This window comes from Pantoea sp. USHLN298 (genome assembly GCF_037149395.1).
Taxonomy (GTDB): Bacteria; Pseudomonadota; Gammaproteobacteria; order Enterobacterales; family Enterobacteriaceae; genus Pantoea; species Pantoea astica.
Genome location: NZ_JBBCRO010000006.1, coordinates 229,234 through 344,576 on the forward strand (window position 1 = coordinate 229,234; position 115,343 = coordinate 344,576).

The window sequence follows — 115,343 nt, forward strand, 5'->3', positions numbered from 1 at the left end:
GGGAATTTCCCATGAGCGCCAGACCGGTCCCCCTGGAGGGCCGTATTCGACAATACTGGGATGAGCTTTCCCTTCACGAACAACGACTGGCAGAAGTGCTGCTCGCGGCGCCCGGTCAGTTAGCGATGAATACCGCTACGGAACTGGCGCAGAGCGCGGGCGTCTCCAAAGCGACCGCCACCCGTTTTTTTCGTCATCTTGGCTATGAGAGCTACGAAGCGGCGCGTCGTCAGGCGCGTGAAATGCAGAATAGCGGTTCGCCCCTTTACCTGCACACGGGTTCCAGCGCCTCGCCGCTCGATAGTCTGATGCAGCAGCACCTGGAAAAAGAGATCGCCAATCTGGTGAATACCTTTCGTTCGCTGGAGGGCGACACGCTGCAGTCATGCGTGGAGGCGATCGCCCAGGCGCGTCGCGTGGTCATCCTGGGCTGGCGTCACAGCCAGACCATCGCCGCCCTGATCTATCGCGATCTGCTGCATGTCCATCCCCATGTCTCGCTGCTGCCACGCGCTGGCGACTCGCTGGCCGAGCAGCTTGCCGACCTCGGCCAGCAGGACCTGGCGATCTGTGTCGGTCTGCGTCGTCGTATGCCAGCACTGGATTCCGCAATGGCGGCGCTAGACCTGCTGGAGGTCCCTATGCTTTATCTGTCCGATGCATTAGCGGGAAAACCTGCGCGCCACGCGCGCTGGACATTGCGCTGCCACACCGATGGAAGTCTGATTTTCGACAGCACGGTGGCGCTTTCTGGCGTCTGCAACCTGCTTTGCTCGCTGGTGGCCCGCCATTCAGGCAAGGCCGGTAGCGATCGTCTTGCTGCCATCGAGGTCCTGCACCAGCAACTCGACGAGCTGGAATAATGTGCCACGCTGGCGCATCCCCTTCCCTCTGATGCCCTGAAAAGGTGCGCCGTTGTTCGGCGTACCTGACGCGTCACGCCGCCTGAAGAAACAAAAGAAAAATAAAATACAGAAAAAGAAACAGATGTTTCTCACTGATTTTGTTTGTAAAAGCGCCGGGCTCAGCTGCCTTCTCTGTTTGCGGTGCCGCAAAGTGGCACGAAAGCTGCTCGGGTATTGATGAACTTCACCAATACCAGGGGATCACCATAATGAAAAAAATCGCACTCTTTCTCACCGCGCTACTGGCCGTCAGCGCCGCGCAGGCTGATACGCTTTCGGATATTAAAAGCAGCGGCAAAATTACCGTTGGCATCGACCCGACCTTTCCGCCCTATGAATATACCAGTGACAAGGGCGAGGTCACCGGCTACAGCGTCGCCATCATGCAATCCTTCGCTCAGGATCTGGGAGTGAAACTGGTGTTTCAGAAAACCGCCTTCAGCGGCATTCTGCCCGGTCTGATCTCCGGCTCGTTCGACGCCGAAGGCTCCTCACTCAACGTCACCGCCGAGCGTGCAAAGAAGGTGCTGTTTACCGTCCCCTACAGCAAAACGGTTAATGGCGTGCTGATGCGTAAAAACGACGCGGAGAAATTTAACGGATCGCCGATAGACCCGGCGCGCCTCTCCGGGCTGCGCGGTGCCGTTAAGAGCGCCAGCGTGCCAGAACAGTTGCTGAAAGGCTTTAACGAAGAGCTGAAGAAAGCCGGCAAAGCGCCCATTACGATTATCAGCGTCGATACGCTGGATCAGACCGTCACCACACTGATGACAAAACGCGCCGACTTCGTACTGGATGATATTGCTGTGCTGGCACCGATCGTGAAAAAGCATTCCGATAAAGTCGCGCAGGCCGGGGAAGCCGGGCCTTCTCAGTGGATGGCCTGGGCCACCCGTAAAGAGGATCTGACGCTGAACAAGGCGATCAGCGACCATATTCTGGCGATGCAGCAAAGCGGCAAACTTGGCGCACTGCAAAAGCAGTATCTCGGCACCACCTTTACCGTACCCGCCAGCAATTTTATCCCTCAGGAGTAAGCGATGAGTCCTCTCTCTATCCGGGTGCCAGCCGGACATGGCCGTACCTTTCAGGTTCGCAAAGGTCAGTTGATTACCATTATCGACAGCCAGGGCCAGCAGGCCGCCGACTTTGTGGCGGTGAATGCCGCTAACCATGATGAGAAACTTTCGCCGGTGCATACCCGTCAGCATCTGCGCTCTCTTTTCTTTCAACCCGGGGATGCACTCTGGTCCAGCGAAAACCGCCCGCTGTTGCGCATCGTCGCCGACACCATTGGTATTCATGACGCCAATGTTCCGGCCTGCGATCGCACACGTTTCAGCGTTGATTTCGGCGTAGAAGGCCATCGTAACTGTGTCGACAACTTGCTGGAAGGCATGAAGTCGCACGGCATCACCTATTTCTCATTGCCGGAACCGTTCAATCTGTTTCAAAACGGGCCGGTAACCGCCGACGGTCGTATGGAGGTCACCGATCCGCACAGCAAGGCCGGTGACCAGATCGTCTTCGAGGCACTGTGCGATCTGATCTGCGCCGTCTCCTCCTGTCCACAGGACATCATTCCCGGCAACGGCCTGCAGGTTACGCCGATCGCCATTGAGATCCACGACGGCCAGCCTGCGGAGGTGAACCATGCTGTTAATGCGTGAAGGATTTGAGGAAGTGGTATCGCGTCCTGTTGCCGCCCCACTTAACGTTGCTGCGGGTAGCGTCGGTTCGATTCGGGTGCTGCGCGGCCAGTTACTGCGTATCAGCGCGCTGGCGCCAGGTGCAGTGGCGTCGCTGTTCGGTTTCAGTCTCGCCGATCCGGCGATATGGCTCTCGGTGCACCACACCCGCGTCTTCAGCAACAGCTATCTGCTCGGCTCAGGCATGCGGCTGGTTAACAATCGCCGACGCCCGGTGATGGTGCTGGGCAAAGATAGCGTTAAGCGCCACGACCTGCTGCTTCCCGCCTCAACGCGTGCCTTTCTGGCCTCGCGCGGCTATCAGGGTGAGGGTTGTGTCGAGGCGGTTCGCGGCGAACTGTCGCGTCTCGGCATGACGGTGCCGAAACTTCCCGACCCCATCAATCTCTTTATGCATGTCAGGCTCACGCGCGCGGGCGAGATCCTGCCTGAACCCAACCTGACACGCGCGGGCGACGCAATTACCTGCCGCGTCACCATGGATATGCAGTTTATCGTTTCGGCCTGCAATACCGGCATCGAGGGCAACGACCAGCCAGCGCCGCTTCGCCTTGCGGTGGCGGAAAACCTGTCCGATTTTAAGCTGGAGTAGCCGGTGATGGGGCTGAATGAACAGATAGTCAGCGCCCTGCCCGAACTGGGATATGGCCTGCTGATGACGCTTTGTCTCACCGTACTGGCGGCGCTGTTCAGCCTGGCGATGGGCCTGCTCGGCTGTTTTCTTCAGTTACGCCGCTTCTGGTTGTGGCGAGGCATCGGCCGCCTCTACGTCAGCCTGATGCGCGGCACCCCGGCCATCGTGCAGCTGTTTGTGGTGTTTTTCACCCTGCCACGGCTGAGCCTTGGCGGACAGCCGATGCTGGCGGCGGTGATCGCCATCGGCCTCAACAGCGGCGCCTACGTGGCGGAAATTCTGCGCGTGAATCAGGATCTGGTCACACGCGGCCAGCGCGAGGCGGCACGCACGCTGGGCCTGAGCCGATGGCTGACCTGGTGGTACGTGATCAATCCGCAGGTGCTGCAGGCCAGCCTGCCAATGCTGGTGAACGAATTTACCATTCTGCTCAAAACCACGCCGCTGGCGTCGGTGGTGGCGCTCACCGAACTGACCTACGCGGGCCAGATCGTCATCGCTCGTACCTATGAGACAACGCAGGTGCTGCTGCTGGTGGCGGCAGGATATCTTTTAATCGCGCTGCCGCTGATGCGCATTGCGCATCAGCTGGAACGCAATGGGAGGCGCACATAATGGACTGGCAGGTGATTTTCACGGCGCTGCCGTCACTGGCCGAGGGAATGGCTGCCACGCTGCAGCTCTGCGCCGTCGCTGCGCTTTGCTCATTACTCTGGGGCAGCATCATGGCAATCGGTCTGATGCGTGCGCCAGCCTTCTGGCAACGCTTGCTGCGTTTCTACAGCGCGCTGACGCTGGCTCTGCCGCTGCTGGTGGTGATCTATCTGCTCTATTTCGTGCTGCCGGAGTATGGTGTCACCTTCAGCTCGCCGCAGGTCGGCGTGCTGGCGCTGACGCTTTACTACGCTCCCTATATCGCTCAGGTCATACGCAGTGCCATTGCGGCGCTGCCCCGCAGCCAGTGGGAAGCATCCCGCGTGCTGGGGCTGAGCCGTACGGAGCAATTACGTGACGTGGTGTTACCGCAAACGCTGCCGCAAATGCTCTCGCCGCTGATCGGGCTGTTGATCGGTCTGATTAAGGATTCCGCACTGCTTTCTATCGTCTCGGTTCAGGAGTTTATGTACGCCGCCAGAGAGGTGATCTCCGCGACCTATGCGCCGCTGGAGATTTACCTCACCGTGGCGGTCTGCTACTGGGTACTCAACAGCCTGCTCGACGGGCTGGCACGCCGCCTTGAATTTCGCATGACGCGCTATCGCCGCATCATGCCGCATTAACCAGGAGAATCTTATGTCAGCTGAATATCAGCAGCGCGCGGCGCTGCTTGTCCCGGCGCGTCACGGCCGGGCCGTTTTATTGCAGAAAGGCGAAGCCGTACAGGTGATCAATTCGCACGGCACCCAGGTGGTGGATTGCTGGGCTTATAACGCGGCGGACGTGACTGAATATATGTCGATGGAGGCGACACGCGTCTGGAACCAGCGTCTTAATCCCACAACAGGCGACAGTTTTATCACCAATCAGCGCCGCCCCATTCTGACGCTGGTGGAGGATAGTTCACCGGGGGTGCATGACACCTTTATGGCCGCCTGCGACGCACGCCGCTATGCCCTGCTGGGCTGTACCGAGCCGCACCGCAACTGTCATGACAACCTGTTTGAGGCGATGGCGGCGCTGGGCGTGAGCCTGCCACACGGCAACCTGGCGTCGTTTAACATTTTTATGAATATTCAGGTACAGCCAGACGGCATGACGCTGAAAACGCTGCCGGTGGTGACGCGTGCGGGGGACTACATCATCCTTCGCGCCGAGATGGACTGCTATGTCGCTTTTTCGGCCTGCCCACAGGATATTGTCAGCATTCAGGGCGCTGGCGACAATACACCGCGCAATGCGGAGCTACGCATTCTTACCGGTAATTTCCCCAACCCGCCACTGACGGGGCCCTGGGTGCCAGCCAGCTAGCAGGGCGTTACCCGCCGCGAGACGGGTAACGGGGTTAGCTAGCCCAGCACTTTTTTCACGCAGGCTTTGAAGATCTGCACGCCAATCTCCAGCGAATCCAGATCAAAGCGCATATCGGGATGATGCAGCCCTGGCGTCAGGTTGGTGCCTAATCCCCAGAAGCCCGCCTTCACGCCGGGACGTTTAACTGGATAGTAGAAAAAGTCTTCGCTGCCAGGGGTCGTTCTCTCCGGCAGCAGTCCCTCTTCTCCCAGCACCTCAACAATCGCCGCACGGATCACCGCCGTCGCCTCATCGTCAATTTCAGCCGCCGGCATCTCTTTCAATACCCGGACCTCTGCCGTGGCACCGAGCGCCGCGACGCTGTTGACGATCGCGCGCGTAACCTGTTCTTTCAGCACCTCCATCGGCGCATTTTCCTGCGAGCGCAGATCCCACACCACCCGCGCTTCATCCGGCACCGAGTTGGTGACGCCCGCGTCACACAGGAAACGTGTCGCTTTGACGCTCCAGTTAAGACCCGGCGACAGATGCAGCGTGTTTACCGCATTCACCGCCTGTACCGCCGCATCCAGCGCGTTAACGCCGAGGTGCGGGCGCGCCGCGTGCGCCGGCTGGCCCTTGATGGTGGCTTCCAGCGTGCTGCAGGCTGAGTAAAGCACCGCAGGCACCGCCTGTCCCACCACGCACTCTTCCAGCGGCCGCAGGTGGAATCCCAGAATCATCTCTACATCATCCAGCGCGCCGCCCTCAACCATCGCCAGTGCGCCCGCCCCCAGCTCTTCCGCGGGCTGGAACAGAATTTTTAGCCGGCCGCGCTTCACCGCGCCCTCTTTGAGTAACGCCGCCGCCGCAGTCAGCACCACGGAAGAGTGACCGTCGTGGCCGCAGGTGTGACGCGCGCAGGGCACGCCATCAATGATATGACCCAGCGCATCCATATCGGCGCGCAGCGCCAGCACCGGACCCGGCACTCCACTGTCGATCTCCGCCACGATGCCGGTGGTGTTGTTGATGTTGCGCGTCACCTTCAGGCCCGCTCGCTCCAGCTGGTCGGCGATGTAAGCAGAGGTTTTCACCTCCTGGAATCCCAGTTCCGGGATCTCATGCAGAAAATGGTAATGCTCTAATACCTCAGACACGGCTTCACTCCTGAATAAACAGACGCATAACAAACATCGCGATCAGCGCATTGCTGATGCTTACCAGCATCAGCAGCGGCCAGTATTTTTTCGGCACATCGGCCACGCCCAGCAGCCGCCCCATATATTGCAGTTGCGATCCCATCAGAAAGATCGCCGGTGCCAGCACGGTAATATCCGCGCCGGTCAGCAGCCCTTTAGTCAGCAGGCTGACCGCCACGCCGGTGCCCGCCGATGAGGAGAGCCACGCGGTCAGCAGCACGGTAATCGCTTCGCCTGGCAGGCCAAACAGGCCCATCACCGGGGCAAAAACCTGTCCCAGCAACGGCATAATACCGAGCAGGTTGAGCACTTCCGCCAGCACATACGCCATCACCACATTGGGCATCAGATTATGAATGGCGATATGAAAGCCTTTACGCGCACCGGTGACAAACACATCAAACGGGTTATGACTGACGTTGGCGGCGTTATTATTTTCCATCGCTGAAATCCTTTTGATAAACACTGTTTAACACGAAGCGGGTTATCGCCGCACCGACAAATTTCAGCACCAGCATGAGCATCAGCGGGATAATGATCGGCAGCGTCATTGAGGCAAACAGCGCCGAACCAATAGCAAAATAGTTATTGATTAAACCGGCGCCGGAATATTGCCAGGCGCACATCACCACGACCTCTTTTTTACCGATCTGTTTCTGGTCAGCCATCTCTTTGGTTAATGCCGCGCCTGCGTCGGTGCTTTGCAGATCGGTAATTAACGCCAGCCCGCAGCGTCCCGGCAGGCCCATTAAGGGTTTCAGTAATGGTGTCAGCAGCCGGTGCGCTGCGCGGATCGCGCCGTAGTGGGTGAAGATTTCCAGCACGCCCAGCGCCAGCATCACGGTCGGCGTGAGTGACAGCGCAAACAGGAAACCCGCTTTAGCACTAAGCCCGCCGGCCCCAAGAAAGGTGTTGCTGGCCGGATCTTTCATGGTGCCAAAGCTGCCACCCAGCGTGGTGAAGTCAAACGCCCCCAGCCATTTCAGCCCATCCACCCGATAAAACAGCCCCGAGAAAAACAGGATGGCGAAAATCAGCGCCAGATAACTGCCTTTACTGGCGCTGACGGTTTCCGCCTTAACCACACTCTGATTCGACATTATTTCCTCCTGATGTCGCTGACCTGCCGTTTATTCCGCGCTGCGGCAGCGTTCAATATTGGGAACTCTGTTTTAAGCAGGAATTATGCCAGCGCACAGCGAACGTCCCTTATTCAGCGCTGACCCAGCCATAACCGGCGAATAATCCACCGCAATGGGCGAGATCTATTTAGCGGACGCAGACTCACTGCGCCGGAATTATTTTCATCACGAAATCAGATTGGCGAAAATGAAATCAGTGCCAGGCCGCCTGCACCAGCATGACTCAGCCAGGGTGCACTAAAAGGGTGCCAGCGATACAGAGTGCGAAGCTGATAAAAAATGAGAATCCGTCGCATTCAGGTTGTGAAATAATTCTATTTAAATCAATCAGATAAATTGGCAGTTTTTGCGGAAAAGGCTTCACATTGCTAACATGTTTGATGCATAATTCACCGCCTCTCACCTGTTTTTTTAACATATTCTTACAAGGACTCGGCCATGCTGACTGCTGAAATGACTGGGCGTCTGAACGACCAGCTGAACCTGGAATTTTTCTCCGCCAATCTTTATCTGCAAATGAGTGCCTGGTGCAGCGACAAAGGATTCGAAGGTGCCGCCTCGTTCCTGAAAATGCACTCGCGCGAAGAGATGGAACACATGCAGCGCCTGTTCGATTATCTGAGCGATACCGGCGCGATGCCGGTACTGGGCACCATTGCTGCACCGCCGGTTTCATTCACCTCCCTGAATGAAATCCTGCAGCAGGCGCTGGAGCACGAGCAGCTGATCACCACCAAAATCAACGAACTGGTGCATGCGGCGATGACCTCACAGGATTACCCGACCTTTAATTTCCTGCAGTGGTACGTGGCTGAGCAGCACGAAGAAGAGAAGCTGTTCAAAACCGTGCTGGATAAACTGGCGATGGTAAGCAACAGCGGTAACGGTCTGTTCCTGGTCGATAAAGATCTGGGCCGGATGAGCACCGAAAACCACAGCGCGTAATACTATCGGCCCAGTCCCTGGGCCGACCTTTTCCTGCTCCGCCGCGATAACAGCCGGTTAGTCCAGCCGGTATACGCTGGCTGGCTCGCCGTTAACCCACAACGCCCGCGTCTCGCCTGCTGGCAATACCAGGCTGATTTCACGCCACGCTGGCTGGTAATCGCCGCGTTTTTCAATCGTCAGATCGATTCGGGTAGCGCTGCCGCGCAGCGTCCAGTTCAGCCACAGTGCATTTCCCTGCTGCCAGCCATAACTTTCACCGTCATCGTCAAACACCTCTCCCTGCGTCACCGCCTCCGCGGGCGCTGGCCATAACTGCCACTGACGCACCCGGTCGCGTTGCGCATCGGTGGTGCTTTCACACTCGCCCAGCGGAATCACTGCCCCGGCACGCACCAGCAACGGCAGACGATCCAGCGGCGCATCCAGCGTAATCTGCTCACCGCCAGCCAGCCACTGACCGCTGTGCCAGTCATACCAGCCATGCCCGTTGTGCGGCAGATAGACCTCACGCTGTCGCGCGCCCTGCTCCACTACGCTGGCGACCAGCAGATCGCGCCCCAGCATAAAGTCATCATTTTCCTGCCAGCTGCGCGGATCCTGTTCATGATCGAGAAAGGTCGGACGCAGCATCGGCTCATCCTGCGCGCTGGCCTGCCACGCCAGGGTGTAGAGATAAGGCATCAGGCGATAACGCAGCCGAATCGCCTCGCGGATCATCGGCGTCACCTCCGGGTACATCCAGGGCTCATTCACCGTGTGATCGTCATTCCATGAGTGAATGGTAAAACGCGGATGCATCACGCCATTCTGAACCCAGCGCACAAACAGCTCGGCATCGGGCTTGTCGCCGGAAAAACCGCCGACGTCATGGCCGACGTTATAGAGTCCGGAGAGGCTCATCCCCAGCCCCATGCGGATGTTGTAGCGCAGGGTTTGCCAGCTGGTCCGGTTGTCGCCGCTCCAGGTTTGTACATAGCGCTGCATCCCGGCACAGCCGGAGCGCGAGATCAGGTAGGGCCGCTTGTCGGGCGCGAACTGCTGCTGTGCCTCCATTGAGGCGCGCATCATCAGTAACGGCATCACCGGCCGGATATGCTTGATGGCAATCGGCTGGCCGAAGCCGTGACAGCGCGCTTCGCCATCCCACACCTCATACTCATTGTTGTCGTTCCAGGTGGCATCAATGCCCTTTTCCAGCAGTTGACGGGTGACATTCTCCTGCCACCAGCGCACCGCCTGCGGATGGGTAAAGTCGAGGTGCGAACCTTCATCATCCCAGAACACCGACCGTTCAGGACGATCCTGCTCGGAATCGCGAATAAACAGCCCCTGCGCCGCCACTTCCTGATAACGCGGATGATCCTGGAGCAGACAGGGTTTGATGTTGGCCGCCAGCTTCATGCCGGCACGATGAAACGCCTCGCTCAGCGCGTTGGGATCGGGCACTTTGTCGTAGTTCCAGTTAAAGACGTAGCGCTTATTGTTAATCGAGGTATAGCCCGACGACAGCTGGAACGAGTCGCAGGGGATTTCATGCTCGCGGCACAGGCGAATAAACGATTGCAGCTGCTGTTGCGCGTCGGGCGCGTCGGTGTAGTGCATGGTCGAGCCGCTGTAGCCGAGGCTCCATTTAGGCTGAAACAGGGTGCGACCGGTCAGGCGCACAAAGGCTTTGGTGACCTCAAGCAGCGTCGGTCCCAGCATCATGTAGTAATCGAGATCGCCCGCCTCGGCACGATAGCGGCGATAAGGCAGATGGTAGTTATCCAGCTCGTTGCCGAGATCGAGCCAGCTACTGCTGAGGTTGTCATAGAACAGGCCGAAACTGACGCCATCGCGCTGCGTCAGGGTAAACGGGATATGTTTATAGAGCGGATCGGTGCTGGCGGCGTTATAGCCCATCGCATCCAGATTGCGCATCTCAAAGCGACGGTTTGCGCGATTCAGATCGCCGCTCTTTTCTCCCAGGCCATAGACCCGATCCTGCGGCTGGCGGCGCTGATAGTGTTCCACGCCGTCGCCGTGGACGTTGAGCAGATAAGCGCCGGTATGGCGATCGGCGGCCAGCGGTTGCCAGTCAGCACCGTCGAACTGTTCCCAGCTCAGGCAGAGCGGCTGATGTACCGTGACCCGCAGCCGTCCGGTGCTGATCTGCACCTGTTGCGCATCGTGCTGCACGCTGAAATCGGGCAACGCAAAACCGTCCAGCGCTTCGCGATCACGGCCCTGCCACGGCACATCCTGATCGGGCGCGATGCTCCAGGTGCGGTTCAGCGCCAGCTCACCGTCGCGCTTCAGCAGCACCCGCATCAGTCCCTCTTCCAGCACATAGAGGCGCAGAAAATGACGATCCTCTACCTTCAGCTCAACGAAATGCGCAGCCTGCTGATGCAGGGTCCAGTTCTTCAGAGTTTTCATCGGATATCCTTAATGGTTTACCGGGCGCTGGCGGCGTTCGGCGATCAACATCACCAGGAAAACCGCGCCAATCAGGTCAAAAAAGCCCATTGCCACAAACAGCGGATTGAAGCCGATGGTATCGGCGGTGACACCGATAATCAGCGAGAAAATAAAGCTGGCGATCCATGCGCAGGAGCCGCGCATACCGTTAACCGTGGCCATCTGGCGGCGATCAAACCGCTCGACCACCAGCGCGCTCAGCATGCAGGAGATCACCTGATGGCCGAAGCCGCCGACGGAGATCAGCGCAATCGCCAGCCAGGGATCGTCAACCAGCGTCATCAGCGCCAGCGAGACCATCAGCAGCGCGCCGGTAACGGAGCTGGCGACGATGGAATTGACACGGGTCAGGCCGAACCAGCGCACATAAATTTTGGTCAGATAGCCGCTGGCGACGCTGCCGAGATCGGCGGCGAGGAACGGCAGCCAGGCGAACATCACAATCTGCTTGAGATCCATGCCGCGTTCGTTTGCCAGATAGAGCGGTACCCAGAAACTCAGTACCGCCCAGGCCGGTTCCGCCAGAAAGGCCGGAATGGCGATGCCGTAAAATTTCTTCTCTTTGCCGATCACTTTTAACGCGGTGAAGAACGGCAGCTTCTCGCCGATCGCTTCATTATCCTGATTAATAAAGGTGCGCTCTTCATCGGAGAGACGCGGATGACGGTCCGGTGCGTGATAGCCCCACCACCACAGCCCGACCCACAGCAGGCCGAGCCCGCCGGTCAGCAGAAACGCGCCCTGCCAGCCAAAGGAGATGTGGGCAACGTAGATGATGGGCGGTGCCAGCATCGCGCCGACCGAGAAGCCGACGCCTGCCCAGCCCGCCGCCACCGGCCGCTCTTTTTTCGGGAACCAGTCGCCAATCGCTTTGGCGTTAGCCGGTGTGGCGGCCGCTTCCGACGCGCCCATCACGAAACGCAGCAGCGCCAGATGCAGCCAGCTGCCCGCACCCGCATGCAGCAGGCAGGTTACCGACCAGATCAGCGCACAAATCAGAAAGCCCATCTTCAGGCCGATCACATCGATCAGCCAGCCACAGATTGGCTGAAACAGGGTATAGGCCAGCTGAAACCCCGCCACCACCCATGAGTACTGTTCGGTACTCATGTTGAGGCTGTTTTTCAGCTCCGGCGCCAGAATGCCGAGTGAGTTGCGGGTGATGTAGTTCACCGTTACCCCCAGCAGAAACATCCCCAGCATCCACCAGCGTAAATTTTTAATCACGCGAACCGTGCGCGAGGCGCTGATCGGCTTGGTTGTTGATTCGAGGCTCATAGTGCCACTCCTGATATGCGTTGATGACTCACACCGCCGGCAGGCGTACCGCGTGTCTGTGCAACGACGTTAGAAAAGTGCGAAACGTGGGTACAGCCTCTTTTTTGCAAACTTTTTCATGGCAGGCTAACGCCAGCGTAAAAAGCGTGGTCAATCGCTTATCTGACGCGATTCAGCACCTTATGAAAAATTTTTCATCAGCAGATTTGAAGGCGATCACAGAATGAAACAAAGGCTGAAAGTGAGTGAAATTGCGGCGCTGAGCGGGGTCTCGATCAGCACTGTCTCGCGGGTGCTGGCGGGAAAAGCCAATACCCGTCCCGCCACGCGTGACAAGGTGCTGGCGATTGCCCGGCAGCAGGGCGTGCTGAATAACCTGCACAGCGGTCGCCTGCTGCTGAACAATCTGATGGTGTTTGCGCCGCCGCGCGCCTTTGATGTGCGCAGTGATATCTTCTACTACAAGGTGATTCAGGGCATCAGTCAGGCGGTGGAGCCGCATGAGGTCAGGCTGCGCTACTGCGCGCTGGAGGAGATCGAGAGTGATGCGGCGCTGTTTATCGATAAGATGCAGCAGACCGAGGCGGCGCTGCTGATCGGCATCGACGACGAGCATATTCACCAGCTGGCGGCAGAGATGAACAAGCCCTGCGTGCTGATTAACGCCCGCGATCGCCGGATGCGTTTACCGTCGGTGTCGCCGCATCATCAGCTGATTGGCGAATTTTCGGCGCGCTACCTGTTTGAGCAGGGACACCGGCAGATCCTGTCGCTGCACTGTCTGCGGCGTTACACCATGGAGCAGCGCTTACAGGGCGTGCGTGACGCCTGGCACGCGATGAACCTGCGTTTTGACAGCCGTCAGCATCTGCTGACCCTTAACAGCTTCAGCAGCAATGAAGCGGCGGAACGGCTGAGTGAATATCTGCGCCACTGTCCCGACGCGCTGCGCCCGACGGCGATTCTGGCCAGCGGCGACTATATTGCGGCCGGGGCGGTCAGCGCGCTGGAGCAGGCTGGCCTGCGGGTGCCGCAGGATATTTCGGTGATGAGTATGGATGGCTTCAACCTGGCCGCCATCCACGATATTCCGCTGACCTCGGTGCAGGTGCCACGCGATGAGCTGGGCGCGGCGGCGGTGAGGATGCTGCAGGAGCTGCGGCTGCATCCCGGCGCACCGCCCGGCACGCTGCTGCTGAATGGCAAACTGGTGGTGCGCGATTCGGTGCGCCGCATCCGCGATAATCTCAGCCATGCGCCGGTGCAGCAGCATGGCCTGTATGATTAACCCAGCGTTTTCAGCCGCAGCTCTGAGGGCTGCGGACGGCCGAACAGGAAGCCCTGGAACAGCGTACAGCCTTCGTCACGCAGCTTCGCGAACTGTTCGCTGCTCTCCACGCCTTCGGCGGTGATCTGAATATCCAGGCTGCGGCTCATGCCGGTAATCGCCCGGATAATCGCCAGCGCCTCGCGGCTGTCACCCATGTCGTTAATAAATGACTTATCGATTTTGATCTTATCGAACGGGAAGGAGCGCAGATAACTCAGTGACGAATAGCCGGTACCGAAATCATCCAGCGCAATCTGTACTCCCAGCGCTTTCAGGTTTTGCAGCGTGCGGATATTGCCGAGCGAGTCATCCAGCAGCACTGACTCGGTGATCTCCACCTCCAGCCGGGCCGGGTCGAGCCCCGATTCCGCCAGCGCGCCTTCCACCACCGACACCAGCGAGCTGTTTTTGAACTGCAGCGGCGACAGGTTCACCGACACCGACTGCACCCCTTCCCAGCTTGCCGCTTCGCGACAGGCTTCATACAGGGCAAACGCCCCCAGCATATGAATCAGCCCGGTCTCTTCGGCAATCGGGATAAAGTCGTTCGGCATGATCAGCCCGCGGATCGGATGATGCCAGCGCATCAGCGCTTCATAGCCGATGATGGTGATGTTGTCGCCGTTGGTGATCGGCTGATAGTAGAGGCGCAGATGCCCGCCGCTGATCGCGTCGCGCAGATCGTTCTCAATCACGCGCCGGCTGCGCGCCACATCATCCATCGCCAGGGTGAAATGCTCAAAGCGGTTACGGCCATTGCGTTTGGCTTCATACAGCGCCATGTCGGCACAGCGCAGCAGCTGTTCCGGCGTATTGGTGATGGTGGTGCTGAGCGCGATGCCGACGCTCAGCCCCACCGACAGGTTATGGCCTTCAATATTCACCGGCGGCCGAATCGCTTCGATCAGGCGCTGCGCCACAATGCTGGCTTCATCATTGTTAGCCACCGACGGCAGCACGATGGCGAACTCGTCACCGCCAATGCGCGCCAGCGTATCCTGATCGCGCAGGGTACTGCGCAGGCGCTTCGCCACCGAGCGTAACAGCTCATCACCAATCTGGTGGCCCAGCGCGTCATTGACGTTCTTGAAGTTATCGAGGTCCAGACAGAGTGCCGCCGTCTGGCGCTCTGTCTGGCTGGCGGTGCGCAACGCCTCGCTCAGACGCTGGCGGAACAGAATGCGGTTTGGCAGGCTGGTGAGGTTGTCATGGTGCGCCATATGGTGAATGCGGGCATCGGCAGCACGCTGATCGGTGACATCTTCCACGATCAGCATCAGGTAGTTACGCCGCGCATCCTGGCCGTTGATGGCGGTGGCGCGGGTATGCAGAATGCGTTCGCCGCTGGCGGTCATCAGCAGTTGCTCACGCTCATGAATACCTTCACTGCGCAGCGCCACATCGGCGAGATTATTGAAATAGTCGCTCAGCTCAGGCGACATACATTCATGTGGCCGCTTGTTCACAATCAGCGATTTCGACAGGCCAAACAGCTGCTGCGAACGATCGTTGACCAGCAGGATCTCGCGAGTGATCGCATCTTCTACGATCACACAGGAGGGAATATTGGCGATGATATTATCAAGAAACTTCGACAGCGCGGTCTTCTGCGCACTCTGGGCTTCAGCCAGATCGCGGGCGCGCAGCACCTGCTGCTCCTGCTCACGCCGCTCGGTGCGATCGCGGGTAATTTTGGCAAACCCCATCAGCTTGCCATCATCGTCATGGATCGCATCGATCACTACATGTGCCCAGAAGGCGCTGCCATCTTTGCGGTAACGCCAGCCTTCATCCTCAAAGCGGCCGGTCTTCAGAGCGATGCCGAGGTTCGCTTCCGGGGTGCGATTCAGTCGTTCCTGGGCGCTGTAAAACAGCGAGAAATGCTGACCGACGATCTCATCCGCCTTGTAACCTTTGGCACGCTGCGCGCCCGCATTCCAGTTCACCACCCGCCCTTCGATATCCAGCATGTAGATGGCGTAATCGGTGACGCCTTCGACCAGCAGGCGAAAACGCTGTTCATGTTCACGCTGCAGATTGCGGATGCGCTGCTGTTCACTGCAGTCGCGGGTGATTTTGGCATAGCCGATCAGTTTGCCCTGATCGTCGCGGATCGCATCGATCACGACGTGCGCCCAGAACGCGCTGCCATCTTTGCGGTAGCGCCAGCCCTCATCTTCGAAGCGGCCAGTGCGGTAAGCGGTTTGCAGGTTTTGCGACGGCAGATGCTTCAGCCGATCCTGCGCGCTGTAGAAGCGTGAGAAATGCTGGCCGACAATCTCTTCGGCGACATAGCCTTTGGTGCGCTGGGCACCGGCATTCCAGTTCACCACGTTGCCGTCGTGATCGAGCATATAGATGGCGTAATCGGTGACGCCCTCCACCAGCAGGCGAAAGCGCGCCTCCTGCTCACGTTCTTTACGTTGCTGTTCCTGCTGCCGGGTACAGTCGCGGGTGATGTGGGCGAATCCCACCAGCAGGCCGGCATCGCTGCGCATCGGATTAATCACTTCATGCGCCCAGAACGCACTGCCATCTTTGCGGTAGCGCCAGCCTTCGGTTTCGTAATGTCCGGCGGTAGCGGCGATATCCAGACCACGCTGCGGCAGGGCCCGGCGGCGATCCTCTTCGCTGTAGAACAGGGCGAAGCTGCGGCCGATAATTTCGTCTGGCGCATAGCCGATGGTGCGCCCGGCTCCCTGATTCCAGCTGGCGACAGCACCATCGGGTTTGAGCATAGTGATGGCGTAATCAGTCACGCTTTGTATCAGCATGCGATACATGACATCAGAGTTATTATCCATTGTTATTAGCCTGCTGCTCGGTAGCCGGGTGATGGCTTAGGAATGTTCTTAATCGCGTAGGCAGACTACAGCTGAAAAGGGCTGAGATCACAAGCGCATTAAGAAGATTAACCAATGTTAGTAGTGGGTTTATCGGCAGCGGCAAGTAAATGTTCAATCACAACGGCGCGCCGGCCCGCAGCCAGACGCGGTGCGTCAGGCGACGCTTTCCCAGCGCGAGGAGAGAGGATAGTACTGTTGCCAGCAGAGCGCTGCCGGGCTTTGGTCGGTCAGCTGTCGGCACTGTTCCGGTGCGACAAAGGCCGGGATCACCTGTTGTGCCGCCGTCTGCCTGATTAGCGTCAGCTGATCGTCAAGCGGTGGATGGACGTTCCACGGCAGCCAGCGGGCAGCCCCGGTTTGCAGCATCTCAGACGCGCGCGTACCGGCGGCGACGTGACTGCTGAAGATCAGGCGGAAGTCGGGCTGATGGCTGAGCTGAGCTGCCAGCCCACTGTCGGCCACCGCATCCGCTGCGACGATCACCGCATCCGGTCGCCAGCACGCCGGCGTGGCGATGCGCAGCAGGCTGGCCAGCGCCAGCGTAGCCGCAGCGGGCAGGCTGTTGAGCGCCAGCAGCTGCGCCACCTCTTCCCGCACCTGCGGGCACATCACCACCGGCAATCCGCGCGCGCTGAGCTGCAGCGCCATCTCCGGTCCGCGTCCGTGCAGCGGCGCGGTAACCACCGCGCCCCGCCTGGCCGCCTGCGCCAGCGCGTCAATCTGCTGCGCCAGCCGCTGATTCCGATCGCCATAGGAGCCATCGGTGATCAACAGTCGCGCGCGTGGCGGACAGTCGAACGGCAACAGCAGCGACTCGCGGCTCCAGTCCCCCATATAGGTGATGCCGCCCGCCACCGGCAGATGAAACCAGATCGATCCCGGCGAATGCCCGCTGCGTCCGGTGAACAGATTCAGCGGTCCCAGTGCGCACTGGCCGCGCAGCGGCAGAATGTGCCGCGCCGGCTGCGGTACGCCGCACTCGCCCAGCTGCTGCCAGGTGAGATCGCTGGCATAGACCGGCGGTGAACCGATGTCGGCCCAGCTATCGAGCGCCGCCGCATGATCCACATGGGAATGGGTCAGGCAGAGCGCATCGACCTGACCGATAGCGGCGATGGCAGGCCGCACGCCCGGCTCCGGCCCGGCACCTAAATCCCACAGCAGCCGGTACCCCTCTATCTCCAGCAGGAAAGCGGCCGGCAGTTTACCGCCGACGCCGCTGATCACCGTCAGGCTTGCCATGGCAGCACTCCCTGCGGCAAACGGCGCGTCAGCCGCGACGCCAGCAGCATCAAGCCCAGCACCACCAGGATCATCAGGCAGCCGACGGCCGCCGCCAGCGGTGCCGATCCGCCTTCATCAAGGAAGATAATGGTCGGGCCAAGCGTCTGGGTTTGCGCGGTGACCAGCAGCACCGAAACCTGTATTTCATTCAGCGCGGTGAGGAACACCAGCAGCGCACCAGCCAGTACCGAAGGGGCCGCCAGCGGCAGCAGGATATCGATCATTCGCCGCATCAGGCCTGCACCGCACAAGCGCGCCGCTTCATCCAGCGAAGGTTCAATCCGGGCGAATCCGGCCAGCGTCGGCCTGAGTACCAGCGCGAGGAAGTTGGCCAGATAGGCCGCGAGAATGATCCACACCGTGCCATACAGCGAAAAACCGAGCAGCGGCAGCGGCCGCAGGAAAAACAGTATCGCTGCCACGCCGGTGACAATGCCGGGCAGCGCATAGGTCAGTTCACTGGCGAACCCCAGCCCGCGCACCAGCCGGGTGCGACGCCAGCTAAGAAAGAAGGCCAGAAACAGCGCCATGATGCTGAGCAGCACCGCCGTCAGACCGGTGAGCCACAGGCTGGTAAAGAAGGCCTGACGGATCGCCGGATAGCCCCACAGCGCCTGCTGAAAATTCTCCAGCGTCAGGGTTTGCCTGTTCAGCGCCTGACCAAAACCGCGGGTTAACGCGGTGGTCAGCAAGGCGCTGAGCGGCAGCAGCAAAGTGGTCACCATCCACAGCCAGGCGGTGATTTCGATCGGTAGTCGGGTGTGACGCAGCGGCTGGTGCCAGGGGCGCGGCGAGCCGCTGACCCGCACATCGCGTCGCCCGCCGAGCCAGCCGCTGATCAGCATCCCGGCAAGGGTGATCAGCGCAATCAGCATCGAGTAGACGGCAGTATTGGGCAGCGCATCGGGTCCAAGGGTATTGAGCTGTTGATACACCAGCGTAATCAGCGTTGGCACCCGCGCCGGAATCCCCAGCATCGCCTGAATGCCGAAGTTCCCGACGGCGGCGACAAACGCCAGCGCCGCCCCGGCGAAGATCGCGGGTCGCGCCAGCGGCAGGATCACCGTCAGCAGGATCTGGCGCGGTGATGCGCCACTGACGCGGGCCGCCTCGATCAGTTCAGCGGGTAAGCGACGCAGCCCGGCACGTACCGTCAGAAACACCAGCGGCGCATTGTGCAGCCCCAGCAGCAGCACCATGCCGGTCGCTGAATAGAGCGGCTGCTCACCGGCCGCCAGCCAGGAACCGCCCAGCGCGTTGACCAGCGCGGCCAGCGCGCTTCCCGGTGCCAGCGCCTGAACCCAGGCCAGCGCGGTCACCTGCGGCGGGATCATCAGCGGCAGAATAAAGGCAAATATCCAGGCGGCTTTGGCGCGCAGATCGGTCAGCGCCACCAGCCAGGCGGCCACCGTTCCCAGCAGCAGCGACAACAGCGTCGCGCTGATGCCGATGGTCAGAGTATTCAGCGTGGCGCTGAGCACCCGGCGGCTGGTCAGTAACCGCAGCAGACGATTGCCATCCACCACGCCATCGGGAGCCAGCGCGGTGCCGATCAGCCGGGCAAAAGGTGCTACCGACAACAGGCCGATCACCAGTACCAGCAGCGCCAGCACCAGCGGTTCCGCCCGCCATCTGCCGCGCCTGGCGGCCTGACCACTACGCCATTCGTTGCCCAGCACGCTCATGCTCAGCCGCCAAACAGTTCGGTAAAGGTATCGCGTACCTGGGCATCATCGGCCACCGCTTTCGCCACGTCCGGCGTCAGCAGTTTGATCTGGTCAATTGGCGCAAAACCCTCAGGTGCAGCCACGCGCGCATCCACCGGCCGGTTGCCCTGCTTCGCCACCAGCTGCTGACCCGCTTCCGACAGCATGAAATCAACAAACGCTTTGGCGGCTGGCAGATTATGCACCGACTTCATGATCGCCACAGGCTCGGTCACATAGGAGACGCCCTCCTGCGGATAGACCAGATCGATGGGTGAGCCCTGCTTTTTGGCGCGGATAATATCGGCATCGGTGATGACGCCATATTTGTCCATGCCGCTGGCGACCGCTTTCAGCGCCGGTCCGTTACCGCCCTGCGGCGCGATGCCGATCGCCGCCAGCTGTTGATAGAATTGCCAGCCGATCGATGGCGTATTGATATCGGTGTGCAGCTTGTAGAGCGCCGCGCCGGAATAGAGCGGGCTGGGCACGGCAATCTGACCGCTGTTTTCCGCTACCGCCAGCGCTTTCCAGCTGGTGACCGGCTTCGCGCGTTGGGTGTTGTAAGCGATCACCGTGGCGATAATTTTGGTGCCGAAGAAGGTTTTATCCGCATCGTAATAGGCGGACTTCAGGTGGCTGACCGGCGCGGTTTGATAGGGATAGAGTTGCCCCTCTTTTTTGAGTGCGCCCAGATTGATCGCGTCGGCGACCAGCAGCACATCGGGTTTCACCTGGCCGCTCATCATCTCGGTATGCAGCACGTTCATCAGCTGGGTGGTGCCGTTGCGGGTCCACTCCACCTCAACTGCTGGGTAAGCGGCTTTGAAGGCATCAATGGTCTGCTGGGCGATTTCAGGCGCCTGCGAGGTGTAGATCACCAGTTTGCCGCCAGGCGCATCCGCAGCCTGCGACAGGGTTGAGGCCGTGAAGCCCGATAACAACAACAGCGCGTGGAGCGAAGTACGAAAAGCCGTTTTCATGGTCAGTGAAACCCTTTATGCAGGAAGAATCCAGCCGTCATCGACGGCGACGCCGACGGTGTCATCCACCGCCAGTAAAGCCGCATCGTTAAGCGTCAGCGACAGGCTGACATCCGGTTGATTAAGCGGCCGAAGATTGATCTGATGGTGGCCGCCGCGAAAGATAATGCGTTCGACGCGTGCGGCAAACTGGCGTTCATCTGCCGCAGCCAGATGGAAACTGACGCTGTGGAAGCTGGCTTTGCCGTGCGGCAGCGGTCGCTGGCGAGGCGAACAGCGCAGCAGCACCCGCAGCCCGCACAGCGTGGCGGTGGCGTTGCCGGGGTCCAGCGGTTCAATGTCGCTGACCGGCAGCACCCGCCCGTCATCAATAAAGGTCGCGACCATCTCGTTAGCCGGTTCGCGCCACAGGATCTGCGGACTGGCGAACTGCATCACTTTGCCGTGATCGAGCACCACGATGCGGTCGGCCAGCGCCATCGCTTCGCGTTGATCGTGGGTGATATAGAGTAAGGTGGCGCCGCTGTGGCGATGGAAGCGGCGGAACTCCTCTTCCATGGTGGCGCGCAGATGGACATCGAGGTTAGCCAGCGGCTCATCCAGCAGCACCAGCGTGGGCCGGGCTACCAGGCAGCGCGCCAGGGCCACGCGCTGGCGCTGGCCGCCGGAGAGATCGGCGGGTCGGCGGTCGGCGAAGCGATCCAGCCCGACCAGCGTCAGGGCCTGGCTGGTGCGCAGCAGACGTTCTGCTCGTGCCACACCGTTGACTTTCAGGCTGTAGGCGACGTTTTCCGCCACCGTCATATGCGGCCACAGGGCGTAGTTCTGAAAGACCACGCCGAGATCGCGCGCTTCCGGTGGCAGATGCAGCCCGTCTGCGGCGACCTGCCGCTCACCGATACGAATTTCACCGCTGTCGAGCGTTTCAAAACCGGCCAGCAGCCGCAGCAACGTGGTTTTGCCACAGCCCGATGGCCCGAGTACGGCGACAAATTCGCCCTGATTAATCTGTAACGAAATTGCGTCCAGTACCGGCTGCGTCCCGAAGGCTTTGTGCAGCCCGGTTAACGAAATTGCCGCCATCTTATTCTGCCCCTGCCGTTTACGTTCTGGGCAAAACGCTACGACAGTTTGATGACAGCCCGGTGACAACCGGGCTCAATCATCACGCTACACCGTCAGGCCGCGACAAGCCGGGCGGACGCGCCGGGATTTACTGCTGAGAGGTCAGCGCCGCAATCGGCTGCCAGATATCGGTCATCGCGCCCTCTTTGCCGGTAAACGGGTCCTGATGCGGCAGCGGAACGTTTTTGACCTGCGCCTGCGACGCTTTCAGCTTAGCGGGCTCATCACGCAGCGTTTCCGGTGACATGCCCTGCGGATAAGCGCCGACGACCAGAAAATCTTCGCTGGCGCTGACCTGCCGGTGTCCGACGCCCGCCGGGATCAGGACCGCATCCCCGGCACGCAGCGTGACCATCCGGCCGCTGTCGCCGCCAAACAGTACTTCTGCCCAGCCCGCCGCCACGCCCAGCAGTTCGTGGGTATTCGGGTGATAATGGGTGTAGGGGAAAATCGGGTAGCGCCAGGCGGGCGGCCAGCCATGTTGCCCGAAGGTTTTTTCAAACCAGGCCGCGATATCCTCTTCCTCTTCTGGCACCACGCGTGGCCAGATAATCAGGGGTAACGGGTTGTTTGGCACACCGCCCGACGGGCTGGCGAGCATCAGGTGCTGGGGGTTGTCAGAGGCTCCGGCAGAGAAGGTGCCCGCGGCGAACGACATCAGCAACATCAGACTGGAGGATTGAACAGTCATACAGGTTCTCCGGTTTTTTTCTAAGTGTGGCAAAGCCGGGCCACAATGCAATGTGCGCCAGCCGACACAATTAACATAATTAACTGATATTGCTAACTAAAGCCAAATGTGTCGTTAACAATGTTGCGATGCAATAGCGCAGCGGTTGATGATGGTGGTTATCACTGAGCGAAAGTGTTGCAAAATGTCAGGCGGGAAATGCGATCATCACGGCAACTGTTATATAAAAAATGCACAAATCTGTTTCTGATATCCTTGACTGTTATCTGTTCTAATCGTTAACAGATGACAGTGAGGTAAAAAAATGGACGCTATTAAACAAATCCTGATCGACGAGATCGCTACGCTCAACCGCGAAGAACGTCGCGACAATCTGCCGCGCTTCAGCCTCTCATTTCTGAAAAACCATCCCGGTCTGTGGGCAGTGATGTACCTGTGCTACGGCCTGTGTGTTGCACTGATTTTCACGACAGAGATGCTCGGCTGGCCCGCCTTCTGGTTTGCCACCGCGTTTGTGCTGGTGATGAGCTTTTTGATGCTGCTGGATATCAATCCAAAATACCGTTTTGAAGATATTGATGCGCTCGATCTGCGCGTCTGCTACAACGGCGAATGGTACTACGTTCAGCCGGTGCGCGAGCAGGCGATATCACGCATTCTGTCGCTGCCGGAGACGCCGGAGCGGGTTAAAAGCGGCATTCAGCGCCTGCTGACGCAAAAAGGTGAAGTCGATTTTTATGATGTCTACTACCTGACCTGGGGCCATCAGGACGCGGCGCGCGTCTGACCCTGCGCCATCAGCCTGCCCAGCGTCTCAATCGCCGCCTCGGCCCGCGTATCCCACGGCCAGGCGGTGTTGAGCCGAAAACAGTGACTGAACTGCTCCCCCGCCGAAAATAACTGCCCCGGTGCGATACTGATCCCCTGCGCCAGCGCCTGCTGATACAACTGCGTAGTATTGATGCTGTCCGGCAGCGTCACCCAGAGGAAATAACCGCCACGCGCTTCGCTCAGCGTCGCCTGCGCCGGTAACACTTTCAGCAACGCCTGACGCACCATCTGCTGGCGCTTCGCCAGAATCTGCCGCAGCCGTTTCAGGTGGGTATCGTAACGTCGGGTGGCGAGGAAATCGGCCAGCGCCAGCTGCATTGGCGCACTGGTCGATAAGGTACTCATCAGTTGCAGACGCTGAATGCGCTGCGCATGCTGACCGGCCGCCACCCAGCCAACGCGGAATCCCGCCACCAGCGACTTCGAAAACGAGCCACAGTGCAGCACGTTGCCCTGACGATCCCAGGCTTTGGCGGGCAGCGGCGGCGTGTCGCCTGACCAGAGTTCAGCGTAGACATCATCTTCAATCATCGGCACCTGATAACGCGCCAGCAGCGCCACCAGCTGCTGCTTACGTTCGGCGGATAAGGTGACGCCCAGCGGGTTCTGCAAGGTCGTCATCAGCCAGCACGCTTTCACCGGCCAGCGCTGCAGCGCCTCTTCCAGCTGCACCAGATCGATGCCGTTCTGCGCATCTACCGGAATCGCCAGCGCCTTGAGCTTCAGCCGCTCAATCGCCTGTAACGCGCCATAGAAGCTCGGCTGCTCAATCACCACATAATCGCCCGGCTCGGTTAACGACTGCAGGCTGAGATTAAGCGCCTCCAGCGCCCCGCTGGTAATGACGATCTCATCCGGCGACAGGGTAATGCCCTGACGCGCATAGCGCTGCGCCAGCAGCTGCCGCAGAGTGGCGTTGCCGGGCGGCAGATTGTGCAGCGCATCGGTGGGAGTCAGCTGATGGGAGACGTTCGCCAGCGAGCGCATCAGCTGGCGCTGCGGAAACAGCGCCGGATCGGGAAAGGCGGAGCCAAAGGGGACGATGGCGGGATCGCGGGTCGCCTGCAGCACATCAAACACAAAGTCGTTGATATCGACCTGCTCGCTGATGGTGACGCTGAGCGGCGCGGAGGCCAGCGCGCGCGGCGCGACGTAGTAACCCGACTGTGGTCGTGAGACGATCCAGCCCTGACTCTCCAGCAACTCATAGGCGTGCAGCACCGTCATCAGGCTAAGCCCCTGCTGCGCAACCTGCTGACGCAGCGAGGGTAAACGGGTGCCCGGCAGCCAGATGCCGGCCTCTATCTGCTGCTGAATCTCATCCATCAATCGCTGGTATTTCGCCACTGGTCGCCTCTCCTTTTCCACCCGCGAGACTTTACCATGCACGACGGTTAATGACAGGCCGGGCTTGCCACTTATCTTGCCTGCACGGTGTCAGGCGGGCGCAACCTCTGTGGCTAACGGCGATTCATCGGGCGTGAATGGCGCGCCCATCTCCACTTTTTCATCACCGACAAAATTAGCCAGTTCATCGATCCGATCGGGCGGAATCGGTTTCCCCAGCAGATAGCCCTGCAACGTATTGCAGCCGAGGCTGGTGAGAAAGGCCTGCTGCTCGGCCGTTTCCACGCCCTCAGCCACCACTTTCAGCTGTAGCGACTGCGCCAGCGCCACAATCGCTGAAACAATCGTGGCATCTTCGCTGTGATGCTGCAGTTCATTGACGAACGCCCGATCGATCTTCAGTTCGCTGGCCGGCAGGCGTTTCAGATAGAGCAGGCTGGAATAGCCGGTGCCGAAGTCATCAATCGAGGCTTTTACCCCAAGCGTGGTCAGTTCGGTCAGGATGCGGACGCTCTCATCGGGATCGCGCATTGCGGTGGTTTCCGTCACCTCCAGCGTCAGCAGCTCAGGCGGGATCTCATGGCGTGCCAGCGCCTCGGTGACGGTTTCCACCAGATTGTTCTGTTCAAACTGTAATGCTGAGAGATTGACCGCCACCGACCAGTGCGGATGGCCCTGCAGATGCCACTGTCGCAGCTGACGACAGGCTTCGTGGATCACCCAGTTGCCGATGCCGACGATCATGCCGGTTTTTTCCGCCATCGGTAAAAACTGGTCCGGCGTCAGCAGACCCCGCTGCGGATGCTGCCAGCGCAGCAGCGCCTCAAAACCGAGGATCGGCCCGCGTGGCGCACAATATTTAGGTTGATAGAACAGGCGCAGCTCGTTGTTATCCAGCGCCTGCCAGAGATCGTTATTAAGCTGGAGCTGGCTCTGCGCCAGGATGTTCATTGATGGCTGGAAGAAGGTGTAGCCGTTGCGTCCGTTGTTTTTGGTGTGGTACATCGCCGCATCGGCGTTAAACATCAGTTCCCGCTCATCCACCCCATCGCCCGGATAGACCGCAATGCCGATGCTGAGTGACACCACCAGTTCATAACGCGAAATATCAAACGGACGATCGACCGCTTTTACCAGCTTATCGGCAACGGCGGCCGCATCGTTGGGATCGTCAATCTCAATCAGCAGCACAAACTCATCACCGCCCAGCCGCGCCAGGGTGTAGTAACCGGCCATCTGCTGGCTCATGCGTTCGGTCACGCCAATCAGCAGATTGTCGCCAATATGGTGGCCAAAGGCGTCATTTACCGCCTTAAAGCCATCCAGATCCATAAACATCAGCGCAAATTGCGTCTGCTCACGGTTCGCCTTGTTGATCGCCTGTTCCAGCCGGTCCTCCAGCAGGATGCGGTTCGGCAAGCGTGTCAGGTTATCATGCAGCGCCAGCTGTGCCAGCTCACGGTTCGCCTCGGCCAGCGAGCTGGCGAGAATCGAGGTGCGCGCCTGCATACGGGCATCCAGCATCGACACCAGCAGCGTAATGCCGAGGATCGAGATAGTGACCACCGTCACCAGAATCGCCAGCCAGTTACTGTTAACGCCCTGCTGCGTTGGATGGCTGTGCAGCGGAAACTCTGCTGCCATCATGCCGGTATAGTGCATACCGGCGATAGCCGCGCCCATCACCACCGAGGCACCGAGTCGCAACAGCGTAACCCGGCCGGTCTGCCCTTCACGCAGATTAAAGGCCAGCCACAGCGCCGCGCCGGACGCCGCCAGCGCGATCACCACCGAGACGGCGATCCAGCCCCAGTTCCAGACGATACCGGGCGCAAACATCAGTGCCGCCATGCCGGTGTAATGCATCGCCACCACGCCGCTGCCAAGAATCAGCGCCCCGCCCGCCAGACGCGGTAACGGCAAATCGCCGTTGCACACCAGCCACAGCGCAAAGATAGAGGCGCAGACCGCGATGCCGGCCGAAAAGGCGGTGAGCCCGGCGTTGTAGCTCATCACCATCTCCATGTTCATCGACAGCATCCCGATGAAATGCATCGCCCAGATGCCAATCCCCATCGCGAAACCACCGCCGAACAGCCACACCAGCGCCACTTTGCCGGTTGAATGCACCACCCGTCCCGCCATGTCTAACGCGGTAAACGAAGCCAGCATCGCAACAAGAATCGAAACGATGACGATAAAAGAGTCGTATGAGGTCACTAACATAGTGCATTCCCGAGAAAAGCCGTGCCAGCAGCTGGGTGGGTTGAGTAAGGATCAGGGATGGTCTTGTTGTATAGGTTATCGGCAATACCTGCCGGTTAATTAACCTGTCACGATAACTGTTTTCGATGTATTCAAGCGTTAAAAGCTATCGTCAGAGAGCGGACTGTCAGGGGATCTGCGCCGCGGCCATGCTGAACTCGCCGACCCGCTCAGCGGGCGTTGGCTTGCCCAGCAGATAACCCTGCAACGCATCAAAACCCAGCCCGGTCAGTAACTGTTGCTGCTCTTCCGTCTCGACACCTTCTGCCACCATCCGCAGATTGAGACTCTGCGCCAGCGTCAGCATCGCAGTCACCACGGTCGCATCTTCGCTGTCGGGCCGCAGGCAGTTGATAAAGCTGCGATCGATCTTCAGCTCGCTGGCGTCCAGATGTTTCAGATGCAGCAGGTTAGCGTAGCCGATGCCGAAGTTATCGATCGCCACGCTGACGCCAGCCTGGTGTAATTCACCAATACGCTGCTGGCTGAAGATCGGGTCGCGCATGGCAATGGCTTCCGTGATCTCCAGCATCAGCTTCCCGCTGGCCAGCTGATGGCGCGCCAGCGTCTGCGTAATGGTTGCCAGCAGATCGCGTTGATGAAACTGCAACGCCGAGAGGTTAACCGACACCGTCCAGTCGCTGTGGCCCTGATTATGCCAGATCTTCAGCTGACGGCAGGCTTCATTAATCACCCAGTTGCCCAGCGCCACAATCTGACCGGTTTTTTCCGCGCGCGGCAGAAACTGATCCGGCATCAGCAAGCCCCGCACCGGATGCTGCCAGCGCAGCAGCGCTTCAAAGCCGATCAGCATCGTGCCGCTGGAGCGAAATTTTGGCTGATAGAACAGCCGCATCTCCTGGCGTTCCAGCGCTTTCCACAGGTCGTTGGCCAGCTCTAGCTGATGCTGCGTCGCGGCGTTCATTGCCGGCTCGAACAGGCACCAGCCGTTGCGGCCGTTATGCTTGGTGTGGTACATCGCCGAATCGGCATTAAACAGCAGTTCCTGTTTATTACGGCCGTGCAGCGGGAAGATAGCGATGCCGGCGCTGAGCGATACGTGCAGCGAGTAGCGATCCAGTTCAAAGGCGACGTCGATTACCCGCACCAGCTTTTGCGCCAGCTGACTGGCGCCGCTGGCATCACAGCCTTCCGCCATCAGCACAAATTCATCGCCGCCCAGGCGCACCAGCAGCATCGCGTCGCTGAGCTGGCTGCGCAGCCGTTCCGCTACCGCAATCAGCAACCGGTCACCAACGTGATGTCCCCAGGTATCATTGACCGCCTTGAAGCCATCGAGATCCATGTACATCACCGCAAAGCTGCTCTCTTTAAGCATCGCCTGTTTGATCGCCAGGTCCAGCTGCTGCTCCAGCATCACCCGGTTGGGCAGCGCCGTGAGGTTGTCATGCATCGCCAGCTGGCGCAGCTCCTGGTTAGCGCGGTTCAGCCTGGCGGTCAGCCGCGCGGCGCGCAGCTGGGCATCCAGCATCGAGCTCAGCAGGGTGACGCCAAGAATGATGAGGGTAATCAGGGTGACCCACACCGCCAGTCCCGGATTGCCGACACCCTGTGGCTGCATCGCGCTGAGGTGGCTGAACTGCGCCGCGGCCATGCCGACATAGTGCATTCCGGCAATGGCAAACCCCATCACCAGCGACGCCAGCGCGCGCATGATCAGCAGAGGATATTCCCCCTGGCGCAGATGAAACGCCAGCCACAGCGCAACACCGGAGGCGGCAAAGGCGATCAGCATCGAGAGCGCCACCAGCGGCCGGTTCCAGTGCGGCTGCGGCGAGATCAGTAACGCATGCATACCGAGATAGTGCATCACCACCACGCCCGCGCCGAGGATCAGGCTGCCGCGCAGCAGACGACGCCGGGTAAGGTGCAGGCCTCCCACCGTCTGACCAAACGCCAGCATCGATGCCAGAATCGCCACCAGCAGCGAGATAATGGTCAGCCGGAGGTCGTAACGCAGGGTCATCGGCAGCATCATCGCCAGCATCCCGATGAAATGCATCGCCCAGACGCCAATCCCCATCGCGGTGCCGCTCACCAGCAGCCAGAGCCGGGCGATCCAGCCACCGGAAACGGCAACCCGCCCCGCCGTGTCCAGCGCGGTAAACGAAGCAATAAACGCGACGATCAGCGAAACGCAGACCAGAACGCCATCCCAGGAGACCTGTAGCATATGCAACTCCTCACCACCCGCTGGTGAACGGGTGCTGTGTAAAGCCTGAATAATCGATCTGAAAACACCCGTCGGGTGAAAGTTATTTAGCGCCAGGTTTAATGTTGTCGTGACGTCCTGGTAACGCGCGCTCTGCGAAGCATGACCGCGACTCGCTGGCCACCGCACTGAGCAGTAAATCGTTATTTTGTCTGATTGGTGCAAGAACATATCACCGAAGCAGAAAGGGCGATAGAGGGGACGAAAATAATGATTTTCGCTTTACCTCTTCCCTGTAATGCCTTGCCGTTACTGGGTTATCGGCCAGCCACCCCATTTGATTAATGAAAAATAGCGGGCGTTATTCGCGTGACGCTTTAACTGTTCTATAGTAAATAAAACTGATATAAATCATTTAGCTTATGTCCAGGATGTTTCTTAGGACTATGGCATTACTTAGATCGTTATGATTATTTTCTCTATTTTTGGGTTGAACCGTTAAATTAACACCGGGTGAAAAAGCACTGACTCTGGATAATCGGTAAGGAATGATTATGAAACTCAAGCTTTTTCTTTTGGCTGCTGCTGGCATTACCACCGCGCTTCCGTCATTAACGCTGGCGGCAACCACCTCGGGCACCATCAATGCGACGCTGACGCTGACCACCGGTTGTCTGGTAAACGGTCAGTCCGCCACCGCCGGGGTTAATTTCGGTACCCTGAACTTCGGCAGCAGTGCCGCCACCTTTGATACCCTGAACGCCACGCTGGTCGGTGCGGCAGGCAACGGTATTTTTGTCCGTTGCACCACCGGCCAGGATTACAATGTGGTGGTCACCAGCAGCAATACCGCGCCTGCTACCGTCTATGGCACGGCGTCCACTTCGCCGCGCTATCTGGTGCTGGGCTCAGATAATGCGCAGGGCATCGCCTACACCCTGTATAGCGACGCGTCTTTCACCACGGCGATTGCCAATAACACCCCCATCGCGGCCAGCGGCACCACCGATCCTACCCTGGGCACTAACTATGCCATTTACGGTCGGGTGGTTGGCGGAGGCTTTAACCCGCTGATCCCTGCCGGAACCTATACCGACACCATTAACGTCGCCGTGAACTATTAACTGCATTCGCCGGTGAATGTGGGTGGCTGTCTCGCGGTCCTGTCTGACGATTGCACGCGGTCTGTGTCTGCTGATATGGAGTATTAGCGCCTGGAGTCTGCCGACCAGCACTTTCCAGGTGACCGCTTCGATTGTGGCAGGCTGCGTGATATCCGGTACCAATACCGGCGTTTTTGGCACGCTCAATTTTGGCTCTCAGTCTGGCGTGGCGACCGGTGTCGTCAGCGCCAGCTATGTGCAAAGCACCACCCTCAATCTTGCCTGTACGCCGGGCACCACGCTGAACATGAGCATTAATCAGGGCAACAACTACACCACGACGCGCAACCTGAAACTGCCGAACTTCAGCAATACCGTTCCCTACACGCTTTACAGCAACGCCAGCCGCACCACGGTGATCCCGGTAAACCAGGCGGTGCCACTGAGCTACAGCAATGCCAATAACATCACGCTGCCGATTTATGGCCAGCTGACACTGCCGGGAACCGCGCGCGCCGGCGTCTATACCGACACCCTGACCGTCACCCTGAGCTGGTGAGGCGATATCAATAACAAGGAAACGACGATGAAGTTACTGCGCGCCCTGCTGATTGTGATCGGCACCACCTTACTGTCGCCGGCTTTTGCCGCTAACTCGGTGATGATCTGGCCGATCGATCCGGCGATCAATCCTGCGGAGAAAGCCAGCGAACTGTGGCTGGAGAACCGCGGCAATACCACCACCATGATGCAGATCCGGGTATTCGGCTGGCAGCAGGTCAATGGTCAGGAGCAGTACCAGACGCAGCAGCAGGTGGTCGCCAGCCCGCCGATGGTGCGGATGGAGCCCGGTCAGAAGCAATTAGTCCGGCTGATCAAGCAGACCCCGCCCGCTGCCGGTCAGGAGCTGGCCTATCGGGTGGTGCTGGATGAGATCCCGACGCCACGCCAGCCGGGCGAAAACCAGGCCGGACTGACTTTCCAGATGCGCTATTCGGTGCCGCTGTTTGTCTATGGCGACGGCCTCAGCGCCGACAGCGTCCGCCCGGACCTCAGCTGGCAGCAGGTCAGCGAAGGCGGCAAGCGCTGGCTGCAGCTGACCAATCGTGGCAACGGCCATGCCCGCCTCAGTCACGTCAGCATCGGTGGCCGCCAGCTGGGCGAAGGTCTGTATGGCTATGTGCTGGCTAACAGCCGCTATCGCTGGCCGCTGAATGCGGCGGTGAGTGGTGAACTCGTGGCTGAAGTGAACAAGAGTCAGTGGCGCAGCGCTGCCCAGAAGTAAGCGCCCGATGAGACCTTTTTCTCTTCATCCCGGTGCGCTGGCGGTGACCAGCGTCTTTTACTGTCTGACGCCTGGCCTGTCGCTGGCGGAAACTTACTCATCCCTGCCGCCGCCGCCCAGCCTGCAGAACCCCGGTAACGGCCAGCAATATATGCTGGAGCTGATCGTTAACCAGCAGGTGCGCGGTGACATCGTGGCGGTTGAACAGCGTGACGGCCACTTCTGGCTGCGCAGTGGCGACCTGCAGCGGGCCGGTCTGCCGCAGGATAAACTGGGGTCGCAGCCGCAGGTCGACGTCAGCGTCATGCCGCAGGTCAAAGTGGAGTATGACGATGCGCGGCAACGCCTGCTGCTCAGCGTGCCGCCCGGCTGGCTGCCCGGACAGGTGATTGGCGAGGCGCAAAACGGACCGCGCTATCCCGGACGCACCAGCAGTGGTGCGCTGATCAATTACGATCTCTATGCCAGCCGCACCGATAACAGCGGCACCCGCCTCTCCGCCTGGAACGAGCTGCGGCTGTTCGGACCGGCAGGCCAGTTCTTCAGCAACGGCGTCTGGCAGCAGCAGCTGGAAGGCAGCAACAGCTATCAGGATGATGGTTACATCCGCTACGACAGCGGATGGAGTAATGAAAATGAGAATGCGGCAATCAGCTGGCGGGTCGGCGATCTGGTGACTGATTCGCTGGCCTGGAGTAATAGCGTGCGGCTCGGCGGCATCCGTATTGGCCGCGATTTTGGCGTCCGTCCCGATCTGGTGACCTATCCGTTGCCCGCCTTTTCCGGTCAGGCCGCAGTGCCTTCCACCGTCGATCTGTTTATCAACGGCTACCGCTCCAGCCAGGCGAACGTGCAGCCGGGACCCTGGTCGCTGACCAACGTGCCGTTTGTTAACGGTGCCGGCGACGCGGTGATCACCACGACGGATGCAGTAGGACGGCGCGTGACGACCACCCTGCCGTTCTATGTCTCCAGTAGCCTGCTGAAGTCCGGCCTGTCTGATTACGCCTTTTCTGCCGGGGCGATCCGCGAGAACTATGGGATAAAGAATTTCGATTATGGCGCGGCGGCGGCCAGTGGCTCTTATCGTTACGGCATGACCGACTGGCTGACGCTGGAGAGTCATGCTGAAGGCAGCGACAGTCTGGCGATGGGCGGCGTCGGCGGACTGCTGCGCGTCGGAAGCTGGGGCGTGGTGAATGGCGCGGTGGCGCACAGCCAGCTCGATGGCGAAACCGGCACGCAATACAGCTGGGGATATCAGTACAATAACCGCTGGTTTAACCTCGGCACCCAGCAAACCCAGCGCAGCCGCGACTTTGGGAATCTGGCGCTGGTCGGCAGCCGCGCCGGAACCGACGCCGGCAGCAGCTATGCCCTGTCGCGCCGTAGCGCCCAGTACAGCGCCAGCGTGTCACTCAACCGCTTCGGCAGCGTCGGCGCGGCGTACATCGACATCACCGGTGGCCGCGGCGATCGCACCCGGCTATGGAACCTCTCCTGGAGTAAAAATCTGTGGGGCAACAGCAGCCTCTACGTTTCAGCCAGCCGCGATCAGCAGGAGAAAAGCTGGACCGGGGCTATTTCGCTGGTGATCCCGTTTGGCGAACAGGGCAGCGCCGCCATCAGCACCGAACGCGACCAGCTGGGACGCGACAACCAGCGGCTCTATGTCTCGCGCGCCATGCCCAGCGACGGCGGCATCGCCTGGGACGCTTCCTGGGCCAATCAGAGCGGCGATAGCGGCGATTATCGTCAGGGCAGCCTGCGTTATCGCAACAATCAGATTGATACCTCGGCGGGCTTTTATGGCGATGATGACAACACCACGCAGTGGGCTGACCTCTCCGGCGCGCTGGTGTTGATGGACAACAGCCTGTTTATCGCCAACGAGATTAACGACGCCTTTGTGCTGGTCAAAACCAACTATCCCGACGTCACGGTGCGGTACGAGAATCAGGCAATGGGCCGCACCAATCAGCAGGGCTATCTGCTGGTGCCGTCGATCAGCAGCTACTATCCGGCCAAATATGATATCGACACCCTCGACCTGCCCGCGGATATGACCACGCCACGGGTGGAGCAGCGGTTTGCCGTGAAGCGTCAGAGCGGCTATCTGCTTAACTTTCCGGTGGAAAAACTGCGCTCCGCCAGCGTGATCCTGCACGATGCGCAGGGCCAGCCGCTGCCGGTCTCCAGCCTGGTGCAGCGCCCCGATCACGCCACCGAATATGTCGGCTGGGATGGCATTGTCTGGATGGAGGATCTGACCGCCAGCAATCCGATACAGGTGGTAACGCCGGATGGCCGCCGCTGTGACACCGAACTGCGTATTGCCGGCGGTCAGCCGCAGGCGCTGAAAACCTATGGGCCATTGACCTGCGCGCTGCCGGCAGCGGCGGCGGGCAGCACCGCCCATCCTGTTGATGCTTTTGCTACCGGAAATCCACCATGATAAATCGTCTGCTGTTCGCGGCTCTGCTGCTGTTGTTGCCGTCACTGGGTTACGCCGCCTGCGCCCTGCCCGCCTCCACCGCCAGCTTCGGCTCCGTCACCACTTTTGTTGCCAACAGCACCGTCAGTTCGGTCACCACCAACGCCAACGTCAACTGCGGGGCCGGGGCGGCGCTGTCGCTGCTCGGCAATAACCAGATCACCTTTCAACTGACCGGTGCCACTAACAGTAACGGCACCCGCGGCATTCTGAAGCGCAGCGGCGATACCAGCAGCGACAACGTGCCGGTGCGGCTCTGTACCGACAGCGCCTGCGCCAATGAACTGACGATCGGCGGTACGCCATTCGTCTTTGGCTCGCAAACCCTGATCAACCTGGCGGGCCTGCTGGGCAGCCTGAACTTTGCCATTCCGATCTATCTGCGTACCGTGCCGGGTCAGGTGGTGACCGCCGGCACCTGGCAGGTGACGCTGAACCTCGCGGTGACCTACCGTATCTGCACCAGCATCGCCATTGGCAACCTCTGTTTAAGCGAACAGAGCGGCAGTGGCGTGATCCCGGTTACCGTCACGGCGATCCTGACCAATGACTGCACCACCATTACCGCGCCGAATATCAGCTTTGGCAGTGCGCCGCTGGTCGGCAGCTTCTCCAGCGTGTCACAGACCATCAACGTGCTGTGCAGCAAAGGCAGCACCTATACCGTTGGCCTGAGCAACGGCAGCTATCCGGTGGGCAGCGTCAGGAATATGGCGAGCGGGGCAAACCGGCTGAGCTATGAGATTTATAAGGGGACGACCAGCAACCGCTGGGGACCGGGCGGCACTGAACGCTGGAGCAGCACCACCTCATCAGCGGTGTCGGCAGACGGATTGACGCGCGGCTTTAACTACACCGCGCGGGTCCTCACCAGCCAGAACACGCCGCCCGCCGGCAACTACAGCGACAGCGTGGTGGTGGATTTATCGTTTTAGAGCGAGGCGCTGACCGGTGCGCCGCTGTGACGCGCCTGGTACTGCTTCACCATCCGGCCAATCAGTAAGGTACCAATTAAGCCACACACGGCGGCGAAGGTCAGCCAGACGCCCGGCATCGCCTTGTCGCCAGTGACGTGGATCAGGTAGCTGGAAATCGCTGGGGTAAAGCCGCCAAACAGCGCGGTCGCCAGGCTGTAGGCCATCGAGAAACCGGCGGCGCGCACCTCGGCGGGCATGATTTCCGCCAGATACACCACCATCGCCCCGTTATAGCTGGCATAGAGAAATGACAGCCACAGTTCAGCTTCCAGCAGATGAGCAAAGCTGGCCGATCCCACCAGCCAGTGCAGCACCGGCCAGGTGGTGGCAATCATCAGCAGAGTAAACACGATCAGCAGCGGACGACGGCCGATGCGGTCCGACAGCGATCCCATCAGCGGCAGCCAGATCAGGTTAGAGAGCCCGACACAGAGCGTCACCAGGAACGCCTGTTTATCGCTCATCATCAGCACCGTTTTGCCAAAGGTCGGCGTAAACGCGGTAATCATGTAGAACATCACGGTGGTGGTGACTACCATCAGCATCCCCGCCAGCACCAGCGCCCAGTTGCTGGCCACCGAGCGCATAATCTCGGTCATGCGTGGATGGTGTTTACGCTTGCTGAACGCTTCGGTCTCTTCCAGCATCCGGCGGATATAGAACAGGAATGGCACGATCAGGCAGCCGACCACAAACGGAATACGCCAGCCCCATTCGGTTACCGCCTCTTTCGCCAGCAGATGATTCAGCGCCAGGCCGAGCAGCGCGGCAAAGATCACCGCAACCTGCTGACTGCCGGACTGCCAGCTGACAAAGAACCCTTTGCGTCCTTCGGGCGCGACCTCCGCCAGGTAAACCGAGACGCCACCCAGCTCAACGCCTGCCGAGAAGCCCTGCAGTAAACGCCCGAGCAGGATCAGAATCGGTGCCGCCGCGCCCAGCGTGGCGTAGCCTGGCACCAGCGCAATCGTCAGAGTGCCGATCGCCATCAGGCCAAGCGTCAGCAGCAGACCTTTGCGGCGGCCATGATGGTCAATGTACGCTCCAAGAATGATCGCCCCCAGCGGGCGCATCAGGAAGCCGGCACCAAAGGTCATCAGAGTCAGCATCAGGGAAGCGAAGGGGTCATCACCGGGGAAAAAGGTTTTAGCGATGGCGGTGGCGTAGTAACCAAACACCATAAAGTCGTACATTTCGAGAAAGTTACCGCTGGTAACGTTGAAGATGGTGCGGGCAGCACTTTTCGGCGGCTTTTGTAAAGACGAGGTGTGACTCATAACGGCTTCCTGTAGTTTTTTAGCCGTTTTAGCCTGCCTGAGGCGGCAATAATGTGAGCAACCTCACCATTGCACTTTACAAAACTGTATGCAGAAGTAACAACTAATTAACAATCGAACTTCGCCAGCATAACCGACCAGTGGAAGCGCCAGTTCGCCTGATTTCATCCGGTCTGACGGGCTGCATAAAAAAGGCGGCTGAATCAGCCTGTTGCTCGTCAGTTAAGCGACCGGTGATAACGCAGTCTGGTGCCGCTCCGGGGTTGGCGGTCCTCGCGCCGCTACGCGGTGCCTTCACTTCATTCCTCTGCCTGACGGACCGCCGGGAATGGCACATCCTGTGCCGCCCCGCCTTTCGCCCGCGTCCTGCGGGCTCTCCTGGCTAATGTTCAGCGCTGCGGATTGCCTGCCCCGGATCGGCCCCAGCCTGCTCTGAAGCTTCAGTGCATGTTGTTAAAAAGGCACGATGGTAGAGGCCTGAGCACCTCTGCTGCTGAAAGGGCTATCCGCAGCGCTGAGGCGTGACGTTGGGCCAGAACGCCACGCCGGGAAGCGTGGAGAGTTCGAGGCCGGCCAGGGAAGGCCGATCCCCGAACGGTTCGTCGGCACGACGTCAAAGCCGAAGGTACCGCGAAGCGGCGCGAGGACGGCCCGGCAGCAGCAGAGGTGCTCAGGCCCGCACTCCGGCACGCCTGCCCATACAAAAAAAAGCTGCCACGTCTGACCGTGACAGCCTTTGAAAATTTAACCTTAACTGACGCGCATCAGGCTGAATCAGCCGCCTTCTCTCTCTACCGGGTAAACCGCTATTTCTTCACGGTTTCCATGCCCATCAGACCAATTTTCAGATAGCCCGCGCTACGCAGTTGATCCATCACGCTCATCAGCGTTTCGTAATCCACCGACTTGTCCGCCTGGAAGAAAATGGTGGTCTCTTTGTTGCCGCCGGTCTGACCGGTCAGCACGCTGACCAGCGATTCCGGTGTCACCTGATCGTTACCGACATAAAGCTGCTTGTCAGCCTTGATCGACAGGTAAACCGGTTTTTCCGGTCGCGGCTGCGGCGCGCTGGTAGACGCTGGCAGATTCACGCGCACGTCGACAGTCGCCAGCGGTGCCGCCACCATGAAGATGATTAGCAGAACCAGCATCACGTCGATAAACGGCGTGACGTTGATCTCATGCATTTCACCATCGGTTTCCAGGTCGTCGTTTAATCGCATGGCCATAATCGCTTACCCTAAGCGCAGTTTCTGGGCCGCCGCAGGACGCGGAACGTCAGCGGCGACGTTTCCCAGATCGATATCACGGCTCTGTAACAGCAGCACCTGCGCCGCCACATCACCCAGTGAGGCTTTGTAATTGGCGATCATGCGGGCAAAGACGTTATAGATCACCACCGCCGGAATCGCAGCGACCAGGCCAATCGCCGTCGCCAGCAGCGCTTCCGCGATGCCAGGTGCAACAACCGCAAGGTTGGTGGTCTGGGTTTTAGCGATGCCGATAAAGCTGTTCATGATGCCCCACACGGTGCCGAACAGGCCGATAAACGGCGCGACCGAACCAATGGTCGCCAGGAAGCCGTTGCCCCGGCCAGCGTGGCGGCTGACGGCGGCAACGCGGCGCTCAAGACGGAAGCTGGTACGATCTTTAATGCCGTTGGTGTCCTCCACCCCGGCTGACAGCTCAAGCTCATTTTGTGCGTCGTTCAGCAGCACGGCGCTATGGCTATGGCCGGTGAACTGCTGAGCAATACGGGCGGCGTCATTCAGGTTACGCGCTTCGCCCAGCGCCTGCTGCTCGCGTTTCAGGCGACGTTTAGCGGCGCTCAGTTCGGCATATTTGCCGAAGAAGATCGCCCAGGTGACAACTGAAGCCAGTAACAGGCCAATCATCACTACCTTTACCACGATATCGGCATGTTGATACATGCCCCAAACGGAGAGGTCCGTTTGCATCAAATCACTGGCTACCACGCTGCTTCTCCAACTTCATCTACAGGGATGCGAAACAAGCGCAAATAATAGCAAAATAGCCGCGAATTGATAGTCGTTCTCATTAGTATTTACAAACTCTAACCTGCCCGGCAGGCCGATGACGGCAGTTTTATGACAGCCGACGGGGATGTTTCGAAAATGTGATGCTGCGTGAAAATTTATTAAAACAACGTTTCAAAATGTGATCGCATTCATTCAATCAGCATCGCCGCATTTCGCTGACGCCCTTTTTCACTATGCTGGCTCCACGCGGCCCCTTGCTACACACGCCGGATTCCTGAGCGCCGCCCTTCCTCTGCTGGAGACAACATAATGAGAATGACCAAAACACGCCTGGCATGTGCCCTGGCGGCAATGATGGTGAGCGCCGCCGCCTCGGCACAGGTGATTAAAGTGGCAGAAGTTCAGCCTGCTGGCTACCCCACAGTGGTGGCGCTGCAGCACATGGGTGACAAACTGAAACAGGCCACCGACGGCCGGCTGGAGATGAAACTCTATGCCGGTGGCGTGCTGGGCGATGAAGATCAGACTCTGCAACAGGTACAACTGGGCGCGATCGATATGATCCGCGTGTCGCTGGCGCCGGTCACCAGCATCGCGCCGGAAACCAGCGTGCTGACGCTGCCCTATGTTTTCCGCGACGTCGACCACATGCACAAGGTGCTGGATGGGGAGATCGGTAAAGAGATCGCCGATAAATTCGATAAAGATCCCAACGCCCGAATGGTGTTTCTCGGCTGGACCGACGCCGGTGAACGCAACATGATCACCAAAAAACCGCTGGCGAAGCCCGAAGATCTGAAAGGCATGAAGATCCGCGTACAGAACAGCGCCATTTCGCTGGCTACGCTGAAAGCGATGGGAGCCAACCCGGTGGCGATGGGCGTCAGCGAAGTGTTCAGCGCCATGCAGACCGGCGTGGTTGACGGAACCGAGAATAATCCACCGACTTTCGTCGCCCATAACTATATGCCGGTCGCGAAATATTACACCCTCACCGGACACTTTATTCAGCCGGAAATGATCCTGTTCTCGAAACGTGCCTGGGATCGTCTCAAGCCTGAGGATCAGGCGCTGCTGAAGAAACTGGGTAAAGAAGCGCAGGATGAAGAGCGCCAGCTCTGGGCAACCTATACCGAACAGTCGCTTGCGAAGATGAAAGCCGGCGGCGTCACCTTCCAGCAAACCGACCGCGACTATTTCGTTAAGGCGACCCAGCCGGTGCGCGATCAGTTTGGCGGTAAATATCAGGATCTGATGACCCGGATCGCTGACGTGAAATAACCCTTCCCGCGCCACACTGCCGTGTGGCGTGCTTAATCAGGTATCAATTATGGCTGCTTATACGCGTCTGATGGATGGGCTCTATCTGCTGTGCATGCTGGTTGCCGCCGTGGCATTGATGATCATGGTGACGGTGATCCCGATCGGGATTTTTGCCCGCTACGTGATGAACGGCGCGCTCTCGTGGCCGGAACCGGTTGCCATCATATGCATGATTATTTTTACCTTTATTGGCGCGCCGGTCGGCTTACGCGCCGGAACACACATCTGCGTCTCCATGATGACCGATCGCCTGTCACCCGCTCTGCAACGTCTGCTGCTGCGGGTCTGCGATCTGCTGATGATCATTACCTGTCTGGTGATCTTTCAGGCCAGCTATAGCCTGTGTGAAGCGATGTGGGTGCAGTCGCTGGCCTCGCTGCCTGCCGTAACCTATGGCGAGATGTATCTGCCGATCCCGATTGGCGCGATCTTTACCCTGCTGTTTGTTGTTGAGCGATTGCTGACCGGCGATCAAAGCCAGCGTCCGATTGTCACGCTGGGCGGCACCCACTAATCCGGAGCAGAAGATGGACGCATTGATTTTATTAGGCAGTTTGCTGGTGTTGCTGCTGGTGGGTTTTCCGGTGGCGTTTGCGGTCGGCCTGAGCGCGTTTATCGGCGCCTGGTGGATCGATCTGCCGCTGGAAGCGGTGGTGATTCAGATTACCAACGGCATTAACAAATTTTCGCTACTCACCATTCCGTTCTTTATTCTCGCCGGGGCGATCATGGCTGAAGGCGGCATCGCCCGCCGCCTGGTTAACTTTGCCTACATCTTTGTTGGCTTCATTCGCGGCGGTTTATCGCTGGTCAACATTGTCGCCTCCACCTTCTTTGGCGCCATTTCCGGCTCATCGGTGGCGGATACCGCTTCGATCGGCTCGGTGATGATTCCGCAGATGGAAGAGAAAGGCTATCCGCGCGACTTTGCGGCCGCCGTCACCGCCAGCGGCTCAGTGCAGGCGGTACTGACGCCACCCAGCCATAACTCGGTGATCTACTCGCTGGCGACCGGCGGGCTGGTCACTATCTCTTCGCTGTTTGTCGCCGGAATTTTGCCGGGCCTGATGCTGGGCGGCTGCCTGATGATAATGTGCCTCGGCTTTGCCCGGAAACGCGGCTATCCGAAAGGCGATCGCATTCCGTTTCGTCAGGCGCTGAAGATTTTCTTCGATGCGTTCTGGGGGCTGTTCACCGTCGTCATTATCATGGGCGGGATTCTGTCCGGTATTTTCACCGCCTCGGAGTCGGCGGCGATCGCCTGTATCTGGGCCTTCTTCGTCACCATGTTTATCTATCGTGACTTCAAATGGAACCAGTTGCATATCCTGCTGTTCCGCACCATCAAAACCGTCACCATCGTGATGGTGTTGATCGCCTTCGCCGCCGGGTTTGGCGCGGTGATGACCTTTATGCAACTGCCGACGCTGATTACCGAGGCGTTCACCAGTCTGTCGGATAACAAGTATGTGATTCTGATGTGCATCAACATTCTGTTGCTGGTGGTGGGGACGCTGATGGATATGGCTCCGCTGATTCTGATTCTGACGCCGGTGCTGCTGCCGGTCGCGACTTCGCTGGGAATCGATCCGGTTCATTTCGGGATGATCATGCTGACCAACCTCGGCATCGGCCTGATTACGCCGCCGGTCGGCACGGTGCTGTTTGTCGCCAGTGCGGTGAGTAAGCAGAAAATTGAGCAGGTGGTCAGTGCCATGCTGCCGTTTTACGGCATGTTGTTCATCGTGCTGATGCTGATTACCTATATTCCGGCGATTTCACTCTGGTTACCGCGTCTGATGGGCGTCATGTAGCACCCGCAAAATCGGGTTCGCCTGCGGACCCGATTTTTATCCTGCGACGCACTCTGATAATCGCCATTGAGTCTCAACCCTGCCGGCCTTTTCGTGCTAACGTGAAGGCTCAGGCAGAAGCGGCAAAGGCGACTCATGAGCACCAAAAAAATTGATACCACCCTCGTCAGCGCAGGACGCAGCAAACGTTATACCCAGGGCTCGGTGAATAGCGTAATTCAGCGTGCCTCCTCACTGGTTTTTGACAGCGTAGCAGACAAAAAACGCGCCACCGCCGGTCGGGCAAAAGGTGAACTGTTTTATGGTCGCCGCGGCACCCTGACCCACTTTGCGCTGCAGGACGCGATGACCGAACTGGAAGGCGGCGCCGGTTGCGTGCTCTATCCGTGCGGCGCCGCGGCAGTGGCTAATGCGATTCTGGCGTTTGTCGCGGCGGGCGACCACGTACTGATGAGCGGCGCGGTGTATGAGCCGACGCAGGACTTCTGCCACAAAATTCTGCAAAAGATGCAGGTCTCGATTGGCTGGTTCGATCACTGTATCGGCAGCGAAATCGGGGCGCTGATCCAGCCCAACACCCGGGTGGTCTTTCTGGAATCACCCGCTTCAATCACCATGGAAGTGCAGGATATCCCGGCCATTGTGGCGGCGGTGCGGGCTAAAGCCCCCGACGCAATTATCATGATCGATAATACCTGGGCCGCCGGTATTCTGTTCAACGCGCTGGCACATGGGATCGATATTTCGATTCAGGCCGGGACCAAATATCTGATTGGCCACAGTGACGCGATGATCGGCACCGCGGTCGCCAACGCGCGCTGCATCGATCAGCTGCGCGAGAACTCCTATCTGATGGGCCAGATGGTCGATGCGGATACCGCCTACATGGCGAGCCGGGGATTACGCACGCTCGGCACCCGGCTGCGTCAGCATGAAGAGAGCGCGCTGCAGGTGGCTGAGTGGCTGTCGGCCCGGCCGGAAGTGGCCCGGGTTAACCATCCGGCGCTGGCGCAAAGTAAGGGCCACGCATTCTGGCAGCGCGATTTTAACGGCAGCAGCGGGCTATTCTCCTTTATTCTGCACCAGAAACTCAGCCCGGCGCAGCTGGCGGAATACCTCGATCACTTCCATCATTTCAGCATGGCCTACTCGTGGGGCGGCTATGAGTCGTTGATCCTGGCGAATCAGCCGGAAGAACTGGCCGCAATTCGCCCAGCCGGCGGGGTCGATTTCACGGGTACGCTGGTGCGGCTGCATATTGGTCTGGAGCACGTTGAGGATCTGCTCGCCGACCTTGAGGCGGGTTTTGCGCGCCTGACGCGCTGAGCAAGCTAAACAGAAGATAAACGTGGTGGTCGCCGCCAGCAGAGATTGCCGGGCTGCGGCCTGATTATTGTTAAAATTTATCCCGGACCGTTCAGGCACCAGGCCGAGCGTGAAGCGCTGAGCCCCTGCAGACCAGGCAGGCTCAGTCTGCCACTCTCGCGGCAGCCTGATAAGGCGGGTTTTCCTTGTGACGTGATGGAATAGCTAATGGGTGTTTTACACGAGATTGTCCACGCGCTCTGGCATCAGGACTTTGCCGCGCTGGCAAATCCGGATGTAGTGTGGGTGGTGTATGGCGTAATGTTCCTGACGCTGTTTCTGGAAAACGGGCTGTTACCCGCTTCTTTCCTGCCGGGCGACAGCCTGCTGCTGCTGGCGGGCGCGATGGTCGCGAAAGGCGTGATGGATTTCATACCGACGATGGTGATCCTCACCACGGCCGCCAGTCTCGGCTGCTGGCTGAGTTATCTGCAGGGGCGCTGGCTGGGCAATACCCGGCTGGTGAAAAGCTGGCTGATGCATCTGCCGGCGCAATATCATCAGCGCGCCTGGAATATGTTTAACCGTCATGGCCTGATGGCGCTGCTGGTGGGTCGTTTTCTCGCCTTTATCCGCACCATCCTGCCGACCATGGCGGGCATTGCCGGTTTACAGAATGGCCGCTTTCAGCTGTTTAACTGGCTGAGCGGTGTGCTCTGGGTCGGCATCGTGGTGGCGTTTGGCTATGGCATCAGCCAGGTACCCTTTATCAAACGTCATGAAGATCAGGTGATGGCGATTCTGATGGTGCTGCCGATGGTCTTGCTGTTTCTCGGCCTGTTCGGCAGCATTATTGTGATCTGGAAAAAACGTCGGCAGAAGCAGGCCTGACGCCATTCTGGTGATGACCCGCCGCCTGTCAGGCGGACGGGTCTGCCACCGTCTGCCGTACCCGACTCACCTCTTCGCCCGGCGTCACGCCAAAATAGCGCTTAAACTCGCGCGAAAACTGCGACGGGCTTTCATAGCCAACCCGCACCGCCGCCGCACTCGCTTTCAGTCCATCATGCAGCATCAGTAACCGTGCCTGGTGCAGACGATAACGCTTGAGATACTGCAACGGTGACGTCTGGGTCACCGCTTTAAAGTTGTGGTGGAACGCCGAGACGCTCATGTTCACCTCCGCCGCCAGCGCGTCAACGCTGAGATTGTCGGCAAAGTGATTTTCAATGCGCCGCAGCGCACGCGCAATCTGGCTGAACTGGGTCTGGCGACTCACCAGCGACAGCAGCGCCCCCCCCAGCGGGCCGGTCAGCACATAATAGATAATCTCACGCACGATATGCGGCCCCAGCACGCGGGCATCGCGCGGCTGCGTCATCACATCCAGTAGCCGTTCCGCCGCGCAGAGCATCGGTTCTGTCAGCCACGCCGAGTGGATGCCGGAGGTCAGCGGCTGCGGCTGAAACTGATCATCGTCACCGATCTCAATCAGCAAATCCTGCAGGCTGGCGGTATCGACATTCAGGCATAAACCGGCGATCGGCACCTCTGGCGAGGCCCAGGTTTCGCACTCCACCGGCAGCGGCACCGTGAGCATCAGGTACTTGCTGGCGTCGTACTGGAACACCGTGCTGCCGAGATAGCCGGTTTTGCTGCCCTGAAACAGGATCACAATGCCAGGCTGATACATCATCGGCGTGCGCGGACGATACTGATTAGCATAAATCAGCGAAACATGACTGACCGGACAGAGACGATCGCGACCGTGGGTCATTAAGGTCACCACCTGCTGCGCCAGGCGGTGACACAGGGCATCGTGCGCCATTCAGACTCCTTATCAGGATAAAAAGTCAGTGTGCCGCGACACTGCCTGAACCGCCAGCGAATTGGAGAATCAGGCAAGAAGTTTGCCGGATCGGGCAGTGTGTTGCTGTTGCGCACGCTCAGCCCGACAGGCAGGCTGTGAATTGTTGGCTAGACTTAAGCACAGTGAAATCTCACTGGTTAACTGCAACGGAAAGGAGCAACTATGGCAGACCAACCCATTATCAAACTGCACGATGGCAATATGATGCCGCAACTGGGACTGGGCGTGTGGCAGGCCAGTATCGACGAAGCGCGCCAGGCGGTTCTGAAAGCCTTACAGGTCGGCTATCGCTCCATTGATACCGCCGCCGCTTACAAGAACGAGGAAGCGATTGGTCAGGCGCTGCAGGAAACCGACGTGCCGCGCGACGAGATTTTCGTCACCACTAAGCTGTGGAATGACGATCAGCAGAACGTTCAGCAGGCGATGGAAACCAGCCTGCAGAAGCTGCAACTGGAGCAGGTTGACCTTTATCTGATGCACTGGCCGTGCCCGGAAAAAGATCACTATGTTGATGCCTGGAAGAAAATGATCGAGCTACAGCAGCAGGGGCTGACCAAAAGTATCGGCGTCTGTAACTTCCATGAATCCCACCTCAAGCGCCTGCTGGATGAGACGGGTGTGACGCCGGTCGTCAACCAGATCGAACTGCATCCGATGCTGCAACAGCGCACGCTACATGCGTGGAATGCGATGCACCAGATTCAGACGGAATCCTGGAGCCCGCTGGCGCAGGGCGGTAAAGGCGTATTTGATCAGGAGGTGATTAAATCGCTGGCGAAGAAATATGGCAAAACCCCGGCGCAGATCGTCATTCGCTGGCATCTGGACAGCGGGCTGGTGGTGATTCCGAAGTCGGTCACGCCTGCACGTATCGAAGAGAACTTTAAGGTGTTCGATTTCCGGCTGGATAAGCATGAAGTCAGCGACATCACTAAGCTGGATAGCGGCAACCGTCTGGGGCCGGACCCGGAAACCTTTAACGGCTAAGCGGTGAACCCGTTTGCGGCGCGGCGTGACGCGGTTCATTGCTGTTGTCGCACTAAAAAAAGGGCAACGTGACGTTGCCCTTTTTCGTTACGCCGTACGGCTTACTGCGTTGGCTGCACCACCAGCTGACCGGCAGTTCCGCGATCCGCCAGCTCCAGCGTCTGGCTGTAATAGACAAATGGGAAGTGATCTGACGAACTCTGCGGGAAGCTGACCATCAGTTCCACATCACCATCTACCCAGACCGTATCTTTCCAGCCGCGATCTTCGCCCATCGGTTGCGCGCCGTTGACGCTCTTAATCAGGAACATCACACCCTGAATATGCAGCGCCTGTGGCCGATCGGCATGCAGAATCCAGCGCTCAAAGGTGCCCTGCTGCGCGGTGGTATCAATACGGTTCATGTCCCAGATGGCGCCGTTGATGCCCGGCATACTGTCGCCAATCCGGAACTCACGCGTGCGCACCGCCACACCATCCAGAATCTGATCGGCCAGCAGTCGCATGGGCAAATTATCAGTGACCAGCGGCAGCAGCCCGGTGGGGCGTAAGGTGAGGATCAGGGTCGAGGTCAGGATCGATGACGGCTCAAAGAAGCCGCGCAGCCGATCCATAATGCCCGCCGCGGTGCCGGCGGTAATCGATACCTCATCGCCCTGTGACATATCGACCAGCACCTCGCGTCGTTCACCCGGAGCCAGCGACAGGCGCTGTACCGCGACCGGCGCGGACAGAAAGCCCTGATCGCTGGCAATCACCATAAATGGCCGGTTATCGCTCAGCACCATCTCATAGCGGCGCGCATTCGAGGCGTTCAGCAGACGCAGACGCACCCAGCCGCGGGAAACCTCGACAAAAGGATTTCGCACGCCATTCACCAGCAGCGTGTCGCCGAGAAAGCCGCCATCCTGCGGCGGGTCGTAAACCGGCGTGGCAAAGTTATCGAGCCGCTTGTCCTGAATGATGATCGGAAAGTCGTCAACGCCGTAGTGTTTCGGCAACGGCAGTTGCTTGCTGATATCGTCCTCAATCAGCCACATCCCCGCCAGCCCGTTGTAGATATGCGGCGCCATGCGGTTCGGCGTATTGGCATGATACCAGCAGGTCGAGGCCGCCTGACGAATCGGCAGTACCGGCGCCCAGTCGACGCCGGCTGACATCATGCGCGGTGCGCCACCCATCAGTGCGCCAGGAAGCTGCAGGCCGCTGATGGTCATCGACACCGGCTCATTGAGGCGGTTGCTGTAGATCAGTTTCACGTCGTCGCCGCTGTAGACGCGCACCGTCGGCCCGAGATAGAGGCCGTTAATGCCCCATACCGGAACCTTGTTATTATCACCGTTGAATGCCCAGTGACTGCGCTGCATGGTCAAAAACAGCGGCTGACCGCGACGTGATTCCAGTAACGGCGGAATCGGCAGTGGCGTATCACCATTGGCGGCGGACGCGGCACGAGCCGCATGAGGCATAATACCGGCGCTAAGCGCCACTCCAGCAGAAAGCTGGATGAACTGACGTCTGCTGAAAGACATAAAACTTCTGACCTTTTACGCGTGGCGCTGACGCGCCAACCCTGTTTTTATTGCTGTTATGTGCTGTGCTGCTTTTACGGCGAGCCGTTAAGCCCCTCACCGTGCGGCATCCCTGCAGGCTGGTTCGGCGATGCAATCGCCGGTCAGATTTTACCGCTTTTTTCGCGAGCTTCGACTTCGGCGTTAAGCTCTTCCAGCTTCGCCGCCATCAGTTCACGACAGTGGGTTGCCAGCTTACGCACCGAGGAAGATTCAAACGCTTTCACATCAACCGGAGGCAGCATCTCAACGATCACCAGCCCATTGTTCCAGCGATTCAGTTTGATCTTATCGTGCGTATTGGAGACCACAATCGGGATAATCGGCACACCGGCCGCCACGGCGGCGTGGAATGCGCCGGTTTTAAACGGCATTAAACCGCGACCGCGGCTGCGCGTGCCTTCCGGGAACATCCAGAACGAGATGCGCTTACGGTTGAACTGATCGACCAGCTGGCCGATGGTGCCGTGTGCTTTGGCGCGGTTATCCCGATCAATCAACAGATTACCGGTCAGCCAGTAGAGCAGACCAAAAAACGGTACCCACAACAGGCTCTTTTTGCCGACCGTCACCGTGGTTGGCTGCACAATTTTAGCGGCGGTCACCATGTCGTAGTTGTTCTGGTGGTTAGCGATATAGATCGCATTGCCGTAGTTGTCAGCCCCTTCCGGACGGCGCAACTCTACTTTAAGCCCTAATACCGTCGACAATTTACCGAACAGGCGGCCAAAAGTGGCGACGTGGCGCGGATTGCGCGGTGAAAAAAGACACCAGATACAGCCAAACACAGAGACTAATATCGAATAAATTACCACGATAATGGTACGCAGTATCAGTAACATAGTTCCCTCATTGAGCCACGGCTGACACAGTGTCAGCCGGGTAGTTTACGCTTCGCTGTCCGCAATAGCCGGACGCGCAGGCGCATCCAGTTCAACACGATCAATTTTTTGCAGGCCGCGTGGCAACAGCGTGCCGCGACGTCCGCGGTCGGCGCGGAATTTCTGCAGCTCTTCACTGCGCAGCAGCATCTTACGCTTGCCGACATGCAGGGTAATGGCGCTGCCCGGCGGCAGAATCATCAGCCATGCCAGCTTATCCTGACCTGCAGCCGCTTCAGCGGCCGGTATCGAGATGATCTTGTTGCCCTTGCCTTTCGACATTTGCGGCAGTTCACCGACCGGGAACATCAGCATCCGTCCCGCCTGGGTGATCGCCAGCAGCATGTCATCTTCATGATGTACCGCCATTGGCGTCATCACTCTGGCGTTTTCCGGCAGCGTCAGCAGCGCTTTACCGGCGCGGTTACGGGAGACCAGATCGGCAAAGGTGCAGATAAAGCCATAGCCCGCGTCAGACGCCATCAGTAAGCGCTGCTCGTCCGGCTCCATCAGCACCTGCTCAACGACCGCGCCCGGCGGTGGCGTCAGCTTACCGGTCAGCGGCTCGCCCTGCCCGCGCGCCGACGGCAGCGAGGTCGGATCTAAGGTATAGCTGCGGCCGGTGGAGTCGATAAAGGCCACCGGCTGGTTGCTCTTGCCGCGCGCGGCGGCCAGATAACTGTCGCCCGCTTTGTAGCTTAGCCCGGCCGGATCGATATCGTGCCCTTTGGCGCTGCGCACCCAACCCATCTGCGACAGCACGATGGTCACCGGCTCGGAAGGGATCAGCTCGGTTTCGCTCAGCGCTTTCGCTTCTTCACGCTCACGCAGCGGTGAGCGACGTTCGTCACCATAGCTGGCGCTGTCGGCCTGTAACTCTTTTTTCAGCAGAGTGTTCATCTTGCGCTCAGAGGCCAGCGTCGCCTGCAGCTGATCGCGCTCTTTTTCCAGCTCGGCCTGCTCGCCGCGAATCTTCATCTCTTCCAGCTTCGCCAGGTGGCGTAACTTCAGTTCGAGGATCGATTCGGCCTGGGTTTCGCTCAGTTCAAAGCGTGACATCAGCACCGGCTTCGGCTCATCTTCGGTACGGATGATGTGGATCACTTCATCGATATTGAGGAAGGCCACCAGCAAACCGTCGAGGATATGCAGACGACGCAGCACGCGGTCGAGCCGGTGATTAAGACGACGTTTCACCGTATCACGGCGGAATACCAGCCATTCCGACAGAATTTCGTGCAGGTTTTTGACCGCCGGACGGTTATCCAGGCCAATCATATTCAGGTTAACCCGGTAGCTCTTTTCCAGATCGGTGGTGGCGAACAGGTGGTTCATCACCTGATCCAGATCGACCCGGTTTGAGCGCGGCACGATCACCAGACGGGTCGGATTCTCATGATCCGACTCGTCCCGCAGATCCTCAACCATCGGCAGCTTTTTATTGCGCATCTGGCTGGCGATCTGTTCCAGTACCCGCGCACCCGACACCTGATGCGGCAGCGCGGTGATCACCACCTCGCCCTCTTCCTTCTTCCAGATGGCGCGCTGGCGAATAGAGCCGCGCCCGTTCTGATAAATTTTTCGGATCTCGTCGCGCGGCGTGATGATCTCCGCCTCGGTCGGATAATCCGGGCCCTGTACGATATCCAGCAGCGCATCCAGCGTAGTTTTAGGATGGTCGATCAGGGTGATCGCCGCCTGCGCCACTTCACGCAGGTTGTGCGGCGGAATATCGGTCGCCATACCGACCGCAATCCCGGTGGTGCCGTTCAGCAGAATGTTCGGCAGCCGCGCCGGCAGCATCTTCGGCTCCTGCAGGGTGCCATCAAAGTTTGGCTGATAATCGACCGTGCCCTGACCCAGCTCACCCAGCAGCAGTTCAGCATATTTCGACAGGCGTGATTCGGTGTAACGCATGGCGGCAAAGGATTTGGGATCGTCGGGCGCGCCCCAGTTGCCCTGTCCATCCACCAGCGGATAACGATACGAGAACGGCTGCGCCATCAGTACCATCGCTTCATAACAGGCGCTGTCGCCGTGCGGATGGTATTTACCCAGCACGTCACCGACGGTACGCGCTGATTTTTTGAATTTCGCGCTGGCGCTCAGTCCCAGTTCGGACATGGCGTAGATAATACGTCGCTGTACCGGCTTTAAGCCGTCGCCAATATAAGGCAAGGCGCGGTCCATGATGACGTACATCGAATAGTTTAAGTACGCATTCTCGGTAAATGTGTGCAGGGCAAGACGCTCTGCACCATCCTGCGTCAGTTCACTCATGAATTTCTCATCCTCACATCGTGGCCCACAACGGCGGGACACCCGGCGGTGGTTTGGCGAGGATAGTACCTTATTCGCCGGTGTTAGTCACAGGGGAAGCACGCGGCGACAGGCGGTCAGCAGGCGCGGGTTAACCCGCTGACGCAGTGGAAATCGGACCGGTAACGTCAGAGCTGATCGCCCATCCACTGCCGGGCAATCTCGCGGTACTCTCCGGTCGCGGTGCTCAGGTGTAACCACTGATCGACATAGAGTTTCCAGCTGATGTCATCGCGCGGGATCATGTAAGCCTTCTCGCCATATTGTAGCGGCTTATCGGCATTGATGGCGCACAGCGTCGGGAAGCGCTGTTGCTGATAGCGCGCCTCAGAGGCATCGGTGATCATCACATCGGCGTGGTTGTCTACCAGCTGCTGGAAGATGGTGACGTTATCGTGGAACAGGGTCAGCGAGGCCTGCGGCAGATGGCTATGAACAAAGGCTTCGTTGGTACCGCCCGCCGGCTCGACCAGGCGCACCTCCGGACGGTTGAGCTGCTCCAGCGTCTGATAGCGGTCTTTATCGGCACAGCGCACCAGCGGGATCTTGCCATCCACACCCAGCGGCTGAGCAAACCAGGCGGTCTGCTGGCGCTTCAGGGTAACCGACACGCCACCCAGCGCAATATCACACTGCTTCGCCAGAAAATCGGGCATCAGGGTTTTCCAGCTGGTAGCCACCCACTGCACTCTGGCACCGAGTGAGGCGGCCAGCGCATTCGCCATGCTGATATCCAGCCCTTCATACTGGCCGTCGGGCCGCAGGTAGCTGTAAGGCTTGTAGTCACCGGTGGTACAGACCTTCAGCACTTTGCTGCTGATAACACTCTCCAGACGCGACTGCGCCTGAGCGGCTCCGCTGGCCAGCAGCAGAGCAAGGATGACAATTTTTTTCATGATGGGCTTTTCTTCGGCAGGTTGGTTTGCGTACTGATGGTGCCATAAATCGGCGTATTGTTGCCGCTACAGCAAAAGTGTTGTGATCAGCCTCCCATTTCTCTGCTGCCGCTTCGCGCGTAAGCTGAGCGTCATACACAGAAAAAGGAGTACCTATTCGAATGAGTAAGTTTTTAATTATCGACGGCGGCAAAACCTTTGCCCACTCAAAAGGCGAACTGAACCATACCCTGACTGACGTCGCCGCCAGCCAGCTGCGTGACCTGGGCCATGAGGTCTCGGTCACCGTGGCGGACAGCGACTACGTGGTCGCTGACGAAGTGCAGAAATATCTCGACAGCGACGTGGTGATTTATCAGATGCCAGGCTGGTGGATGGGCGAGCCGTGGACCGTAAAACGTTATATTGATGAAGTCTTTACCGAAGGTCACGGTTCACTGTACGCCAGCGATGGTCGTACCCGCGCTGACGCCGCCAAAAAATATGGTTCCGGCGGCCTGCTACAGGGCAAAAAATATATGCTGTCACTGACCTGGAACGCACCGCTGCAGGCTTTTACCGATCCGGAGCAGTTCTTTGAAGGCGTCGGCGTGGACGGGCTCTATCTGCACTTCCATAAAGCCAACCAGTTCCTGGGTATGGAAGCGCTGCCGACCTTTATCTGTAATGACGTCATCAAGCAGCCTGATGTGCCGCGTGACATTGCGGCGTATCGCGATCATCTTACTCGCGTGTTTGGCTAAGCCAGGCTACCGTTACGCTTTACTCCCCCGCGAAAGAGGAATCCGCGAATGTTAACCGTCGTTGCTGAAATTTGTGTAAAACCCGGTCGCCGTCAGGCGGTGCTGGATGCCGTAAAAGCGCTGATCCCGACCGTGCTGCAGGAAGAGGGATGCCACCAGTATGATGCGCTGCTGGACCATCAGGCACAGGTGCCGTGGAAACAGAACTCGCCGGACTCCATTTTTATGCTGGAACAGTGGGAAACGCTGCGTCATCTGGAGCAGCATCAGCAGATGCCGCACATGGATGCGCATCGCGCCGTCATTAAAGATGATGTGGTGGATGTGAAAATCCTGGTGCTGGAACCCAGCGCCTGATTATTGCTGTAGCCCTGATCCCTGTTCTGTTCCCGGTGCAGGCAGGCTCTGAAAGCGAATCCGGCCAGACGTTGTCCGTATCTCAAACCCCTGTCCATGACGGGGGTTTTTTATGATGACATGAAGGCTTACAGCAGCTGGCGACGGTCGATCTCAGTGCGCAGAAAGTCGAGAAAGCAGCCAATGCGTGAAGAGAGCGTGGTGTTGCGATAGTAGACCGCATGCACCGGCAGACGCAGCTCACGGGTTTCATCAGGCAATACCGGCACCAGCCGCCCGGCGGCGCAATCTTCCCGGCTGACAAAGTCGGAGAGGCGCGCAATGCCCTGTCCGGCCAGCGCCAGCTGGCGGATGGTTTCGCCGCTGGAGGCGGAAAGCGTCGGCTTAATCCGCATAAATTCGCCGTCGGGCTGCCAGACCGGCCAGACGTTGTGATTATCAAGATGACTGAAGCCGATAATCTGATGCTGCTCAAGATCGGCGACGGTTTGCGGCTTGCCCGCCTTCGCCAGATAGGCCGGGCTGGCCATCAGACGAATCGCGCTGCTGCCCAGCATCCGCGCACGCAGCGTGGAGTCGCGCAGTTCGCCGATGCGAATGGCGACGTCGGTTTGCTGCTCCAGCAAATCGATCAGGATATCGTCGGTATTGAGTTCCAGCTGAATCAGCGGATATTGCGCGCGAAACGCCTCCACCAGCGGCACAATCACATGCAGCATAAACGGGGTAGCGGCATTGACCCGCAGCCGCCCTGACGGCATCTCGCGTCGCTGCGCAATCTGCTCTTCTGCCTGCTCTACCGACGCCAGAATCTGACGCGCATGCTCCAGAAATACCTGCCCTTCTTCTGTCAGCGCCAGCCGTCGGGTGGTGCGATGAAGCAGGGTGGTTTGCAGTTTGCTCTCCAGCCGGCTCAGGGCACGGCTGATGCCTGAACTGGTCTGCGAAAGCTGGTCGGCCGCGGCGGTGATGGAGCCGGTATCCACTACCGCCACCCAGGCACGTAACTCTTCCAGTGTAATTTTCACAATCGCTGCTGTCTCTGCTGTGTGGACCTCTCCGGGCCGCTTGTCGATCATGACCCGCTACCTGAGAAAACAGGACGCTGGCGCGTCCTGTTTTTTATACTTCGATGTCGGCCATGTCGCCTTTTTCCTGCAACCAGTTTCGCCGGTCTTCGGAACGTTTTTTCGCCAGCAGCATATCCATCATGCGTAACGTCTGGTCGACGTCCTCATCACTGATGGTCAGCTGCACCAGCCGGCGGGTATTAGGATCAAGCGTAGTTTCGCGCAACTGCAGCGGGTTCATCTCACCCAGCCCTTTAAAGCGCTGGACGTTAGGTTTGCCCTTTTTACGCTTCAGCTGCTCCAGCACGCCCTCTTTCTCATCTTCATCCAGCGCGTAGTAGACCTCTTTGCCCAGATCGATGCGATAGAGCGGCGGCATCGCCACATAGACATGGCCGCCTTTCACCAGCGAACGGAAATGCTTCACAAACAGCGCGCAGAGTAAGGTCGCGATATGCAGACCGTCGGAGTCGGCATCCGCCAGAATGCAGACTTTGCCGTAGCGCAGCTGCGACAGATCTTCGCTGTCGGGATCGATACCGATGGCCACGGAGATATCATGCACTTCCTGCGACGCCAGCACCTCATCTGAGGAGACTTCCCAGGTATTGAGGATCTTGCCTTTCAGCGGCATGATCGCCTGGTATTCACGATCGCGCGCCTGCTTGGCCGAGCCGCCTGCCGAATCCCCTTCCACCAGGAACAGTTCGGTTTTATTCAGATCCTGCGCGGTACAGTCCGCCAGCTTGCCAGGCAACGCCGGCCCGCTGGTGAGCTTTTTACGCACCACCTTCTTCGCCGCACGCAGACGACGCTGGGCGCTGGAGATGGCCAGTTCGGCCAGCTGCTCAGCCGCCTGCACGTTCTGGTTGAGCCACAGGCTGAAGGCATCTTTGACCACGCCCGACACAAAGGCTGCGCACTGACGTGACGAGAGCCGCTCTTTGGTTTGTCCGGCAAACTGCGGGTCCTGCATCTTCACAGAGAGCACGTAGGCGCAGCGATCCCAGATATCTTCCGCCGAGAGTTTTACGCCGCGCGGCAGGATGTTGCGGTATTCACAGAACTCGCGCATCGCATCCAGCAGGCCCTGACGCAGACCGTTAACGTGGGTGCCGCCCTGCATGGTCGGGATCAGGTTAACGTAGCTTTCGGTCAGCAGCTCTCCGCCTTCCGGCAGCCACAACAGCGCCCAGTCAACGGCTTCCACATCACCGGCAAAGCTGCCGACAAAGGGTTTTTCCGGCAGCGTTGGCAGTCCGTTAACCGCTTCGCACAGGTAGTCGGTCAGGCCATCTTCATAGCACCAGCGCTGTTCAGTGTTATTCAGCTTATCTTTAAAGACAATTTCGACGCCCGGACAGAGCACCGCTTTGGCTTTCAGCAGGTGCGACAGACGTGAAACCGAGAAGCGCGGGCTGTCGAAGAAACTTTCATCAGGCCAGAAGTGTACGCGGGTGCCGGTGTTGCGTTTCGCCACCGTGCCGGTCACCGTGAGTTCCTGCACTTTTTCGCCATTTTCAAAGGCGATGTCATACACTTCGCCATTGCGGCGTACCGTGACTTCGACCCGTTTTGACAGGGCGTTGACCACCGAAATGCCGACGCCATGCAGGCCGCCCGAGAACTGATAGTTTTTGTTGGAGAATTTGCCGCCAGCGTGCAGGCGGCACAGGATCAGTTCCACCGCGGGCACGCCCTCTTCCGGGTGAATATCCACCGGCATACCGCGACCATCATCGATCACTTCCAGTGACTGATCGGGGTGCAGTATCACTTCAACCCGCTTCGCGTGGCCGCCCAGCGCCTCATCGACGCTGTTATCAATCACTTCCTGACCCAAATGGTTGGGTCGCGTCGTGTCGGTATACATGCCCGGGCGACGGCGAACAGGCTCAAGGCCAGTCAGGACCTCAATGGCATCCGCGTTATAGTTTGATTGACTCATCGTAAATGTCTGATTAGAAGGGTGAAATGGGGTGCGATTTCCGCATTACTCAGGGATGATTCAGACCGAGAAAGTCCAGAATCTGCGGGAAATGGCGCTCGAATCCAGTAAATGTATGGTTTCCGCCCTCTTCGACCGTATGGCGGCACGCGCTGTAATAGTCGAGCGCCTGACGGTAATCGAGAACTTCATCGCCGGTTTGTTGCAGCAGCCAGAGTAAATCGGGCGCTTCCAGCGGTTCAATCTGCATCACTTTCAGATCGTAAATGTGGCGTGACTCTAACACATATTGCTGACCGGTGTAGGGATTCTGATTGTCGCCGAGATAATCCGTCAGCAACTCAAAAGGCCGTACCGCGGGATTCACCACCACGGCGGGCAGCATAAAACATTGCGACAGCCAGGTGGCGTAGTAACCGCCCAGCGAGGAGCCCACCAGCCCAAGAGTTTCACCACTGCGGCTCAATACCAGCTCCTCCAGCATCGCGGCCGCATCGGCCGGAAAGGTCGGTAACTGCGGCACGATCATCTCGATTTCCGGATGCGTAGCCTGCAGCCACTGGCGAAACTGTGTCGCCTTCGCCGACTGCGGTGAGCTGTTGAAACCGTGCAGATAAAGCAGCGCCGCCATCAGTCAGTATCCATCCGAATCTAAATCGGGGCGGAAGATATCGGTATCGAGGCGGTTAACTTCGGTTTCAAGCTGACCGTCGGGATGCAGAGTGAACCAGCGCCAGCCTGGTGCGACGGTATCAATCGCGAAGCTGGTGCAGTGCGGCTTGAACTGCACGCAGGTGGAGGGCGTCGCCACTACCCGCCGGCCATGCCAGTCTGCGTCCAGCTCCTGGTGGATGTGCCCGCAGACCAGCGTCTTCGCCAGCGGAAACTGTTGCAGCACCGCATCCAGCTGGTGCGAATTACGCAGGCTGTGCTGGTCAAGCCAGGTACAGCCAGACGCCAGCGGATGGTGATGCAGCAACACCAGCGTGTGACGTTGCGGATAGCGCGCCAGCGCTTTTTCGAGCCACTCCAGCTGATAGTCGCTCAGCATACCGTGCGGCACCCCATACACCTGACTGTCGAGCAGGACAATCTGCCACTGTTCGCCGATCAGAACCTGTTTATGCGGATTAATGCGGGCGTCAGCGAAGGTATCGACCATCGCCGGCTGGAAGTCGTGATTGCCCGGCAGCCAGACACAGGGCCGCGGTAAACGTGAAATGCCCTCAGCAAAATGCTGATAGGCTTCAACAGAGTGGTCCTGGGCGAGATCGCCGGTGGCGATAATCAGGTCATAGTCGCGATGCTGCGCAATGATCGCATCCAGCACCGCCTCATAGCTCGACCAGGTATTGACCCCAAGTAGCGATTCATGTTTTCCCGCGAACAGGTGGGTGTCCGTGATTTGCAGAATCCTGATTGCGGAACCGTTCGCTGCAGGAAGAGTTAGCAGGCTATCCAAAGCGTTTCCTTCGTCTCCACGCCATTTAATGCATTATACGCATCAGCAGACCGGAACTGCCATCGCGCCGTGCGCCAGGCAGTAGCGCAGCCAGTCTGCGAGAAACTGGTTTATCTGGTGTTTTTCATCACGCTGATGCAGTTTTTTATTAGGATAATCATAGCGCGCTTTGAAACGATAGATCTGTTGCGTTGAACACACTTCGGCGACCATTGCGTCATGATAGAGCCGCACCGACATCGACGGCAGGCTCCAGTAACTGACCGCAGGCGCGACCTGGCGGATCTCTACCAGCGTGGTGTAACGCGTTGACTCCTGAATCGTCAGTTGATAACGGGCGCCACTCACCTGATAGATCACCGATGCGCCCGCCTCATCATTGCGCGGCAGCAGGCGGCGTAACTGGGCGAAATTGGTTTCGCACAGCCGCATCATCTCGGGGAAGTCAGGGGTATAGCGCTGTTTCATTATGGTTTCCACTCTTGTCGTAGTTTCTCATGGTGCAACGCCAGCCATTGCAAGGCGATGACAGACGCCGCATTGTCAATAATCCCCTCTTCCACCCAGCGATAAGCCTGTTCGCGGCTGACCACATGGACAAGAATATCCTCATTCTCTTCCTCCAGACCATGGCATCCTGTTGCCTGGCTGGCATCCACTTCCCCAATCAGCACCGATAAACGTTCACTGGTGCCGCCGGGGCTGGCCAGGTAATTAAGCATTGGCTTAATTCGCCCAACCTGTAATCCTGCTTCTTCGACCGCTTCACGACGCACCACCTGCTCAACGGTTTCACCGGGATCGATAATGCCGGCCACCATCTCCAGCAGCCAGGGTGATGCGCTGCTGTCATAGGCTGGAATGCGGATCTGTTCGATCAGCACCACTTCGTCGCGTAAGGGATCATAAGGTAGCAGCACGGCAGCATGTCCGCGCTCAAAAACTTCGCGCTGCACTTCGGCGCTCATTTCGCCATTAAAACGGCGATGACGGAAGCGATAGCGTACCACTGAAAAAAAACCATCGTAGACGGTTTCGCGTGCAATAATTTCTACATCGTTTTTTGTAAAAGTCACAGGGGATTTTTTTTCTTCCGACATCATCTGGTTCCTTGTGCAGATTGGGGTGGAGCGAAAAAAGCCTGGCACGGTGCTCCATCTGAGTGGTTCTTTCTGAATTATTTACGTAAATTAGGGGAAGAAGGCACTTTCAGCCAACTTATCTCACAGTTGCCCTCTGCTAGAATCGGCGATAATTTTTTGGCTTACCCGGCAGCGCTACCACTGCAATTTGCTGCAACACAAGGAATGCAAATGAAAAAACTGCTCCCATTTTTTATTGGGCTGAGCCTGGGCGGTTTCAGCTTCGCCAGCCAGGCCGAAGACCTGCTTCAGGTTTACCAACAAGCACGTCTGAGCAACCCGGATCTGCGCAGCGCCGCTGCCGATCGCGATTCTGCCTTTGAGAAAATCAACGAAGCGCGTAGCCCATTATTACCACAACTCGGATTGGGTGCAGACTACACCTATAACAACGGCTATCGTGACAGCAGCGGTCTCCATTCCAACACGACCAGCGGCACGCTGCAATTAACCCAGACAATTTTCGACATGTCGAAATGGCGCGCGCTGACCCTGCAGGAAAAATCGGCCGGCATCCAGGATGTCACCTATCAGGTCGCACAGCAGGATCTGATTCTGAACACCGCCACCGCCTACTTCAACGTGCTGAAAGCGATTGATACCCTTTCTTACACCGAAGCGCAGAAACAGTCGATCTATCGCGAACTGGATCAAACCACCCAGCGTTTCAACGTTGGCCTGGTCGCGATTACGGACGTGCAGAACGCCCGCGCACAGTATGACAGCGTGTTAGCCAATGAAGTAACCGCGCGCAACAATCTGGATAACGCCGTTGAATCCCTGCGTCAGATTACCGGCATGGATTATCAGGCACTGGCATCGCTTAATATTGATCGTTTCAAAACCAACAAGCCGGATGCGGTCAGCGCCCTGCTCAAGCAGGCGGAAAGCCGTAACCTGTCGCTGCTCTCTGCGCGTCTGAACCAGGATCTGGCACGCGAGCAGATTCGTCAGATGGAAGCGGGTCATATGCCCACTATTGGTCTGACAGCCTCTACCGGTATGTCGAATAGCAAATATGGTGGCAGCCGTGCGAACCAGAGCCAGGGATCTACTGATTCTATTACCGGTTCTAACCAGGTTGCTCTGAGCTTCTCCCTGCCACTCTACAGCGGCGGCAGCGTCACCTCTCAGGTGAAACAGGCACAGTACAGCTTCGTCAGCGCCAGCGAACAGCTGGAAAGCGCGCACCGTTCCGCCGTGCAGACCGTGCGCTCATCGTTTAACAACGTGAATGCATCGATCAGTACCATCAACGCCTACAAACAGGCCGTGATCTCCGCACAGAGTTCACTGGATGCTTCTGAAGCGGGTTATCAGGTTGGTACGCGTACCATCGTCGACGTGCTGGATGCGACCACCGCGCTCTATAACGCCAAGCAGCAACTCTCTGATGCGCGTTATAGCTACCTGATCAACCAGCTGAACATCAGCTATGCGCTGGGAACGCTCAACGAGCAGAACCTGCAGGCGCTGAACAGCCAGCTGGGTAAAGAGATCCCTACCTCACCGGAAACGGTCGCGCCAGAAAATGCGCAGCAGACCGCGCGGGTGGATAACGGTCCTTCCGCCAACGGCTCTGCCGCGGCAGCACGCCCTGCGGCGCGCAGCAACAGCAGCAATCCTTTCGGTAACTGATTGCACAGACGGGTCGCTTTGCGGCCCGTCTCTCTATGGAACGTATAGCTAAGTAAAGATCCCTACAGTATCAGGCCCTCAGCTTCAATTTTGACCCCTCATCCCCTATTCTATGCGCTACCTTTGGGCACAGGATAATCATAATGAAACGCACAAAATCTATTCGCTATGCCGCTTTTCGTAAAAGCTGGCAGGCACGCCATTTAACGCCCGTTGCTATCGCCGTTTCGGCGGTATTTATGCTGGCTGGCTGTGAACAAAACGACGAATCGGTCTCGATGTATCAGAACGCGGATGACTGTTCGAAAGCCAATCCAGGCCAGAGCGCACAGTGCACCACCGCCTTCAATGAAGCCAAAAAAGAGGCGGAACGTACCGCGCCAAAATATGCGACCCGCGAAGATTGCGTCGCTGAATTTGGCGAAAATCAGTGTCAGCAGACGCCGGCTCAGGCTGGCGTTGGCAGCACCAATAATGCGGAAGCACAGCAGGGCGGCGGCAGCTTCTGGATGCCATTAATGGCTGGCTACATGATGGGCCGGATGATGGGCGGCGGCGCAGGTTTCGCTCAGCAACCGCTGTTCTCACCTAAAACGCCTAACAGCCCGGCAAACGGTCAGTTTGTGGATGCTTCCGGTCGTAACTATGGCGCCGCCACCTCAGGCAAAACCATGAACGTGCCGAAAACCGCGTTAGCACCGAAGCCCGCGACAACCTCCACCATTACTCGCGGCGGCTTTGGCGAGACGGTGGCTAAGCAGAACAGCATGCAGCGCAGCAGCGCTACCGGCACCTCCAGCCGTTCAATGGGAGGCTAACGCCCCGATGCAACGCATTGCCATTTCAGAACGCCCAGGCTGGCGGGAAAAAGCCACCGAGTTCGGTTTTCGTTTTCATACCATGCATGGCGAGCCCTACTGGTGTGAAGATGCTTACTACCAGTTCACGCTGGCGCAGATCGAACAGCTCGAAGAGGTTACCGCTGAGCTGCATCAGATGTGCCTGCAGGTGGTCGACAAAGTCGTTAACAGTGAGGCGTTGCTGACCAAATTCCGCATTCCCAAACATACCTGGGATTTCGTGCGTGATTCCTGGCATCAGCGTCAGCCTTCGCTCTATTCCCGTCTCGATCTCGCCTGGGATGGCAAGAGCGATGCCAAATTACTGGAGAACAACGCGGATACGCCCACCTCGCTATATGAAGCGGCGTTTTTCCAGTGGCTCTGGCTGGAAGACCAGCTCAGCGCCGGACAGTTACCCGCAGGCAGCGATCAGTTCAACAGCCTGCAGGAGAAGCTGATTGAACGCTTTGCGGCGTTACATCAGCAGCACGGTTTTAACTGGCTGCATTTCGCCTGCTGTCGTGACACCGACGAAGATCGTGGCACGGTGCAGTATCTGCAGGATTGCGCTACCGAAGCGGGCCTGCCGAGCGAGTTTCTCTACATGGATGAAATTGGTCTGGGTGAAAAAGGTGAGTTTACCGACGTCCATGACCAGGTGATCAGCAACCTGTTTAAGCTCTATCCGTGGGAGTTCATGCTGCGCGAGATGTTTTCCACCAAGCTGGGCGATGCCGGTGTACGCTGGCTGGAACCGGCGTGGAAAAGCATTCTGTCGAACAAAGCGCTGCTGCCGATGCTGTGGCAGATGTTTCCGAATCATCCTAACCTGCTGCCCGCATACTTTGCCGAAGACGACGTGCCGCCGATGGACAAATATGTGGTGAAGCCCCTGTTCTCGCGCGAAGGCGCCAATATTCGTATCGTCGAAAACGGTCAGGAGATTGCCCGCGTTGACGGCCCGTATGGCGAAGAAGGGATGATCGTCCAGCAGTTCCATCCGCTGCCCAAATTTGGCGACAGCTACACGCTGATCGGTAGCTGGCTGATCGACGATCAACCGGCTGGTATCGGCCTGCGTGAAGATCGCGATCTGATCACTCAGGATCTCTCCCGCTTCTATCCGCACGCCTTTATCGATTAATGCCCTGACAAACAGACCCGCCCTGGGTCTGTTTGCATTCAGCCGACCTGCACTGACAACATGCTGATTGCACCCATCTCGATGCCATCCACCGGAATGGTGATCGCTTCGCCTTTCTGGCGCGAGCCCAGCACGTAAAGCAACGGCAGATAATGCTCCGGCGTCGGGTTAGAGAGCGCTGCGCCGGGATGCTGCATAAAGTTGACCAGTGGATGCGATGCCGCGTCACCTTCTGCCGCCAGGTTGTCACGCACAAACTGCTCAAAACTGCTGGCCCACGGATAGACTTCGTCACCGCCGTCCCAGCGCACCTTTCTCAGGTTATGCACCACGTTGCCGCTGGCAACGATCATCACGCCTTCGTCGCGCAGCGCCGCCATCTTCTGACCCAGCTCATAATGCCAGGCCGGCGGCTTGGTGCTGTCGATGCTTAACTGCACCACCGGAATATCCGCCTGCGGATACATCTTGATCAATACGCCCCACGAACCGTGATCGAATCCCCATTCGTGATCCAGCCGTACCGGAATCGGCGCTAACTGCCTGACCAGTTGTTCAGCCAGTTCGGGCGATCCCGGTGCCGGATAGCGGGTATCAAACAGCGCCTGCGGAAAACCGCCAAAGTCATGCAGCGTGCGGGGCTGTGCCATCGCCGTGACCGCGGTGCCGGTTGTATACCAGTGAGCGGAGACCGCAATAATGGCGCGGGGTCGCGGCAGGGAATCGCCGGCCTGACGCCACGCGGTGGTATAGCGGTTCTCTTCCAGGGCATTCATTGGACTGCCGTGGCCCAGAAACAGCGCTGGCATACGTGACTGACTCATAATGGGTTCTCAGAATTGAATGTTTGATAGCCACTACGATACGCGCTTTACCCGCTATATCACGCGGATAAGCCTGATGAAGATGCTCAGAAAATCTGAATAAGATTGGGGTTAAGGAAGCTGATCGTTCACGGATAACGCCAGACGAAGGCGGACTGACGGCTCAGAGCGCCGCGACAGCAGCGCGTGTGGATGAATCACCGGTGAAACAGGCCGGGCAGGCCTGTTTCACCTCATCATCAGGCTGCTGATTAGCTGGCGTGACGCGTTTCGTGGTTGCGACGCCAGGCCACTAAATCTTCAATGGTCACCACCGGCATATTGTGTTGTCTGGCAAACGTAATGGCTTCAGGCGCATGGGCCATGGTGCCGTCATCGTTGGTCAGTTCACACAGCACGCCCGCCGGCTTGAAGCCCGCCAGGGTCACTAAGTCGATGGTGGCTTCGGTGTGACCGCCACGGGTCAGTACGCCGCCTTCGCGCGCGCGCAGCGGGAAGACATGACCAGGACGATTCAGATCGGTGGGTTTCGCGTTATCCGCAATCGCGGCACGAATAGTGGTAATCCGGTCCTGAGCAGAAACACCGGTGGTGACGCCTTCGGCCGCTTCAATCGTCACGGTGAAACCGGTGCCGTAAGAGCTGGTGTTGTTCTCCACCATCATCGGCAGATCTAACTGCTGACGACGCTCTTCGGTCAGACACAGGCAGACAATGCCGCTACCGTGGCGAATGGTCAGCGCCATCTGTTCAACGGTCATGGTTTCGGCGGCGAAGATCATATCGCCTTCGTTTTCACGATTTTCATCGTCGAGTACCATCACACCGCGTCCCTCACGCAGGGCGGCGATAGCACGTTCTACACGCTGTTCAGGCGTGCCAAATTCAGAAAGTAGCGTCTGATTCATGGTAATAAAAACCTTTAAATGTATGGGTTACCAGAATCAGGGCGTGCTTAGGAGTGACGTCAAAAAGACGTGGCAATAACGTGAAGCAGACACAGTTGTCCGACAGAAGTCGTTACCCTCTCCCATCCGGACTGTAACCGTCGGCCCCGGAATTACACCGGATCTGCTGACCTTCATGGCGAATTTTCATCATCATGAAGCGCTCGCGGGCTTTCAGCCTGGACTGATTTACCGCCGGTGGGGAATTGCGCCCCGCCCTGAGAATAAGCGGTTTTACTATAGCGCTGATTATCTGGAGCGGCAATCATCAATAGTGCAATTGCTTTTGCATTTCCTGCGTTGCCGATTTGAGGTTTATCCTTTTCATTTCTGGCATTACACTTAACCGTTATCAGGTTAGTAAAATGCTGACACAGCTCCCCGAAACCAGGAAATCATCATGATCGACACGAAAAAAATTGAACAACTTGCACGTCAGGTTCACGAAGCGATGCCGAAAGGGGTACGTGAGTTTGGTGATGATGTCGAAAAGAAAATTCGTCAGGTTCTGCAGGCGCAGCTGACGCGTATGGATCTGGTCAACCGTGAAGAGTTTGATGTGCAGACCCAGGTGTTACTGCGCACGCGGGAGAAACTGGCGGCGCTGGAGCAGCGTCTGGCGCAGCTGGAAAGCCAGAGCGGCGGTAGCAGCACACCGCCAACGGCTAACGCCTCTGCCGCGACGGTGACTCCGGCTGTGACCGGTGCCGCCACGGCTAACACTGCCACTGCGGGTGCTGCGACATCCCCTGCCGCTTCACCGGCACCGTCAGCCATTAATCCTGCGGATGTGGTTAAGACTGATAACGACAGTAACCACTAAGAATCAGTTTAGCGGGAGCCGGTCTCCCGCTGACTTCGGGTGTTAACTGTCGCCGCGAATGGTTTTGATGATATTGGTGGTTGAGATGCCATCTTCAAAATTCAGCACCTGCACGTCACCGCCATTGGCCCATACCTCTTTACTGCCCGCAATCTCATCCGGCTTGTAATCGCCGCCTTTCACCAGCAGATCCGGCAGGATGCTGGCAATCAGCCGCTGCGGCGTATCCTCTTCAAACACCACCACCCAATCTACCGCTTCCAGCGCACCCAGCACGATCATGCGGTTTTCCTGCGGGTTAACCGGGCGGCTTTCGCCCTTCAGGCGTTTGGTTGAGGCATCGCTGTTTACCGCAACAATCAGGCGATCGCCCAGCTTGCGCGCATTAGCCAGATAGGAGACGTGGCCGGCATGAAGAATGTCGAATACGCCGTTGGTCATCACCACTTTTTCACCGCGCCGGCGTGCCATCTCCACCGCCGCTTTCAGTTCAGCTTCGGTCATGATGCCAAAGCCCTGTTCCGGACGGGCGTGAATTGCATTTTCCAGCTCAACCGTGCTGACGGTTGAGGTACCCAGTTTACCCACCACCACGCCTGCGGCAGCATTGGCAAGGAAACAGGCCTCTTCCAGCGAGTCACCGGCCGCTAACGCCGCCGCCAGCACGCCAATCACCGTGTCACCGGCGCCGGTCACGTCATAGACTTCCTGCGCCTGGGTCGGCAGATGCAACGGCGCTTTGCCTGGCTGCAGCAGCGTCATGCCATTTTCTGAGCGGGTCACCAGCAGCGCGGAGAGATCAAAATCGGCGATCAGCTGCATACCGCGCGCTACGATCTCCTCTTCGTTCTTACACTTACCGACCACCGCTTCAAACTCAGAGAGATTCGGTGTCAGCAGCGTTGCGCCACGGTAGCGGGCAAAGTCAGTGCCTTTCGGATCGATCAGCACCGGGACGTTTGCTTCGCGCGCCAGAGCGATCATCGTCTGCACGCTGCAGAGTGCGCCTTTGGCGTAGTCCGACAGTACCAGTGCGCCCGCAGCCGCCAGCGAAGCCCGCATTTTTTGGTGGATCGGCTCAGGATCGACCTGATCGAAACCCTCTTCAAAATCGAGGCGGATCAGCTGCTGGTTGCGTGACAGCACGCGCAGCTTGGTGATGGTCGGATGGCTTTTCACCGCCACGAAATCGCAATGTACATTGACGTCTTTCAGCGTGTTACTCAACACGCGCGCCGCATCATCTTCGCCGGTCAGGCCAATCAGGCGTGAGGCGGCACCGAGTGCTGCAATGTTCATCGCCACGTTTGCTGCGCCGCCAGGACGCTCCTCAACGGTGTCCACTTTCACCACCGGAACCGGGGCTTCAGGGGAGATACGGCTGGTAGGGCCATACCAGTAACGATCCAACATCACATCGCCAACGACCAGCACTGAGGCTTGGCCGAACGCGGGCAGAGTAACTTTCATTCCAGACACTCCAGACTGCATTAAAATAGTGCGCGGATGATAGCACAGTTGCGATTTGTGCTATCAGCATCACGCCGGGAGAGACGCTGGCGAGTTCAGCCAGCGCTGCCAGCTGGCAACAACCGTTTGCCGCTCGGCGGCGAAAGCATCCGGCTCCACATGGCCGGGCAATTCCTGCAATGCCCGATGATGTAACGCATCGCGCAGCGTAACGTACGCCTGGGTCAGCGCCTGCGCTTCATCGGCGGGCATTTTATGGTATTTCGCCATCAGTTCAAAAATACGCACATTGTCGGACCAGCGCGTGAGCTCCGGTTGTTCAGCGGCGTAGCGTAAGACAAGATATTGAGCGATGAATTCAATGTCGGTGATACCGCCCTGATCGGTTTTAATCTCCCAGCGCCCTTTATGCCGGTTACTGAGGTGAGCGCGCATCTTTTCACGCATCTCGCGCACTTCCGTCTGTAACGCCTCCGCGGGACGCGGCAGGCAGAGAATCGCCTGGCGGATAGCGTTAAAACGTTCACCCAGCGCCGGCTCGCCAAACACCACGCGCGCCCGCACCAGCGCCTGATGCTCCCAGGTCCAGGCCTCACTGCGCTGATACTCATCATACGCCTCAAAGGTGCTGACCAGCATTCCCGCTGCGCCGGAAGGCCGTAATCGCGCATCCACCTCATACAGAATGCCGGATGAGGTGCGGGTACTGAACAGATGCATGATGCGCTGAGCAAGGCGCAGATAGAACTGGCGGCCATCAATGCTGCGTTCGCCGTCGGTGACCGCATCGGCCGGACAATCGTGCAGGAAGACCAGATCGAGATCGGAGCTGTATCCCAGCTCCCAGCCGCCCAGCTTGCCGTAGCCCAGCACCGCAAAGCCACGTTCATGCTCATTACTCAGGTGCGACGGCCGCCCGTAGCGCTGGACCATCATATGCCAGGCCTGGCGCACCACCGATTCGATGATCGCTTCAGCCAGCCAGGTCAGGTGATCGCTGACTTTCATCACCGGCAGCGTGCCGGCGATGTCGGCGGCAGCGATGCGCAGATGCTGCGCCTGCTTAAACTGCCGCACCGCCTCCAGCTGCTGCTCTTCATCGTCAGTGGGGATTCGCATCAGGTACTGACGCAGCTCATCGCGGTAGGCATCGGTGGCGGTTGGCTGATAGAGCGTAGCCGGATCGAGCAGTTCATCCAGCAATAATGGATGCCGTGCCAGCTGGCTGGCCACCATCGGTGACGCGGCGCACAGCCGGATCAAATGACGCAGCGCGCCATGATATTCAGTGAGTAACTCCAGATAGGTGCTGCGGGTCAGCACGCCAAGCAGCAACGGCGTCAGACGGCTGAGGGTGACGGCAGCATCGTCGCGTGGGCAGACTTCGCTTAGCAGACGCGGCATCAGCTGATCCAGCGCCTGGCGGCCGCGCGGGCCGATGGTGCGACGGCTGATATCCTGGCGAAACGCCTCCAGCGTCTGGTGCAGCGTGCGGCACTGTTCATCGCTGAGTTGCGGCACCAGCGGGGCCAGCTCGCTCTCCTCCAGCGGGTCCTGCCACAGCATCTGGTACTCTGCCAGCTCGCGCTGATCGCCGATTTCGGGGGTATCTTCACCAATCAGCTCATCAAAAATGGCGCGAACCGCCGCCATCTGACGTTCAAGTGCAGCCATCAGAGCTGGCCAGTCGGCACAGTCCATTGCCCACGCCAGACGGGCGCGATGGAGTTCATCTTCGGGTAAGGTCTGGGTCTGCTCGTCGCCGAGGCTTTGCAGCAGATTCTCCAGCCGCCGCAAAAACAGATAGGCTTCACGCAGCGCATCCACCTGTTCTGTCGGCAGTAACGCCAGCGCTTTAATCGCCTCCAGCGTCGGCAGCAGAGCGCGCAGCTGTAGCGAGCGCTCACGTCCACCGCGAATCAGCTGAAATACCTGAACGATAAATTCGGTTTCACGGATGCCGCCCGCGCCCAGCTTGATATTGTTCTTCAGGCCACGACGGCGGACTTCCCGGCTGATCATCCCTTTCATGTTACGCAGCGACTGGATCACGCTGAAGTCGATATAACGCCGGTAGACGAACGGCCGCAGCATCTGCTGCAGCTCGATACTCCAGCGATCGTGATCGTCGCCCATCAGCCGCGCTTTGACCATCGCGTATCGTTCCCAGTCGCGGCCCTGCTCCTGGTAATAATCTTCCAGTGCGGCGAAGCTCATCACCAGCGGACCGCTGTCGCCAAACGGACGCAGGCGCATATCAACCCGGTAAACAAAGCCATCCATAGTCGGCTGATCGAGTACTTTGATCAGCCGCTGTCCCATGCGGGTAAAAAACTGCGCGTTATCGAGCTCACGCCGTCCACCGCGGGTCGTGCCGTTTTCCGGCCAGGCAAAAATCAGGTCGATATCCGAAGAGAAATTCAGCTCGCCGCCACCCAGCTTGCCCATGCCGAGGATCAGCATCGGCTGCGCTTCGCCGTCAGCGTTACAGGGCGTACCAAAATCACGGCAGCAATCCTGATAAACCCAGTCGCGCGCCCGGCTGATTAACACTTCCGCCAGCACGCTTAACTGCTGCAGGCTCTGTTCCGTGCTGGCATGTTGCAGGCACTGCATCCAGGCGATACGCACCAGCATCTGGCGGCGAAACAGCCGCAGCTCGCGCATCAGGCTGGCTTCGCTATCCACCGTCGCCATCACCTGATTGAGCCAGTCGGCATAGTGCTGCCACTCGTCTGGCTGTGGCGGCGCATCACGGATCGTCTGCCACCAGTCGGGATGCTGTTGCAGGTTTTCCAGCACAAAATCACTGAAAGCCAGCCCGGCGACCTGCTCCGCGCTGAGCGAAGTCAGGGAGTCGTTAAGCTGCTGCGCGGCGCGTTCGGCCTGTTCGCGTAACAACGTGGGAAGTGCTGACAACATAAATCCCTCCATGATGACGTCGATCCGATTAGCGTGCCGACCCGCTGGTCAGCCAGAATGGCGGCTGTTTCAGCGCCTGCGACGCCAGCCAGGCTAATCCGGCTTCCTGCTGTTCGTGGATCGCGGACAACAGTTGCTGCCAGGGTGCCAGCCAGACCGCCACATCTTCCTGCGGATAGGCACCGGCCAGCAGATGGACCGCCAGCAACTGACGCGCCAGGCGGGTCGCTTTGTCCTGATACTCATTCGGCTGTTTGACGGTGCTGAAGGTCTCTTTGAGATCGGCGTTAATGCGGCTCAGCATGATATCGCCAAAGCGTTTAAACGATCCCTGCAACTTGGTCTGGCCTTTGGCATCGACCCATTGTTGCCACTGCGATTCCACCAGCCAGTGCGTCAGCGCCAGCTGGGTTTCCACCGCCAGTGATGAGAGGCAAAAGCCGGAGGCATCCACCTCGTCATTCACCAGCGTCTCTTCCAGCGTGGTCAGTTGCTGACGCAGGGCGCTGCTGGCTTTACGCGGCACCAGCGCACCGAACAGGGAAAATGCCTGACGCAGCACATCCAGCGCTTCGCGCACTGCATCCTGCGCCGCCGCGTTGCCGCGCAGCCAGACTTCTTCATGATACTGCCAGTGGCTGAGACCGGCCGACATCGCGGCCACCATGCCCTCTTCCACCGTGGCTTTGTTACCGGCCTTCAGCAGCGGGAAAGGACGCAGCTGGCGCGGCGGATTGCCCTGGGCCAGCTGATAGCCGCGTGCCGCTTTACTCAGGCTGCCCATCCGCAGACCGCCGATCGCCACCAGCTGCTGCGCGAAGGTCAGCATGTCCTTACGCTCGCCGCGTTTTAATTCCAGTTCGATTTCACACAGCGGTTCGCTCAGCTCACCCGCAGTAACGTCGCCCTGATCAAACGCCAGCTCAATTTCGCTGTCGCCCACGGTAAGCAACCAGACTTCACGCTGAAAATGGGTGGTGAACAGCGGCTGTAAGCGTTGCTGTAACGCCGCAATCTCGGTGCCCTTCGGCCAGATATCGGCAGGCAGTTGCGCAATATCCAGCGTCGGTTCGCTGAGATCGACATTATATTCCGGCCGCTGATGCAGCCCGCCCAGCGTTTGCCCGGCCGCTTTCAGCGTCATCTCATAACGCTTATCGACGCCACGGATCCGCAGGCCCATATCCCAGCGCCGTAGCTGGTTATCATCGGTTTCAAAATAGATATTGGTCAGCTCGCGCGCTGGCTGATGCTGATGCGGCCACGCCGCGACAAGGTCAGCCAGTTTCCCGGCTGCCTGAGGAGTTGCAATGAACTTTAGTTCGATTTCGATGGTCATAATTTTTTATTCACTACGCCGCTGGCACTTAAGAGGATGTTTCCTGCATATTTCAGGCGATAATCAGCAGGTTACTCATGCTGTCGCCTGGAGGGCAAGGGGTTATCAGGCGAAGATTAATGCACAGAAGCCGCGCTGTCTCTGCTTTCTTTGTGCTTTCGCAGACCTTTTCGCACTCTCATGAGACCAGGATAGTTCTCATAGTGATTTATGCGAGGCCTCTCCAGACTGTGCCGGTAAATTTTTAGTCAGACTAAGCAAAACGAAATCGAATGAAAAAAATTACACTCGCTGGACTCACTTTGCTGGCTCTCAGCACCCTTGCACCTGCCCACGCCGACGAAAAACGCTACGTGTCTGATGAGTTATCGACCTGGGTTCGCAGCGGACCTGGCGATCAGTTTCGCCTGCTCGGTAAACTGAATGCCGGGGAAGAGGTGCAGCTGCTTCAGACCAATAACGATACCCATTATGGCCAGATCCGTGACTCGGAAGGCCGCACCACCTGGATCCCGCTGTCGCAGTTGAGCGCCAGTCCCAGCCTGCGTACCCGTGTGCCGCAGCTGGAACAACAGGTCAAAGATCTCACCGCCAAGCTGGATAATATCGACAACAGCTGGAATCAGCGCACGGCTGAAATGCAGAACAAAGTCGCCAGCAGCGACGGCGTGATTAACGGGCTGAAGGGCGAAAATCAGAAGCTGAAAAACGAACTGATTGTGGCGCAGAAGAAAGTCAGCGCGGCCAACGTTCAGCTGGATGACAAGCAGCGGACCATCATCATGCAGTGGTTTATGTATGGCGGCGGCGTGCTGGGTGTCGGCCTGCTGTTAGGTTTACTGCTACCGCACATGCTGCCGCGCCGTAAGAAAAACGATCGCTGGATGAACTGACCCGTCTCTGCCGTTTTTCATCAGGGGATCGCCAGATCCCCCTTTTGGCATGCCTGCAATCTGCTGAATCTGTGCAACAATAGAGCAACATGCACCGCTGAAGTGTCGCGCGGGAGGCGACTGGCGTGCAGGTCATTTCTTTTTCTCTGGAGTTTTGCGTGAAGACGTTTCTTGTGGGCGGCGCAGTGCGTGATGCACTGCTGAAGCTGCCGGTTAAAGACAAAGATTGGGTGGTGGTCGGTGCGACCCCCGAAGCCATGCTTGAGCAGGGCTATCAACAGGTCGGTCGCGACTTTCCCGTTTTCCTGCACCCTGACAGCCGCGAAGAGTATGCGCTGGCGCGTACCGAGCGGAAAAACGGGAAAGGCTATACCGGCTTTGTGACCTGGTCCGCGCCCGATGTGACGCTGGAGCAGGACTTACAACGCCGCGATCTGACCATCAATGCGATAGCGCAGGATGAAAACGGCACGCTGGTTGATCCCTACCACGGTCAGCGCGACCTCGCCGATCGCCAGTTACGTCATGTTTCCGATGCGTTCAATGAAGATCCGCTGCGGGTGTTGCGCGTGGCGCGCTTTGCCGCCCGTTTCGCCCATCTCAACTTCCGTATTGCCGACGAGACTCAGCAGCTGATGCAGCAGATGGCGAGCAGCGGCGAGCTGACACACCTGACGGCTGAAAGAGTGTGGAAAGAGACGGAAAAAGCGCTGACTACCCGCAATCCTCAGGTTTACTTCCAGGTGCTGCGCGACTGTGGCGCGTTGCAGGTGCTGTTTCCGGAACTCGATAACCTGTTTGGCATTCCGGCGCCGGCGAAGTGGCATCCGGAGATCGATACCGGCGTGCATACTCTGATGACGCTGACTATGGCGGCAGCGCTCTCCGACTCGGTCGAGGTGCGTTTCGCCACGCTGTTCCACGACGTCGGTAAGGCGCTGACGCCGCCTGAAAAATGGCCCAGCCATCACGGGCATGGCCTGGCGGGTGTGCCGCTGGTCGAAGCGATTTGCCAGCGTCTGCGCGTGCCGAATGCGATTCGCGATCTGGCGCTGATCGTCACCGAATTTCACGACATCGTGCATACCATTGAACGCCAGTCGGCTGACTCGCTGGTGGCACTGTTTGATCGGATCGATGCCTGGCGCAAGCCGCAGCGCGTCGAGCAGATGGCGCTGACCAGCGAAGCCGATGCGCGCGGACGTGCCGGACTGGAAAGCATGGCCTATCCGCAGGGCGACTATCTGCGGCGCGCGTTTGCGCTGGCTCAGGCAGTACCGACCAAAGCGGTGGTCGAGGCGGGTTTTAAAGGCGCTGAGGTGCGGGAGGAGTTAACGCGACGACGGGTTGACGCCGTCGCGCAGGGTCTGGCAACACCGCAGCCTGACTAGCAGGCTGCGGGCGGCTTACATGAAGACCATGTAGACCGCGGCCGCCACGATAAAGCGGTAGATAGCAAACGAGACGAAAGAGATACGCTTGATCAGCTCCAGGAAGGCTTTAATCGCGATCAGCGCGACCACGAAGGCGGTGGCGAAGCCGACAGCGAACATCGGGAAATCCGCCATGGTCAGGAAGCCGATGCTCTTATACATATCCAGCACCGTGGCACCCATCATCATCGGCACCGCCAGGATGAAGGAGAACTCAGACGCTGCATAGCGGCTCACGCCCATCAGCATCCCGCCGGAAATGGTCGCCCCTGAGCGAGAGAAGCCCGGCCACAGCGCTAAGCACTGAAAGCAGCCAATCATAAACGCCTGACGATAGGTAATGTCGTCGACGCCGACCGCTTTCGGCTGCTTCGGTTTAAGGTATTCCGCTGCCAGCAGTAACACACCGCCGACCACCAGCGCATACATCACGTTGATCGGATTAAACAGCGTTTTGATCTGATCGTGCAGTACCAGTCCGACGACAACCGCTGGCACCATGCCGAGCAGAATGTGGATCAGCGATAAACGTCCGGTGCCGACGCCTTCATGTTTTACTTCACCGAAGTGGATACCGATCAGGCCAAACAGACGTCGCCAGAACATCACGACAACCGCCAGAATCGAGCCTAACTGGATAACCACTTCGAAGGTCTCCGCTTTCTCACCCTCAAAGCCCAGCAGGTGACCCACTATAATCATGTGCCCTGTGGATGAGACCGGTAAAAATTCGGTCAGCCCTTCCACAACGCCCAGGATTGCAGCTACCCAAAGCTGATGAATATCTGCCATCAAATTTTCCCTCTATCCGTTTCAAAACCATTAAAAAGGCGCTAGCGCAAAGGCTATCGCCTGAAATCATGCTGCATCAGCCTGAGTAAAACCTTAAGGTCTTAGGCCATTTCGCTGGCTACAACGAAACGGCTCTCGCTATGACAGACAGTAATTTGGTTTGGTTTCATTGTGATGGCAATCACATCGCACTTATTTAGGAATAGTCCCGCGCTCAATTCGCACGCCAACCTGCGCTGCCTGGGCGATAGCGCCCGGTTTGCTTACCTTTACGCGCACGCCAGGCGAATTGAAACGGTTCATCAACAGATCCGCGATTTCTTCAGCGACCCGCTCAACCAGCGCAAAACGGCTGCCGGTCAGATGCATCAGAATCGCTTCGGAGACGTCGGCATAACTCAGACAATCGTTCACATCGTCACTGCGGGCGGCCAGTCGGTTATCCCATGCCATTTCGACATCGAGCACCAGCTTCTGCTGCATCCCCTGTTCCCAGTCGTAAACGCCAATGGTGGTGAACACCGTGAGTTGTTCTATAAATACGATATCCATGATGATGGTCTCTGTTTTTGGCTTAGCCGGATACCACTTCCGGCGGATTATGCGTATTATCCACGGTTGATGAGATCAAAACGACCCTAAAGGTAACGGTACGGTGTTATGAGTGCTTTCGCGCCTGGTATGATTATTTTCGCGTATCTCTGCGGTTCGATTTCCAGTGCGATTCTGGTTTGCAAACTCGCTGGCCTGCCCGATCCCCGCACGCACGGCTCAGGCAACCCTGGCGCGACCAATGTGTTACGTCTTGGTGGCAAAGTCGCAGCGGCCTGCGTGCTGGTGTTTGATGTGCTGAAAGGAATGGTGCCGGTCTGGCTGGCTTACCTGATGCATGTCACGCCACTGTTTCTGGGCCTGACGGCGATCGCAGCCTGCGTGGGTCACATCTATCCGGTCTTCTTCCAGTTTCGCGGCGGCAAAGGCGTCGCGACCGCTTTCGGGGCGATTGCGCCGATTGGCTGGGACTTAACCGGACTGGTCACCGGCACCTGGCTGCTCACGGTGCTGCTCAGCGGCTACTCCTCACTGGGCGCGATTGTCAGCGCGCTGATTGCGCCATTCTATGTCTGGTGGTTTAAACCCCAGTTCACCTTTCCGGTTTCGATGCTCTCCTGCCTGATCCTGCTGCGTCATCACGATAATATTCAGCGCTTGTGGCGTGGTCAGGAAGGAAAAATCTGGAAGCGTAAGAAGAAATCCCAGGAATAAAAAAAGCCGGCTAGCCGGCTTTTTTACACTCAGATGGCGGGCAGTTCCGCCAGCGGCCAGCGTGGTCGCACGCTGACGCCTAATCCTCCCCGCGTTCCGCCTTTCAGCCGCACCATGCCCGCATAGGCGATCATTGCACCGTTGTCAGTACAGAACTCAGGACGTGCGTAGAAGACTTCTCCGCCACGCTTCTGCATCATCACCGCCATCTGCTCGCGCAGCGTCCGGTTGGCGCTGACGCCGCCGGCAATCACCAGGCGTTTGAAGCCGGTCTGATCCAGCGCGCGCTTACATTTGATCGACAGCGTATCCACCACCGCATCTTCAAAGGCACGGGCGATATCGGCCCGGGTCTGCGCGTCATCATCGTTACCGCGAATGGTATTGGCGGCAAAGGTTTTCAGGCCCGAGAAGCTGAAATCCAGCCCCGGACGATCGGTCATCGGGCGCGGGAAGGTAAAACGCCCTGCCGTGCCCTGCTGCGCCATCTTCGACAGCATCGGCCCGCCGGGATAATCCAGCCCCAGCAGCTTGGCGGTTTTGTCGAACGCTTCACCGGCTGCATCATCAATCGATTCGCCCAGCAGTTCATATTCACCGATGCCGGTCACGCTGATCAGCTGGGTATGCCCGCCGGATACCAGTAGCGCAACAAAAGGAAATTCCGGCGGATTCTCTTCCAGCATCGGCGCCAGCAGGTGACCTTCCATATGATGCACCGGCACCGCCGGCACTTTCCAGGCGAAGGCCAGCGCCCGGCCAATGGTGGCGCCAACCAGCAGTGCGCCCACCAGACCCGGACCGGCCGTATAGGCCACCGCATCGATCTGATTCGGCGCTAATCCAGCCTGTTTCAGCGCCGCCTGAATTAACGGCACGGTTTTACGCACATGATCGCGGGATGCCAGTTCCGGCACCACACCGCCGTAATCGGCGTGCAGTTTCACCTGGCTGTACAGCTGATTCGCCAGTAACCCGGCCTCATCATCATAAATTGCGATGCCGGTTTCATCGCATGACGTTTCAATACCCAGAATTCGCATTGCATCACCTCTTTCTCGCGGCGCGCAGTTTAGCACAGCAATTGTGCGGACAGAGGAGCCAATCCCCGCAAAAAGTCATTTTCTGTCGGCTAAAGAGTACGCTATACTCCCGCCCCTGGAAAAACCGGCAGCCGCACAGGCAAACGCTCCTGTTGGTTTCAAATTATCCATGGTGCTTTACAAACCAACTTGAGTTGGAGTAAAATGCTGCACCATTTTGAAATGTGCTGGCGCCGCAGTCAGCAGCAAAAACCGAATTATTCGAGGTGAGAGTTACATGCCGGTAATTAAAGTACGTGAAAACGAGCCATTTGACGTAGCACTGCGTCGCTTCAAGCGTTCTTGCGAGAAAGCAGGCGTTCTGGCTGAAGTTCGTCGTCGTGAGTTTTATGAAAAACCGACTACCGAACGTAAGCGCGCTAAAGCGTCTGCAGTTAAGCGTCACGCCAAGAAACTGGCTCGCGAAAACGCACGCCGCACTCGTCTGTACTAATTTCTTCCGGAGGTTCGCCTCCACCGCGTGTTAAACGCAGACAGAGTCAAGTAAAAGGCCGTGCTTTCCGAAAGGAAGCGCGGCTTGTTGCCGTTTATGAGCTGAAAATCTGGGGCGTATGGCTGGACGAATTCCACGCGTATTTATCAACGATTTACTTGCCCGCACGGATATCGTGGATCTGATCGATGCCCGCGTTAAGCTGAAAAAGCAGGGTAAGAATTTCCACGCGTGTTGTCCTTTCCATAACGAAAAAACGCCCTCTTTCACCGTAAACGGCGAAAAACAGTTCTATCACTGTTTCGGCTGTGGCGCACACGGCAACGCTATCGACTTTTTAATGAACTATGATCGTCTTGAGTTTGTTGAAAGTATCGAAGAGTTAGCGACCTCCCACGGTTTAGACGTGCCTTACGAAGCAGGCAGCGGGCCCAGCCAGATGGAACGCCATCAGCGCCAGAGCCTGTATCAGCTGATGGAGAACCTGAACGGTTTTTATCAGCAGGGCCTGCAGCAATCCAGTGCGCAACCAGCACGCGACTATCTTGATCGTCGTGGTCTGAGCGCCGATATCATCAATCATTTCGCCATTGGTTATGCGCCTGCCGGCTGGGATAACGTTCTCAAACGTTTTGGTAAGCAGTCGGAAGATCGTGAATCGTTGATGGAAGCTGGCATGCTGGTCAGCAATGACAAGGGTCGCACCTATGACCGGTTTCGCGACCGCGTCATGTTTCCGATTCGCGATAAGCGTGGCCGCGTCATTGGTTTTGGCGGACGGGTATTAGGCAACGATACGCCGAAATATCTGAACTCGCCGGAAACACCGATTTTTCATAAAGGTCGCCAGCTGTATGGCCTGTATGAAGCACTGAAAAACCATCCGGAACCGGCCCGTTTACTGGTGGTCGAGGGATACATGGATGTGGTGGCACTGGCGCAGTACGGCATCGATTATGCCGTCGCCTCGCTGGGCACCTCAACCACCGCTGAGCATATTCAGCTACTGTTTCGCAGTACCGACAACGTGATTTGCTGTTATGACGGCGATCGTGCTGGCCGCGAAGCCGCCTGGCGTGCGCTTGAGACCGCATTACCTTACATGAATGATGGTCGTCAGCTACGCTTTATGTTTTTACCGGATGGTGAAGACCCGGATACGCTGGTGCGCAAAGAGGGCAAAGCGGCTTTCGAAGCGAGGATGGAGCAGGCGATGCCGCTCTCTTCGTTTTTATTCGACAGCTTGCTGCCGCAGGTCGATCTGACTTCACGCGACGGTAAAGCCCGGCTGAGTACGCTGGCTTTACCGCTGATTTCGCAGATCCCCGGCGAAACCCTGCGTATTTATATGCGTCAGGAGCTGGGCAATAAGCTGGGTATTCTGGATGACAATCAGCTTGAAAAGCTGATGCCGAAGCTGGCCGCAAGCGGAGCCGCACCGGTTGCACCTCCGTTAAAGCGCACCACAATGCGGGTGCTGGTGGCGTTGCTGATTCAGAACCCGCAGCTGGCGACGCTGGTGCCTTCGCTTGATGGCTTGTCTGAGTCAAAAATGCCGGGATTACCGCTATTTATCGAATTAGTGGGCCGTTGTAACGAGAATCCTGGATTGACCACCGGACAGCTACTAGAGTTATATCGCGGGACAAATTTTAGTCAGACGCTTGAAACTCTGGCGATCTGGAACCACATGATAGTAGATGAGGAAGCCGAAGCGGTGTTTCAGGACTCGCTGGCCAGCCTCTACGATTCTGCTCTTGAAGAGCGCCTGGAGTTTTTGATAGCGCGTGAGCGCACCCAGGGATTAAGCGCCGATGAGCGCCGCGAGCTCTGGACACTGAGCCAGGCTTTTGCCAGAAAATAACCGATTTTAATCATTTGTCCATTCTGACGTGTGAAAGGACAGATTGAGCGTTTTATGGCCGTCTCCGCCAGCGCACAGCCACATCGCGTACGCAGGTACGTGATCAAGGCGAGCACTGCCGGGGACCAGAATGGCGAGTAAGCCAGGCCATCAGCACAGAATTTAAAGGCCGTCGGCGTCGAAGTCAGTCTGTTCACCGCCAGCGCACAGCTTCCGCAGCGTACTGGAGTACGTGAGGAAAGCGAGCACTGCCGGGGAGCAGAATGACGAGTAAGCCAGGCCATTAGCACCGAGTTTATACAAGCGGCTTAAGTGCCGAATACTGATGGGCAAAGCCCACGCCGCGACGAAGGCAGCGGCAAGAACTAAACGCCTTCACTGCTATTGTTGGCTCGCTGCCGACCGACACCAATCTAATTAACAGAAGTGTGGATACCGTCTTATGGAGCAAAACCCGCAGTCACAGCTTAAGCTTCTTGTCACCCGTGGTAAGGAGCAAGGCTATCTGACCTATGCTGAGGTCAATGACCATCTGCCGGAAGATATCGTCGACTCAGATCAGATCGAAGACATCATCCAGATGATTAACGACATGGGTATTCAGGTGGTTGAAGAAGCCCCGGATGCCGACGATCTGATGCTGAATGAAAACAGCTCCGATACTGACGAAGATGCCGCGGAAGCTGCCGCTCAGGTGTTATCCAGCGTTGAATCTGAAATTGGGCGTACTACCGACCCGGTTCGCATGTATATGCGTGAAATGGGTACCGTCGAACTGCTGACGCGCGAAGGCGAAATCGACATCGCGAAGCGTATTGAAGACGGTATCAATCAGGTTCAATGTTCCGTTGCTGAATACCCTGAGGCGATTACTTACCTGCTGGATCAGTACGACAAAGTTGAAGCAGGCGAATCACGCCTGTCCGATCTGATCACCGGTTTCGTCGATCCTAACGCAGAAGAAGATCTGGCCCCAACGGCAACGCACGTCGGCTCTGAGCTTTCTGAAGCCGATCGTGTTGACGATGAAGAAGAAGATGAAGAGGACGATGACAGCTCCGACGACGATAACTCTATCGACCCGGAACTGGCACGCGAGAAGTTTTCTGATCTGCGTAAGCAGTATGAAACCACCCGCAATGTGATTAAAAGCAAAGGCCGCAGCCACGCTGATGCCGTTGCCGAAATTCAGAACCTCTCTGACGTCTTCAAACAGTTCCGCCTGGTACCTAAGCAGTTCGATTACCTGGTGAACAACATGCGCGAAATGATGGAACGTGTCCGTACGCAGGAACGTTTGATCATGAAGCTGTGTATTGAACTGTGCAAAATGCCGAAGAAAAACTTCATCACCCTGTTTACCGGCAATGAAACCAACGAAAGCTGGTTCAAAGCGGCGCTGGCGATGAACAAGCCGTGGTCTGAGAAGCTGCTGGAAGTGCAGGATGACGTTATGCGTTCCCTGCAGAAACTGGCGCAGATCGAAGAAGAGACCGGCCTGACCATTGAACAGGTCAAAGATATCAACCGTCGCATGTCGATCGGTGAAGCGAAAGCGCGTCGCGCCAAGAAAGAGATGGTGGAAGCAAACCTGCGTCTGGTTATTTCGATTGCGAAGAAATACACCAACCGCGGTCTGCAGTTCCTCGACCTGATTCAGGAAGGTAATATCGGCCTGATGAAAGCGGTTGATAAGTTTGAATATCGCCGTGGTTATAAATTCTCGACTTACGCGACCTGGTGGATCCGTCAGGCTATCACCCGCTCTATCGCTGACCAGGCACGTACCATCCGTATTCCGGTGCATATGATTGAGACCATCAACAAGCTCAACCGTATCTCGCGCCAGATGCTGCAGGAGATGGGCCGTGAACCGACGCCGGAAGAGCTGGCTGAGCGTATGCTGATGCCAGAAGATAAGATTCGCAAAGTACTGAAAATTGCTAAAGAGCCGATCTCAATGGAGACGCCGATTGGTGATGATGAAGATTCGCATCTGGGCGATTTTATCGAAGACACCACGCTGGAGCTGCCGCTGGATTCTGCTACTTCAGAAAGCCTGCGTTCAGCGACCCATGACGTGCTGGCCGGCCTGACCGCGCGTGAAGCGAAAGTGCTGCGCATGCGTTTCGGCATCGATATGAACACTGACCATACGCTGGAAGAAGTGGGCAAACAGTTTGACGTGACGCGTGAGCGTATTCGTCAGATTGAGGCCAAAGCACTGCGTAAACTGCGCCATCCGAGCCGTTCGGAAGTGCTGCGTAGCTTCCTCGACGATTAAGTCAGACAAAAACCCCGGTTCGCCGGGGTTTTTTATGCCTGTCTGTCAGCGATCCGCCTTCCCGCCCCACTGTTTTGTTTAACCGTTTTGCAGTGCGGTATACAGCTCTCTGTAAGCCTCAACCATCTCTTCCAGTGACGCGCGATTCAGACCGCTGGGATTCGGCAATACCCACACCTGCGTTTTGCCCATACATATTGGCTGTTTGCCCCACTCTACTTTGCTCTGCTGAAAGGCACGCCGGAACGCATCTTTGCCCAGAATGGCTAAGGCCGCAGGCTGATAGTGCAGCACCTTGTCGATCAGGCGTTTGCCGCCATCCCGCAGTTCAGCCGGCGCTAACTGACTCGCCTGTACCGTCGGTCGTTCAACCAGCATAGTGATGCCACATCCCGTCTCGGTTAAACGTTGTTCCTCTTCCGGTTTAAGCAGTTGCTGAGTAAAACCGGCCAGATGGATGACTTTCCAGAAGCGATTACCGGGATGAGCAAAGTGATAGCCCTGATGGGCCGTTGACTGGCCCGGATTGATGCCACAGAACAGGACATTGAGGTTAGCGCTGATGATGTCGCGGATGTTGTGCTCGCTCATGCGGCCACCAGTCCGGCACGCTGCTTCAGCGCATCGCGGCTGCGCTGTAACAGCTGGCTGGCATGATCCGCATCCGGACAGGCACGCGCCAGTGCCAGCGCGCCGACCATCTCAGCCTGCATGCTGGAGGCCAGCGCATCCGCATCTTCACGATCCAGCTCGCGCAGCATCTGCGCCAGGCCGTCATGCAGCGTATCAATCCCCTGCGTAAAAATAGTACGTGTCTGCTCAGGCAGATGCGCGACTTCACTCACCAGCGCAGCGATTGGGCATCCTTCTGCGGGAGAATTACGATGCGCTTCGGAAAGATAGGTATCAATAAACCCGGATAACCGCTGGCCAGGCTGCGTGACCTGCTCCGCCGGCGCAAAACTGCCCGCTTCGGCAAACATGTGTTTCAGTACCTCCTGTACCAGTTCCTCGCGTGAGGCAAAATGCGCATAAAAACCGCCGTGCGTCAGGCCAACCCGCTTCATCAGAGCCGCCACACCGATGCCCTCGGTGCCGGTCTCACGCATGACTCGCGCAGCCTCACTCAGGATACGCTGCCGCGTATGCGCTTTGCTGGTCTGCTTTTCCATATCATCTCCTGCGGTTTCAGATGCGTTGCTTCTGGCTATTATAGTAATTATTACGCTCATCATATTCCAGCTTGACGGCTCATATTATGATCGTCATATTGGTGTGAATTATGACGACCATCATACGAGGAGTACATTATGTCAACATCAGGTACAGCGTTAATTACCGGCGCATCGAGCGGCATCGGCGCAACTTATGCGAAACGACTGGCTGCACGCGGTTACGATCTGATTCTGGTGGCGCGGGACAAAGCGCGGCTGGATCAGCTGGCGGCGTTGCTGAGTGAGCAGCACGCGATTCAGGTTAAGGTGCTGGCTGCTGACTTAACCGATGAACAGGATGTGCAACGGGTAGAGGCAGAACTGGTCACCAATAGCAACATTACGCTGCTGCTGAACAACGCAGGTATGAGCGTAGAAGGAGAGTTCCTTGAGGCGGATATCAACCGCATCAACACTATGCTGACGTTAAATATCGTCACGCCAACTCGCCTGGCGCAGGCTGCTGGCCGGGCCTTCAAAGCGCGTGGCAACGGCATCATTATCAATATCGCCTCGGTGCTGGCACTGGTGCATGAGATGTTCAACGGCGCTTATAACGCCACTAAATCTTATGTGCTGACGTTAACGCGCGCATTGCAGCGTGAGCTTGCTGACAGCGGAGTCCAGGTGCAGGCGGTATTACCCGGTGCAACCCGCACTGAGATATTTGACCGTGCCGGCCAGCCGATCGCGACCATCCCTGCTGAAATGCTGATGGAAGTGGATGAAATGGTCGATGCGGCGCTGGCGGGCCTCGACAATAAGGAAGCGGTGACCATTCCGCCGCTGGAAGAGCTGGAGATGTGGCAGGATTACGACCGGGCGCGCGGTACGATGGTGCCTCACCTGTCGCGTAACAAATCTGCTTCGCGCTACCACCAGAACTAACTCCGACGCAGGCAGGGAGTTCTCAGAGGGCATTTTTATGGTTGGTACGGCGTATCCTGCCGTGCCACTTTGAGACCTTGTTACCGCCCGACAGGATATTTGTTATAAAAATCAGCAGCTAATTGCCTGCTGCTTATTTCAGCAACCGGTGGCTGAGTGCTGGATCGCTCAGAAGAGATACTTTATAATCCCCGCTCCGCTGGCCCCTTAGCTCAGTGGTTAGAGCAGGCGACTCATAATCGCTTGGTCGCTGGTTCAAACCCAGCAGGGGCCACCAAATTTTAGCAGTAAAAACATACAGTCAGACCACTCGAAAGAGCGGTCTTTTTGCTATTTATATTGCTAGTATCCCCTTTTTGTCCCCTCACATAATTTATTGAAGTGCTCAAGCCACGATCCAGCTAGCTGACGTCTGCAAAACCTCATGGTTACAGAAATTTCCCGGAAAAAATTTCCCCCGCGTCTGATTGCTCAGGAGTATGATTAACAAATCATTACAGTCTGAAGGGTTACTGATGGATACAGTAGAGGAACTAAACGGAACATACTTCTATGCGGGAAAATCGAATCTTACCGCCTCTGAACTCTTTTTCATGGTGTTTGTTTTCAACACGGCTGATCAGTTCGGCATTAAAGATATTTCAGCAAGCTATGCACTGTATGCAGGTATAAATGACCAGGTTACCCGGACTAACCAGAAACGGCACTGAAAGGAACATCCAGACTTTCAAAAGGTGTGAGGAAAGTATTCGGAAATAGAATGTTCCCGTTCGGATTGAAAATGCCTACATGGATCGGCGGCTACACTCCGTGGACTGTAAAACGCAGGATGGTGAGGAAGGTCGGTACATGGGTAGGCCGTACTATTCCATTAGTTGGCGAGGTTGTTCTTTTGGTTGATATTTCACAGATAACCTACAATTCAATCCGCGAATATAACACCATAGCAAGAGGCAATGATAAGTTATGGTGATCGGTGAAGACGACATTGAGCAACGAGTACTACGCATGTTTTCTGTACGTGCTGGTGCCTACATGTTCAGGAAAAAGAAATATGACACGTACACGCCAGAAGCAAATATTCATTTTGATTTTCAGCTTGATCAGGATGATATTGAAGAATTAGTTGAAGATTATTCAAAAGAATTTGCCGTTGATATGTCTGATTTCCATCTTGAAGCCTACTACCCCAAAATAAAACGTTCATGGAATCCATTCAGGAAACCTGATCCTGTCGATGTTCCTGATTTCACAATTGACATGTTTATTAAATCGGCCAGAGCCGGTAAATGGTTATACGATTAACGCAAGGAGCTAACGAAATGGCTGTACCAGTACATTTATTTTTGACCGACGACGGCGGAGCTACTCTTCGTGGTTCCTCTGATGTGCAAGACCGCGAAGGCTCAATGGAGTTAAGGACACTTCACCACAGCCTGACTATCCCTACTGACCCAATGGCAGGGAAAGTAACCGGAACACGTCAGCACGCACCATTTCAATTTACTAAAGAGCTTGATAGCGCATCACCTTACCTGTTCAAAGCAGCCGCAACGGGCCAAACGCTGAAAAGCGCAGAGTTCCGCTTCTACCATATCAACCACTCAGGCCAGGAAGTGGAGTATTACCGGATTACACTGGAAAACGTCAAAGTAATTTCTGTTAGTCCGGTGATGCACGACACGCGAGGCTGTCCGGGCACAGGTCATATGGAAGAAGTCGCCCTGAACTACGAGAAGATTACACACCTGTATAAAGACGGCAATTTGCTGGCGCATGACTCCTGGAACGAACGTCCAACAGCATAGCGAAAGGGGTTATCCCTGCGAAACAGTTTTCAGATTTTTAAAACAGTTAATCTCTGCTGAAACCCGCACCAGCTAAGACTCTGCGAGTTTTTCTTTGTTGTTTTCCCTCGCATAATTTGATCTTCCGGACTCACATAAAATACAAAACCTCATTACTTCTCTGGTAGTTGTGTTTTTCATTAGATCCTCTATAGATCCTTTCCACTGAAAAAACTGAAATTCTTTTTACTCTTTTCAGTTGGCTAACTCTGACAGAAAGCCAGGAGTGGCGCGTCCCGGCAATGCTCTGGCGCAGCTGGCCAATTTTTATTGACCACTATAATTAAGAAATACCGGCCTCCCGGCAGACATCTTAAACAGTTCATCCTGCTTCACCCGACTTAATCACAGCGATGATCTGATGCTCAGTAAAACGGACTTTACGCATAGCGATCTCCTTCGTTGGCAGATTGATTATGCCGGATGATCTCTAAATGTGAATGGCACGATTATGCGGGATACTTACAGGACCGCCCTGCCATGGATAGGGTTGAATTTAATTATCCGGATTGCACTAATGAGTCCCCGATCAGGACGTGGGACTATGCCCTTCTGGAGTGACGGATTGTAGAAGAAGTGATAGGGTATGCATTCATCTATCTATTCATTTATCTATTCAAAAAGCGATTCACCTTTATGCCCACTCGCTCTGAAACGATACGCCGATTACTCAGCCAGGGGCCGACGCAAGCTCGGCAACTGATTGAAATAATGGGCATTAGCCAGCCAACACTCTCCCGCGCAATAAGAGATATGGGCGATGACGTTGTTCGGATTGGAGCGGGGCCATCTATTCAGTACGTTCTGCGCGATGTTTATCGCGGATTTCGATCTGCCCCCATTTACCGCATCACTGATGAAGGACGCATCAGACCCCTTGGCGAGCTGATTCCGGTTCATCCTGAGGGATTTGTCATGGTACAGACCGACAAAATAAGTCTTCATAGTGACGGGCTGCCGTGGTGGCTGTTTGATATGCGTCCACAAGGGTATCTCGGGCGAGCCTACGCATCAGCCTATGCGACCGCTCTCGGTCTGCCAGCGAATCCAGAACAATGGGCAGACCAGGATGTCGTCAGGGCATTGCTTGCACAGGGCCATGATGCTATCGGCAACCTGCTGATAGGAGAGCAGGCTCGGGAACGTTTCCTTGAAATGCCGGAACCCATCCCCGTTGAGCGCGCCACAGCCTACCCCGCTTTGGCAATAGCGGCTGGAGCCGGTGAAGCACCGGGATCATCTGCAGGCGGGGAACAGCCGAAATTTTGCACTTATACAGAACGCGGTCACGTCTTAGTGAAATTCTCAGCTCCGGACGATAATCCGATTAGCGAACGTTGGCGCGACCTCCTGCTAGCCGAGCACCTGGCATTGAGGGTGCTCGGTGTGGAGACTGAGGTATATGATTTTGGTGGTCAGCGATTCCTGGAGATCCCCCGATTCGACCGCGTTGGCAAACTGGGACGTATTGGCATCTTCTCACTGCGGGCACTTGAGGCAGAATTTGTTGGCAATGCCAGCGCCTCCTGGCCTGTTCTGGTTAACCGCCTTGTTAAGGAAGGACATGTCCATCCTGATGCCGCAGCGGGTACTGCCCGGCTCTGGGCATTTGGGATGCTAATTGGCAATACCGACATGCACCACGGAAACCTGTCGTTCATTAGCAGTCACGGTCGCCCGTATCAGCTTGCCCCGGCCTACGATATTCTGCCGATGGGATTCGCGCCCAGCACGGGTGGCGCAATTGTGAACGCGCTTCGACCAGCATCACTACCGGAAGTAATCAGCCGGGATATCTGGCAGGAAGCACTGGGCCAGGCAGAGAGCTTCTTTGTTATCGCGAGCCGTTGCGGGCGTTTCTCCGCCAGTTTCGCCCCATGCCTTGAGGCATTACGCCATCATCTTGACGAGGCCAGCTCGCGTATCGCCCGTCTGGGATAAAAAAGCAGATGACCTGCCCGCTTAAACCATAAAGTCCAGCTAAGCGGGCCGACACTTACCCTAAAAACTGACTAATCAGCATCACCATTCCCAACCCCACCACTGAATTAATTAACTCCAGCAATCCCCAGGTTTTAAAGGTGTCCTTCATTGAGATACCAAACGTCTCTTTAAACAATAAAAAGCCACCGTCGTACATCAGGGTAATGGTGTTACTGCCACAGGCGACGGCAAGCACCATTAAGGCGGGATTGAGATCGAAGGCACCAATCATCGGTGCGACAATGCCTGCGGAGGTGATGGCGGCAACCGCGCCCTGTCCGGTAAGAATGCGGATAACGGCAGTGATTAACCAGGCGATAATAAAGGGCGAGAAGGGAACATGGCTCATCAGCTGAACGATGCTGTCACCGACATCAGAATCGATAATGACCTGCTTCAGAATACCACCGGCACTGATGACAAAAAGCACGTTGGCAATCTGAGAAATCGATTTTGAGACATGCTGCGTAATGCCATCAGCCGTCATGCCGCGCTTAACGCCCAAAAACCAGATCGCCGTGAAGGTCGCCAGTAACATGCTGATTTCCGCGCTGCCTGTCAACTTGCACACCTGAGTCAGCATCGAACCTTCACCCGCCAGCGGTCTCACTACGGAAGCGAGAATCATCAGGATGGCCGGAATCAACGGAATCAGGATACTGATTTTAAAAGAGGGAAGTCGCTGGGGATCGATTTCTTCGATCGGTTTGATAATTGAGTTAAGCGGAATACGGTTAATGCCTGGCAGAAATCTGGGTAATAAGATACCCGCACAATATAAGGCTGGCAAAATCACCAACACGCCATAAAGGTAGACCTGGACGATATCGGCATTGAACGCGCTGATTAACGCTACCGGGCCAGGCTGAGGCGGGAACAGGCTGTGTCCCATCGTCGCGCCCACCACCGTCGGGATCACCAGTTTCATGTAGGGAATGTTGGCTTTCACCGCGATGTTCATCACCAATGGCATGGCAATCAGAAACGCAACCTCATAAAACATCGCGATACCAAATATCACCCCAATAAACATCAAACCAATAGAAAGATAGCGGGTACCACAATGGCGTATCACCGTATCAGCAATTTGCTGACTGGCCCCGGATTCGGTCATGAACTTGCCAATAATCGCGCCAAATATAATAATCAGCGCGAGGTGCCCCATAATACTGCCAATGCCCTGCTGAATAACCGTTACGATTTTCCCTAATGGAATGCCGACCATAATGGCTACAAATATGCCGGCAATCAGCAACGAGAAAATGTTATGGAATTTATACTTCAGATTAAGTACAACCAGGATAACGATCCCCGCCAGCACCCAAAAAAGCGATAAAAAAGGTAGCATACATAGCCTCAAAATAGCGATAGGTTATAGTGATTTAAAAACTAAATTTTGAGCTGAAACATCCCTGGAAATTACGGCCTCTTTTCTGTTACCTTTCTGGTAACCCCTGTTATATTCTTTCACTTCTTCCCGGCCGGAATAATCAATGACCGGAACAATAACGCGATAAAACGCATCACTGGAATGACAACACCCTACCGCCTTCGGTATTAACCGTATAAACAGCGGGTTCGGTAAATGGTTATTTAACCGAATGAAATGAAAGTCATTTTCTTCCATCAATCGCTGATAAACTGTTTATCTGGCTGCTTTAAAGAGCCAGTTCATGCTTTCTACAGCGCGTCAAACCTGATCTACCATTCTAGTATATTCAAATCTCTGCTGAATGGGTTTGACCGTGCTCACACTGTTGAAAATTGCAACAGCAGCGCATATCGGCGGATATTGAATAAGAAAGTTGGCTGTCTGATCGGCTATACCAGGGGGAATCTCAATAATCATCTAAAATAGGACGATAAGAGAATAACAATGAAGAAATTGAGTCATTAAAGCGTGAGTTTTAACATATTCTTCAGCAGCGAATCCTGCGGCCAGGGCTGAGTGTTTCGGCTCCCATTATCTCAGCCAGGCGGCTGCGCTTTTATTCCCGGTGGCTGGCTGCGGCATTACAGTAATTATCCGTCGCGATAAAACCATCAGACTGCAAAGCCGCCTTTCGCATTTCGCCGGTCAGGTGACACAACGCCCGTTCGCGCGGTCATCTCCGCAAAATCAGGCTGCGATCCTGGTCTGGGTGGCGCCTCCTGCCGCGCGGCGCCTTGCAGCGGCTGGCCAGCCGCTCCCGCAACATTCTGCTGCCCTGCCCTGTTTTCATTTGAGAGCTGCATGTTGTTTTGATTTTTCAGCAGGCAGAAATTGATGACAAAGTTGCGGGTAGGGATCGTGTTTGGCGGTAAATCGGCTGAGCATGAAGTGTCGTTGCAGTCAGCCAAAAATATTCTTGATGCGATCGACAAAACCAGGTTTGAGGTGGTGTTGCTGGGGATTGATAAGCAGGGACACTGGCGTCTGAACGATGCCTCAAACTTCTTGCTTAACGCTGAAAATCCGTCCCTGATTGCCCTGAATCGCGCGGCTGAAGATGTCGCACTGGTACCTGGCAACCAGCAGCAACCGCTGTCCACGAACAAATGCAGGCGGTCCGGTTTATCGGCCAAGTAAGGGAGCGACTTATTTAGCGCACTGCGTAAGAACTGCGACTTGTTTATCGTCTTTTTCCTGACAGCTGATGTTGGTATCGACCTTACCGGCACATGCCGTCCAGCAGCCCAGGCGACCTCTGTTTCGTCCAGCAGAACAGAAGGACGCAGTTAGTACGCGGCGCTGCCGGGTCGTGATTTTTGGACAGACACTCACGGTAAGATTCACCTCCGGCGATGGCCGGTCGCTAACGCAGCCGAACAACAGGATCAGGCAGAAGAATTCACGGTTACGTTTTTTCTGCTCAATCCATTCGGCCAGCGTACTGCGGGAAACGTAAGGTGATGCGGCTTTCTGTACCTACTCTACTACCATTGCCATGTGCTCACGTTGCAGGCCGCGCAACTGCTTTAGTCGCTAACCCCACTATTCCCTTGTGCCTCAAAACCACAGTCTCCAACATCTATGTAAGAAAAATACTCTTCAGGAATTTTCTGGCTGACTTAGATTTTATTAATTTCCACGAAAGCAGTTAACAAATAAAAGAAAATAATTTGCCTTATATAAACAACTAAGTTTTAAATCTATATCTATTAAACCGCCGGGCTTTTAACAAAAAATCTCTCCCCATCACAATATACATTATATTTTAACATATTGCTGCACATCAGACATTGCATTGAAATTGGCACAACACTCAAAGAAGATACGTTCCGATCTATAATAAGAATAAAGTTTACTCACCACTTCTCTTATCCTTATACTTATACTTAACATGGATTGCATGAATTTTTATATGGATTAATCTAAAAGGAGTTACTTATGCCCATCCCAGCTTACCTCTGGTTGAAAGATGATGGTGGCGCACTTATTAAAGGCAGCGTCGATATAGAAAATCGAGAAAATAGTATTGAAATAATTGGCTTTTCTCATGGTGTGTCATTACCGGTTGACTATCAGACGGGCAGAATAACAGGCATACGTACTCATGCTCCTGTTACGCTGGAAAAGGAGTTTGATTCAGCAAGCCCTTACTTATACAAAGCCGTGACATCAGGCCAGACGCTGCAATCAGCTGAGTTTAAGTGGTATAAAATCAGTGATGCCGGGCAGGAAATTGAATACTTCAATATGTTACTGGAAGGCGTAAAGATCGTTTCAGTAAACCCCGGAATGCCGAATATAAAGATGGCCGGTGTGGAAAAAATTAATCATCTTGAGTCTGTTTCTCTGCTTTATGAAAAAATAACCTGGAAATACTGTGATGGTAACGTTCAGCATTCTGACTGCTGGAACGAAAGATAACGAACCAACCGGGCAATGAATAGCCCGGTTTTCATTTCCATGGATTGCTGGCAGTTGCGTTTAAATCAATACGTGGCATTACAACGGTAGAACCGTCATAGTAAAATGCGGAACTGGAATAGTTAAAAACCTTGCCTGTTACACTGATCATCACGTGATCGCCAATCGCCTTTACCGCTGCATCCCCGACATCCGCAGTCAATACCGGCGCTGATTGCTGAATAATGGGCATAGGATGCTCAATATGACGATTCAAATAATAGCGATAAACGTTGCTATCAGTAGCACTCGAATTTTTATATCGGGTGACATAGAGCCAGACGTCCTGTGATAACTGCCGCTTACTGATGAGTTCGTCATCTGGCGGACGAGAATCCAGATACCAGACATAACCCATCACTGCGACAGTCAAAGCTAATATGATCGTTACCGCCCAATGAAGTGACCTAATAGCCGTGCTGATTGGCATAATCTATTCCCTGTTTGATCCAATACTGGTCTCGAGGATCATCACCATAGGGTATTTGTTCATACCAATGCCCCCACTCTTTTTTTGACGTTTTAGCCCGATTCTGTGCGAATCCCCCGCCTCTGTATAAAACATTGGCAGGAATACCGGCAGCCGTTCCCGTTGCGCCGTAATTGAAGTTACCAAAATTTGCCCAGACAGGATTCATTTGTTTGTAATCCCAGGGGCCATGATTTCGAACCTTGAGATAAAACCACAAATAAACCGGAGGCGTCGCCATGTTTCGCGGCATACCAACGCGACGAGCCTCTGCGATGTTTCTGGCAAGAAGAGCAAAGCCCTCACCGGGCATGAGTGGAATAACTGCCATGTCAAACTCCTGTCATCCTGACGGAGGAACATGATTTGAACCATAAAGGTTTAACCTGAACGAATAGTGACCTCAATCAAGCAGGCGTTACATAAATGCAAAAACAGACATCTTTCTTAATCAAATCGAAAGAGCTGCATTTTCATCAGAACGATGTCTTCCCGATTACGATAGTTGTCAGCCGCCGCTTATACTCTCCTGGCAACTCACACCCAACATTCTGCTACCCCACCCTGTTTTCATTTGAGAGCTGCATGTTATCTTGTTGTTTTGATTTTTCAGCAGGCAGAAATTGATGACAAAGTTGCGGGTAGGGATCGTGTTTGGCGGTAAATCGGCTGAGCATGAAGTGTCGTTGCAGTCAGCCAAAAATATTCTTGATGCGATCGACAAAACCAGGTTTGAGGTGGTGTTGCTGGGGATTGATAAGCAGGGACACTGGCGTCTGAACGATGCCTCAAACTTCTTACTTAACGCTGAAAATCCGTCCCTGATTGCCCTGAATCGCGCGGCTGAAGATGTCGCACTGGTACCTGGCAACCAGCAGCAACCGCTGATTACCCGTCATGATGCGCATCCGCTGTCGCAGATCGATGTGATTTTCCCCATCGTACACGGCACGCTGGGAGAAGATGGTTCACTGCAGGGTTTACTGCGCATGGCTTCGCTGCCGTTTGTCGGTTCTGACGTGCTGGGTTCTGCGGTCAGTATGGATAAAGACTTTACCAAGCGCCTGTTACGCGATGCCGGTCTGAACGTCGCGCCGTGGCTGAGCGTCACCCAGTCTCAGCGCGCCACACTGGATGCGGATGCGGTGATTGATCGCCTTGGCCTGCCGCTGTTTATCAAACCGGCTAATCAGGGATCATCCGTTGGCGTCAGTAAAGTCGACAGCGCGGACGCCTTTGAGGCGGCGCTGGATCTGGCCTTTACCTTTGACCGTAAAGTCCTGATCGAAACAGGCATTAAAGGCCGCGAAATTGAGTGTGCGGTACTGGGAAATGATGCTCCGGAGGCCAGCCCTTGCGGCGAGATCGTGGTGCATGACGCGTTCTACTCGTATGACACCAAATATATCTCTGAAAGCGGCGCACAGACGGTAGTGCCCGCGGCAATTTCCGCTGCGGCCAGCGAGGCGATCCGGGAAGTTGCCATTAAGGCGTTTACGGCGCTGGAGTGTTTCGGTATGGCGCGGATCGATGTGTTTTTGACCGATGAGGGTGAGATCATCGTTAATGAAGTCAACACGCTGCCGGGCTTCACCAACATCAGCATGTATCCCAAACTGTGGCAGGCCGCCGGGCTCAGTTATCAGGATCTGATCACCCGTCTGATTGAGCTGGCAATGGAACGCCACCAGCAGGCCAGCAGCCTGAAAAGCAGCGTCAGCTAATCGCTCTCAGCGACGTGGTTTCAGGCCACGTCGCTGGTAATGGCGCGATGGTTTACCGGTGAGGTCTGATTACGGCCATTGCGTTTCGACAGGTAAAGGTTCTTGTCGGCCGCTGAAATTAACCGGTTAATCACCCGCGGCCAGTCGCCCGCGTTACCGGCGCTGCCGTGTGCCAGACCCAAGCTGACCGTTACCGTAACCGTACTGCCCTGCAGCCAGAATTTCTCTTTCGCCATGGTCTGACGAATCGACTCGGCGAGAAAATAGAGCGCTTCCGGGTCCTGATCGAACAACACCACCACAAACTCTTCTCCGCCAAAACGGCAGATACGCCCTTTTTTACCCACTACCCGCTGCATACGCCGGGCAATCTCTTCCAGCACGCTGTCACCGGCATCATGGCCGAAGTTGTCATTTATGGTTTTGAAATAGTCGACATCCAGCAGGATCACACCGGCTTTACGCGACGAACTAAAGGGCTCAGTACGCAGGCTCTCATACAGGCCAGACCGCGACAGCAGCTGGGTCAGGAAATCATAATTAGCCCGCAGCGCCAGACGCTGATTAAGCTGACGAATGGCATCCATGCTGGCAGCCACAATCAGTGGACTGATGGCAATCGTCGCCACGCCCAGCCGCGCTGACGTCAGATGGCTGATCGGCAGCAGATTATCATTGCCCTGAATGTTCATCACGCCGTGCGACACCAGAATGATTTCGGTAATGCCGGTCAGTAAAATCACCAGGCTGGTGAGCGTCATCGGCAGGACGATAGCGCACCAGACCAGCGCCGGCACCGGGAATGTCAGGCTGCCCGCGCCGCCCATCATCGCCCCGACTACCAGCGACAAGACCACCGCGATCACCGGTGAAAGTTTGCGCATGTGCAGTAACTGCCGCAGCGACAGGTTTCGCCAGTCGCGGGTCAGCAGAAAGGGTAACAGCATCAGCCCGGTAGAGAATTGCTCACTGAACCAGTCGCCCCAGGCCGTCGCCAGCGCGGCATCAAACCTGGCCTGCTGCGCCAGCGCGCCCCAGGCAGCACACACCAGCGCCGCCAGCAGGCAGGCCGGAAAAATGCGTAATACGCTGGTGATGCGTTCACTGCCTGAATCATGCTGCAGATGTTTCACCAGCAGCGAGACCGCGACCAGGATAAACAGCAGGTTAGCCACATTGAGCGTCAGGGCCGCCAGCGTCCAGCCGGAAAAGACCATATCGTTGAACGCCATCGCCGTGAAGCAGGTGAGGTAATAGCGAGCCTGATGCAGAAAGGGATTCCGGACAATCACTCCCGCGACGATCGCATTGACCGGCCAGAACAGCGACAGCTCCTGCGGAATGCGCAGGTGTCCGCCGATAAAGCTAAACAACAGGGTGATTAAAAATAGCGAGAGTGCATTTTTTTTAACGTTGTGCTCTTCAAACAGCTTAACGCGCATACATCCGGACCTTGTCGCAGAGAGACGGGCTGTCCACGCCAGCCTGAAACGGGCGTGGCGTCAGAATGATTTAATCCTGGGCGCCACCAAAGTCATCCTGCGATAAAACCACTCTTCATGGGCTAACTTTGAAAACTGAGGCAAAATGCCCCCTTACAGGTGAATCACGTCAGGCGGCAGCGGGAATGGGGCCAATTATGCCCCGTAAATAAAAAAACCGGATATCCGAGATATCCGATTTTTGCCGTTCTGACGATTTTACCGTTGCGCTTAGCGCTATTTTACCGCAACAGGCCACTGACTAAGGCGAATACCCCGTTTATCGGCATTATCGCCGAAATCCTTGAGTACTGCTTTAACATCGGGATCGATATATTCAGCATTATCGTTATCCACAATCACCACGCTGTTCTCCGGGATCTCGTCCAGCAGCCCCTGCAGCTTAGGGTTGTGCATAAAGGTCAGGTTCTGCTGAAAGCGCAGCACGTAGTGGTCGTCGTAGCGTGTGAGCTGCAGCGCGTTGCGATGACTTTTATAGATGCTGTAGAGGATCTGAGTCGCGATACCGATACCAATCCCTACCAGCATCCCCAGCGTAATAATCCCGACGATGGTGGCGAGGAATGGCACGTACTGCTGCGCGCCCATGCGGAACTGTTCCACAAACAGCCGCGGCGTCGCCAGTTTGTAGCCGGTATAGAGCAGCACCGCCGCCAGACTGGCCAGTGGGATGGCATTCAGCATCTCGCTGAACCACATACCGCAAATCAGCAGCAGTACACCGTGGATGAAAATTGACAGTTTGGTTTGCGCACCGGCGCTGACGTTGACGGAGCTGCGGACGATCACTGCGGTAATCGGCATGGCGCCCAGAAAGCCGGCGGCCAGGTTACCGATCCCCTGGGCAAACATCTCTTTATTCGGCGAGGGCGCAGGCGTCTGCGGACGCAGCTTTTTCAGCGCCTCCTGGCTGAGCAGAGTTTCCAGGCTAGCCACCAGCGCTAAGGTCAGCGCCACGACCCATACCTGTGGGTTCTGCCACGCCATCCAGTCTGGCGTTTCCAGTTCCGCCACCAGCGCAGAAACGCTGTCAAACGCCGGCAGTGAGATGCGCGCCAGGCCGCTCGTCATCTCCGGAAACAGGCGTCCACCCACCACCGTGGCCAGACAGCCAATCAGCACGGCGATCAGCGGACCCGGAATCCAGGCCAGAGCTTTGATGCGTTTGACGGGTGCCGTCGTCCATAAGCAGAGGATGGCTAGCCCGACGCCCGCCACCAGCATCGCCGGCAGCGAGAAGGTCATCTCGCCCGTCACCAGCGAAATCAGTTCGGCATCCCCTGCTGCACCCAGTGCAACCGGGATCTGCTGCATGATCAGCAGCAGGCCAATCGCCGCCAGCATGCCTTTAATGACGCTGCCAGGCACCAGCGAGATAAATCGCCCGGCGCGCAGCAGGCCAAACAGGCACTGCAAGGCACCGGCGAGAATCAGCGCGGTGAGAAAGGCGGAAAAGCTTCCGAGCGAGGCCATTGAGGCCACCACAATCGTCACCAGACCGGCCGCCGGGCCGCTGACGGCAAAGCGAGACGGACTCAGGGAGGTGACGACCAGGCCACCAATCACACCGGTCAGCAGACCGGCAAACGGCGGTAATCCGCTGGCTTGCGCAATGCCAAGACAGAGCGGCAACGCGACCAGGAAAACCACCAGGCCCGCAGGGATATCGCGGCGAAGGGTATCGAGATTCATGGTGAAGGCTCCTCTGCAGATTGCTGGATCAACTCTTTGAGATGGCCGGAGCGCAGGTCATAAACGCAACCAAACACTTCCAGTTCCTGGCCCGATTGCCAGATTTGCCGTACCGGTTGGGTCTGCACCAGTCTGGCGAATTGTGCCTTCACGTTGGCCTCAACCAGGCGGTCGAGCAGTTCGCTCTGCGCCTCTGCGGCTGCGGGTTGTTCAGCCAGACCGGCGTCAATATCGTGACGCAGCGCGCTGATGCGCCGCGCCAGCGCCGAGTCCTGATGCTCCAGCACGCTGCCGGGCAGATTGAGCGCCGCTTCCACGCCACCACAGCCGTAATGTCCGCTTAATACGATCCGTTTCACGCCGAGAAAAAAGAGCGCGTACTGCAGCACGCTCAGCAAATTGTCGTCGTCCTCAACCACCATATTGGCAATATTGCGATGAACAAAAAGTTCGCCAGGATGGGACCCGGTTAATACCTCTGCCGGTACGCGGCTGTCCGAGCAGCCAATCCATAGCGAATGGGGCTTTTGCTGATCGAGAAATTTTTTAAAATAATCCGGATTACGCTGGCGGCGCTGTAATGCCCAACTGCGATTTTTCGCTAATAAGGGTTTAAGTGTCGTCACAATCATCTTCTCTCTACTGCCGGGAATATCGGTTCCTGGGTAACCACAAGGTGTATCGGCTCACAAATAAAGCGGGAACCAATAGGGAAATAAGAACCTAATCACGAAAAAAGGTTATAAGGGCTAATCATTTTCAATGCACGATAAATATTTTCGGGCTCCGTTGTGCATGGTGTTATGTCAATAACAGGTCAATTCAAGTCAGCCAGATGTAAATTTAATTAAGCAGGACAGGTACGGGATATCGAAAAAAATACAAAATTAAAACAATTTAATCAATAGATTAATAATAAATGGATATTCAGCCAAAAATAACGCTGACAAATATATACAATTATTTTTGATGTCCCCGACGACTGCCATACCAACCAACCGACAAAATACCAGGATTGTTCTTAATTACTAAAATTAACCATTAGCACAATTCACCGCCTTAATCGGTTACAGGCAGTGAAACGTGCTTTAATTAATATAAGAATGAAGCAAGAGATGATTTATTTGATTTGCAGCAAAATAGTGACGCAGGAAAGTAAATCAGGGCCGTTTGTTAACAGAGCCTGCACAAGTCAGGCTCTTTTTCTTGACGAATTATTTACCGTTCCAGCTTTGCAGCCGCGATTCCCGCACTGACAGCTGCTGTTGCGGCGTCAGTTTATTGTAATTTTCCGCCATTCCACTCTCCCAGTCGCCATACAACGGATTAGGCAGCACGATAAACTGTGTGCCGAACTGCTGATGGTTCAGGTTCACAAAATCACGACGCTGCTGATTGCCCTGATGCCAGGTGGCACCGCCGAAGTCGTTAAGGTTATCGCCGACGTACAGCACCACGTTATAGCCTTCATTTTTGATGGCATCGAAACGCGCCTGCTTGTTCGAGCTGTCGGTATTCAGACGAACCGTTTTGTCACTGACGTTAGGGAAGCCCAGCTGCTGCATGTTGGCCACCGTGGCGGCGTAGTCCTGCTGATCGCGATTCGAGACGTAGAACAGCGTGCCGCCATGCTGAGTCACGTAACGCGCAAACTCCAGCGCGCCCGGCACCGCTTTAGCCTGACGCGCCTGGGTCCAGGCAGACCAGCTTTTACTGCTGAACGGCTGCCCGTTCTTCGCCTGCCAGGCGCTGTAGGCGCTGTTGTCCAGCATGGTTTCATCCAGATCGACAATCACCGCCTTGGGTTTACCGGTCAGTGACGGTGCCTGGTCAAAGGCGAGGCGCGCGCTGTTAAAGGCTTGCCAGGTCAGGGCCTGATATTCGCCTGACTGCTGAAACCAGTTCACCGCCAGCACCGATTGCTGGCCAAGTTGTTGCTGAGCCGATTGCTGCGACGAGGTCGCACAGCCGGTTAACAGCAGCGCGACCAGTGCGGAAGCGGCGAAGGTTGCTGAGGTTTTCATCATGTCATCCTTAAGGTGAGAAAGGTCTGAGTGGGAAAGCTTCAAAAATGTAGCAGTTAACGTAAGCTGTGGGGAGCTCAACGCACGCCGTTATGACAGGAGATTCTTATGGCCGTGACCCCGCGCTCAACCTTGCTCGATTCGCTGGTGTGGCTCGATTACGCCTTTCAGGCCGCCGGCGATCCTCCGCCAGCTGATGCGGCCTATGGTCATCAGCGTCACAGCGCTATTGTGGTCACTGATGTTGAAAACAGGCCGCCTAAAAGCTGCGAATCAGATGGCATTATCAGCACGGGAAGCCGGCCGGTGGCGGTTTACACCGCTGACTGTTTGCCGGTTTTGTTCGCCGACGCTCAGCGCAAAGTGGTAGCGGCGGTCCATGCAGGTTTGCAGGGCACGCTGGCGGGTGTTCTGACCCGCGCGGTGGAGACGCTGCAGCAACAGGGCAGCGATCCGCAAAACCTGTGGGTGGCGATCGGTCCGGCGATGGGTCCCTGCTGTTACGAGCTGGGTGAGCCGCAATTGGCAGAGATGCAGCGGCGCCCGTCCCTTGCTGGCTGGCTACGCTGGCAGCGCAACCAGCCGGTCAACCCGCTGGCGCAACGTCCGCAGGCGACAGCCCGGCAGCAGGGCGTGTGGTTTGACCTGCCCGCACTGGCGACACAGATGCTGTTACAGGCTGGCGTACCGCAGCAGCAGATTGAGAATGTTAACGTCTGCACCTATTGCATGGCGGAGAGCGGATCGAGTTATCGTCACAATACCCACTTTGCCCGCGGTTACCACTCCCGCTACTCGTGGATTCGTCGGCGTTAAGCACGTTAAACCTGACCGGACCTGGAAACGCGGCTTCGCCAGGCCGGTTATTTTTGATTTCACTCACACCCTGACATCCTTTCACTTTTTTTTAACACAGAAGAAGCTAGAGTCAACTCATCCGACCACTTCGACGTGAGTGATTATGACCCAGCTCAATCCACACTATCCCGCGCTGTTTACGCCACTGGATCTTGGCTTTACCCAGCTTAAAAACCGCTTTCTGATGGGGTCGATGCACACCGGACTGGAGGAACATCCGGATGGCGCTGCCCGGCTGGCTGCGTTTTATGGCGAGCGGGCGCGTGAAGGCGTGGCGCTGATCGTTACCGGCGGCATCGCCCCGAATCCACAAGGCGTGACCACCGCACACGGCGCCATGCTCACCGACGAAACACAGTGTGACTGGCACCGGCAGATCACGGAGGCGGTGCATCAGCACCAGGGCAAAATCGCATTGCAGATCCTGCACACCGGCCGCTACAGCTATCAGCCGGATCTGGTGGCACCTTCGGCCCGCCAGGCGCCGATTAATCCCTTTACTCCGCAGGCGATGAGCGATGCCGACATCGAACAGACCATTGCTGATTTTGCCCGCTGCGCCCGGCTGGCTCAGCAGGCAGGCTACGATGGCGTAGAGATCATGGGCTCGGAAGGCTACCTGATTAATCAGTTTCTGGTGAAGCAGACGAATCAGCGCAGCGACCGCTGGGGCGGCGATTTCAGCCAGCGTATGCAGTTCGCGCTGGCGATCACCCGCGCGGTCCGTGCCGCTACCGGCGAGGCGTTTATCATTATTTTCCGCCTGTCGATGCTGGACCTGATCAAAGAAGGCAGCACGCTGGACGAGACCTTGCAGCTGGCGGGCGAGCTGGAGCAGTGCGGCGTGTCGCTGTTTAATACCGGCATTGGCTGGCATGAAGCGCGCATCCCGACCATCGCCACCTGCGTGCCGCGGGCGGCGTTTGCCTGGGTGACGCAGCGCCTGCGCGAGCAGGTGAAGGTACCGGTGATCGCCACCAACCGCATTAACCACCCCGCCGTCGCCGAGCAGCTGTTGCAGTCAGGCTGCGCCGATATGGTGTCGATGGCGCGTCCGTTTCTGGCCGATGCTGCCTTTGTCAGTAAAGCGCAGCGCGGCGACGATAACAGCATCAATACCTGCATTGCCTGTAATCAGGCCTGTCTCGACCAGGTTTTTGCCGGCAAGGTCACCTCATGCCTGGTCAATCCCCGCGCCTGCCATGAGTCGCTGATGCCGGTGATCGACACCACCACGCCGCGCCGTCTGGCGGTGGTGGGTGCCGGACCGGCCGGGATGGCGTTTGCCCTGCAGGCGGCGCAGCGCGGCCATCAGGTGACGCTTTACGATGCCGCGCCCGACATTGGCGGCCAGTTCAATATTGCCAGGCAGATCCCCGGTAAAGCGGAGTTCAGCGAAACGCTGCGCTACTTTCGTCATCAGCTGGCGGCGGCCGGTGTGCAGGTCGTCACCGGCCATCGGGTCGAGGCTGATCAGCTCAGCGAGGCCGATGAAGTGATTCTGGCGACCGGCATTCAGCCGCGCACACCCGATATTCCCGGCATCGATCACCCCAGCGTGCTCAGCTACCTTGAAGTGCTGCGCGATAAGCGCCCGGTAGGGCAACGGGTCGCCATTATTGGCGCGGGCGGAATCGGTTTTGACACCGCAGAATATCTGTCGCAGCCGCCGCATCAGGATGAACTGGCCGCCTTCTATCGCGAATGGGGCATCGATCGCAGTCTGAGCCAGCGTGGCGGCCTGATAACGCCGCAGCCGCCTGCCGCCACGCGGCAACTCTGGCTGTTGCAGCGCCGGGCTGGTAAACCCGGTGCCGGGCTGGCGAAAACCACCGGCTGGATCCATCGTACCAGCCTGCAGGCGCGCGGCGTGCAGATGTGGGGCGGCGTGGAGTATCTGGCGATTGATGATGCCGGGCTGCATCTGAAACGCGAGGGTGAAACTCTGCTGTTAGCGGTTGATAACGTTATTATCTGCGCCGGACAGGAACCGCAGCGCGAACTGGAAGCCGCGCTACGGGAAAGGGGTCAGAAAGTTACACTGATTGGCGGTGCCGATGTGGCGCAGGAACTGGATGCGCGCCGTGCCATCGCGCAGGCGACGCAGCTGGCGCTCAGCATCTGATTAGCGCATTTTTACCGCGCGTAGCACCACGAACTTCTGGTTCGAGGCGATCAGCGTGCAGTTGCCAAACAGCTTTTTCAGTTTGTGGTGATAATCGAGGTGGCGGTTGCCGACAATGCGCAGCTCGCCGCCATACTGAAGGCAGCGTTTGGCATCGCGGAACATCTGCCACGCCAGGTGATCGGTGACGGCATGTTGCTGATGGAATGGCGGATTGCACAGCACCGCGTGCAGACGATCGGACGGATAACCGCTCAGCACGTTGTTGACGCGGAACTGACAGCGGGCCAGATCTTCAGGCCGGTTCACTTCCACGTTGCGCTGGCTGGAGGCGACCGCCATATAAGATTCATCAAGGAAGTGCACCTCGGCCTGCGGGTTCTGCTCCAGCGCCACCAGCCCTACCACGCCGTTACCACAACCGAGATCGACAATTTCACCCTCGATATTTTCCGGCAGATGCTGCACAAACAGCCGCGCACCAATATCCAGCGACGACCGTGAAAAGACGTTGGCGTAGTTGTGAATCTGATAAGGCGTGCCATCCAGCGGCCAGACCAGCGTTGGTTCGGCCTCACGCAACGCCGGCTGGGTGAACTGGCTGTAAATCAGCCGCGCTTTTTTCCACGCCAGCGAGGTGCGGGTTTCACCGATGATTTGCTCAAACAGCTGCAGCGTTGAATTATGGATCTCTTTGGCGCGGGCTGCGGCCAGGATCACCGTCTCTGGCGTCGCCACCTGACGAATAGCCCGCAGCTGATGCTCCAGCAGCGCCAGCGTTTTCGGCACCTTGATCAGCACCGCGGCCGGAGCCGCTGGCAGCGCGGCCAGGCTATCGAGGAAATGGACTTCGCCATCGTCCAGCGCATTTAACGCCAGGTTCTGCCGCGTCGCCTGCTGGCTCAGCCAGGAGTCACTGACGTGCCAGACGGTGCGCGGATTCAGTGCGCAGGTTAACGCGCCAAAGCTGTCGTTGAAGACCAGCACCGGGCCTTCCGGCAGCGTCTGCTGCAACAGATATTCATCAGCCGCATCCCAGGCTTGTAATGGACTTTCGTCACGCATCTGCGGGAAACGATGCAGGATCAGTGTGCGATCGTTCAGTTCAAGTTGGCTCATGAATTCTCCGGCGTGGTACACTTTGATGGATTTTCGCCCCAAAAAGGGGGCGCAGTATACTGTCTTTCGCCGGGAATCCCTAATGTCCTCACTGATCTACCTTCAGGGTTATCCTGCCCCTATTCTTGAGCAGGTTGAGACGTTGATCAGCCATCAGCGTTTAGGCGCATTTCTGCAACAGCGCTATCCCGACACCCACAATGTGATGAGTGATAAAGCGCTGTATGACTACACCCTGGCGCTGAAAAACCGCTATATGCGCAACGCGCCGCCGATCAGTAAAGTGATCTGGGATAACAAAATCAAGGTGATGAAGCATGCGCTGGGTTTGCATACCGCCATTTCGCGGGTGCAGGGCGGCAACCTGAAGGCCAAGGCCGAAATCCGTATATCGACCTTTTTCCGCCTCGCGCCGGAACCGTTTCTGCGGATGATCGTGGTGCATGAGCTGGCGCACCTGAAAGAGAAGGATCACGATAAAGCGTTCTACCAGCTCTGCTGCCACATGGAGCCCGATTACCACCAGCTCGAATTTGACGCCCGCCTGTGGATGACCGATCAGGCGATGCGCGGTAACGCCGCTTAAAGAAACTCCTGCGCTTTCTGAATCAGGCTGGTTTTGGTCAGCGCCCCAAGAAAGCGCCGTTCCTGCGGATTGTTCAGCACCGGCAACCGTTCCAGCGTCACCGCCGCAAACGCCTCCCAGCCTTCGCGCATACTCTGGTTCTGGTATACCACCGGAAACTCGTCATCCATCACGCACTGCACCGGTGAGTCGAGCGTGATCTCCTGCGCCAGCACCCGGCGGGAGATCTCATGGATCGAGACCACGCCCAGAAACGCCCCCACTTCATTGATCACATAGACGTAGCGTTCGCGCTTCAGCGAGCTGACCGCCAGCGCCTGGCCGACCGACTCGTGAGGCTGCAACGCCGCGCCGGGGATGATCAGCTCAGCGATGCGCATATTATCGAAATCATATTTGGCTTCGGAACGGTTGAAGTGATGGCTCACCACCGGATAGGTACTGGTCGATTGCAGCCGGTAGACCACCATCGACGCCAGCACCGAGGCGATCATCAGCGGGAACAGCAGACTGCTGTTGAGCGTCATCTCCAGCACCATCAGCATCGCCATTAACGGCGCCTGGCTGACGGCAGCCAGCACCGCTGCCATGCCAATCGCGGCGTAGAGCAGCACATTGCCGAGCGGCAGATGCAGCGCTGCGCCGCCGCTGGCGATAATGACACCCAGCAAGGCGCCAATCAGTAATGAAGGGGTAAACAGGCCGCCGACCGCATTCGAGCCCACCGACAGGCTGGTGGCGAGCGTCTTGAGCAGCAGTAACAGCAGCAGCCCTGGCAGCAGATAGTGGCCCGCCATCACTTTGACGATCACTTCGTAACCGTTACCGAGAATATCGGTTGAGATCAGCGCCAGTAAACCGACCGCAAAGCCACCTGCCCCGAGCCGCAGCGGCAATGAAGCTACCCGGCTGAACAACCGCTTGCTGCGGGCAATCAGCTTAATCAGCAGCCAGCCGGCCAGACCGGCAACCAGACCAATCACCACCGTCATCACCAGGCTGCTGAGATCCATCCGGAAGCTGGCTTCCGCCAGCGGATAGAGCGCACTGCGAAAGCCCAGCGACCACATGGTCATCACCGCCACGGCCGAGGCGATAATCAGCGGTATCAGCCTCTGCAGCGCGGAAATACCGAAGGCAATCTCCGCCACAAAAATCGCTGACGCCAGCGGCGCGTGATAGACCGACGACAGACCGGCCGCCGCCGCCATCGCCACAACGTCACTGTTTTTCAGGTTAAGCGACGCCGGCAGCACCCGGCCAATTGCGCTGCCGCACAGCGCCGACAGCTGCACCATCGGCCCCTCTTTCCCTATTGACGCGCCGCTACCGATGCTGGCAATGGAGGATAAGGCGCGAAAAAGCGAGGTTTTGGTCGGAACCGCATCGAGACGGGCATTTATCACCTCCAGGTAGTCGGTTTTCACCGTCTGTTGCTGCTCAATAGCGACCGCGTAGCGCAGAAAATAACCCGCCAGCACCCCGCCGCCACCCACCAGCAGCGGCCAGAAGATCCACGGCCAGAGGTGAACGGATTCAGTGATTTCGCCGCCACTGGCGAACAGCAGATGATTAATAAGCTCAATTACGCCACGAAAAGCCAGCGTCACCAGCGATGCCGCGCACCCGACCGGGATGGCGATCAGTAAGGTGGTCCAGTTTAATGCGTGCTTACTTGCTTTCACCTGCGCTCCCTGTTTTGTCCCCGAAAATCATCGCGTCATCCTATTAGTGGAATGCGGATCGCAGGATCCGCTGCTGGCCGCCCGGCCCCATTGCACCCGGCCAGAGAGATGTTACTCTGCCGCTTTACTTCTGCCGGAGAGATGACGTGATTCGTTTTGCCATTGTGGGAACAAATTGGATTACACGCCAGTTTATTGATGCCGCCCATGAAACCGGGGCAATGAAACTCTGTGCGGTCTATTCACGCAGTCAGCAGCAGGCGGAGGCGTTCAGCCACGATTATCGCTGTGAGCAGACCTTTACCTCGCTGGAGGCGCTGGCCGCCAGCCCGCAGATTGATGCGGTCTATCTTGCCAGTCCCAATGCTCTGCATTGCCAGCAGGCGCTGCTGTTTATGTCGCACGGCAAACATGTGATTTGTGAGAAACCACTGGCCTCGAATCTGCGAGAAGCGGAAGCGATGATCGCCTGCGCCCGCCAGCATCAGGTGGTCCTGTTTGAGGCCTTTAAAACCGCCAGCCTGCCTAACTTTATCCGGCTGCAACAGGCGCTGCCTGAAGTGGGTAAGTTGCGTAAAGCATTGCTGAGCTACTGTCAGTACTCCTCACGTTATCCGCGCTATCTCAACGGCGAGAACCCCAACACCTTTGATCCGCGCTGGTCCAACGGCTCGATTATGGATATCGGCTATTACTGTCTGGCGTCGGCGGTGGCGCTGTGGGGCGAACCGCAGCGGGTACAGGCCACGGCCACGCTGCTGGAGAGCGGCGTTGACGCGCACGGCGTGGTGGTGCTGAGCTACGGCGATTTTGACGTGACGATCCTGCACTCCAAGGTGAGTGATTCTTCCCTGCCGAGTGAGATTCAGGGCGAAGCGGGTGCGCTGGTGATTGAAAAACTTTCAGAGTGCCAGAAACTCACCTTCATCCCGCGCGGCGCGGAAAAACAGGCGCTGAGCCAGCCGCAGCATATCAATACCATGCTGTATGAAGCTGAGACTTTTGTCCGGCTGGTTGAGCAGCAGCAGGTGGACCATCCGGCACTGGAGGTTTCACGCATTACCGCCGCGCTGCTGACTGAGATTCGCCGCCAGACCGGCGTGGAATTTCCAGCCGATCGGCTGTCAGTGTAAATATTTCTAAATATTAACGACAATGATTGATTCCTGACCGGCTAAGCCGTAACTTACGCCTCTGCAAAGGGGAGTAACTTGTAAGCTGATTGATCGTCACTACGTTGCGAAAGCATCCGGTCATCAGGCAACCCGGAATTGATTCTGAGTTGTAAGTGAGACCTTGCCGGAAGGCGAGGTTTGCTTACAACAAAATAAGCGGCTGACGTCTTCTGACTTCAGCCGTTTTTTTTTATTTTTCAGACAGGATACGAATATGCAAACTGTGGGTACGCCATTACTCTGGGGCAGCTTCGCGGTTGTGGTGCTGATTATGCTGGCCATCGACCTGCTATTGCAGGGACGCCGCGGCGCGCAAACCATGACTTTTAAACAGGCCGCCGTCTGGTCGCTGGTCTGGGTGTCAGTTTCGCTGCTGTTCAGCGCCGCGTTCTGGTGGTATCTGGAAGGCAGCGCCGGGCGCGAAGTCGCTAACACTCAGACCCTCGCCTTCCTCACCGGCTACGTGCTGGAAAAAGCGCTGGCAGTAGATAACGTCTTTGTCTGGTTAATGCTGTTCAGCTACTTCTCGATTCCGGCGAACCTGCAACGCCGCGTATTGATCTACGGGGTATTAGGCGCCATCGTGCTGCGTACCATTATGATCTTCGCGGGCAGCTGGCTGGTAACGCAGTTTAGCTGGATCCTCTACGTCTTCGGCGCGTTCCTGCTGTTTACCGGTATTAAAATGGCGATGGCGAAAGAGGACGATCACGCAGTAGGCGACAAGCCGGTGGTGCGCTGGCTGCGTAAGCACTTACGCATGACCGACGCGCTTGATGGCGAGAAGTTCTTCACCCGCAAAAATGGTGTGCTGTTTGCAACGCCGCTGCTGCTGGTGCTGATTATGGTGGAACTGAGCGATGTTATCTTCGCCGTCGACAGTATCCCCGCGATCTTCGCCGTGACCACTGACCCGTTTATCGTGCTGACCTCAAACCTGTTCGCGATTCTCGGTTTGCGTGCCATGTACTTCCTGCTGGCTAACGTGGCAGAGCGCTTCTCGATGCTGAAATATGGCCTGGCCATCGTGCTGGTGTTCATTGGTATTAAGATGCTGATTGTCGATATCTACCACATTCCGGTCGGTATCTCTCTGAGCGTCGTCGGCCTGATTCTGGCATCAACCCTGCTGATTAATGCCTGGGTTAACCGCAAAAGAGACCAGAAAAAGATCGCACCATAATTACCTACAGGGGCAGCGGATGCCCCTGTTTTATTTTGCCGCCACCAGCAGCGACATTTCATACCTCTGTCACACTTCCCATATCCAGCATAATAAAAACCCGACATCCGCCACACTGGCAGAATTATCTCTTTTCTCATGCGATCTTTTCCTTATACTCCGCCGGGCAAACCGCTTTAGCCGCTGCAAAACATCGCCGCTAAAACTACATCCGCGACAAAATATAGAAAATACTATGCAGAAAACTCTCTCCTCACGTCTGGGCGCGCTATTTACAGGCAGCCTGGTGAAGCAAATCATGGTTGGGCTGATCGCCGGTGTGGCGCTCGCCTGGATTTCTCGCGATGCGGCGCTGGCCGTTGGGCTGCTGGGCGACCTGTTTGTCAGTGCGCTGAAAGCGGTGGCACCGCTGCTGGTCCTGATGCTGGTGATCGCCTCTATCGCTAACCACCAGCATGGCCAGAAGAGCAATATCCGGCCGATTATTGTGCTCTATCTGCTGAGTACATTTTTCGCGGCCGTGGTGGCGGTGGTGTTCAGCCATCTGGTGCCGCAGACGCTGACCCTGGCGGCTGGCAGCACCGAAATCACGCCGCCTTCCGGCATCACTGAAGTGCTGCGTGGCCTGCTGATGAGCATGGTGTCCAATCCGATCACGGCACTGATGAACGCTAACTACATCGGCATTCTGGTGTGGGCGGTGGGTCTCGGACTGGCGTTTCGTCACAGCAGTGACACCACCCGCACCTTACTCAATGATGCGTCTCATGCGGTGACCTGGCTGGTTCGCTGCGTTATCCGCTGCGCGCCGGTGGGTATTTTCGGTCTGGTGGCCTCGATTCTCGCCTCAACCGGCTTTGGCGCGCTGTGGCAATACGCTCATCTGCTGACGCTGTTAATCGGCTGCATGCTGCTGATGGCGCTGGTGGTGAACCCCTTGCTGGTGTTCAGCAAAATTCGTCGCAACCCTTATCCGCTGGTGTTTACCTGCCTGCGTGAAAGCGGCGTCACCGCCTTCTTTACCCGCAGTTCGGCCGCCAATATTCCGGTGAATATGGCGCTGGCGAAACGTCTGGGGCTGGATGAAGATACCTATTCGGTCTCCATTCCGCTGGGCGCGACCATCAGTATGGCGGGCGCATCAATCACCATTACGGTATTGACGCTGGCGGCGGTGAATACGCTGGGCATCAGCATTGATGTGCCGACCGCGATTCTGCTCAGCCTGGTCGCTTCGCTGTGTGCCTGTGGCGCGTCGGGTGTTGCGGGCGGTTCGCTGCTGCTGATCCCGGTAGCCTGTAATATGTTTGGCATTCCTAACGATCTGGCGATGCAGGTGGTGGCGGTCGGCTTCATTATCGGGGTACTGCAGGACTCAGCGGAAACCGCGCTGAACTCCTCTACCGACATTCTGTTTACCGCCGCGGTCTGTCAGGCGGAAGCCGAACGCGAACCGCGTCGCGCGTAATCAGCAGCGGTAAAAAGCAGCAAAAAGGCGGCTCGTGCAGGCCTGATGCTGATCAGTTAAGGTTAACTTTGCAAAGGCTGCCGCGGTCAAACGTGGCAGCTTTTTTTTGCGCGAGCGTGCCGGAGTGCGGGCCTGAGCGCCCTTTTTAACAACACGCACTGAAGCTTCAGAGCAGGCTGGGGTTGGGCAGGGGCAGGCAATCCGCAGCGCTGAACAGAATGAGTCTGTCAGGAGAGCCCGCAGGACGCGGGCGAAAGGCGGGGCGGCACAGGATGTGCCATCCCCGGCGGTCCGTCAGGCAGGCGAATGAAGTGAAGGAACCGCGCAGCGGCGCGAGGACCGCCAGCCCTTGAACGGCACCAGACTGCGTTATCACCGGTCGCTTAACTGACGGGCATTAGCCCATGCAGGCCGTCTTTTTATATTCAACGGTATAGCGCGCCAGCGCTGACAACGGCGAGTTTTGCCAGCTTACAGCGTTACCCCACTTTTGAAGATCGCCAGCTCGCGGAAGTCGTTCTTTTCGTTGTTGGTGAGCTGACCATTGGCAATCGCCACAATGGTATCCACGAAATCTTCCAGCATCTGATCCATGCTCATGCCATCAATCAGCCGTCCGGCATCAAAATCGATCCAGTGCGGTTTTTTCTCGGCCAGCGGCGTGTTGGTTGCCAGCTTCACCGTCGGGACAAAACCGCCATACGGCGTGCCGCGCCCGGTACTGAACAGCACCATGTGGCAGCCGGCACCGGCAAGAGCACTGGTGGCCACCGCGTCGTTGCCTGGCGCGCTCAACAGATTGAGGCCCGGCGTTTTCAGCCGCTCACCATACTTCAGCACATCCACAACCTGGCTTTGCCCCGCTTTCTGGGTGCAGCCGAGTGACTTCTCTTCCAGCGTGGTAATGCCGCCCGCTTTATTACCCGGTGACGGATTTTCATAGATCGGCTGCTGATGATCGATAAAGTACTGCTTGAAGTCGTTGATCATCGCGACCGTTTTACCGAAGATCGCCTCGTCACGGCAGCGGCTCATCAGAATGCGTTCCGCACCAAACATCTCCGGCACTTCGGTCAGCACGGTGGTGCCACCGTTGGCGATCATCTGATCAGAGAAGCGCCCCAGCAACGGATTGGCGGTGATCCCTGAAAAACCATCTGATCCACCGCACTCCAGACCGAATTTCAGCTCGCTGAGCTTGCCTGGCTCACGCTGGTCATAGCGCATTTTTTCATACAGCGCATGCAGGCGTTCCACTCCGGCTTCCACTTCGTCGTCATGCTGCTGGCAGACCATAAATTCAACCCGGTCGCTCTCAAACGCACCCAGCGTGTCGCGAAACGCATCAACCTGATTGTTCTCGCAGCCGAGTCCAATCACCAGCACCGCACCCGCGTTCGGATGACGCACCATGTTTTGCAGCATGGTACGGGTATTTTCATGATCCTGGCCCAGCTGAGAACAGCCGAAGGTGTGGCTGAACAGGAAGGCACCATCGATATCTTCCGCCTGCTGCGTCTCTTTCAGGAAACGTTGCAGGATCTGTCGGGCAATGCCATTGACGCAGCCGACAGCCGGCAGGATCCATAACTCATTGCGGATACCGACCTCGCCATTTGCGCGACGATAGATCTGCACTTCACGATCGCCCGGCTGCGGCGGAATGGTCACGAAGTCTGGCAGGTACTGATACTGATCCAGATCGCTGAGGTTGGTTCGGGCGTTCTGTGAATGGATCAGCTCACCCGCCACGATCGGCTGGGTTGCATGGGCGATCGGTAAACCATATTTGATCACCAGCTCGCCCTGAGCGATCGGCTGCAGGGCAAACTTATGCCCGCGCCCGACCGCCTGTTGCAGCGCCACGGAGAGCGCAGAGACCTCGATGGTGGCGCCAGCGTCTAAGTCACGCAACGCCACGGCGACGTTGTCGCGGGAATGTATTTTAATTGCGTCTTGCATAGCGTTATCTCAGTTGACTCAGCGCCTCACGCATTCCGTGGGCGATGATGTTTTGCAGGTGTCGGGCCACCACAGCCACCAGTCCGGGTCGCTGGGTTAAATCTTCGCCCCAGTGTTGCGTATCGCTTAGTACGCTCTGCACCAGTTGCTCCGGTGAAATCTGATCTGCCTGCAGCGCCGTCCATCCTTCGGCGTAGCGCTGCAGCCAGTGTGCATCATCCTGCAGCGGCCAGCTTTTTTCTGCCGATTCGCCGCGATAAAAAGCGATCAGCGCCGCCAGCGCAAAGGTAATGCGGGTTGGCCATTCGCCGTTTTGCTGATGCGCAGCCAGCAACGGTGTCAGCAGCCGGGTGCGGAATTTAGTCATGCCGTTCAGCGCAATCGACAACAGCGCATGGCGAATAAATGGATTGCGGAACCGGCGCTGCACCGCATCGGCAAAAGCGTGCAGCTCGCTGGCGGGCAGGTCGAGCGTCGGGATCACTTCGTCACGCAGCAGTCCATCGACGAAACCGGCAATCGCCGGATCGTCCATCGCCTCACCGACGCTCTCCAGCCCGGCGAGAAACGCCACCGGTACCATCGCGGTGTGCGCACCGTTGAGGATGGCCACCTTCTGCGCTTTATAGGGCGCAATGTCATCGACGTGGCGCACCTGCGGTGCCAGCGCGTTCAGCTTCAGCTCGGTAAACAGCGCCGAGGGCCCCTGAATCACAAACTGGTAGTAGACTTCACCCGCCACCAGATAACGATCTTCGTAGCCCAGTTCCGCTTCAATCTGCGCGCTTTCGGCCGGGAAGCCGGTAACGATGCGGTCCACCAGCGTGTTGTAGAAAGCACAATGCTGATGAACCCAGGTGTTAAATTCTGACGGCAGATGCCAGTGATCGGCGTAGCGCAGCACCCTATCGCGCAGCGTGTCGCCGTTATGGTCAATCAGCTCGCACGGCACCACCAGCCAGCCCTTGTCGCTGGCTCCGCCGAAGTGGGAATAGCGCGCCCACAGCAGCTGCGTCAGTTTGCCAGGGAAACTGCTGGCAGGCTGGTCGGTGAGTTGATCCGTCCCGACAAAGGCGATACCCGCCTCGGTGGTATTGGAAAATACCATCCGCAGATCGGGGTTGTGCGCCAGCGCCATAAAATCCCCGAACTGCTGATAAGGCTGAATCTCGCGGTTCAGGCTCCGAATCAGCCGGGTTTCGCTCACCGACTCGCCCTGGTCGTTCAGACCGCGAATCAGCGTGGTGTAGAGACCATCCTGCTGATTCAGGCTATCGCTGACCTCACGGTTACGCGGCCGCACCACCACGATCCCGGCATCGGTGCCCTGATGTTCGTTAAGCCAGTCAATCTGCCAGTCAATAAAGGCGCGCAGAAAGTTTCCTTCGCCGAACTGGATCACCCGGTCGCGATAGACCGCACCTGGAAAGTCGTGACGGTTTAGCCTTTTCATTCTCAGGCTCCCAGCTCAATGCCAAAGTAATCGCGGGCATTGTTGAAGCAGATGTTTTGCACCATCTCGCCTAACAACGCCTCATCCGCTGGCGCTTCGCCCTGCTCTACCCAGCGACCGATCATCTGGCACAGCAGACGACGGAAATATTCGTGACGGGTATAGGAGAGGAAGCTGCGGCTGTCGGTCAGCATCCCGACGAAGCGGCTGAGTAAACCGATCTGCGCCAGTTGAGTCATCTGACGCTGCATACCATCCAGCTGGTCGTTGAACCACCAGGCTGAACCGAACTGCATCTTGCCGGCCTGACCTTCGCCCTGGAAGTTGCCTGCCATGGTCGCCAGCACTTCGTTGTCGCGCGGATTCAGGCAGTAGAGGATAGTTTTTGGCAGCGCATTGTTGAGGTTCTGCGCCCCCAGCAGGCGGGCCAGCGGTTCCGCCAGCGGCTGATCGTTGATCGAGTCGAAGCCGACATCCGGCCCTAACAGCTGATACTGACGCGGGTTGGTGTTGCGTAACGCGCCAATGTGATACTGCTGCACCCAGCCGCGACGGGCATATTCACTGCCCAGCCATACCAGCACGGCAGTTTTGAACTGGGCGGTCTCGTGCGGGTCAGGTGCGGCACCGCTGCGGCGGCGAGCCAGAATGGCGTCCAGCGTGGCGTCGTCCGCCTCGGCATAGCAGACCACGTCCAGCGCGTGATCGGAGACTTTACAGCCGTGCGCCGCAAAGTGATCCAGCCGCTGATTAAGTGCGCTACGCAGATCGTCAAAACGCTGCACGCTGATGTCAGTCAGCTGCTCCAGCGTCTCAATCCACGGCAGGAAAGTTTCCGCTTCGATATTGAAGGCTTTGTCCGGCCGCCAGCTCGGCAGCACTTTGACCGTGAAGCTGCTGTCCTGTGCCAGTGCGTGGTGATGACGCAGATCGTCCAGTGGATCGTCGGTGGTGCCGACCATCTTCACCTTCATCTGCTGCATAATGCCGCGCGTGGTAAAGCTGTCCTGCGCCAGCAGTTCGTTGCAGCGATGCCAGATGTTATCCGCGGTTTTTTCCGACAGCAGCGTATCGGTAATGCCGAAAGGCCGGCGCAATTCCAGATGGGTCCAGTGATAGAGCGGGTTGCCGATGGTATGCGGCACGGTGCGCGCCCAGGCATCAAACTTTTCACGATCGCTGGCATCACCGGTACAGAGCGCCTCCGGTACGCCGTTGGCGCGCATCGCCCGCCACTTGTAGTGATCGCCTTTCAGCCAGATGTCATAAAGGTTTGCGAAGCGATAATTTTCGGCAATCTGCTGCGGCGGCAGGTGGCAGTGATAGTCGAAAATCGGCTGATCCTTCGCGTAGTCGTGATAGAGACGACGGGCGAACTCGTTATCCAGCAAAAAATCCTCGGTCATAAAACGCGACATAGCAACATCCTCATCAACTGAACCGCTAATGGCCCAAAGTTATCATACCAATTTAAGCCCGCTGCGGATTTATTTGCGATCCTGCTCACATAAACGGCGTTCTCTGTCGACGGTTATGGACACTTTTATCGGCTGTAGCGTGCTAAATGGCTGTCATTTCGCAGGTTTCCAGTATCCCACAGCGCAGAAAGGGTTTTTGTGATGGCTCTCAACTTTTAAAGTTGTATAACAAGTTAGGCTCTCGCTCCATCGTGAGGGTGTTTTGACTCACAAACGGCAAGGTCAGTTAAAGGTCGCTCAGACAGGACCTGCGGGCGTGAGCAGAGCTGCATCACGAGCTGTCCCGCTCCAGATAACAACAGCGGCAAGACCGCATACAGAACTGGAAGAGGTAGAGGATGCGTAAAATCAAAGGGTTACGCTGGTACATGATTGGACTGGTAACGCTCGGCACGGTGTTAGGCTACCTGACCCGTAACACTATCGCGGTGGCAGCACCCACGCTACAAACTGAGCTGCATATCACCACGCAGCAATACTCCTACATCGTGGCGGCCTATTCGGCCTGCTACACATTGATGCAACCGGTGGCGGGCTACGTACTTGATCTGCTCGGCACCAAAGTCGGATATGCGGTATTTGCCGTGCTGTGGGCCATCTTCTGCGCCGCAACAGCGATGGCCGGCAGCTGGGGCGGTTTCGCGCTGGCACGTGGTGCGGTCGGCGCGGCGGAAGCGGCGATGATCCCGGCGGGGCTGAAAGCCAGCAGCGAATGGTTTCCGGCTAAAGAGCGCTCGGTCGCGGTCGGTTACTTTAACGTCGGCTCCTCTATCGGGGCGATGCTGGCACCGCCGCTGGTAGTGTGGGCGATTATGGCGCACAGCTGGCAGATGGCCTTTATCATCACCGGCGTCCTGAGCATGGCCTGGGCGTTATGCTGGCTGGTGTTCTATAAGCACCCGAAACAGCAGACTAAACTCAGCGATGAGGAGCGCGACTACATCATTTCCGGTCAGGAAGCGCAGCATCAGACCGGTAACACGCGCAAAATGTCGGCACTGGAAATTATCCGTAACCGTCAGTTCTGGGGCATTGCGCTGCCGCGTTTTCTGGCTGAACCGGCCTGGGGTACCTTCAACGCCTGGATCCCGCTGTTCATGTTTAAGGTTTACGGTTTCAATCTGAAAGAGATTGCGCTGTTTGCCTGGATGCCGATGCTGTTTGCCGACTTTGGCTGCATTATTGGCGGCTATCTGCCACCGCTGTTTCAGCGCTGGTTCGGCGTTAACCTGATCGTTTCACGTAAACTGGTGGTGACGATGGGTGCGGTGTTAATGATTGCACCTGGCACTATCGGCCTGTTTACCAGCCCGTATGTGGCTATCGCTCTGCTGTGCGTCGGCGGTTTTGCTCATCAGGCGCTCTCGGGTGCCCTGATTACCCTCTCCTCTGACGTGTTTGGCCGCAACGAAGTCGCCACCGCCAATGGCTTAACCGGCATGGCAGCCTGGACTGCCAGCACCATGTTTGCGCTGGTGGTCGGCGCGCTGGCGGATACGCTGGGCTTCAGTCCACTGTTCGCCGCGCTGGCAGTATTCGATCTGCTGGGTGCCGTAGTGATCTGGACCGTATTGAAAAATAAACCGATTTCAGAGCTCACGCCTGCGGTAACCGCGCCACAGGGTGCAGTGGTTCGCAGCTAACCTGCCGGGCTGGCGCAAGCCAGCCCATTTCCTCGCCCGTCATGAAGTGGTATAACAACTCACTGTTTGTTACCTGGACTGTGCTATGGACCTCACTGAATCCCGTCGACTCTATCAACAGCTGGCCAGCGAGCTGAAACGCCGCATTGAAGCCGGGATCTATCCGATCGGCGAAAAGCTGCCTGCCGAGCGTCTGATTGCTGAGGAGATGGAGGTCAGCCGCACCGTGGTTCGTGAAGCGATCATCATGCTGGAAGTCGAAGGCTATGTTGAGGTGCGCAAAGGATCGGGTATCCATGTGATGGCCAGCCAGCAGCAGCATCGCATTGCTCCCACCAGCAGCCTGCTGGAGTTCGCCACTTTCGGCCCGTTTGAGTTACTGCAGGCTCGTCAGCTGATCGAAAGTAACGTCGCCGAGTTCGCCGCTACCCAGGTGACGCGTCAGGATATTATTGACCTGATGGCGATTCAGGAGAAGGCACGTCAGGAAGATCATTTTCGCGACTCTGAATGGGATATGCAGTTCCACGTTCGTATTGCCCAGTCGACCCAGAACAGCGCGTTAGCCGCCATTGTTGAAAAAATGTGGCTGCATCGCCTGCACAATCCTTACTGGCTCAAACTCCACGAGCACATCGATCAGCGCAGCATCCTCAGCTGGTGCGACGACCACGATCAAATCCTCAAAGCCCTGATGCGTAAAGATCCGGCCGCCAGTAAACTGGCGATGTGGCAACATCTGGAAAATACTAAACAGATGCTGTTCAATGCCACGGCGGATGACTTCGAATTTAACGTTGACCGTTACATGTTTGGTGAAAATCCGGTCATCCTGCCTGACGGGTCTAATAACGCCCGCTAACCGTGGTTAAAAAGCGCTCAACATGGTCAGTTAATCTGCAATAGTGTCAGGTCATGTAAAGCTCCTTTTTACACGCCGTTTCACAAGGTAAAACTCCTGTTCGCCGACGAGTTTTCCTGTCTCGGACAGGTGATTTTTGTTACAGTTATCGCCCTTTTCTTACCCTTTGCGACAGGGGTTTATAAAGTCGCTGATTTAACGATCAATTCTGGAAGGATCCGGAAAATCCTGCCCAGGCTGCGCGCCTAAAATTTACAACTAACTGCCAGTCTGTGCTCAAGTCCCGGTGGGACATGTTTAACAATGATGTTCAGGAAAGATTGATGGATATTTTGCAAGCGTTGCTGCATGCCTTGTGGCAACAGGACTACGAAACGCTTTCCGACCCCACGCTGGTATGGGCCATTTACGGCGTGCTGTTCATGATTCTGTTTCTGGAGAATGGCCTGCTGCCCGCCGCATTTTTACCAGGCGACAGTCTGCTGATTCTGGTCGGCGTACTGATTGCCAAAGGCACCATGAGTTTTCCGCTAACCATTCTGGTGCTGACCACCGGCGCCAGCCTGGGATGCTGGGTGAGCTATATTCAGGGCCGCTGGCTGGGTAACACGCCCACGGTGCAAAAATGGTTGTCACACCTGCCCGCCCAGTACCATCTTCGTGCCCACAGCCTGTTTCACCGGCACGGGTTATCCGCCCTGCTGATTGGCCGCTTCATCGCCTTTGTCCGTACTCTGCTGCCGACCATCGCCGGATTGTCCGGTCTGAGCAATGCCCGCTTTCAGTTCTTCAACTGGGTCAGCGCCTTCCTCTGGGTCGTCATTTTAACCGTGCTGGGCTTTGCCCTGGGCAAAACGC

The 115,343-nt window shown here is 57.1% G+C and carries 99 protein-coding genes, 1 tRNA gene, 2 pseudogenes and 1 riboswitch (1 of these 103 running past the window's edge); of the genes and pseudogenes, 51 read left to right on the forward strand and 51 right to left on the reverse strand.

From position 1 onward, the window contains the following. Nucleotides 1-11: 11 nt before the first annotated feature. The 7 genes from WFK59_RS16795 to WFK59_RS16825 all read left to right on the forward strand — a co-directional run bounded on the left by WFK59_RS16795 (nucleotide 12) and on the right by WFK59_RS16825 (nucleotide 5,216). The gene (locus tag WFK59_RS16795; RefSeq protein ID WP_233987130.1) at nucleotides 12-863 is read left to right on the forward strand and encodes a MurR/RpiR family transcriptional regulator; all 852 of its coding nucleotides are present in this window, start codon (nucleotides 12-14) and stop codon (nucleotides 861-863) included. A 251-nt stretch (nucleotides 864-1,114) separates the two neighbouring features. Next, nucleotides 1,115-1,942: a transporter substrate-binding domain-containing protein gene (locus tag WFK59_RS16800; protein ID WP_233987129.1), complete on the forward strand. Its 828-nt coding sequence runs from the start codon at nucleotides 1,115-1,117 to the stop codon at nucleotides 1,940-1,942. A 3-nt stretch (nucleotides 1,943-1,945) separates the two neighbouring features. Beyond that, a complete protein-coding gene (locus WFK59_RS16805; RefSeq protein WP_336756530.1) occupies nucleotides 1,946-2,575 on the forward strand; it encodes an urea carboxylase-associated family protein in 630 nt (209 codons plus the stop codon). After that, entirely contained in the window at nucleotides 2,559-3,206 is a 648-nt protein-coding gene (locus tag WFK59_RS16810) for an urea carboxylase-associated family protein (protein ID WP_233987127.1), read from the forward strand. Before WFK59_RS16805 ends, WFK59_RS16810 begins: the two co-directional genes overlap by 17 nt. 6 nt (nucleotides 3,207-3,212) lie before the next feature. Then, complete coding sequence (locus WFK59_RS16815; RefSeq protein WP_336756682.1) at nucleotides 3,213-3,863, forward strand: amino acid ABC transporter permease; 651 nt, start codon at nucleotides 3,213-3,215, stop codon at nucleotides 3,861-3,863. Further along, on the forward strand, nucleotides 3,863-4,528 hold the full coding sequence (locus tag WFK59_RS16820; RefSeq protein ID WP_233987126.1) for an amino acid ABC transporter permease: 666 nt from the start codon (nucleotides 3,863-3,865) through the stop codon (nucleotides 4,526-4,528). Before WFK59_RS16815 ends, WFK59_RS16820 begins: the two co-directional genes overlap by 1 nt. Before the next feature lie 13 nt (nucleotides 4,529-4,541). Further along, the gene (locus WFK59_RS16825; protein WP_233987125.1) at nucleotides 4,542-5,216 is read left to right on the forward strand and encodes a DUF1989 domain-containing protein; all 675 of its coding nucleotides are present in this window, start codon (nucleotides 4,542-4,544) and stop codon (nucleotides 5,214-5,216) included. A 38-nt stretch (nucleotides 5,217-5,254) separates the two neighbouring features. Here WFK59_RS16825 and WFK59_RS16830 read toward each other — a convergent pair whose 3' ends face one another. The 3 genes from WFK59_RS16830 to WFK59_RS16840 are packed head-to-tail and all read right to left on the reverse strand — an operon-like array spanning nucleotide 5,255 to nucleotide 7,500. Then, nucleotides 5,255-6,358 carry a M20 peptidase aminoacylase family protein gene (locus tag WFK59_RS16830; protein WP_233987124.1) on the reverse strand — a complete coding sequence of 368 codons (1,104 nt, stop codon included), beginning with the start codon at nucleotides 6,356-6,358 and terminating at the stop codon, nucleotides 5,255-5,257. 4 nt (nucleotides 6,359-6,362) lie between these two features. Further along, nucleotides 6,363-6,842 (reverse strand): YjiG family protein, encoded by a 480-nt coding sequence (locus WFK59_RS16835; protein WP_233987123.1) that lies wholly within the window; start codon nucleotides 6,840-6,842, stop codon nucleotides 6,363-6,365. Further along, nucleotides 6,832-7,500: a nucleoside recognition domain-containing protein gene (locus tag WFK59_RS16840; RefSeq protein WP_233987122.1), complete on the reverse strand. Its 669-nt coding sequence runs from the start codon at nucleotides 7,498-7,500 to the stop codon at nucleotides 6,832-6,834. Before WFK59_RS16840 ends, WFK59_RS16835 begins: the two co-directional genes overlap by 11 nt. 480 nt (nucleotides 7,501-7,980) lie before the next feature. Here WFK59_RS16840 and ftnA point away from each other — a divergent pair, with 480 nt between their 5' ends. Next, nucleotides 7,981-8,487 (forward strand): non-heme ferritin, encoded by a 507-nt coding sequence (ftnA, locus tag WFK59_RS16845; RefSeq protein WP_089561944.1) that lies wholly within the window; start codon nucleotides 7,981-7,983, stop codon nucleotides 8,485-8,487. 57 nt (nucleotides 8,488-8,544) lie between these two features. On the opposite strand, the gene WFK59_RS16850 is transcribed toward ftnA, so the two are convergent. Then, entirely contained in the window at nucleotides 8,545-10,908 is a 2,364-nt protein-coding gene (locus WFK59_RS16850) for a glycoside hydrolase family 31 protein (RefSeq protein WP_233987121.1), read from the reverse strand. Between the two features lie 9 nt (nucleotides 10,909-10,917). Next, nucleotides 10,918-12,228, reverse strand: coding sequence for an MFS transporter (locus tag WFK59_RS16855; protein WP_336756533.1), 1,311 nt, complete (start codon nucleotides 12,226-12,228; stop codon nucleotides 10,918-10,920). Nucleotides 12,229-12,451: 223 nt separating this feature from the next. On the opposite strand from WFK59_RS16855, the gene WFK59_RS16860 reads away from it, so the two are divergent. Further along, a complete protein-coding gene (locus WFK59_RS16860) occupies nucleotides 12,452-13,516 on the forward strand; it encodes a LacI family DNA-binding transcriptional regulator (RefSeq protein ID WP_233987119.1) in 1,065 nt (354 codons plus the stop codon). On the opposite strand, the gene WFK59_RS16865 is transcribed toward WFK59_RS16860, so the two are convergent. The 6 genes from WFK59_RS16865 to WFK59_RS16890 form a co-directional block, all read right to left on the reverse strand. Next, complete coding sequence (locus WFK59_RS16865; RefSeq protein WP_233987118.1) at nucleotides 13,513-16,362, reverse strand: bifunctional diguanylate cyclase/phosphodiesterase; 2,850 nt, start codon at nucleotides 16,360-16,362, stop codon at nucleotides 13,513-13,515. The genes WFK59_RS16860 and WFK59_RS16865 overlap by 4 nt on opposite strands. 195 nt (nucleotides 16,363-16,557) lie before the next feature. Continuing rightward, on the reverse strand, nucleotides 16,558-17,646 hold the full coding sequence (locus WFK59_RS16870) for an MBL fold metallo-hydrolase (protein WP_336756536.1): 1,089 nt from the start codon (nucleotides 17,644-17,646) through the stop codon (nucleotides 16,558-16,560). Further along, nucleotides 17,634-19,373 (reverse strand): ABC transporter permease, encoded by a 1,740-nt coding sequence (locus tag WFK59_RS16875; protein ID WP_336756538.1) that lies wholly within the window; start codon nucleotides 19,371-19,373, stop codon nucleotides 17,634-17,636. The genes WFK59_RS16870 and WFK59_RS16875 overlap by 13 nt, the downstream gene beginning before the upstream one ends. 2 nt (nucleotides 19,374-19,375) lie before the next feature. Then, nucleotides 19,376-20,377 carry an ABC transporter substrate-binding protein gene (locus WFK59_RS16880; protein ID WP_336756540.1) on the reverse strand — a complete coding sequence of 334 codons (1,002 nt, stop codon included), beginning with the start codon at nucleotides 20,375-20,377 and terminating at the stop codon, nucleotides 19,376-19,378. A 15-nt stretch (nucleotides 20,378-20,392) separates the two neighbouring features. Next, entirely contained in the window at nucleotides 20,393-21,460 is a 1,068-nt protein-coding gene (locus WFK59_RS16885) for an ABC transporter ATP-binding protein (protein WP_336756542.1), read from the reverse strand. 130 nt (nucleotides 21,461-21,590) lie between these two features. Beyond that, nucleotides 21,591-22,193, reverse strand: a complete 603-nt coding sequence (locus tag WFK59_RS16890; protein WP_233987113.1) for a cupin domain-containing protein — start codon at nucleotides 22,191-22,193, stop codon at nucleotides 21,591-21,593. Nucleotides 22,194-22,497: 304 nt separating this feature from the next. On the opposite strand from WFK59_RS16890, the gene WFK59_RS16895 reads away from it, so the two are divergent. Beyond that, complete coding sequence (locus tag WFK59_RS16895; protein WP_233987112.1) at nucleotides 22,498-22,980, forward strand: YlaC family protein; 483 nt, start codon at nucleotides 22,498-22,500, stop codon at nucleotides 22,978-22,980. Here WFK59_RS16895 and WFK59_RS16900 read toward each other — a convergent pair. The 3 genes from WFK59_RS16900 to WFK59_RS16910 form a co-directional block, all read right to left on the reverse strand. Then, nucleotides 22,959-24,371, reverse strand: a complete 1,413-nt coding sequence (locus WFK59_RS16900) for an aminotransferase-like domain-containing protein (protein WP_336756544.1) — start codon at nucleotides 24,369-24,371, stop codon at nucleotides 22,959-22,961. The two genes, WFK59_RS16895 and WFK59_RS16900, sit on opposite strands and share 22 nt — an antisense overlap. 90 nt (nucleotides 24,372-24,461) lie before the next feature. Further along, entirely contained in the window at nucleotides 24,462-26,597 is a 2,136-nt protein-coding gene (locus tag WFK59_RS16905) for a putative bifunctional diguanylate cyclase/phosphodiesterase (protein ID WP_336756546.1), read from the reverse strand. A 166-nt stretch (nucleotides 26,598-26,763) separates the two neighbouring features. Next, entirely contained in the window at nucleotides 26,764-28,830 is a 2,067-nt protein-coding gene (locus WFK59_RS16910) for a putative bifunctional diguanylate cyclase/phosphodiesterase (RefSeq protein ID WP_336756547.1), read from the reverse strand. A gap of 533 nt (nucleotides 28,831-29,363) precedes the next feature. Between WFK59_RS16910 and WFK59_RS16915 the strand changes: the two genes are divergently transcribed. The 5 genes from WFK59_RS16915 to WFK59_RS16935 are packed head-to-tail and all read left to right on the forward strand — an operon-like array spanning nucleotide 29,364 to nucleotide 34,626. Then, a complete protein-coding gene (locus WFK59_RS16915; protein WP_233987108.1) occupies nucleotides 29,364-29,933 on the forward strand; it encodes a spore coat protein U domain-containing protein in 570 nt (189 codons plus the stop codon). A gap of 16 nt (nucleotides 29,934-29,949) precedes the next feature. Further along, the gene (locus WFK59_RS16920; protein ID WP_336756550.1) at nucleotides 29,950-30,471 is read left to right on the forward strand and encodes a Csu type fimbrial protein; all 522 of its coding nucleotides are present in this window, start codon (nucleotides 29,950-29,952) and stop codon (nucleotides 30,469-30,471) included. Between the two features lie 27 nt (nucleotides 30,472-30,498). Next, nucleotides 30,499-31,197 carry a fimbrial biogenesis chaperone gene (locus tag WFK59_RS16925; RefSeq protein ID WP_336756551.1) on the forward strand — a complete coding sequence of 233 codons (699 nt, stop codon included), beginning with the start codon at nucleotides 30,499-30,501 and terminating at the stop codon, nucleotides 31,195-31,197. 7 nt (nucleotides 31,198-31,204) lie between these two features. Continuing rightward, nucleotides 31,205-33,652: a fimbria/pilus outer membrane usher protein gene (locus WFK59_RS16930; RefSeq protein ID WP_336756552.1), complete on the forward strand. Its 2,448-nt coding sequence runs from the start codon at nucleotides 31,205-31,207 to the stop codon at nucleotides 33,650-33,652. Beyond that, entirely contained in the window at nucleotides 33,649-34,626 is a 978-nt protein-coding gene (locus WFK59_RS16935; protein ID WP_336756554.1) for a Csu type fimbrial protein, read from the forward strand. The genes WFK59_RS16930 and WFK59_RS16935 overlap by 4 nt, the downstream gene beginning before the upstream one ends. On the opposite strand, the gene WFK59_RS16940 is transcribed toward WFK59_RS16935, so the two are convergent. From WFK59_RS16940 to exbB, 3 genes are all read right to left on the reverse strand, one after another. After that, nucleotides 34,623-35,945: an MFS transporter gene (locus tag WFK59_RS16940; RefSeq protein WP_233987104.1), complete on the reverse strand. Its 1,323-nt coding sequence runs from the start codon at nucleotides 35,943-35,945 to the stop codon at nucleotides 34,623-34,625. The genes WFK59_RS16935 and WFK59_RS16940 overlap by 4 nt on opposite strands. A gap of 806 nt (nucleotides 35,946-36,751) precedes the next feature. Next, complete coding sequence (exbD, locus tag WFK59_RS16945; RefSeq protein WP_094120626.1) at nucleotides 36,752-37,174, reverse strand: TonB system transport protein ExbD; 423 nt, start codon at nucleotides 37,172-37,174, stop codon at nucleotides 36,752-36,754. Nucleotides 37,175-37,180: 6 nt separating this feature from the next. Beyond that, nucleotides 37,181-37,903, reverse strand: coding sequence for a tol-pal system-associated acyl-CoA thioesterase (gene exbB, locus WFK59_RS16950; RefSeq protein ID WP_336756684.1), 723 nt, complete (start codon nucleotides 37,901-37,903; stop codon nucleotides 37,181-37,183). A 351-nt stretch (nucleotides 37,904-38,254) separates the two neighbouring features. Between exbB and WFK59_RS16955 the strand changes: the two genes are divergently transcribed. The 5 genes from WFK59_RS16955 to WFK59_RS16975 all read left to right on the forward strand — a co-directional run bounded on the left by WFK59_RS16955 (nucleotide 38,255) and on the right by WFK59_RS16975 (nucleotide 43,278). After that, nucleotides 38,255-39,226 carry a TRAP transporter substrate-binding protein gene (locus WFK59_RS16955; protein WP_233987102.1) on the forward strand — a complete coding sequence of 324 codons (972 nt, stop codon included), beginning with the start codon at nucleotides 38,255-38,257 and terminating at the stop codon, nucleotides 39,224-39,226. A gap of 49 nt (nucleotides 39,227-39,275) precedes the next feature. Beyond that, on the forward strand, nucleotides 39,276-39,782 hold the full coding sequence (locus WFK59_RS16960) for a TRAP transporter small permease (RefSeq protein WP_233987101.1): 507 nt from the start codon (nucleotides 39,276-39,278) through the stop codon (nucleotides 39,780-39,782). Between the two features lie 13 nt (nucleotides 39,783-39,795). Then, the gene (locus WFK59_RS16965; RefSeq protein WP_233987100.1) at nucleotides 39,796-41,082 is read left to right on the forward strand and encodes a TRAP transporter large permease; all 1,287 of its coding nucleotides are present in this window, start codon (nucleotides 39,796-39,798) and stop codon (nucleotides 41,080-41,082) included. 135 nt (nucleotides 41,083-41,217) lie between these two features. After that, entirely contained in the window at nucleotides 41,218-42,408 is a 1,191-nt protein-coding gene (gene metC, locus WFK59_RS16970; protein WP_336756557.1) for a cystathionine beta-lyase, read from the forward strand. A gap of 207 nt (nucleotides 42,409-42,615) precedes the next feature. Further along, the gene (locus tag WFK59_RS16975) at nucleotides 42,616-43,278 is read left to right on the forward strand and encodes a DedA family protein (RefSeq protein ID WP_031376521.1); all 663 of its coding nucleotides are present in this window, start codon (nucleotides 42,616-42,618) and stop codon (nucleotides 43,276-43,278) included. Nucleotides 43,279-43,306: 28 nt separating this feature from the next. On the opposite strand, the gene WFK59_RS16980 is transcribed toward WFK59_RS16975, so the two are convergent. Beyond that, a complete protein-coding gene (locus tag WFK59_RS16980; RefSeq protein ID WP_233987098.1) occupies nucleotides 43,307-44,215 on the reverse strand; it encodes an AraC family transcriptional regulator in 909 nt (302 codons plus the stop codon). A gap of 204 nt (nucleotides 44,216-44,419) precedes the next feature. On the opposite strand from WFK59_RS16980, the gene dkgA reads away from it, so the two are divergent. Then, on the forward strand, nucleotides 44,420-45,247 hold the full coding sequence (gene dkgA, locus WFK59_RS16985) for a 2,5-didehydrogluconate reductase DkgA (RefSeq protein ID WP_233987097.1): 828 nt from the start codon (nucleotides 44,420-44,422) through the stop codon (nucleotides 45,245-45,247). A gap of 101 nt (nucleotides 45,248-45,348) precedes the next feature. Here the strand turns inward: dkgA and ftsP are convergent, their stop codons facing one another. From ftsP to WFK59_RS17005, 4 genes are all read right to left on the reverse strand, one after another. Beyond that, entirely contained in the window at nucleotides 45,349-46,779 is a 1,431-nt protein-coding gene (gene ftsP / locus WFK59_RS16990) for a cell division protein FtsP (RefSeq protein ID WP_233987096.1), read from the reverse strand. A gap of 143 nt (nucleotides 46,780-46,922) precedes the next feature. Further along, nucleotides 46,923-47,660, reverse strand: a complete 738-nt coding sequence (locus WFK59_RS16995) for a 1-acylglycerol-3-phosphate O-acyltransferase (RefSeq protein WP_094120636.1) — start codon at nucleotides 47,658-47,660, stop codon at nucleotides 46,923-46,925. A 45-nt stretch (nucleotides 47,661-47,705) separates the two neighbouring features. Next, a complete protein-coding gene (gene parC, locus WFK59_RS17000) occupies nucleotides 47,706-49,979 on the reverse strand; it encodes a DNA topoisomerase IV subunit A (protein ID WP_336756561.1) in 2,274 nt (757 codons plus the stop codon). Between the two features lie 167 nt (nucleotides 49,980-50,146). Further along, complete coding sequence (locus tag WFK59_RS17005) at nucleotides 50,147-50,914, reverse strand: transporter substrate-binding domain-containing protein (protein WP_336756563.1); 768 nt, start codon at nucleotides 50,912-50,914, stop codon at nucleotides 50,147-50,149. Between the two features lie 161 nt (nucleotides 50,915-51,075). On the opposite strand from WFK59_RS17005, the gene WFK59_RS17010 reads away from it, so the two are divergent. Both WFK59_RS17010 and WFK59_RS17015 read left to right on the forward strand, forming a co-directional pair. After that, nucleotides 51,076-51,657 (forward strand): NAD(P)H-dependent oxidoreductase, encoded by a 582-nt coding sequence (locus WFK59_RS17010; protein ID WP_233987093.1) that lies wholly within the window; start codon nucleotides 51,076-51,078, stop codon nucleotides 51,655-51,657. Between the two features lie 48 nt (nucleotides 51,658-51,705). After that, nucleotides 51,706-52,014, forward strand: coding sequence for a putative quinol monooxygenase (locus WFK59_RS17015; protein WP_233987092.1), 309 nt, complete (start codon nucleotides 51,706-51,708; stop codon nucleotides 52,012-52,014). A gap of 128 nt (nucleotides 52,015-52,142) precedes the next feature. On the opposite strand, the gene WFK59_RS17020 is transcribed toward WFK59_RS17015, so the two are convergent. The 6 genes from WFK59_RS17020 to nudF all read right to left on the reverse strand — a co-directional run bounded on the left by WFK59_RS17020 (nucleotide 52,143) and on the right by nudF (nucleotide 57,594). Continuing rightward, nucleotides 52,143-53,042, reverse strand: coding sequence for a LysR substrate-binding domain-containing protein (locus tag WFK59_RS17020; RefSeq protein ID WP_336756565.1), 900 nt, complete (start codon nucleotides 53,040-53,042; stop codon nucleotides 52,143-52,145). Between the two features lie 94 nt (nucleotides 53,043-53,136). Beyond that, nucleotides 53,137-55,032, reverse strand: coding sequence for a DNA topoisomerase IV subunit B (parE, locus tag WFK59_RS17025; RefSeq protein WP_233987091.1), 1,896 nt, complete (start codon nucleotides 55,030-55,032; stop codon nucleotides 53,137-53,139). A gap of 49 nt (nucleotides 55,033-55,081) precedes the next feature. After that, a complete protein-coding gene (yqiA, locus tag WFK59_RS17030; protein WP_233987090.1) occupies nucleotides 55,082-55,663 on the reverse strand; it encodes an esterase YqiA in 582 nt (193 codons plus the stop codon). Nucleotides 55,664-55,666: 3 nt separating this feature from the next. Continuing rightward, nucleotides 55,667-56,494 carry a 3',5'-cyclic-AMP phosphodiesterase gene (cpdA, locus tag WFK59_RS17035; protein WP_336756568.1) on the reverse strand — a complete coding sequence of 276 codons (828 nt, stop codon included), beginning with the start codon at nucleotides 56,492-56,494 and terminating at the stop codon, nucleotides 55,667-55,669. Nucleotides 56,495-56,536: 42 nt separating this feature from the next. Then, a complete protein-coding gene (locus WFK59_RS17040) occupies nucleotides 56,537-56,962 on the reverse strand; it encodes a DUF1249 family protein (RefSeq protein ID WP_111139895.1) in 426 nt (141 codons plus the stop codon). Beyond that, nucleotides 56,962-57,594: an ADP-ribose diphosphatase gene (gene nudF / locus WFK59_RS17045; RefSeq protein ID WP_094120645.1), complete on the reverse strand. Its 633-nt coding sequence runs from the start codon at nucleotides 57,592-57,594 to the stop codon at nucleotides 56,962-56,964. Before nudF ends, WFK59_RS17040 begins: the two co-directional genes overlap by 1 nt. Before the next feature lie 213 nt (nucleotides 57,595-57,807). Here nudF and tolC point away from each other — a divergent pair, with 213 nt between their 5' ends. From tolC to WFK59_RS17060, 3 genes are all read left to right on the forward strand, one after another. Beyond that, nucleotides 57,808-59,274, forward strand: a complete 1,467-nt coding sequence (tolC, locus tag WFK59_RS17050; RefSeq protein WP_233987088.1) for an outer membrane channel protein TolC — start codon at nucleotides 57,808-57,810, stop codon at nucleotides 59,272-59,274. Nucleotides 59,275-59,417: 143 nt separating this feature from the next. After that, nucleotides 59,418-60,092 carry a DUF1190 family protein gene (locus WFK59_RS17055; RefSeq protein ID WP_094120647.1) on the forward strand — a complete coding sequence of 225 codons (675 nt, stop codon included), beginning with the start codon at nucleotides 59,418-59,420 and terminating at the stop codon, nucleotides 60,090-60,092. Nucleotides 60,093-60,099: 7 nt separating this feature from the next. Further along, nucleotides 60,100-61,260, forward strand: coding sequence for a glutathionylspermidine synthase family protein (locus tag WFK59_RS17060; protein ID WP_233987087.1), 1,161 nt, complete (start codon nucleotides 60,100-60,102; stop codon nucleotides 61,258-61,260). Nucleotides 61,261-61,298: 38 nt separating this feature from the next. Here the strand turns inward: WFK59_RS17060 and ygiD are convergent, their stop codons facing one another. After that, nucleotides 61,299-62,084, reverse strand: coding sequence for a 4,5-DOPA dioxygenase extradiol (ygiD, locus tag WFK59_RS17065; RefSeq protein ID WP_233987086.1), 786 nt, complete (start codon nucleotides 62,082-62,084; stop codon nucleotides 61,299-61,301). Nucleotides 62,085-62,335: 251 nt separating this feature from the next. Beyond that, complete coding sequence (ribB, locus tag WFK59_RS17070) at nucleotides 62,336-62,992, reverse strand: 3,4-dihydroxy-2-butanone-4-phosphate synthase (protein WP_094120650.1); 657 nt, start codon at nucleotides 62,990-62,992, stop codon at nucleotides 62,336-62,338. A 110-nt stretch (nucleotides 62,993-63,102) separates the two neighbouring features. Continuing rightward, nucleotides 63,103-63,261, reverse strand: a riboswitch (FMN riboswitch). A gap of 170 nt (nucleotides 63,262-63,431) precedes the next feature. Between ribB and ubiK the strand changes: the two genes are divergently transcribed. Then, nucleotides 63,432-63,854 (forward strand): ubiquinone biosynthesis accessory factor UbiK, encoded by a 423-nt coding sequence (gene ubiK / locus WFK59_RS17075; protein ID WP_233987085.1) that lies wholly within the window; start codon nucleotides 63,432-63,434, stop codon nucleotides 63,852-63,854. A gap of 42 nt (nucleotides 63,855-63,896) precedes the next feature. Here ubiK and hldE read toward each other — a convergent pair whose 3' ends face one another. From hldE to WFK59_RS17090, 3 genes are all read right to left on the reverse strand, one after another. Then, the gene (hldE, locus tag WFK59_RS17080) at nucleotides 63,897-65,324 is read right to left on the reverse strand and encodes a bifunctional D-glycero-beta-D-manno-heptose-7-phosphate kinase/D-glycero-beta-D-manno-heptose 1-phosphate adenylyltransferase HldE (protein WP_233987084.1); all 1,428 of its coding nucleotides are present in this window, start codon (nucleotides 65,322-65,324) and stop codon (nucleotides 63,897-63,899) included. Nucleotides 65,325-65,393: 69 nt separating this feature from the next. Continuing rightward, nucleotides 65,394-68,246: a bifunctional [glutamate--ammonia ligase]-adenylyl-L-tyrosine phosphorylase/[glutamate--ammonia-ligase] adenylyltransferase gene (gene glnE, locus WFK59_RS17085; RefSeq protein WP_336756573.1), complete on the reverse strand. Its 2,853-nt coding sequence runs from the start codon at nucleotides 68,244-68,246 to the stop codon at nucleotides 65,394-65,396. 28 nt (nucleotides 68,247-68,274) lie between these two features. After that, the gene (locus tag WFK59_RS17090; protein ID WP_336756575.1) at nucleotides 68,275-69,585 is read right to left on the reverse strand and encodes a CYTH domain-containing protein; all 1,311 of its coding nucleotides are present in this window, start codon (nucleotides 69,583-69,585) and stop codon (nucleotides 68,275-68,277) included. A gap of 272 nt (nucleotides 69,586-69,857) precedes the next feature. On the opposite strand from WFK59_RS17090, the gene WFK59_RS17095 reads away from it, so the two are divergent. Both WFK59_RS17095 and WFK59_RS17100 read left to right on the forward strand, forming a co-directional pair. After that, nucleotides 69,858-70,478, forward strand: a complete 621-nt coding sequence (locus tag WFK59_RS17095) for a TIGR04211 family SH3 domain-containing protein (protein ID WP_069729240.1) — start codon at nucleotides 69,858-69,860, stop codon at nucleotides 70,476-70,478. A gap of 158 nt (nucleotides 70,479-70,636) precedes the next feature. After that, nucleotides 70,637-71,869, forward strand: a complete 1,233-nt coding sequence (locus WFK59_RS17100) for a multifunctional CCA addition/repair protein (protein ID WP_233987081.1) — start codon at nucleotides 70,637-70,639, stop codon at nucleotides 71,867-71,869. A 15-nt stretch (nucleotides 71,870-71,884) separates the two neighbouring features. Here WFK59_RS17100 and bacA read toward each other — a convergent pair whose 3' ends face one another. Further along, nucleotides 71,885-72,703: an undecaprenyl-diphosphate phosphatase gene (gene bacA, locus WFK59_RS17105; RefSeq protein ID WP_233987080.1), complete on the reverse strand. Its 819-nt coding sequence runs from the start codon at nucleotides 72,701-72,703 to the stop codon at nucleotides 71,885-71,887. A gap of 192 nt (nucleotides 72,704-72,895) precedes the next feature. Further along, on the reverse strand, nucleotides 72,896-73,255 hold the full coding sequence (gene folB / locus WFK59_RS17110) for a bifunctional dihydroneopterin aldolase/7,8-dihydroneopterin epimerase (protein ID WP_094120656.1): 360 nt from the start codon (nucleotides 73,253-73,255) through the stop codon (nucleotides 72,896-72,898). 108 nt (nucleotides 73,256-73,363) lie between these two features. On the opposite strand from folB, the gene plsY reads away from it, so the two are divergent. Then, nucleotides 73,364-73,969, forward strand: a complete 606-nt coding sequence (gene plsY / locus WFK59_RS17115) for a glycerol-3-phosphate 1-O-acyltransferase PlsY (protein WP_233987079.1) — start codon at nucleotides 73,364-73,366, stop codon at nucleotides 73,967-73,969. 29 nt (nucleotides 73,970-73,998) lie between these two features. Here plsY and tsaD read toward each other — a convergent pair whose 3' ends face one another. Then, nucleotides 73,999-75,012, reverse strand: coding sequence for a tRNA (adenosine(37)-N6)-threonylcarbamoyltransferase complex transferase subunit TsaD (gene tsaD, locus WFK59_RS17120; protein WP_094120658.1), 1,014 nt, complete (start codon nucleotides 75,010-75,012; stop codon nucleotides 73,999-74,001). 277 nt (nucleotides 75,013-75,289) lie between these two features. Between tsaD and rpsU the strand changes: the two genes are divergently transcribed. The 3 genes from rpsU to rpoD all read left to right on the forward strand — a co-directional run bounded on the left by rpsU (nucleotide 75,290) and on the right by rpoD (nucleotide 79,653). Next, nucleotides 75,290-75,505 (forward strand): 30S ribosomal protein S21, encoded by a 216-nt coding sequence (rpsU, locus tag WFK59_RS17125; protein WP_001144069.1) that lies wholly within the window; start codon nucleotides 75,290-75,292, stop codon nucleotides 75,503-75,505. A 118-nt stretch (nucleotides 75,506-75,623) separates the two neighbouring features. Beyond that, nucleotides 75,624-77,369 carry a DNA primase gene (gene dnaG / locus WFK59_RS17130; protein ID WP_233987077.1) on the forward strand — a complete coding sequence of 582 codons (1,746 nt, stop codon included), beginning with the start codon at nucleotides 75,624-75,626 and terminating at the stop codon, nucleotides 77,367-77,369. Between the two features lie 442 nt (nucleotides 77,370-77,811). Continuing rightward, on the forward strand, nucleotides 77,812-79,653 hold the full coding sequence (gene rpoD / locus WFK59_RS17135) for an RNA polymerase sigma factor RpoD (RefSeq protein WP_094121968.1): 1,842 nt from the start codon (nucleotides 77,812-77,814) through the stop codon (nucleotides 79,651-79,653). Nucleotides 79,654-79,731: 78 nt separating this feature from the next. Here rpoD and mug read toward each other — a convergent pair whose 3' ends face one another. Together mug and WFK59_RS17145 are read right to left on the reverse strand one after the other, a co-directional pair. After that, nucleotides 79,732-80,244 carry a G/U mismatch-specific DNA glycosylase gene (gene mug / locus WFK59_RS17140; protein ID WP_336756579.1) on the reverse strand — a complete coding sequence of 171 codons (513 nt, stop codon included), beginning with the start codon at nucleotides 80,242-80,244 and terminating at the stop codon, nucleotides 79,732-79,734. After that, nucleotides 80,241-80,825, reverse strand: a complete 585-nt coding sequence (locus WFK59_RS17145; RefSeq protein ID WP_336756581.1) for a TetR/AcrR family transcriptional regulator — start codon at nucleotides 80,823-80,825, stop codon at nucleotides 80,241-80,243. Before WFK59_RS17145 ends, mug begins: the two co-directional genes overlap by 4 nt. Nucleotides 80,826-80,963: 138 nt before the next feature. On the opposite strand from WFK59_RS17145, the gene WFK59_RS17150 reads away from it, so the two are divergent. From WFK59_RS17150 to yjjJ, 6 genes and pseudogenes are all read left to right on the forward strand, one after another. After that, the gene (locus tag WFK59_RS17150) at nucleotides 80,964-81,755 is read left to right on the forward strand and encodes an SDR family NAD(P)-dependent oxidoreductase (protein WP_233987074.1); all 792 of its coding nucleotides are present in this window, start codon (nucleotides 80,964-80,966) and stop codon (nucleotides 81,753-81,755) included. Between the two features lie 201 nt (nucleotides 81,756-81,956). Next, nucleotides 81,957-82,032: transfer RNA gene (locus WFK59_RS17155), tRNA-Ile, on the forward strand. Nucleotides 82,033-82,270: 238 nt separating this feature from the next. Continuing rightward, nucleotides 82,271-82,728 (forward strand): annotated as a pseudogene (locus WFK59_RS17160) (STM2901 family protein). Next, a complete protein-coding gene (locus tag WFK59_RS17165) occupies nucleotides 82,722-83,060 on the forward strand; it encodes a DUF1493 family protein (RefSeq protein ID WP_336756584.1) in 339 nt (112 codons plus the stop codon). Before WFK59_RS17160 ends, WFK59_RS17165 begins: the two are co-directional and overlap by 7 nt. Before the next feature lie 17 nt (nucleotides 83,061-83,077). Beyond that, nucleotides 83,078-83,563: an Hcp family type VI secretion system effector gene (locus WFK59_RS17170; protein WP_336756586.1), complete on the forward strand. Its 486-nt coding sequence runs from the start codon at nucleotides 83,078-83,080 to the stop codon at nucleotides 83,561-83,563. A gap of 675 nt (nucleotides 83,564-84,238) precedes the next feature. Continuing rightward, on the forward strand, nucleotides 84,239-85,543 hold the full coding sequence (gene yjjJ, locus WFK59_RS17175) for a type II toxin-antitoxin system HipA family toxin YjjJ (RefSeq protein WP_336756686.1): 1,305 nt from the start codon (nucleotides 84,239-84,241) through the stop codon (nucleotides 85,541-85,543). A 55-nt stretch (nucleotides 85,544-85,598) separates the two neighbouring features. Here the strand turns inward: yjjJ and WFK59_RS17180 are convergent, their stop codons facing one another. Next, the gene (locus WFK59_RS17180) at nucleotides 85,599-86,933 is read right to left on the reverse strand and encodes a gluconate:H+ symporter (RefSeq protein WP_336756588.1); all 1,335 of its coding nucleotides are present in this window, start codon (nucleotides 86,931-86,933) and stop codon (nucleotides 85,599-85,601) included. 918 nt (nucleotides 86,934-87,851) lie between these two features. On the opposite strand from WFK59_RS17180, the pseudogene WFK59_RS17185 reads away from it, so the two are divergent. Beyond that, a pseudogene (locus WFK59_RS17185) lies at nucleotides 87,852-88,118 on the forward strand (D-alanine--D-alanine ligase A); the annotation flags it as partial. Nucleotides 88,119-88,163: 45 nt separating this feature from the next. Here the strand turns inward: WFK59_RS17185 and WFK59_RS17195 are convergent. Continuing rightward, on the reverse strand, nucleotides 88,164-88,361 hold the full coding sequence (locus tag WFK59_RS17195) for a hypothetical protein (RefSeq protein WP_409520467.1): 198 nt from the start codon (nucleotides 88,359-88,361) through the stop codon (nucleotides 88,164-88,166). 594 nt (nucleotides 88,362-88,955) lie between these two features. Here WFK59_RS17195 and WFK59_RS17200 point away from each other — a divergent pair. After that, a complete protein-coding gene (locus WFK59_RS17200) occupies nucleotides 88,956-89,438 on the forward strand; it encodes an Hcp family type VI secretion system effector (protein ID WP_336756590.1) in 483 nt (160 codons plus the stop codon). A gap of 31 nt (nucleotides 89,439-89,469) precedes the next feature. Here the strand turns inward: WFK59_RS17200 and WFK59_RS17205 are convergent, their stop codons facing one another. After that, a complete protein-coding gene (locus WFK59_RS17205; RefSeq protein WP_336756592.1) occupies nucleotides 89,470-89,907 on the reverse strand; it encodes a hypothetical protein in 438 nt (145 codons plus the stop codon). After that, nucleotides 89,885-90,277, reverse strand: coding sequence for a polymorphic toxin type 44 domain-containing protein (locus WFK59_RS17210; protein ID WP_167373378.1), 393 nt, complete (start codon nucleotides 90,275-90,277; stop codon nucleotides 89,885-89,887). Before WFK59_RS17210 ends, WFK59_RS17205 begins: the two co-directional genes overlap by 23 nt. 295 nt (nucleotides 90,278-90,572) lie before the next feature. Between WFK59_RS17210 and ddlA the strand changes: the two genes are divergently transcribed. Further along, nucleotides 90,573-91,670, forward strand: a complete 1,098-nt coding sequence (gene ddlA / locus WFK59_RS17215; protein ID WP_336756595.1) for a D-alanine--D-alanine ligase — start codon at nucleotides 90,573-90,575, stop codon at nucleotides 91,668-91,670. Between the two features lie 20 nt (nucleotides 91,671-91,690). Here the strand turns inward: ddlA and WFK59_RS17220 are convergent, their stop codons facing one another. From WFK59_RS17220 to WFK59_RS17235, 4 genes are all read right to left on the reverse strand, one after another. Continuing rightward, entirely contained in the window at nucleotides 91,691-93,112 is a 1,422-nt protein-coding gene (locus WFK59_RS17220; RefSeq protein WP_336756596.1) for a GGDEF domain-containing protein, read from the reverse strand. A 276-nt stretch (nucleotides 93,113-93,388) separates the two neighbouring features. Beyond that, the gene (locus WFK59_RS17225; protein WP_233987064.1) at nucleotides 93,389-94,864 is read right to left on the reverse strand and encodes a SulP family inorganic anion transporter; all 1,476 of its coding nucleotides are present in this window, start codon (nucleotides 94,862-94,864) and stop codon (nucleotides 93,389-93,391) included. Beyond that, on the reverse strand, nucleotides 94,861-95,496 hold the full coding sequence (locus tag WFK59_RS17230) for a carbonic anhydrase (protein WP_336756598.1): 636 nt from the start codon (nucleotides 95,494-95,496) through the stop codon (nucleotides 94,861-94,863). Before WFK59_RS17230 ends, WFK59_RS17225 begins: the two co-directional genes overlap by 4 nt. Nucleotides 95,497-96,078: 582 nt before the next feature. Further along, nucleotides 96,079-96,888, reverse strand: coding sequence for a 5'-nucleotidase, lipoprotein e(P4) family (locus WFK59_RS17235; protein WP_233988121.1), 810 nt, complete (start codon nucleotides 96,886-96,888; stop codon nucleotides 96,079-96,081). 108 nt (nucleotides 96,889-96,996) lie between these two features. Between WFK59_RS17235 and WFK59_RS17240 the strand changes: the two genes are divergently transcribed. Together WFK59_RS17240 and WFK59_RS17245 are read left to right on the forward strand one after the other, a co-directional pair. Next, on the forward strand, nucleotides 96,997-97,704 hold the full coding sequence (locus tag WFK59_RS17240; RefSeq protein ID WP_336756600.1) for a polyphenol oxidase family protein: 708 nt from the start codon (nucleotides 96,997-96,999) through the stop codon (nucleotides 97,702-97,704). 145 nt (nucleotides 97,705-97,849) lie between these two features. Then, nucleotides 97,850-99,871: an NADPH-dependent 2,4-dienoyl-CoA reductase gene (locus tag WFK59_RS17245; RefSeq protein WP_336756602.1), complete on the forward strand. Its 2,022-nt coding sequence runs from the start codon at nucleotides 97,850-97,852 to the stop codon at nucleotides 99,869-99,871. Here WFK59_RS17245 and rlmG read toward each other — a convergent pair whose 3' ends face one another. Beyond that, nucleotides 99,872-100,990, reverse strand: coding sequence for a 23S rRNA (guanine(1835)-N(2))-methyltransferase RlmG (gene rlmG / locus WFK59_RS17250; RefSeq protein ID WP_336756603.1), 1,119 nt, complete (start codon nucleotides 100,988-100,990; stop codon nucleotides 99,872-99,874). An 82-nt stretch (nucleotides 100,991-101,072) separates the two neighbouring features. On the opposite strand from rlmG, the gene WFK59_RS17255 reads away from it, so the two are divergent. Beyond that, nucleotides 101,073-101,576 (forward strand): M48 metallopeptidase family protein, encoded by a 504-nt coding sequence (locus WFK59_RS17255; RefSeq protein WP_233987059.1) that lies wholly within the window; start codon nucleotides 101,073-101,075, stop codon nucleotides 101,574-101,576. Here WFK59_RS17255 and WFK59_RS17260 read toward each other — a convergent pair. Further along, on the reverse strand, nucleotides 101,573-103,261 hold the full coding sequence (locus WFK59_RS17260) for a chloride channel protein (RefSeq protein ID WP_336756605.1): 1,689 nt from the start codon (nucleotides 103,259-103,261) through the stop codon (nucleotides 101,573-101,575). The genes WFK59_RS17255 and WFK59_RS17260 overlap by 4 nt on opposite strands. Nucleotides 103,262-103,407: 146 nt before the next feature. Here WFK59_RS17260 and WFK59_RS17265 point away from each other — a divergent pair, with 146 nt between their 5' ends. The 3 genes from WFK59_RS17265 to sstT all read left to right on the forward strand — a co-directional run bounded on the left by WFK59_RS17265 (nucleotide 103,408) and on the right by sstT (nucleotide 107,087). Next, entirely contained in the window at nucleotides 103,408-104,394 is a 987-nt protein-coding gene (locus WFK59_RS17265) for a Gfo/Idh/MocA family protein (protein ID WP_336756607.1), read from the forward strand. 256 nt (nucleotides 104,395-104,650) lie between these two features. After that, nucleotides 104,651-105,619, forward strand: a complete 969-nt coding sequence (locus WFK59_RS17270) for a TerC family protein (protein WP_233987056.1) — start codon at nucleotides 104,651-104,653, stop codon at nucleotides 105,617-105,619. A 235-nt stretch (nucleotides 105,620-105,854) separates the two neighbouring features. Continuing rightward, a complete protein-coding gene (sstT, locus tag WFK59_RS17275; protein ID WP_293002020.1) occupies nucleotides 105,855-107,087 on the forward strand; it encodes a serine/threonine transporter SstT in 1,233 nt (410 codons plus the stop codon). Nucleotides 107,088-107,558: 471 nt separating this feature from the next. Here sstT and WFK59_RS17280 read toward each other — a convergent pair whose 3' ends face one another. Genes WFK59_RS17280 through uxaC form a run of 3 tightly spaced genes read right to left on the reverse strand, consistent with a single transcriptional unit; the run spans nucleotide 107,559 to nucleotide 111,920 of the window. Next, nucleotides 107,559-109,049, reverse strand: coding sequence for a UxaA family hydrolase (locus WFK59_RS17280; RefSeq protein ID WP_336756609.1), 1,491 nt, complete (start codon nucleotides 109,047-109,049; stop codon nucleotides 107,559-107,561). A gap of 4 nt (nucleotides 109,050-109,053) precedes the next feature. Beyond that, a complete protein-coding gene (locus tag WFK59_RS17285) occupies nucleotides 109,054-110,502 on the reverse strand; it encodes a tagaturonate reductase (RefSeq protein WP_233987053.1) in 1,449 nt (482 codons plus the stop codon). Nucleotides 110,503-110,504: 2 nt separating this feature from the next. Further along, nucleotides 110,505-111,920: a glucuronate isomerase gene (gene uxaC, locus WFK59_RS17290; RefSeq protein ID WP_336756611.1), complete on the reverse strand. Its 1,416-nt coding sequence runs from the start codon at nucleotides 111,918-111,920 to the stop codon at nucleotides 110,505-110,507. A gap of 398 nt (nucleotides 111,921-112,318) precedes the next feature. Between uxaC and WFK59_RS17295 the strand changes: the two genes are divergently transcribed. From WFK59_RS17295 to WFK59_RS17305, 3 genes are all read left to right on the forward strand, one after another. Beyond that, nucleotides 112,319-113,623 (forward strand): MFS transporter, encoded by a 1,305-nt coding sequence (locus WFK59_RS17295; RefSeq protein ID WP_233987051.1) that lies wholly within the window; start codon nucleotides 112,319-112,321, stop codon nucleotides 113,621-113,623. Nucleotides 113,624-113,708: 85 nt separating this feature from the next. Beyond that, on the forward strand, nucleotides 113,709-114,485 hold the full coding sequence (gene exuR / locus WFK59_RS17300) for a transcriptional regulator ExuR (RefSeq protein WP_233987050.1): 777 nt from the start codon (nucleotides 113,709-113,711) through the stop codon (nucleotides 114,483-114,485). A 323-nt stretch (nucleotides 114,486-114,808) separates the two neighbouring features. Continuing rightward, nucleotides 114,809-115,343, forward strand: partial view of a DedA family protein gene (locus tag WFK59_RS17305; protein ID WP_031377213.1) — the 5' portion only. It continues 140 nt past the right edge of the window; 535 of the gene's 675 nt are visible here — the first part of the coding sequence; its start codon is at nucleotides 114,809-114,811; its stop codon lies off the right edge, out of view.

Bases quoted from the DNA above. Each gene is read 5' to 3' on its own strand.
- WFK59_RS16795 (WP_233987130.1), top strand. From the start codon at position 12: ATGAGCGCCAGACCGGTCCCCCTGGAGGGCCGTATTCGACAATACTGG.
- WFK59_RS16800 (WP_233987129.1), top strand. From the start codon at position 1,115: ATGAAAAAAATCGCACTCTTTCTCACCGCGCTACTGGCCGTCAGCGCC.
- WFK59_RS16805 (WP_336756530.1), top strand. From the start codon at position 1,946: ATGAGTCCTCTCTCTATCCGGGTGCCAGCCGGACATGGCCGTACCTTT.
- WFK59_RS16810 (WP_233987127.1), top strand. From the start codon at position 2,559: ATGCTGTTAATGCGTGAAGGATTTGAGGAAGTGGTATCGCGTCCTGTT.
- WFK59_RS16815 (WP_336756682.1), top strand. From the start codon at position 3,213: ATGGGGCTGAATGAACAGATAGTCAGCGCCCTGCCCGAACTGGGATAT.
- WFK59_RS16820 (WP_233987126.1), top strand. From the start codon at position 3,863: ATGGACTGGCAGGTGATTTTCACGGCGCTGCCGTCACTGGCCGAGGGA.
- WFK59_RS16825 (WP_233987125.1), top strand. From the start codon at position 4,542: ATGTCAGCTGAATATCAGCAGCGCGCGGCGCTGCTTGTCCCGGCGCGT.
- WFK59_RS16835 (WP_233987123.1), bottom strand. From the start codon at position 6,842: ATGGAAAATAATAACGCCGCCAACGTCAGTCATAACCCGTTTGATGTG.
- WFK59_RS16840 (WP_233987122.1), bottom strand. From the start codon at position 7,500: ATGTCGAATCAGAGTGTGGTTAAGGCGGAAACCGTCAGCGCCAGTAAA.
- ftnA (WP_089561944.1), top strand. From the start codon at position 7,981: ATGCTGACTGCTGAAATGACTGGGCGTCTGAACGACCAGCTGAACCTG.
- WFK59_RS16850 (WP_233987121.1), bottom strand. From the start codon at position 10,908: ATGAAAACTCTGAAGAACTGGACCCTGCATCAGCAGGCTGCGCATTTC.
- WFK59_RS16855 (WP_336756533.1), bottom strand. From the start codon at position 12,228: ATGAGCCTCGAATCAACAACCAAGCCGATCAGCGCCTCGCGCACGGTT.
- WFK59_RS16860 (WP_233987119.1), top strand. From the start codon at position 12,452: ATGAAACAAAGGCTGAAAGTGAGTGAAATTGCGGCGCTGAGCGGGGTC.
- WFK59_RS16865 (WP_233987118.1), bottom strand. From the start codon at position 16,362: ATGGATAATAACTCTGATGTCATGTATCGCATGCTGATACAAAGCGTG.
- WFK59_RS16870 (WP_336756536.1), bottom strand. From the start codon at position 17,646: ATGGCAAGCCTGACGGTGATCAGCGGCGTCGGCGGTAAACTGCCGGCC.
- WFK59_RS16875 (WP_336756538.1), bottom strand. From the start codon at position 19,373: ATGAGCGTGCTGGGCAACGAATGGCGTAGTGGTCAGGCCGCCAGGCGC.
- WFK59_RS16880 (WP_336756540.1), bottom strand. From the start codon at position 20,377: ATGAAAACGGCTTTTCGTACTTCGCTCCACGCGCTGTTGTTGTTATCG.
- WFK59_RS16885 (WP_336756542.1), bottom strand. From the start codon at position 21,460: ATGGCGGCAATTTCGTTAACCGGGCTGCACAAAGCCTTCGGGACGCAG.
- WFK59_RS16890 (WP_233987113.1), bottom strand. From the start codon at position 22,193: ATGACTGTTCAATCCTCCAGTCTGATGTTGCTGATGTCGTTCGCCGCG.
- WFK59_RS16895 (WP_233987112.1), top strand. From the start codon at position 22,498: ATGGACGCTATTAAACAAATCCTGATCGACGAGATCGCTACGCTCAAC.
- WFK59_RS16905 (WP_336756546.1), bottom strand. From the start codon at position 26,597: ATGTTAGTGACCTCATACGACTCTTTTATCGTCATCGTTTCGATTCTT.
- WFK59_RS16910 (WP_336756547.1), bottom strand. From the start codon at position 28,830: ATGCTACAGGTCTCCTGGGATGGCGTTCTGGTCTGCGTTTCGCTGATC.
- WFK59_RS16915 (WP_233987108.1), top strand. From the start codon at position 29,364: ATGAAACTCAAGCTTTTTCTTTTGGCTGCTGCTGGCATTACCACCGCG.
- WFK59_RS16920 (WP_336756550.1), top strand. From the start codon at position 29,950: ATGTGGGTGGCTGTCTCGCGGTCCTGTCTGACGATTGCACGCGGTCTG.
- WFK59_RS16925 (WP_336756551.1), top strand. From the start codon at position 30,499: ATGAAGTTACTGCGCGCCCTGCTGATTGTGATCGGCACCACCTTACTG.
- WFK59_RS16930 (WP_336756552.1), top strand. From the start codon at position 31,205: ATGAGACCTTTTTCTCTTCATCCCGGTGCGCTGGCGGTGACCAGCGTC.
- WFK59_RS16935 (WP_336756554.1), top strand. From the start codon at position 33,649: ATGATAAATCGTCTGCTGTTCGCGGCTCTGCTGCTGTTGTTGCCGTCA.
- WFK59_RS16940 (WP_233987104.1), bottom strand. From the start codon at position 35,945: ATGAGTCACACCTCGTCTTTACAAAAGCCGCCGAAAAGTGCTGCCCGC.
- exbD (WP_094120626.1), bottom strand. From the start codon at position 37,174: ATGGCCATGCGATTAAACGACGACCTGGAAACCGATGGTGAAATGCAT.
- exbB (WP_336756684.1), bottom strand. From the start codon at position 37,903: ATGCAAACGGACCTCTCCGTTTGGGGCATGTATCAACATGCCGATATC.
- WFK59_RS16955 (WP_233987102.1), top strand. From the start codon at position 38,255: ATGAGAATGACCAAAACACGCCTGGCATGTGCCCTGGCGGCAATGATG.
- WFK59_RS16960 (WP_233987101.1), top strand. From the start codon at position 39,276: ATGGCTGCTTATACGCGTCTGATGGATGGGCTCTATCTGCTGTGCATG.
- WFK59_RS16965 (WP_233987100.1), top strand. From the start codon at position 39,796: ATGGACGCATTGATTTTATTAGGCAGTTTGCTGGTGTTGCTGCTGGTG.
- metC (WP_336756557.1), top strand. From the start codon at position 41,218: ATGAGCACCAAAAAAATTGATACCACCCTCGTCAGCGCAGGACGCAGC.
- WFK59_RS16975 (WP_031376521.1), top strand. From the start codon at position 42,616: ATGGGTGTTTTACACGAGATTGTCCACGCGCTCTGGCATCAGGACTTT.
- WFK59_RS16980 (WP_233987098.1), bottom strand. From the start codon at position 44,215: ATGGCGCACGATGCCCTGTGTCACCGCCTGGCGCAGCAGGTGGTGACC.
- dkgA (WP_233987097.1), top strand. From the start codon at position 44,420: ATGGCAGACCAACCCATTATCAAACTGCACGATGGCAATATGATGCCG.
- ftsP (WP_233987096.1), bottom strand. From the start codon at position 46,779: ATGTCTTTCAGCAGACGTCAGTTCATCCAGCTTTCTGCTGGAGTGGCG.
- WFK59_RS16995 (WP_094120636.1), bottom strand. From the start codon at position 47,660: ATGTTACTGATACTGCGTACCATTATCGTGGTAATTTATTCGATATTA.
- parC (WP_336756561.1), bottom strand. From the start codon at position 49,979: ATGAGTGAACTGACGCAGGATGGTGCAGAGCGTCTTGCCCTGCACACA.
- WFK59_RS17005 (WP_336756563.1), bottom strand. From the start codon at position 50,914: ATGAAAAAAATTGTCATCCTTGCTCTGCTGCTGGCCAGCGGAGCCGCT.
- WFK59_RS17010 (WP_233987093.1), top strand. From the start codon at position 51,076: ATGAGTAAGTTTTTAATTATCGACGGCGGCAAAACCTTTGCCCACTCA.
- WFK59_RS17015 (WP_233987092.1), top strand. From the start codon at position 51,706: ATGTTAACCGTCGTTGCTGAAATTTGTGTAAAACCCGGTCGCCGTCAG.
- parE (WP_233987091.1), bottom strand. From the start codon at position 55,032: ATGAGTCAATCAAACTATAACGCGGATGCCATTGAGGTCCTGACTGGC.
- yqiA (WP_233987090.1), bottom strand. From the start codon at position 55,663: ATGGCGGCGCTGCTTTATCTGCACGGTTTCAACAGCTCACCGCAGTCG.
- WFK59_RS17040 (WP_111139895.1), bottom strand. From the start codon at position 56,962: ATGAAACAGCGCTATACCCCTGACTTCCCCGAGATGATGCGGCTGTGC.
- nudF (WP_094120645.1), bottom strand. From the start codon at position 57,594: ATGTCGGAAGAAAAAAAATCCCCTGTGACTTTTACAAAAAACGATGTA.
- tolC (WP_233987088.1), top strand. From the start codon at position 57,808: ATGAAAAAACTGCTCCCATTTTTTATTGGGCTGAGCCTGGGCGGTTTC.
- WFK59_RS17055 (WP_094120647.1), top strand. From the start codon at position 59,418: ATGAAACGCACAAAATCTATTCGCTATGCCGCTTTTCGTAAAAGCTGG.
- WFK59_RS17060 (WP_233987087.1), top strand. From the start codon at position 60,100: ATGCAACGCATTGCCATTTCAGAACGCCCAGGCTGGCGGGAAAAAGCC.
- ygiD (WP_233987086.1), bottom strand. From the start codon at position 62,084: ATGAGTCAGTCACGTATGCCAGCGCTGTTTCTGGGCCACGGCAGTCCA.
- ribB (WP_094120650.1), bottom strand. From the start codon at position 62,992: ATGAATCAGACGCTACTTTCTGAATTTGGCACGCCTGAACAGCGTGTA.
- ubiK (WP_233987085.1), top strand. From the start codon at position 63,432: ATGATCGACACGAAAAAAATTGAACAACTTGCACGTCAGGTTCACGAA.
- hldE (WP_233987084.1), bottom strand. From the start codon at position 65,324: ATGAAAGTTACTCTGCCCGCGTTCGGCCAAGCCTCAGTGCTGGTCGTT.
- glnE (WP_336756573.1), bottom strand. From the start codon at position 68,246: ATGTTGTCAGCACTTCCCACGTTGTTACGCGAACAGGCCGAACGCGCC.
- WFK59_RS17090 (WP_336756575.1), bottom strand. From the start codon at position 69,585: ATGACCATCGAAATCGAACTAAAGTTCATTGCAACTCCTCAGGCAGCC.
- WFK59_RS17095 (WP_069729240.1), top strand. From the start codon at position 69,858: ATGAAAAAAATTACACTCGCTGGACTCACTTTGCTGGCTCTCAGCACC.
- bacA (WP_233987080.1), bottom strand. From the start codon at position 72,703: ATGGCAGATATTCATCAGCTTTGGGTAGCTGCAATCCTGGGCGTTGTG.
- folB (WP_094120656.1), bottom strand. From the start codon at position 73,255: ATGGATATCGTATTTATAGAACAACTCACGGTGTTCACCACCATTGGC.
- plsY (WP_233987079.1), top strand. From the start codon at position 73,364: ATGAGTGCTTTCGCGCCTGGTATGATTATTTTCGCGTATCTCTGCGGT.
- tsaD (WP_094120658.1), bottom strand. From the start codon at position 75,012: ATGCGAATTCTGGGTATTGAAACGTCATGCGATGAAACCGGCATCGCA.
- rpsU (WP_001144069.1), top strand. From the start codon at position 75,290: ATGCCGGTAATTAAAGTACGTGAAAACGAGCCATTTGACGTAGCACTG.
- dnaG (WP_233987077.1), top strand. From the start codon at position 75,624: ATGGCTGGACGAATTCCACGCGTATTTATCAACGATTTACTTGCCCGC.
- rpoD (WP_094121968.1), top strand. From the start codon at position 77,812: ATGGAGCAAAACCCGCAGTCACAGCTTAAGCTTCTTGTCACCCGTGGT.
- mug (WP_336756579.1), bottom strand. From the start codon at position 80,244: ATGAGCGAGCACAACATCCGCGACATCATCAGCGCTAACCTCAATGTC.
- WFK59_RS17145 (WP_336756581.1), bottom strand. From the start codon at position 80,825: ATGGAAAAGCAGACCAGCAAAGCGCATACGCGGCAGCGTATCCTGAGT.
- WFK59_RS17150 (WP_233987074.1), top strand. From the start codon at position 80,964: ATGTCAACATCAGGTACAGCGTTAATTACCGGCGCATCGAGCGGCATC.
- WFK59_RS17165 (WP_336756584.1), top strand. From the start codon at position 82,722: ATGGTGATCGGTGAAGACGACATTGAGCAACGAGTACTACGCATGTTT.
- WFK59_RS17170 (WP_336756586.1), top strand. From the start codon at position 83,078: ATGGCTGTACCAGTACATTTATTTTTGACCGACGACGGCGGAGCTACT.
- yjjJ (WP_336756686.1), top strand. From the start codon at position 84,239: ATGCCCACTCGCTCTGAAACGATACGCCGATTACTCAGCCAGGGGCCG.
- WFK59_RS17180 (WP_336756588.1), bottom strand. From the start codon at position 86,933: ATGCTACCTTTTTTATCGCTTTTTTGGGTGCTGGCGGGGATCGTTATC.
- WFK59_RS17200 (WP_336756590.1), top strand. From the start codon at position 88,956: ATGCCCATCCCAGCTTACCTCTGGTTGAAAGATGATGGTGGCGCACTT.
- WFK59_RS17205 (WP_336756592.1), bottom strand. From the start codon at position 89,907: ATGCCAATCAGCACGGCTATTAGGTCACTTCATTGGGCGGTAACGATC.
- WFK59_RS17210 (WP_167373378.1), bottom strand. From the start codon at position 90,277: ATGGCAGTTATTCCACTCATGCCCGGTGAGGGCTTTGCTCTTCTTGCC.
- ddlA (WP_336756595.1), top strand. From the start codon at position 90,573: ATGACAAAGTTGCGGGTAGGGATCGTGTTTGGCGGTAAATCGGCTGAG.
- WFK59_RS17220 (WP_336756596.1), bottom strand. From the start codon at position 93,112: ATGCGCGTTAAGCTGTTTGAAGAGCACAACGTTAAAAAAAATGCACTC.
- WFK59_RS17225 (WP_233987064.1), bottom strand. From the start codon at position 94,864: ATGAATCTCGATACCCTTCGCCGCGATATCCCTGCGGGCCTGGTGGTT.
- WFK59_RS17230 (WP_336756598.1), bottom strand. From the start codon at position 95,496: ATGATTGTGACGACACTTAAACCCTTATTAGCGAAAAATCGCAGTTGG.
- WFK59_RS17235 (WP_233988121.1), bottom strand. From the start codon at position 96,888: ATGAAAACCTCAGCAACCTTCGCCGCTTCCGCACTGGTCGCGCTGCTG.
- WFK59_RS17240 (WP_336756600.1), top strand. From the start codon at position 96,997: ATGGCCGTGACCCCGCGCTCAACCTTGCTCGATTCGCTGGTGTGGCTC.
- WFK59_RS17245 (WP_336756602.1), top strand. From the start codon at position 97,850: ATGACCCAGCTCAATCCACACTATCCCGCGCTGTTTACGCCACTGGAT.
- rlmG (WP_336756603.1), bottom strand. From the start codon at position 100,990: ATGAGCCAACTTGAACTGAACGATCGCACACTGATCCTGCATCGTTTC.
- WFK59_RS17255 (WP_233987059.1), top strand. From the start codon at position 101,073: ATGTCCTCACTGATCTACCTTCAGGGTTATCCTGCCCCTATTCTTGAG.
- WFK59_RS17270 (WP_233987056.1), top strand. From the start codon at position 104,651: ATGCAAACTGTGGGTACGCCATTACTCTGGGGCAGCTTCGCGGTTGTG.
- sstT (WP_293002020.1), top strand. From the start codon at position 105,855: ATGCAGAAAACTCTCTCCTCACGTCTGGGCGCGCTATTTACAGGCAGC.
- WFK59_RS17280 (WP_336756609.1), bottom strand. From the start codon at position 109,049: ATGCAAGACGCAATTAAAATACATTCCCGCGACAACGTCGCCGTGGCG.
- WFK59_RS17285 (WP_233987053.1), bottom strand. From the start codon at position 110,502: ATGAAAAGGCTAAACCGTCACGACTTTCCAGGTGCGGTCTATCGCGAC.
- uxaC (WP_336756611.1), bottom strand. From the start codon at position 111,920: ATGTCGCGTTTTATGACCGAGGATTTTTTGCTGGATAACGAGTTCGCC.
- WFK59_RS17295 (WP_233987051.1), top strand. From the start codon at position 112,319: ATGCGTAAAATCAAAGGGTTACGCTGGTACATGATTGGACTGGTAACG.
- exuR (WP_233987050.1), top strand. From the start codon at position 113,709: ATGGACCTCACTGAATCCCGTCGACTCTATCAACAGCTGGCCAGCGAG.